Below are 115,343 nucleotides of genomic sequence, written 5' to 3'. Positions count from 1 at the left end.
CATACCGATAAGCATTATCATGGCATGAAATTATAGTATAGCAAATTTTATAAAATGGATTATCACGAAAAACTGTCCTGTTAAAATCAGCCCTTCATATATCAATCTACTTCATAATTTTTCTCATATTTTTAAGCTTAACTGTTTTATTCATCGTATTATTTTGTCCATTCAAAACTTCTTTTCAAGCCACATGATAACCCCTTTACTGAACAGCTCTTTGTATAATATGCATACATGTACTTTTACTTCGAGAAACAAACTCAGAAAAGAGATGCAATACTTTAGCCCTAATTTCCTGTACAAAAATTGCTATGGACCCAGTATACTTTACTGTTTTATCACGCGTACAGCTGCATAAAAATCCAGTTTTTATTTATATTTATCCCCTTATAAACAAGATAAGCACTAAAAAATACAAACTTTTGTTTTCCTTATTTTGCTATTCTCGTAACAATTTTTTCATTGTTTAGATCTCTTTAACGAGCGATATGTCATAATTTTAGTCTTATATTTCAGATTTTAAATTTCCAATATATGACGAAATAAAGGAGTTCAGTGTGCAAAATTCTCGTTGGTTTCGCGTTTCAATGCTCGCATCATGTATCTTAATAACAACAGTCATTGTATTGGGTTCACCTCATTTGTTGCACGCACAAACATTTAATCAAAATTTAGGGCCCAGTGGTTTACCACTTCCGCGATTTGCTTCGATTAAACCCACCAGCGTTAATGTGCGCGTCGGACCAGGAAGCAACTATTCTATCATTTTTACCTACAAAAAGAAGGGCTTGCCTATTGAAATCATTCAAGAATATGATCAATGGCGCAAAATTCGTGATGCAGAAGGCGATGAGGGGTGGGTGTATCAATCGCTTTTATCGGGAAAGCGAACTGCTATAACTATTCCATGGCAAAAAGATAAAACAAAAAGGCTGATGCTCCGAAAAAACCCCACCGAAAACGCAGAGCTTGTGGCAGAAGTAGAACCTAATGTCATTGGCAATATCCGCCAATGTGATGGACAATGGTGCGAACTAAACATTAATAATACGCGCGGATGGCTTCAGCAACCCCAGTTATGGGGAATCTATCCTGATGAAAAAGTAAAAGGTTGGTGAATGCTCAAACTCATCAAATTTAATTTTTATTCCTCATTGAATATCCTCACTGCCTATCACAAGATTGATTTTTGGGTTTTAATCGTACGATCAAATCAACATGTGAAATTTCCATACCTTCTGGTGGCTTAGGCAAATTTCTAATAATGGGAGCTTCTTCCAAATTGTAAGGAATATCAAGAATACGATTTTCGCCTTCTATATAAAAATGGTAGTGATCAGAGGTATTGGTATCAAACCAAGTTTTTGAGCCTTCTACGGCAATAATCCGTAACAATCCCGCTTCCGTAAATTGATGAAGCGTATTATAAACCGTTGCTAAAGATACAGGCACACCTGCCCTCCCCGCTTCCTCATAGAGCTCTTCAGCAGTAATATGACGATTTCCTTGAGAAAAAATCATATGCGCAAGTTCCAACCGCTGACGTGTTGGACGCAAACCATTCTGACGCAAACGTTTTTCTAACATAGAAATGGAATAATATTGCACAATTTTTCCACACTCTTTTGTGAACTGTTGCTCTTCATTCATATCTAAATCGTCTGCACTCACTGACATATTACAAACCCAAATATATTCCTGCTAAATAAGATCAAAATACAAAAAAATGGGAATAGTATGGTGTAATCTTGTATTCCATTTTTAAATAATTACCTGTGTAGAATACATAAAAAAGGCCTTTTGTCATTAAAAATGATATAAAATCATTTCCCTCTCTTTAAAATTTGCTCTAAAAGTAGGTTGGGAAAAGCGCAGAAATAAAAATATATGCAAATAAATGGAGTAACAATGGCTGAACAAAAGTCTCGCTACACTTATGAAGAGCTTCTAAGCTGCGCTCGCGGCGAAATGTTTGGTAAAGGTAATGCGCAATTGCCAGCACCGCCAATGTTAATGATTCATCGAATCACTCAAATTAGTGAAACTGATGGTAAATACGATAAAGGAATGGTTCGCGCCGAATTTGACATTACACCAGACCTGTGGTTCTTTAATTGTCACTTTATAGGCGATCCCGTCATGCCAGGATGTCTCGGACTGGATGGTATGTGGCAATTGACAGGATTTTTTCTTGGTTGGCTAGGCGAACCAGGAAAAGGAAGAGCGATATCAACAGGTGAAGTAAAGTTATCAGGGATGGTAACTCCACAAACCAAAATTCTTGAATATGAAATAGATTTTAAGCGTATTCGGCGTGGAAATTTAGTCTTAGGAATAGCTGATGGGTGGCTAAAAGCAGATGGAGAGACTATTTATAAGGCGAGTGATTTACGCGTTGCTTTATTCAAAGAAGATTGAACGTTATTTCCGTCAGAAAGAACTTTTCACTATTCTGTATGGAACGAGGAGGTATGAATGCGTCGAGTTGTTGTAACTGGAATGGGAATTGTCTCCGCGATTGGAAATGGACCTGAAGCTGTTTTAACCAGTTTACGTGAAGCAAAATCCGGAATTTCTTACGCACCTCAATATGCCGAATTAGGCTTTCGTAGCAGAGTTTACGGCAAACCTGATATTAATATAGAAGAACTCGTAGATCGACGTGCTCTACGTTTTCATGGGCGTGGAACAGCATGGAATCACATCGCCATGGATCAGGCAATTGCTGATGCGGGTCTAGAACCGCATGAAGTATCGAATGAACACACGGGTATTATTATGGGTTCTGGAGGTGCTTCAACTCAGTCAATCGTTGAGGCTGCTGATATTACACGCCAAAAAGGTCCAAAACGCATCGGCCCTTTTGTTGTGCCTAAAGTGATGAGTTCCACGGCATCCGCAACACTTGCAACTTTTTTTAAAATTAAGGGCGTAAACTATTCAATCTCTTCCGCATGTGCTACATCCAATCATTGTATCGGCAATGCTTATGAAACAATCCAATATGGAAAACAAGATCGCATTTTTGCTGGTGGTTGCGAAGATCTGGATTGGACATTATCTGTTTTATTCGATGCTATGGGTGCTATGTCCAGCAAATATAATGATGTACCAGAAAAAGCTTCGCGTGCTTATGACGCTAATCGTGATGGATTTGTTATTGCTGGTGGCGCTGGCGTTTTGGTTCTTGAAGAACTAGAAGTCGCTAAAGCGCGTGGTGCAAAAATCTATGGAGAAATTGTTGGTTATGGCGCTACATCCGATGGATACGATATGGTCTCTCCGTCGGGTGAGGGAGCAGAACGGTGCATGCGCATGGCACTTGCGACCGTCAAAAATAAGATTGATTATATCAATCCCCATGCAACAGCAACACCTGTTGGTGATCCTCCTGAAATAGAAGCGATCCGCCGTATCTTCGGAGCAGGTGATCAATGCCCGCCAATTTCTGCCACAAAATCTCTGACTGGTCATTCCTTGGGTGCAGCTGGTGTTCAAGAAGCAATCTACACACTGTTAATGATGCAGCATAATTTTATTTGTGAAAGTGCCCATATTGAAGAACTTGATCCAGCTTTTGCTGATATGCCAATCGTTCGTAAACGACGTGATCATCAACAACTGAATACCGTATTGTCAAATACTTTTGGCTTTGGCGGTACCAATGCAACGCTTGTTTTCCAACGCTATGAATAAACACACGTTCTTAGTAATTGAAAAAAGTACGGTCTTACGGAGAATAATATGAAAGGTTTGATGGAGGGCAAACGTGGCCTTATTATGGGGATTGCGAATGACCATTCAATTGCTTGGGGCATTGCCTGTCAGCTCGCACAAGCAGGAGCTGAATTAGCATTGACTTATCAAGGGAATGCTTTTGGAAAACGTGTTCAGCCTCTAGCTGATAAACTTGGCTGCAAATTAGTGCTAGAGTGTGATGTTGAAAAAATTGAAAATATTGACTACGTCTTTGAGCAACTTGAAAAAGAATGGAAAACTATTGATTTTATTGTCCATGCCATTGGTTTTTCAGATAAAACTCAGCTAAAAGGACGTTATGTTGATGTTACAACACGTGAAAACTTCCAACGCACGATGGTTATTTCAGCTTATTCCTTTACTGAAATTGCCCAGCGCGCGGGTAGGCTTATGCCCAATGGAGGAACACTTTTAACTCTTACCTACGGTGCTTCACAGCAAGTTGTGCCTAATTATAACATCATGGGTGTTGCTAAAGCAGCTCTAGAAGCTATGGTACGTTATTTAGCAGCGGACTTTGGTCCTCAAAATATCCGTGTCAATGCGATTTCCGCTGGTCCTGTTAGAACTTTAGCAGGTAATGGTATTGCAGCTGCACGTGCAATATTTTCACATCAACGCCGTAATGCCCCATTACGTCGTACCGTAAATATTCATGAAATTGGAAAATCTGCTCTTTATCTACTCTCTGACTTATCATCAGGTGTTACAGGTGAAATCCATTATGTTGATTCAGGCTATAACATCATGTCTATGCCAATACTTGAAGAGCTGAAAAAAAGTGATGATACTCAGGAAGGATAAAAATCATCGCACTTAGAAAAATATGACGTAAGGCACGTGTGCAGGTCTTTATAAGAATAAGTCTAATACAAAACCAGATACCTTGTTTTGCAAAGTGTTTCATAAAAATCCGGAATATTTCTTCAATCCATGGTTGATAAATTTTGTATTTTATGACGTTATTTACCTTACTAAAGCATACGCTTTTGCTGTTGCTTATAAATCAATCCCCAGCCCTCGCAGTGTGAAACAGAGATTAGGGGATTATTAAAATCCTTAGCTTCAGCTTTTGTATACCAGATTGAAAAAAATATTGCCTACCGTTTTATTTATTCTTGAAACGCAAAGGCAATCTAATTTAGGAAGAATATGAAGGCGTAAAGAAATCAATCATTAATCTGACTATTATTCTTTAATGAGGCTTTACAATTTTAAAAGCACCCACACAATATTTTTTTAAATAAGGGAGGTTACGCTTTACCTCACACCTTTATTTTCTCGTTCTTTAATGAAAGCATTTCTCTGATATATCAGGTAAAATAGAACGCCCAAAAACACTACGGCTGTTGCTCCTTCATGCATTTTTTTAAAAGATATCTCTCAATACACGCAATTCCATTTCACAATGGTATCTGTAGAACGTATAAAAATCCCCGTGAAGTACATAAATCCTTTTTGCTCCACCATTTTAATGTTTATAAAAATGACAAACCGACACCATCATTTTACTTGCCATGTTCTAATGTTGAAACACCCCTTGATGCTTGAGATGATTCATTAGAAGTATTTTTAATAATTTTTATCCACATACTAACCCGCTTGTGACAAGCAAACACATATTTTTAATTAATTCAATACAAAAATAAAATGAATTATTCATATAAATCAATTTTTTATCTTTATAATCACATTATTTTTTCAGTTTAAATGACAGCCACAAATAAGTACAATAACATTTTTTCAATTTTAGATTTTCAAATTTATAATTCCAAAAGTCATTTCTTGCATATAAAAAACAGAATTGACATGTGAGAAAATAAAAGGCGTAAACATCTCTACGGAACAGGCTCAAGTGCCAAGAGCTGTCTCAAGGTAGGATGTGTGATGATGCTCGGCTTCCTCCTTCATAAACATAAAGATGGGGACGTGCACAATGGCTTTATCGTTACACTATTTACGGTCACCGTCGCGAATTGGGCTTGGGAGTTTTAAGAGAGGTCTCTTTAAAACAAGCGCGTAAATATACAACAGCAATAGTGTTTTATTTTGGGCGTTCTATTTTACCTGACACATCAAGGTGTGAGGTAATCTCCATTATTTAAAAGATATGCTTTAGATAGCGTAAAACTGAATTTAAAAATGATGGTAGAAATGGAAACTGGTTTTCATCTTTAAAATTTCATCTTCTTCCCAAATTAGATTGTCTTCTTGTTTTAAAGAATTACACAAACAGAGACACACGATATCCCTGCCCCTATCGAGATATAAACGCTGTTACACGCAGCAAATAATATTGAAAATTGGATAATAGCAATGATATTTTTAGCTTATACGTTAATAAATAAGATGCTTCCACCTAATGAGTCTTGTATTATTCTGTTTGCAAATATCATTGTGAGATGAATTTAAGAGAAAATCAAAATATCTTGTTCATTACATTGCATAAATTCATTATATTACATAAACATGTGTAAGTGGAAACGATAATTTATTTTCAAAGAGATAGTTTTTAGACAAAAGCCAAAACTTTTATATTTCATCCATGTTTCATAAAGAATCGAATGATATGAATCTATAATTTCCTAGAATATGACTGTCTTATACAACCATCAATACAATCTATTTTATATGCCTATCATAGCATGTTTCTATTTTTTACAATTGAAATTATTTAAAAAAACAGGATATCATTGTATTTCATCCTTAAGAGTACGGCTTAGTAATGCGTTCGCCGCTTCAGTTATGTTTTTACCACAATAGAGAATTTGATAAATTTGTTCTACAATGGGCATTTCTATCCCAATACGTTGCGCCAACGTATGTACTTCCTTGGTATTTAAGTACCCTTCCACAACCTGACCAATTTGTTTTTCCGCTTCTTTGATATCTACTCCTTTACCAAGAAGTATTCCAAAACGGCGATTACGCGACTGATTATCAGTACATGTCAAAACCAGATCACCTAAGCCTGTCATTCCCATAAATGTGGAAAGCTCAGCACCCATAGCCCCTCCTAAACGACTGATTTCAGCTAGTCCTCGTGTGATGAGAGCTATTCGTGCATTTGCCCCAAATCCCATGCCATCTGATATTCCTGCACCAATAGCAATAACATTTTTAACTGCTCCCCCTAATTGAACGCCAATCATATCTGAACTTTTATAAACTCTAAAACTTTTGTCACAATGAAAAAGTTGCTGCAATTCTTTACCAAACTCAACATCAGAAGCTGCTATCGTCATTGCAGTAGGCCAACCAACAGCTAGTTCTTGAGCAAAAGTTGGTCCAGAAAAAACAGCTAAAGGAATTTTTTCACCTAAAATCTCACGAGCAACCTCTTGTAAGAAACGTCCGGTACCATGTTCTAAACCTTTTGTTGCCCAAATAACACGTGAATGCTGATCTAAATAAGGCTGAATGTTATACAAAACTTGATGAAATACATGGCTTGGAACAGCGATTAATATATTGTGACTTGCTACTATTGCAGTTTCAAGCGAAGCTTCAAGTAATAAATTTTCAGGAAATTGAATATCGGGTAAATATACTTTATTACAACGTTGTTCTTGTAATTCTTTGATATGTTGGGGTTTATATCCCCAAAGTAAAACATTATGACCATTACGGGCAAGAGCAATCGCTAATGCAGTACCAAAAGAACCAGCACCAATAACTGTCATTGCAACGGTTTTCATTAAGTTTTCTGATTATTCTCTAAATTTCTGATTTCAATGGCATATTATTATTACAAATAACTTTAATGCTATCTTTAATATAAATCCTGTAAATCATAAAAACGTTACCGCCTCGTAGCTTTTATCTCACACAACATAAAAACTTGTTTCTCACATTCTCTTTCTTTGTAGTAAATTGTATAAATATCACTTTTTGTATATCCTACAAACAGCTATTTATCTCAAAAATTAAGGCTTGACTAAATACTCCATGGAATTTCTCTTTTAAAATAAAAGTACATTCAAAATCATGATACTCATTCCACTGATATCTTGTACCTACCCCTCTCTTTAATATCCTACGAATTTCTTGTAAGAGCTGATACATGCCGCATCAGCTCCCACAGATATTTCTAACAACTACTCCACAGGAGACTGCGTACTTAGCCCCCCCTGCTCCATAGGCATTTCTGAGCCCTGTATCTTTTCTGGCTGTTTTCTTACGGATATATCTTTGTTTGATAACTGCTCAGATACTGAAGAACCATCTCTACTTGATATTTCCGGTTCAATAACACGTCCTGAACCACCCATCATATTATAATTCAAATGAGAGATAGCCCACCAAGTTCCCCCAATAATAACAAAAACGCAAATAGCAGCAAACCACAATGCGCTTAAATTCCACTTGGCATCTGGACCAGAGTTCAAGTGCAAAAAGAAAACAATTTGTACTATAATCTGAATGATAGCCATCCCAATAAGATACACAACTTTTGTACTAACTGCCCAACTTTCCATCATTCCATACATCACAGGAACAAAAGAACCTAGGGTGAAAAATACAGCCAGAATAAAGCCGACCAAATAGGAACCAGTACTGGGACCATGTGTTTCATTTTGCATGCTCATCACAACGCTCCTAATAGATAAACCATGGTGAAAACACCAACCCATACAATATCAAGTAAATGCCAAAAAATGGAAAGGCATGCTAAACGTGTTTTATTGTTCTGATCCAAGCCATTACGACGAAGATGAAAAAACATCACAACCATCCAAAGAAGACCAACACTTACGTGAAGTCCATGGGTGCCAACCAAAGCAAAAAATGCTGACCAATAAGCAGAGAGAATCTCCCGTCCAAAAAGCTGTAAACCCGTCGCAGGATCAATACCAGCATAAGCATTTGGATCGTAATAAAAGACCTCACCCAAAAGTTCATGAAATTCGTAAAGTTCCATACCAATGAAGCAACACCCAAATACAAAGGTAATAGCCATCCATAAACGCACACCACTGATGTTATTTTTATGTGCTTGTACCATTGTAAAACCATAAGTGACGGATGAAAACAACAAGAAAGCAGTCTCAACCAAAACAAATTTTAAATCAATAAACTCATTGCCCGCCTTACCACCACCATAAGAAGCAGAAAAAACAGCAAAACTTGAAAAAAGTGTCGAAAACAGGATCAAATCTGAGAGAATATAGACCCAAAAACCAAACGTCATTACCGAACTATTATCGTGGTGATGTTCATCCACAGCACTCACTTTATTCATTGTTACTGCACTCATACTGTCACTCCTTGTTCTTTAAGAACAGCTGTAAAGGCATCTTCAGTTTTTTGTACTTCTTCAGCCGGAATATAATAACCATGATGGTCACCTGTTAATGAATGACACACAAGCGTTGCAATAAAACCAATCAAGCCGACCGCAACAAGCCACCAAATATGCCAGACAAGCGCAAAACCAACAACTAATGAGAAAAATCCCGCAATAATTCCAGCCGATGTATTGGACGGCATATGAATTTTTGTAAATCCACTGGTAGGACGTTGATAACCACTTTTCTTCATATTCCAATAAGCATCATCAGACTGTATTTTCGGAACTATTGCAAAATTGTAAGAAGGAGGCGGTGAAGAGATAGACCATTCAAGGGTCCGTGCATCACCCCAAGAATCATTTAATGTTACAGGTAAATGTCCCTTATGTTTGATACCGTACCAAATCGCCAAAACAACTTGCAGCACAAAACAAAGGATACCAAGCAAAATAATAAAAGCACCCAATGCAGCAATCATAAACATCGGTTGCCAACTAGGTTCCATGTAATGCTGGAGACGACGCGTCCCACCCATTAAACCAAGTGCATAGACTGGGAAAAAGGCAAGGTAAAAACCAATGAACCAACACCAGAAAGATGCAATACCCAATGCTCGATTTGGTTTATAACCAAAAACTTTTGGAAACCAAAATGCAATCCCCGCTAAGTACGCAAAAACGACACCACCAATAATTGTATGATGGAAATGCGCTACCAAAAACAACGAATTATGAAACTGCCAATCAGCTGGTACAATAGATAACAAAACACCAGTTAATCCACCACCAACAAAGGTAAAAATCATTCCCATGCACCAAAGCATTGGAGGCTCAAAGCGAATCCGCCCCTTATACATAGTTAGCAGCCAATTAAAGACTTTTACACCTGTTGGAACAGCAATAATCATTGTCGCAATACCAAAGAAAGTATTCACAGCTTCACCGCCACCCATTGTGAAGAAATGATGTCCCCAAACAAGAAGCGAAAGAATCAAAATAACCAACATGGCCCATATCATCGAAGTATAACCAAAGAGGCGTTTTGAAGAAAAAGTTGATACAACCTCAGAAACAATTCCAAAAGCAGGAACAACCAAAACATAAACCTCAGGATGACCAAAAACCCAAACATAGTTAATCCATACCATCGGATTTCCGCCACCAACATTAGAAAAGAAATTCATGCCCAAATAACGATCGCATGCCAAGAGTGCAAATGCTACAGTTAAGACAGGGTAAATAACTAAAATAAGGACATTGCTAACAAAAGCGCTCCAACAAAAAACAGGCATTCTCATCATCGTCATCCCAGGAGCACGCATCTTAATCAAAGTCGCAACAAAATTGACCGCCCCCATTGTTGTCGCTATACCAGAAAGTTGAAGTGACCATAAATAATAGTCTACCCCTGTATCTGGACTCGTTTGCAATTCTGTAAAAGGTGGATACATCAACCAGCCACCACGACCAAAATTCCCAACACCTAGGGATATGTTAATCAATATTGCCCCTGCAGCCGTAATCCAAAAACCTAGATTATTTGCAAAGGGAAAAGCAACATCACGCGCACCAATTTGAAGCGGTATAAGATAATTAAAAAGACCAAATAAAATAGGCGTAGCCATGAAAAAAATCATGATAGTGCCATGCGCCGAAAAAATTTGATCAAAATGGTCAGGTGGCAAATAACCTGCACTTTCACTCCCAAGAGCTAAAGCTTGATGTGTTCGCATCATGAGTGCGTCCGCAAAACCGCGAACAAGCATAATAATTCCAAGAACTATGTACATAATGCCTATGCGTTTATGGTCAACAGTTGTAATCCAATTTCGCCATAGAATCCCCCACCACCCAAGTGCTGTTAGAGCAACAACAGCAATTAAACCAACCACAACAATCGCAATACACGTGTATAAAACGATCGGCTCATGTGCAAGTGCATGAAAAGCACCTGCCGTAGGATCTGTAAGTCTTCCAAACATTTCTCAACCCATTTCAAATGAAATTCAAGTTTAAAAGAAACCCTATGTTAAAAGGGCTCTTTCTTTACTGATTCTTTAAATAACATCAGGATCAAATACTGAACATAGTGCACCCCATAGCGTCTGAGCAGCAGCACGTTTCATTAAATCCTCATTACATACCGTATTTTCATCGACACATCGATTAACAACACGATAGTAAAGGCGCTTCTCCACAGGTGCAAAATAACGAACTTCAGCATCTTTTTTCTTCGCAGCAATATCACCCATACGAGGCGCAATAGAAAGTTGACGATAAGATGCACGATCAAGTACTCGACCATTAGCCCGAGCTTTTACAATCCAATCCTCAAAGTCCTGCAAAGACACAGAATGCCACTTAAACCGCATACTCGAAAAACCATCACCACTGTAATTTGCTGAGGTTCCTTTGAATACTCCTTGCTCTTCAGCGACCAAATGCAACTTAGCATTCATCTGCGGCATAGCGTAAAGAACTGTACCCAGTTTGGGGACCCAAAAAGCATTGACAGAATTCTCTGACGTCAATTGCAATAAAACTTGACGCCCTTCAGGTGCATAAATCTCATTAATCGATGCAACACCATATTCAGGATAAATAAAAAGCCATTTCCAATCAAGAGAAACGGCATCTATCTGTAATGGCTTTCCTTCACCTACAACTTCCACTGGGAGAGGATTTGTAGGTTCCAGCTTATAAGTATAATAAGCTGTTAATGAACCTAAAACCATTACAATTACAATTGGAATACCCCACATCAACGCTTCAATTTTATTTGAATGCGCCCAATCAGGAGAATAGTCCGCTTTCATATTCGATGCACGATATTTTATAGCTAAAAATACCACACTCACCATAACTGGGATGACAACACAAAGCATCACCACCACACAAACAACTATCAAAATGAGCTGTTGACGTGCAACATAACCTGATGGCTGTATAACATCAATTTTACAACCAGATAAAAGCAGTGCTCCCCCTAAAATCACAAGCATTTCTAATTGTCGAACAAAGCTTTTCATCTCTATTTACCCCCGTCATATGCACCAAAAATTGTCATAAATATATACCTCGTATTGTACAGATTTGAAAATAATTATCAAGTGAATTCAATGCCTATATTACTCTTATCAAACGCTTATTCTTTACCTATCACAATTTAATTGTTTTGCTTAATTGTTTTGCAATATATTCAAGTGCAAACCAATATCCATCACCTCCACACCCAGTTATGATAGCGTCTACACCTGCAGATGTATAAGAGTAGTGACGAAAAGCTTCACGCTGGTAAATATGAGATAAATGAACTTCTACTTTTGGCCCTGAAAACATTTTTAGGGCATCAAGAAGTGCAACAGATGTGTGACTGTAAGCGGCTGGGTTAATAATCAATCCAGAACTTGCCTCTATTGCTTCTTGTATCCATGCTACCAACTGCCCTTCACAATTACTTTGATAAAAATTTATTATGATATCATTTTTTTTTGCCCATTCTCTGCATCTTTTTTCAATATCTTCCAGAGTCTCAGTTCCATAAATTTCTGGCTCACGTTGACCTAGAAAATTTAAATTAGGACCATTTAAAATCGTTATCATCTCAGACATAGCATGCCTTTTCTTTTAGACCTATCACTTATTAAAAATAATATTTAGCATGTTTTTACGACAATAAAGCCCCATCCTTAATCTCAAAGAATTCTGCGCGTCCTTTTAAGTCATCAAATAAAAGACGATCTGTTCCTGTCATAAATGTTTGTACAGCTAAATCATCAAGAATATCAAATAAAGCAGCACGTCGGTGCGAATCAAGATGAGCAGCCATTTCATCAAGAAGAAGAATGGGGGCTTTTTCCGACATCATACCTGTTAGACGAGCATGACACAAAACTAAACCTGTCAGCAGCGCTTTTTGTTCACCTGTTGAACACGATGTTGCTTCTATATTTTTATCAGCATAAAAAACCTGCAAATCTGCGCGATGTGGTCCTTCTAACGTCCGACCAGCAGCACGGTCCATTGCGCGATTATGCCGTAATCGATCACAAAATTGCTCTTCAACTTCAATTGCTGATATTTCACTAAGAGCTGTTTCCAAAAAACCATCAATTTGCAAAAAAGCTCGTGGAAAAGGTATCTGTGATGGCATTTGTGTAAACATATCATTTAAAAGACGAATAACATCAACACGCGCCGCAGAAATAGCTGTCGCCAGTTCTGCCATCTGCTTTTCTAAAGCATCAAACCAAGCACAATCTTCATTTCCATCTAAAAATAAACGATTACGTGCGCGCATAGCTCTATCATAATCGGCTATGCGGCGCCTATGCAAGGGATCAATCGCCAAAACCATACGATCCAAAAAACTACGGCGCTCAAGCGAAGGACCTGTAAAAAGACCATCCATAGACGGTGTTAGGACACTAATATGACAATAATCTGTTAGGCAATCACCCGACTCATTCACACCATTAATATGGACTTTTCGACTGTTATCGCTAACCTCCAAAGCTGTACCAATCTTTACTTCGCCATAAAGAGCGCATTCAAGACGCGCAAATACAACAAATCCTCCACCGCCACCATCTACAAAGCTAACGTCAGAATAAGCAGCACGCCGCAAACCACGACCAGGAGAAAGAAAAGATAACGCCTCTAAAAGATTCGTCTTACCAGCACCGTTATGGCCGGTAAAAACCACATGCTGACCAGAAAAATGAATATTGAAAAAAGGATAATTGCGATAACGTAAAAGCTTCAGCTGCCTCACTGCCACTTTGTGCACATGACTGGCCATACATTGCAAAACAATTGCCCCTAAACGCGAATAGGCATCAGTACATAGAGCACATCCGCATCATCATTATCACGAATCAGAGCTGGTGCTCCAGCCTCAGCCAACATAAAAACCATCTCGTCACTTGAAAGCTGCCCAGCAATATCCAAAAGATAACGTGAATTAAATCCTATCTCAAGCGGTTCAGATGCATAAGTTACTGATAATTGATCTTCTGCACTGCCCGAATCTGGGCTATTAACAACAAGCCTTAACTGTCCATGCTCAATCGTTAATTTAACTGCACGCCCCCGATCACTTGAAATCGTTGAAACACGATCAACTGCAGAAGAAAAGTCCTGCCTATTAACAATTAATTCTTTATCATTTCCAAGAGGAATAACACGTTGATAATCCGGAAATGTTCCATCAATTAATTTTGATGTAAAAATCACAGAACCTACAGAAAAACGAATCTTTGTCTCTGAAAGCTCTATACATACATCGCTATCATTTTCTTCTGAAAGAAGTTTTTGCAATTCTCCTACAGCTTTACGGGGAACAATAACACCGGGCATTCCCTCAACTCCTGAAGGAGCTTCCATCTCAACTTGTGCCAAACGATGACCATCAGTTGCAACCAAACGCAATTTCAAAACACCATCATTAATAACATGTAAATAAATACCATTAAGATAATAACGGGTTTCTTCAGTAGAAATAGCAAATTGCGTACAATCAAGTAAATGTTTTAAGCTTGATGCCGATAGAGAAAAACGATAACCAAACTGCCCAGGAAGCGACTCTGGAAAATCTGCCTTCGGAAGACATTGAAGCTGAAAATGTGCACAACCCGAAACAACAGACATTGTGCCTGCTTGATTCTCATCGACGGATAAGACAACTTCATTGCTATCAGGAAGTTTTCGAATGATATCATAGAGCAAATATGCTGGAACAGTTGTTGCTCCAGCTTGTTTAACATTAACTGCAAAAGATTCCGTAACCTCTAAATCAAGGTCTGTTGCTTTTAACTGCACACGACCATTTTCTGCATCAATCAGCACATTCGATAAAATAGGAACAGTATTACGGCGCTCTACCACACGGTGAACCCGACCAAGAGACTTGAGAAATTGACTGCGATCAACTGTAATACGCATAAAAGCCCCGTATGATTTACTAAAAACTATAAGAATTCCTTAGCATTAAAATAGATCCTCTTCAAAGAATCGCCTGCTAGACTTTATTAAACCTCTCTTAAAATGGCAAGTCACTCCTGCATAAGAAGAAAATAAATCTTTTCATTAAATTCTTTAAAGTTTCTCCAAAGAAAGAAACGATAAACACTATACAGCCTGTTCTCCAATCAAACGCTTAAGCAATTCAAGTTCCTTAGCCAAGGTCTGATCACCACAAACCAAATCTTCAATTTTACGCACAGCGTGTAAAACTGTTGTATGATCACGTCCACCAAAACGACGCCCAATTTCTGGCAACGAGCGAGGAGTTAATACTTTTGCTAAATACATTGCAACTTGCCGTGGCTTCACAACCGTACGTGTTCGACGATTAGATAACAAGTCCTGTTTAGAAACATTATAATGACGTGCTACCGTACGCTGAATTTCTTCAATCCGAATACGCTTAGGTTCACCAGGACGTGTCAAGTGACCTAATAACTCATCAATCCGCTCTAAAGATAAATCAGACTCAAAAGATTGGCGAAACAAGAGCTGATTAAATGCACCTTCAATATCACGCCCCGACCCTAAAACCGTTTTCGCAATATATTCCAAGATATCATCAGAAATTGATACCATGCCATCATCTTGTTGTGCCACCTTCAACCGCTGGCGCAACATTTGCAAACGCATTTCATAATCTGGTGCTTCAATTTCAAGAGCTACCCCTCCCTGAAGACGAGAACGAACGCGAAGATCAAGCGATTCTAATTCTGCTGGCGGACGATCTGCAGCGACAACAACTTGTTTTGCACTATCAAGCAACATATTAAGCAAATGGCAAAACTCATGTTGTATCGACTTACCCTGCAAAAACTGCATATCATCAATAATCAAAAGGTCGATATCACGAAGCTGCTCTTTAAAAGAAAGAGCATCATTATCACGAATAGCTGTTGCAAAACGCCACATAAAATATTCAGCAGTTAAATAAATAACACGCGCAGACGTTAAACGCTTCAATGCAGAAGCAGCAATTGCTTGAAGCAAATGTGTTTTTCCTAAACCAACAGATGCGTGAATAAAAAGAGGATTAAAACGCAAAGCACTTTTATGCCCCTCCGCAATTGAACGCGCAGCTGCTAAAGCAACACGATTAGAAGCCCCCTCAACAAAACTTTCAAAAGTATAGCGAGAATCAAGTGGAGATCCAAAAACTCCCGTTTGAGAACTCTTAACTGAATGCTCTGCACAACTTTCAACAAAAGATGAAGTCGCTTGCTCCTCTAGCACAGCAGAAGGAACACTTCTTTTACAAACGACGTCTCTTGAAACGCGTTCCATACCACGAACAATAACTTCAACACGAAGAATTGCTGAATTCTCTTGTTTCCATAAATGAGTCAAAAGAGAACCATAGTGATTATTAATCCATGAACGTAAAAAAGCTGTAGGAACAGAAAGCTTTACAAGAGTATGGCTATATTCAGCAAGCTTCACACGTCCAAACCAACTGGTATAAGCCTCAACACCAACCTGCACCTTTAATTGCGCCATAACACGTATAAAAGCCGCCGCACTTTCCTCCTCTGAAACAATAGAATGCCCTATAGAAGCATTTCTACAAACGTCCTCATCACTCTCTGTCATCCTATTCTTTATTATGTTCTCTGCCGACAGGATATTCACCGAAACCCTTTTAAAGGAACTAGCTTTAGAGTTCAATTTATCCACCATCTTTCATCCTGATAAAAATAAAATTCTGTCCTGCCAAACAGCTAAAATAAATCTAGCGAAGGCAAAACGCCCTACCCCAAATAAGATTACTCACCCTCCCCTAGGATAGCCTCATCACAACCCCACTAACAAAGATGACCAATAAGATTTACTTGCACTCATGATATGACCCACCCTTCTAAAATGGTAAACATATCTATTCAGAAAACTAAAAAATCGTCAGAAAACCTCCCCAGCACAAAAGCTTCAAAAAGCCTAAGTCAAAACATCTTGTACTCAACAAAATACAGAACAATGTGCTGGTGTGACCCCTTCATGCTTTTTAGTCTTCATAAGAACCATACAAAACAGCAGAGGTAAAATGCAAGAGGTCAAAATAAAATCAAAAAACCCGAAAAAAATGCTTGTATCAATGAGGAATGAAAAAAATATTGATTCAATTCATTTTTTTTCTCTAAATTTACCAACAATTAAAGAATCTCTTCAGATTTAAAAAAAAAAATAAAATGCTTGACAAAAAAGACTCTGTAAAAATCCACAAAGCTTGTGGATAACCATACCCCTCCTATAAACTTTCTCTCCTTTTTCAAGAGGAGAATCATTATCGATTCTTATTTTCGATAGAAACTTTTTGAAATAATAAACAAAAAGCCAGCATCCTCATGGATACTGGCTTGATTCTCAATAAAGGAGAAAAAGCTTAAACGCTGAGAGCCTTCAAACGTTTAGCTAAACGCGATACTTTCCTCGCAGCAGCATTTTTATGAAAAACTCCTTTAGAAACCGCACGCATAATTTCAGGCTCAAAATTCTTAAATGCAATCTCTGCAGATGCCTTATCACCACCCGCTAAAGCATCATCAAACTTACGTATAAAGGTACGAACGCGCGAACGGCGGGCCCTATTAACCTGTGTGCGCGCCGCAACCTTGCGCACCGCTTTTCGAGCAGAAGGTGTATTCGCCATAAATATAATCTCTCTTTCAACACCTTGGTAAAATGAGTCTAAAGAACAACTCTACCAATATAAATAAATTCAACCCAAGCAAAACTATAAAGCTGCCTATAACTGTGTGGCTTATAGCGCAATCCCAAAGCTAACGTCAATTAGATTTTCAAAGATAGTCATAAAAAAACGAAGCCAAACTCTTTGATCCGCAGCTTTATAGCTTAATAATAGACATTCCTTAACAAATAAAAGAATTTAAACGGCCAACTTACGCAAGACATATTGCAAAATCCCCCCATGATGCAAATAATCTAGCTCATCTTCAGTATCAATACGGCATAATAACGGAGCGGTTTTTATCGTACCATCAGAAAAAGTAATTTTCGCTACTGTCTTTTGACGAGGTTTCAAGTTATGAATTCCTTCAATTGTCACCTTTTCATCTCCCTTTAAGCCTAAAGATGTCCAACTTACACCCTCCTCAAAGACAAAGGGAACAATGCCCATACCAACAAGATTAGAGCGATGAATCCTTTCAAAAGACTGTACAATCACTGCTTTTATACCAAGAAGATTGGTGCCTTTGGCTGCCCAATCGCGCGATGATCCATTGCCATATTCAATACCAGCAAAAACAACGAGTGGAGTACCTTCTTGTTTATACGCCATTGCCGCATCGTAAATGGCTTGTTCTACCGCTGACGGATAATGAACCGTATAACCTCCTTCTCGACCATTTTCTCCCAACATGAAATTACGAATGCGAATATTGGCAAAGGTCCCACGCACCATAACTTCGTGATTCCCACGACGCGTTCCATACTGATTAAAATCAGCCACTTTAACACCATGATCCATTAAATATTTTCCGGCAGGAGAAGCTGCTTTAATAGAACCAGCAGGAGAAATATGATCCGTCGTGATTTTATCACCAAATAAACCTAAAATCCGTGCATCTTTAATATCTGGTAAGATATCAGGTGTTTTCTGCATATCATCGAAATAAGGTGGATTGCGTACATAGGTGGATTGCTCATCCCAAGAATAGGTAGAACCCGTAGGAATCTGAACTTTTTGCCAATTTTCATCTCCCTTAAAAACATCTGCATACTTTTCAGCAAAAACCTTACGCGTGACATTTTTTTCGATGAATTCCTGTATTTCTTGAGAAGTTGGCCAAATATCTCTCAAATAAATGGGGTGGCCATTTGAATCTTCACCAAGAGGTTCCTTGGTTAAATCTTTACACACCGTCCCGATGAGCGCATGTGCAACAACTAACGGTGGTGAAGCTAAATAATTCGCTTGCACATCAGGGGAAACACGCCCTTCAAAATTACGATTTCCTGAAAGAACTGCAGATGCAACTATACCATTGTCATTAATCGTTTTGGAAATAGCTGGATGCAAAGGACCAGAATTCCCAATACATGTTGTGCACCCAAATCCTACTAAGTTAAATCCTAATGCATCTAAATCTTTTTGCAGACCCGAATTTTGAAGGTAAGCTTCAACAACTTGTGAACCAGGTGCAAGAGAAGTTTTTACCCATGGCTTGCTCTTGAGACCTTTTGCCACAGCATTTCGTGCCAAAAGACCCGCTGCAATAAGAACACTTGGATTCGATGTATTCGTACACGACGTAATCGCAGCGATCACCACATCACCGTGACCAAGCGTATATTCTTCACCCTCGACCTGATAACGCTTATCTTGTTCAGAAGTCTTCTTATAGTCTTCGACCAATGCCTTCTCAAAACCCTGCCCAACGTTTTCCAATGCAATACGTCCTTCAGGACGTTTAGGACCAGCCATAGAAGGAACAACAGTTCCCATATCCAATTCAATTGTATCACTAAAAATGGGATGAGCCACCATTTCGTCATGCCACATCCCTTGTGCTTTGGTGTAAGCTTCTACTAAGGCAATCCGATTTTCATCACGCCCTGTCATATTGAGATAACGCACTGTCTCCTTATCAATTGGGAAAAAACCACACGTCGCTCCATATTCAGGTGCCATATTTCCAATCGTTGCCCGATCAGCAAGCGTCATCTGCTCCAAACCAGGACCAAAAAACTCAACAAATTTACCGACAACACCCTTCCGGCGTAGCATTTGAGTCACCGTCAATACGAGATCGGTGGCTGTTACACCTTCTTTAAGTTTACCTGTTAGACGAAAACCAATCACTTCAGGTAACAACATAGAAACAGGTTGACCTAACATTGCTGCTTCTGCTTCAATACCACCAACACCCCAACCTAAAACCCCTAAACCATTCACCATAGTCGTATGCGAATCAGTTCCCACACAGGTGTCAGGATAAATCGTCTCACAGCCCTCTTCATTCTTCATCCATACACATTGTGCTAAATATTCTAGGTTAACCTGATGACAAATCCCTGTTCCTGGAGGAACAACGCGAAAATTTTGAAAGGCTTGCTGCCCCCATTTAAGGAAACGATAGCGTTCACCATTGCGTTCATATTCATGCTCAACGTTTTCCTTAAAAGCCATGGAATTGCCAAAAGCATCAACAATAACTGAGTGATCAATGATGAGATCAACGGGAATGAGAGGATTGATTTTTTCAGCGTTACCGCCAAGTTTAACCATAGCATCACGCATTGCAGAAAGATCAACAACTGCTGGAACACCTGTAAAATCCTGCATAAGAACACGTGCAGGACGGTAAGCAATTTCTGCCCCAGCGCTCCCTTTGTCGTTTAACCACTTAGCAACATTGAGGACATCCTCTTTTTTAACTGTGCGACCATCTTCAAATCGCAATAAATTTTCGAGAATAACTTTCATCGAAAACGGTAAACGAGAAACACCTTCAAGCCCATTCTTCTCCGCTTCGATCAAGCTATAATAAGTATATTCTTTGCCACCAACATTTAATACTCTGCGACAATTAAAGCTATCAATTTGAGTCATGACTGTCCACCCTCATACTATAACCACCCAATTTCCAGGAATGAACAACACAAACTACGATTCAAGGTCGCAGCTTGAGCGCAGACGCTATCACCTCCGCTATCCATTTCCCCCTCCACCTCTCATAGGCAAATGCGGAAATCAGCGCCAGAAACCATTTTACACCAGATATTGATGTAAGGTATCCCTTATAGAACTATTTCTAGAACTATTCTAGGTACAATTGCACAAAAAATGTGTTTTTTATTCTATAATGCAATAAAGAATATGAAAATAAAAACAAAATAGGTAATCACATGGTGTTATCAGGCAAAGATTTAGCCGCTTACAGAAACGAGGAAATTCTGTTTAAAGGTCTTTCTTTTTGTTTATTTTCACAGCAACTGATGACAATCACCGGTCCTAATGGTATCGGAAAGTCTACATTACTCCGAATCATTGTCGGTCTTCTTGAAGCTGCTGAAGGTCATATAATACTTAAAGACCATGATCAAATATACCCTGTTGCAACTGCGTGTCATTATCTTGGTCCTCAAAATGCTATGAAACCTCTCTTATCTGTCATTGACAATTTGCAATTTTGGGCAGATTTTTACGGTCAACATTTACGCTTTGTGCATGAGGTTCTTGCCGATATTGGTCTTTCTAACCTTGAACATTTACCCTTTAAAGCTCTATCAACTGGACAACAAAGACGCGTAGCTATTGCTCGCCTTTTGCTCTCCTATCGTCCTCTTTGGATTTTAGATGAACCAATATCTGGGCTTGATAACCATGCTCAAAAACTCCTTGCTCGTATTTTCCAGCGTCATCTCAATCAAGGTGGTATGATTATCGCTGCAACTCATAATTCCCTAGGTATTCCAGAAAACCATAAAATCGCTCTGGAAAAATTTTTACCTCTCTAGGAGAAAATAAAATGAAAGCACTGTTCTGGCGTGACCTTAAACTATTATTAGCGCCACAAGCCTCTTCACTAACAGGACTATTGTTTTTTATCGCTTTTGTTGTCATAACCCCCTTTGCCATTGGACCAGATCCCAAAATTCTTGCACAAATAGGGCCTGGTATATTGTGGTTTGGAGCCCTTCTTGCAGGACTCCTCAATCTGAACAAACTTTTCCAAATCGATCGCGATGATGGTAATCTCGACCAATTTATCCTTTCAGGAAAAAGACAAAGTTTTACACTAATTGTCTTTACCAAATGTCTTGCCCATTGGGTAGGAACAATGCTTCCTCTTATTTTTGCTACACCTATTTTAGCCCTCATGCTCCATTTAGATGTAGCAATAACTTTTACAACAATACTTACCCTTTTATGCGGAACACCAGCCATTATTTTTATTGGCGCCATAGGTGCTGCACTCGCAACCTCATTGTTGCACAGTACTCTGCTTATTTTTATCATTATCTTGCCGTGGATCATTCCAATTATGATTTTTGGTGTTTCGACTGCTACAGCCCCAATAAATCCAAATATTTCTTTTCTCACGTCCTTGGCTCTTCTCAGCGCTTTTTCACTTCTTTTGAGTCTCTTTGGCTCTTTTGTTGCTGCGATAACGCTTAAACTTTTATCAGAATAATAAAAGATGATTGCCGCATTGAAAAACTCTGCCTATTATGAATTTCATGAATGAACTATCTCGTCCATATAAAATCAGGTCACTCCCTGAAAGTTTTATCCTTTTTATGAAAATAAGCAGTGTCGTCTTACCTTGGTTGGCCGGTATAACATTGTGTTTCCTTATTTTAGGGCTTATTCTGGTGATGCATTCCCCTGATGACTATCAACAAGGCATTACTGTTAAGATTATGTACCTTCATGTACCCTTTGCGTGGTTGTCTACATTCTGTTATGTAACGATGAGTGCAGCAGCATTAGGAAATCTGATTTGGAAATATCATCTTGCTGATGTGGCCCTTAAATGTGGGGCGCCTATTGGGGCAATTTTTACCGCCTTGGCTCTCATGACAGGAGCACTTTGGGGGCGACCTACATGGGGAACATGGTGGGTCTGGGATGCACGTTTAACATCAGTTTTAATTCTGCTTTTTATCTATCTTTCCATTATCCTGCTCGGACGTGCTTTTGAAAACCAAGTAAAAGGTGCTCGCGCTACTGCAATTCTTACACTTGTTGGATTTGTTAATATCCCTGTTATTAAATTTTCCGTTAATTGGTGGAATACATTGCATCAGCCAGCATCATTGTTACGTGCTGGAGGATCAACAATCGACAATGCTATGTTATGGCCTCTTATAACAATGCTATTTTGTTTCATCTTTATGTTTATTGCGCTCTATTTGATGGCTATGCGAAATGAAATCAATAGTCATTATATCCGAATACTTCAGATTAAAAAATCCCGCCGTGCACAACAACAGGACTCTTCATCATGCTCGACCTAAATGGCATCCAGGGCGGACTTTTAGGAAATCTATCTCAGAAAATTGATTTTTTCCTTAGCACCCTTAAACACGAGCAAATTGTTGTTTTAAGCTATGTGCTTTCTGCAATATCCCTCTTATGTCTTATTGGATATATTCTTTGTAAAGCCCTATACCAAAAAAAAATTCTCCAACAGCTAAACAAAAAAGAGCTGCCACAAAAAGAAAAGTATAATGAAAAACATCCCTCCAAAACTTAAAAAAAATATATCTTTGCCTGTTCTGCTTGTTTTTTTTGGACCATTTGTGCTTTTTCTTCTTCTCATGGTGTTTTTTTTCAACTTTATGGATAAAAAATACCTTCAAGATTCTTCTCTTCTCCCAAACGCATTAGCTGAAAAATCTGCTCCCAATATTCATCTTCCTCTTCTTGATAAAGAAAGTTATCTCAATTCAAAACAGTTTAAAGGACGTGTCACATTGGTTAACTTTTGGGGCTCTTGGTGTTTGCCATGCCGCGAAGAGCATCCTATTCTTATGAAAATTGCACAAGATAAACGTTTTGATCTGATTGGTATTAATTATAAAGATAACAAAACAAACGCCCTGCGCTTTTTAAACAATTTTGGTAATCCTTTTAAATTTATTGGCTTTGATGTTTCAGGATATACAGCCATTGATTGGGGAATATATGGACCCCCAGAAACCTTTCTCTTGAATAAAGAGAGCATCATTATTGTCAAACATGTTGGTCCCTTAACATGGAAAATTTATCAAAAAAAAATTCTACCAAAAATTGAACAAGCGCTCATGACAGAAGAAAAATAAAATATCAACATATTGATTTATAAATAATAATTTACCATTTTTATCTATTAAATGAAAATGCCCTATACTATGAGATTTTTAAAATTTCTATATGTTGAATCAAAAAAACATTTAAGATAAAGACTAAAAATACCTTTTATGAATTGTCTAAACGTGAAAATAATTGGCAATATTTTAAGTTGAAAAATATAATAATGCAGGTTTGTAAAAACATAACGTTTTATCATGCTATGTATGCTATTTTATTTATATGGATCCTCATTCTTCTTAGGAAAATTTGACAAGAGCATTACCATTGTTGATTCAAAAACATGTGCAAAGAAATATCTGTAGAGCAAACCTCCCAAGTATGACAAAAATTTAAGTAGTTTTCATTTTTTTAGCGATTAAATATCTGTTTGGGAGCTTTATTTTTGATTATTTGGACAAAACAATATTGTTATAGAAACATCGTTAGATTAGTGAAAGAAACCAACTATTATTTTCAAAATCATATAGTGTTCTGTCTCCGCTTTTTTATCTGAAATGCACATTGTTATGAGGGGACTTCACCACTATTTTCATCTTTATAAAATAACAAATCCATTCCTTCGCAGCGTTATTGGTATATTTATTCCCATTATACTATCTGTTCGTAATAGACTCCATAAATTCCATATTGAGTCTATACATTCTTATTCTTTCGATAATTTATCTTATGATTATAACTAATAAGCTTTTTTGACTCTTAATAAGATAAATTCGAGTAAGCAAATATGACTATAATCAAAAAATCTCATTTAACAGAAAAGATAAGTTATGAGTACATGATCAATCTATCAATGAATATTATAAAAGAATTCATTGTAAGAAATAGGCTTTTGAGATGAAAAAAATAAACAAGAAGCTTTTTCGAGAGGAGAAAATATATTTTACAGAGAACTCTTTTTTAAGCACTCTGTGACGTGATTACTGATTTCAACAGAAAGATCACTCGTATACATTAAAAAACTCTAAGACAAGAAATATTCTAGAAGTTTATATGAGCTTATGGGTAAACTTTTATAACGCAAATAAAATAGGCTTTTGTTGCAATCATCATTTTTTATGAAAAATATTTGATTATGTTTTTTCTTCTAAAAATTCTTGTGGTGTAAAACAATACGTTTTTGAGCAAAATTCACATGTGACTGAAATATATTTATTTTTAACCATTTTATTGCGTTCATCAATAGAAAATCCTTCTAGGATTCCTTTAATTTTTTCGTGTGAACAAGAACATTGATCGACAAGAGAAAAAGGATTAAAAACTCTAACACCTTGTTCATGAAAAAGACGGAACAAGAGCTGTTTACTACCAACTTGGGGATCTGTTAATTCTGAACTTTCAATCGTTGCCATGAGTATTTTAGCTTCCTGCCATTGGTTATCCAATTGGGTGTGGGTTTTCGTTTCTTCTCGCTTTTGATGAGAGACATCTATTTTATGATGAGAGGATTCTTGAGGTAAAAGTTGGATCAAAATACCTCCAGCTCGCCAGCTTTTCTGCGTTTTTCCTTGTTGGTCACGATTAATTAATATAGCAACAGCCAAACGGATATCGGTAGGAATTTGTTCTGATTGATCAAAATAAATACGAGAAGCTTCTTGTAAATTTGATCCATCTAATGCAACTATCCCTTGATAGGGTTGCATATGGGGACCTTGATCAATTGTGAAGGCTAAAGTGCCTTTCCCTAAAAGGGTTTCTGAAGAGATTTGATTATTGTCTATGGCTTGTTTAAGCTGTTCTTTATCAAAACGAGCGTATCCACGTAAACTGGAAGGAGGCGAAAAATCGCATACCAACATATTAACCGGTCCATCGGAATGAGTTTGTAAAATAAATTTTCCCGTAAGCTTTAGAGAAGTTCCAAGCAGAACAGTTAAAAGTAAAGCTTCTGCTAGAAGATAAGAAACCGGTTCAGGGTATTGATGTCTGTTAAGAATAGAATTTAAAGTTTCCCCAAGTTGTACGGCACGTCCACGGATATCAAGTTCTTCGACTTGAAAGGGAATAACAGTATCATCTTCATGCAAGAAGTTGTTGTCGAGAGAGGCTTCATCTTTAGCTTGTTTACTCATAGCTTTGCCTTTTTTATATAATTTGTTGTAGAGGAGCTATTGTGGAGAGAAAAACGCATCTTGTAAACACCAAGAAAGAATTGCTTTTTGAGCATGAAGACGATTTTCAGCCTCATCGAAAACAACGGAGTGCGGTCCATCAATCACAGAATCAACCACTTCTTCACCACGATGAGCAGGAAGACAATGCATAAAAAGAGCATCAGATTTTGCTAATTTCATGAGAGCTTCATTGACTTGATAAGGCTGAAAAATAGAACGACTGCGAGCACGAAATTCTTGTCCCATGGAGACCCATGTATCGGTCATAATACAATCAGCATCTTGAGCTGCTTTTTGGGGACTATGAGTTAGTGTAAGGTGTGCTCCTCGTTCACGTGCCCAATGTATAAATTTTTCTTGTGGTTCACTGCCCTTTGGAGTAGCAATACGCAAATGAAAATCAAAAAGAGCTGCGGCCTCAATTAAGGAATGGAGCACATTATTACCATCCCCCATCCACGCGAATATTTTGCCAGCAATTGGCCCCCGATGCTCTTCATAGGTTAATATATCTGCTAAAATTTGGCAAGGATGTGTATCATCTGTAAGGGCATTAATGACAGGAATTTGTGCATATTGTGCCAATTCGAGCATACGTTGATGTTTTGTTGTTCGTAATATCACGATATCCACAAAACGGGATAAAACACGAGCTGTGTCAGCTATAGTTTCACTATGACCAAGCTGCATCTCTGAACCCGTGAGCATGATTGTATCTCCCCCAAGCTGGCGCATACTGATATCGAATGAAATACGGGTTCGTGTGGATGGTTTTTCAAAAATCATCGCAAGTGTTTTACCCATAAAAGGTTTTGAACCTTTCCCTGCTTTAAAAGACGCTTTAAGGATTTTTGCATAATCGATCAGTGCGCGCGCTATTGCTGGCGTTAAAATGGATAAGTCCGTGAAATGACGAAGAGCATTTGTCATGTGTGTAATATTTGTCTTTCTTTGTTTACTTGCGAAAGATAAGCTATTGCTTTTTCAATACGATGCAAACTTTCATCTATTTCTTCTTCCCTAATGATAAGAGGAGGCAATAAACGCACAACGTTGTTGTTGGCAGCAACACTTAAGAGATATTCATTTTCTAAAGCATTAACGACAAGATTTGAAGGCACAACACACTGAATACCCACCATTAGGCCCATCCCCTGAACTGCGCAGATAATATCAGGATAGATATTGAGAATGTGCAAAAGTCCACTTTTTAGTTTATCCCCCATGCGCTGAACATGGTTGAGAAAATTTGGCTCTAACAAAATATCAAGAACACTATTTCCTACAGCCATTCCAAGAAGATTTCCTCCAAAGGTTGAACCATGGGTCCCAAGTGTCATGCTTTTTGCAACTTTATCAGTTGCAAGGCAAGCACCTAATGGAAATCCTCCTCCTAATCCTTTTGCGAGGGTAAGTATATCAGGAAAGACATCACTCCATTCATAAGCAAAAAGCTTTCCTGTTCGTCCTATACCCGTTTGGACTTCATCCAAAATCAATAACAGACCATTATCATCGCATATTTTGCGCAAAAATCTTAAATATTCATGAGGGACCGTTCGTATTCCTCCTTCTCCTTGAATAGGTTCAATAAGAATAGCGGCGGTATTTTTATTAATAGCGTTACGCAAAGCGATTTCATCACAAAAAGGTACTTGAATAAATCCACCAGCTTTAGGTCCAAAGCCTTCAAGATATTTTTCATGCCCAGTCGCAGCAAGTGCTGCAAGTGTACGTCCATGGAATGCCCCTTCAAAAGTAATTATTTCAATGCGTTCTGAATGACCCGCAGCATAGTAATAATGACGTGCCGTTTTGAATGCGCATTCCAATGCTTCAGTGCCTGAATTGCAGAAAAAAACCTTATCCGCAAAACTATTTGCACAAAGCCGCGTAGCAAGAGCTGATTGTTCAGGGGATTGAAAAATATTAGAAACATGCCAAAGTTTTTCAGCTTGCATTTTGAGCGCATCAACTAATTTTGGATGTGAATACCCTAATGCATTAACAGCAATGCCAGATGTGAAATCAAGATAATGTTCTCCCTTATCGGAAATAAGCCATACACCATGCCCCTGTTCAAAATGCAAATCTCGTCGTGCGAAGCATTCATAAAGTGGTTGTATAGAGACGGCATCCATCATAATTTCCTTTATATTTTAACCTTTTCAATATATATACAAAGCAACACTACAAATAAAACAACATGGTACATTTCGTTACGGTGCTTTCAACATTTCATTACGATTAATGATTACACCTATGGAATAGATCATTACACCAATTGAAAAAAAGTCAATGAAGGTTCTACAAATAAGCATTTTTGGAAAAATCCTTAAACAAAAGTAAAAGTTTAACCTATGATTGATTTGCAAGTTGGGGAAAACATTCTAAATAAACTCTTCAAGAGGTAAAGACTCTTGTCATAGAGTGAGTGCATATTGTAATTTATTATATAATAAGCAAGATGATGTGTTTTGGTTTGTAAGTCCAAAGGTTGGATGATTTTCTTATGCTCGCTTAGAGTGTAAAATTCTTTCATTCAGCGTAGTGAAAACATTATTAAAACATTTGAAGATGCAAAGGGGGAGAGCATCTTAGTGACGTAATCGGAATGGAGTGCTGGTATGGGTTGGACATGTGAACGCGTTGAGCTTCTTAAAAAGCTTTGGAGTGAAGGGTTAAGTGCAAGTCAAATTGCTGCTCAATTAGGTGGGGTCAGCAGAAACGCAGTCATCGGCAAAGTACACCGATTAAAGTTGCCAGGACGCGGTAAAACACCACAAGGAAGTGCGCGTACGCAAAAAACCCCCGTGGGAAGCAGCCCATCATCTCCACGTGTGCGTCGCAACACATCCACGGTATCGCCAATAAACACATCATCTGTAGGTATTGAAGAACCAGTTTTAAAGACAGAATTTGTAGCAGAAGATGTAAAAGAAGTTGATATGTCCACAAAATCCAATGTAGTTGTGCCTATATCACGTCAACTTAATCTTTTACAATTGAGTGAAAATACATGTAGATGGCCGGTTGGCGATCCATTATCAGCAGATTTTCATTTTTGTGGTGCAGATTCTGATGAAAATAGCCCCTATTGTGCCTTTCATGCTAAGCTAGCATTTCAACCAATATCTGAAAGACGTCGGATAAGAGTGTAATATCCTCGATTGAATCTCATATTCTAAGCCTTCTGCGCTTCGTTATTAAATTTTAATTATCGAATTATTATGAGAAAGAAATTTAATAAAGCTTTTAATGAGTGAAAAAATTTCTTCATGAAACTATTCAACGAAATTGTATCTTTTGGTGCTATTGCACAATTATGTATTGTAAAGTTATATTCCTGTTTATTTTCAAGATTCTCTTTAATTTAGTTGCACTACTTTTAACACTATCCATAGCAATATCTTTTGAATAAGATAATTTCTCATGTTTTTATTCTTCGTGTATTTAATAGAGTAATGCTGTGGTTTATAAAAATAATTTATCGCGTTGCAACCTAAATGAGACCCATCAATATCTCTTTCATTTTAAGCCTCTTATATTGAATCAATCAAAATCTTTCGTTTAAGCGTCACGAGCAAGATGAGAGCTGCGAAGAATAAAAACACTTAAAGAAAAGCATGCCTTTTATAAATGCTTTCAAGGAACAAGGGCTTCAAGGGGTGTCGCAACATTGGAAGCTAGCAAAGTGTGTGATGATGCCATCTTGCTCTTTTATTAAGTATAAAGATAGGAGTGCTTAATGGATTTATCGTTATACCCTTCACGGATGCTGTCGCAAAATAGGCTTGGGAGCGTTGAGAAATGTTTCTTTAAAACAAGCCTGTGAATATATGCAACAATGTCATTCTGTTTTGCGTGAGGGATGTGCTCCATTAAAGAACGCGATAAACAAAAGCGTGAAGCAATACGTAGAATGTAAAATGATATATTTATAATTATTTATAAAAAATTATAAATAAGGGGATATTGTATTCAAGACTCTTACGAAATATACGAAAACAATAAATTATTACGTATAAATAAATATTAAACCTAGAACGACCACAATAACATCACTTTCCTTTTCCCGACACAAAACGGCGCAACCAAACATAAAGTGCACCTTCTCCGCCATGTTGACGCCCTGCTTGCTCAAACGCGTGGACATAATATCGAAAAGCTGGTGTTGATAACCAATACGGAACAAATCTATACAAAGTTCCATCGCTCCCAACGGATCGTCCTTTTCCTGTAATCACAAGGACATAACGTAATCCTCTCTGCTGAGAGGATTGTAGAAATTTTTTTAAGAAAAAATAAGCTTCTTCCTGCATATAACCGTGGAGATCAAGGCGCGCCTCAAGAGGATAACGACCTTGGGAAATTTTACGATGTGCAACATGATCAAAGAAATGAATCTTTTGTGCTTGTGTAACTGCCCTCTTTTCGCTTTTAATAATTGTCGAGGGTTGTTGATTTTCCTGAGACAATGAGGAGATTTGAGTTACAAGCTGTTTTTTATCATTAATATTTGCAATCGTTTCTGAAGTAGAAGAGAGCATCTTACCGTGAAGCGGTGTTATCGTACGACAAACCGTCTCCCATAAAAGGCGATCTTGTGAAGCCAATAAATCTCTTTTTTGTCTCCATTTACTTGAGGACATTTTAATTTCTCATAAATCATTGAATGCTTATGGAAGAAAAACAAAAAGTATTTTAATTTTCATTTTCTGTAGCAAAAAGCTTCCAGTTTGGATCTGATGATAAACTATTGCGAACAAAAGTCCAAATATCTCTGATTTCTACAATAGCATCAGGATCACCGTCTATACGCTCGCCCTGTTCATTATAAGTAACAGAAATCATCTCACTGACAATACGTATCGTTAGAAGTTCATCCTTTTCTTGTATTGCCGCCGCAACAAATTCGATCTTATTAATTCCAACAAAAGTGAACTCTATTCTCTCTTTATTTTTTTCTCGTTGCTCAATAGCCGTACAAAAGCTCTCAAAAACATCCTGACAAAGCAAGCTTCTAAGTTGATTGCGATCACCTTTGGCAAAAGCTGTTACAATCATTTCATAAGCAATTTGTGCACCTTTTATAAAAAATTGAGGAGAAAATTGAGGATCAATTTTATGCAATTCCCGCAAATTTTTATTCAAAATACTCCCCTCCGGTGCAATTTTATCAATTTCACTAAAGTCGTCTTTTTGTGAATTTTTCTGATGAGGGAACGAAACAATATTATCAGTCGTTTCTGCTTCAACCTGTTTTTTAGAACGACGTGAATAAGGATCAAAGGGGGGCTTTTCAAACCCAATTCGTTTCCCTAATACATTACGGAGCTGCACAAAAATAACAACCATAACAACAAGAGCTATGACAAGTATAACGTCAAATTCCATGGGCGCTGTCAATCTCCAAAGCTTAAATCTCTAATAAACATTGCAGTCAATACCATTTATCAATAAATATGTAAAATAAGGAATCCTACCATTCAAATATTTTTATAGATTTTATATTAAATGGAGTGCTCTTAAGAATTTCTCCCCTTACTCATCCAGAAGGAAGTTTGCATGTGATAAAATTTTATTCTATAAATCCTCGTTTTTTTGTTGTTATCTTTCTTTGCAGTCTTTTAATCGAGATCGCTGGTTTTATCTTTGTTGGTCAAGAAATTGGTATTTTAGCAACTTTGAGTTTGGTTATTCTCACAGCCATAGTTGGGGTTGTTTTATTGCGAGTTCAAGGGTTTAGCCTTTTAAAAAACATACAAACTGAACTTATCCAAGGACGCACATTAGAGAATAATATTATTAATGATGTTTTCATCATGTTTAGTGCAATTTTACTTATTCTTCCTGGCTTTGTAAGTGATCTCTTGGGAATATTACTTCTTATTAAACCAATTCGCTCTGTTGTTTGGCATTTTTTTACATCATTACAAAACAAAATGAATCTCAATACTAAAAGAAAAAATGACGCTGAAAAAGTAATTGATCTTAACGCAGAAGATTACACAATTTATGATACGACAGAATCTCCATGGCGCAAAAATGATGATAACCATTGAAATGCCTAAAAAACCTGTAACAAACTAAAAAAATATTCAAGATAAAGAGCGCATTTCTTGCAACCTTTTGCAAGGCGTGATAACCAGTTTGGTCTTTAGATCTAAAATAAATATACATATTATAATGAGAGAGGTTCGTCGTATGGCCGAAGATGAAATGAATAACAGTGGTGGAGAGCCGGTTTTTGCTGTATTAACTCAATATTTAAAAGATTTATCATTCGAAAACCCGGGTGCTCCTCGTTCATTGCGTACACGTGAAAAATCACCACAAATTGATATCAATATTAACGTCAATGCTAACCCAATTGGTGATGACAATTATGATGTCGTTTTGTCTCTCTCCGTCAAAGCCAATGATGAAACTGAAACCTTATTTCATGTAGAACTGATTTACGGTGGTGTTTTCCACCTTAAAAACATTCCACAAGAACATGTTATGCCATTGGTCTTTATTGAATGTCCCCGTCTTTTATTCCCATTTGCTCGCCAAATTATATCTAATGCTACTCAAAATGGTGGTTTTCCACCTTTATGGATTGATCCTATTGATTTTGCAGCCCTCTTCCAAAAGCGTCTCGCTGAAGAACAAAACGACAATCAAATACAACCCTCTTAAAAAATTTATTCTTTTGCTATCATAAAGCCCCTTAATATATTATTGGTATATTAGGGGCTTTTTTTCTTTAGACGACTTTTGCGGCATGATAAGCCGCAAGCATTGCGATATTGACAACATCTGTATCGCTTCCACTAAACGGTACAATTTGGACAGATTTTTCCAATCCAATTAAAATAGGACCAATGATGGTTGCTCCACCAAGTTCTTGTAACATTTTGCTTGCAATGGAAGACGCGTGATATCCAGGCATAACCAAAATATTAGCGGGCTCTGTTAATCCCATAAATGGATATTGCTGCATCAATTTGGAATTGAGTGCCACATCAGCGCTCATTTCTCCATCAAACTCAAAATCAACCTTGCGTTCATGCAAAATATTAATCGCATCCTGAATTTGCTGTATGATCTGCCCTTTCATATAACCAAACGTAGAAAATGCTAGAAATGCTACCCGTGGTTGATATCCAAATCCACGTACAAACGAAGCGGTTTGTTCCGCTATATCCGCAAGTTCTTCAGCATTAGGATTTTCATAAACGGCTGTATCCGCAATAAACACAGTTCGTCCACGGCAAATAGCCATTGAAATACCAATCAATCGTTCTTTTGGTTTTTCATCAATCGCACGACGTATATCGATCAGCGCTGTTTCATAATTGCGTGTCACCCCTGTAACCATTGCATCAGCATCTCCTAGTGCCACCATACACGCAGCAAAATAATTGCGATCATTATTGATACGACGATGACAATCACGCAACAGCCAGCCTTGACGCTGCATCTTTTTATAAAGATAATTCGCATAAGCATCTGTACGGCAAGAAAGCTTAGCATTCATAATAGAAATACCTTCACGCTCCAGATCAATTCCAGCGATAACAGCCGCTTCTCTTACTTGCTCTTCACGACCAACCAAAATCGCTTGTCCTAATTTTTGATGAACATAGGAAACGGCCGCCCGCATAACTTGCTCTTCTTCACCTTCTGCAAAGACAATTTGTTTTGGCGCTTGACGAACATGATTATAAATCCCACGCATCATCGAGGAAGTAGGATCACGTCTCGCATTCAAATCGCGCTCATAGGCCTCTAAATCATCTATGTTCTTTTGCGCAACACCACTTTCCATTGCTGCTTTTGCTACCGCTATTGAAACAACCGTTAATAAACGCGGATCAAAAGGAACAGGGATGATATAATTAGGACCAAATTTTAATCGCTTTCCACGATAAGCTTCTGCAACGCTGTCAGGCACTTCTTCGTGCGCTAAATTAGCAAGAGCCTTTGCCGCAGCAATCTTCATGTCTTCATTAATAACTCTTGCACGCACATCAAGTGCACCACGAAATATATAAGGAAAGCAGAGAACATTATTAATCTGATTTGGATAATCGGAACGCCCTGTTGCGACAATGGCATCATGACGCACTTGCATAACCTCTTCCGGCGTAATTTCTGGATCAGGATTAGCCATAGCAAAAATGATCGGCTGTGGTGCCATGGATCTTACCATTTCAGGAGTAAGAGCGCCTTTAGCAGAAACCCCAAAAAATATATCTGCTCCTTCCATTGCTTCCATAAGCGTACGTTTATCTGTTTGAATAGCGTGCGCAGATTTCCATTGATTCATTCCCTCTTTGCGGCCTTCATAGACCACACCCTTTGTATCACATAATATGATATTTTCGGAACGAAAGCCCATCGCTTTAATCAGTTCAATACAAGCAATCCCTGCAGAACCAGCACCATTACAGACTAACCGCGTATTTTGCATATCGCGCCCTGTTAAAGTCAAAGCATTGAGAACACCAGCAGCAACAATAATTGCTGTACCATGTTGGTCGTCGTGAAAAACAGGTATATTCATCACCTCGCGTAGGCGGCTTTCAATCATAAAGCACTCTGGCGCCTTAATATCTTCAAGATTAATTCCACCAAAAGAAGGTTCTAAATGACGCACCAAATTGATAAAACTTTCTGTATCGTTTATATCAATTTCTAAATCAATGGAATCAATATCCGCAAAACGCTTAAACAGCACTGCTTTGCCTTCCATGACCGGCTTAGAGGCAAGGGCTCCTAAGTTACCTAACCCTAAAATAGCGGTTCCATTTGAAATAACAGCAACAAGATTGCCTTTTGCTGTATAATCATAAGCTAACGCTGGATTTTGAGCAATTGCCTTAACTGGAACTGCAACACCTGGTGAATAAGCAAGTGCTAAATCATGCTGTGTTGCCATAGACTTTGTTGCAACAATCTCAAGCTTTCCTGGTCGACCACGACTATGAAAATCTAGAGCTTCTCGTTCGCTCGCACTGTAAACAGTTTGAGACATTTTCTGATCCTGCTCGCTCTCTTTCATCTCACTTTATTTTCTCCAAAAACAGTGTAAATTTTGCTTGATAATGCGTATAGTCATTAAATTTGATTCATACATTAGAAATCGCTATTCTTGCCTTAGCAAATCTGATGATGCGTTGCAATTTAGAGATAAATAGATATTGAAGTAAACAAAAAAGAGTAAAAACTTCACTTAAAGGAAACAGGCCTCATACAAATGGATAAAAAAGACAACCATAAAAATAATTTAATTCCACAGCCTGCCTCCTCATCTGCTTCCTCTCAAGAACGTCTGACACCTATGATGGAGCAGTACATAGAAATCAAAGCCGTACATCATGATTCTCTTCTCTTTTACCGAATGGGGGATTTTTATGAATTATTTTTTAATGATGCGATTGAAGCTGCTCAGGCTTTAGGAATCACACTCACAGCACGCGGAAAACATTTAGGACAAGATATTCCTATGTGCGGTGTTCCCGTTCATGCTGCTGATGATTATTTACAAAAACTGATTGCTTGTGGTTACCGAGTTGCTGTTTGTGAGCAAATAGAAGATCCTGCTGAAGCAAAAAAACGTGGCTCAAAATCTGTTGTTCGGCGTGATGTTGTTCGCCTTGTAACACCTGGAACTATAACAGAAGAAAAACTCCTTGATCCAACACGCGCAAATTATTTGATGACACTTTCCCGTATAAAAACTAGCGATGGAGAGGAATTTGCTCTTTCTTGGATTGATATCTCAACAGGCATATTTCGTGTAACAGAAAGCCGCCAAGAAAAACTTTTAGCAGATATTATGCGTGTGGATCCACAAGAAATCATTGTTGCTGATTCATTCTTTCATGATAAATCTCACAAATCACTTTTTAATGTTCTTGACCGTATCATTTCACCTCAACCTGCTTGTCTCTTTGATGCACTAACCGCTGAACGCGATATTTGCAATTATTTTAAACTCTCAACTCTTGAAGGTGTTGCTGATTATTCACGTTCCGAACTCTCTGCAATTGTAGCTGCTATTCGTTATATCGAAAAAACACAAATAACGCATCGTCCTCCCCTCATGCAGCCTGAGCGCCAAAATGAAAGTGCAACTCTTTTTATTGATGCCGCAACCAGATTAAGCCTTGAACTTATTCGTACGACATCAGGTCAACGGGATGGAAGTTTATTAAAAGCTATTGATCGCACTGTAACAGGAGGAGGATCACGCCTTCTTATTGACCGCCTTATTGCTCCCCTCACCACTCCTTCAGCTATTGATACGCGTTTGGATTCTATCGATTTTTTTCTACGTAATCCTTCTCTTGCAGAAGCGATAAAGCTTATTTTAAAAGGGGGACCAGATATGCCCCGCGCCGTTTCACGTTTGGCTCTTGGACGAGGAGGTCCCCGTGATATGGCGACAATCCAGCGCGGCTTTGAAATCATTCGTGAATTGCATCAACTTCTTGATAATGAGCTTCTGCCTCAAGAAATAAGTGATGTACAACAGATGTTCTCAAACTTACCCACAGCGTTATATTTTCATTTAGAACAAGCATTAGCTGATGATCTCCCGCTCCTTAAACGTGATGGTGGTTTTATTCGTTCAAATTATCATAAAGAGCTCGATGAAATGCGTGCTTTACGTGATGAATCGCGCCGTGTTATTGCTGAACTTCAAGCGCAATATGCTCAAGAAACAGATATTAAGACGCTTAAAATAAAGCATAATAATATTCTAGGTTATTTCATTGAAGTAACCAGTACACAAGCATCTGCTCTTACAAATAATCCACAAGCTAAAGCACGTTTTATTCATCGGCAAACAATGGCAAATGCTATGCGTTTTACGACAACAGAGCTTGCTGACCTTGAAAGCCGTATTGCCCATGCCGCCAATCACGCATTAACACTTGAACTAGAGATTTTTGATATTCTCGTTCATGAAATTACCGAACAAGTTGATTTTATTCGTAAAGCCTCTGAAGCACTTGCTATTTTAGATGTCTCTGTCGCTTTAGCATATCTTGCTGAAGAACAAGGATATTGCCGCCCTAAAATTGATCTTTCACTTACCTTTCGTATCACAGCAGGACGCCATCCTGTCGTCGAGCAAGCACTTCGCAAACAAGCAGCAGAACCTTTTATTGCCAATGATTGTGATCTCTCTGTACAAGAAAATCAGCAATATGCAGCAATATGGCTGTTGACAGGGCCTAATATGGGAGGAAAATCAACTTTTTTGCGGCAAAATGCTCTTATTGCTATTATGGCGCAAATGGGGTCCTTCGTTCCAGCAAGTTCAGCACATATTGGTGTCGTTGATCGCCTGTTTAGTCGTGTCGGGGCTTCCGATGACCTTGCACGGGGACGCTCAACCTTTATGATGGAAATGGTTGAAACAGCAACGATTCTCAATCATGCTAGCCACCATTCCCTTGTTATTCTTGATGAAATAGGGCGTGGGACATCAACCTTTGATGGACTTTCTATTGCTTGGGCTGCCGTTGAATATCTCCATGAGGTTAACCATTGTCGTGCTATTCTCGCTACCCATTTTCATGAAATGACCGCACTTACCGAAAAACTTGACAGACTGCATAATGTAACCATGAAAGTCAAAAATTGGGATGGTGATGTAGTTTTTCTTCATGAGGTCACACCAGGAGCTGCTGACCGTTCCTATGGTGTACAAGTCGCAAAGCTTGCTGGACTTCCCCCAGCAGTTATTACACGAGCAACAGATGTACTCCATCAATTAGAACAAGGTGAAATGGCTGGAAAAGGACATAAACTCATTGATGATTTACCGCTCTTTTCTCTTAAAGCAACATCTCCCGTCAATGAAGCAAGAAACAAACATTGTGTACTTCACGAAGCTTTAAAAAATATCCATCCCGATGAACTCTCTCCTAAACAAGCTTTAGAAGCAATTTACCACCTCAAACAGCTTGAAAAGAGCAACCCTTTATAGAAAACGGATGTTATTTTTTATTAAAAAGCTTTCTTAATAGGAGATAAAGTATCCCTTTTTGATATGCCACAGCATAAACTGTTGTTTACCGTATTCCCATCGCTTTTCTACACAATATATTTTGATAAGTGTAATGCATATAGAGGCAAAATCCTATGTATTATATTTCATATTTCCTTAGATCAATATTGGCCCGTATACAAAAAATTGGTCAATGTCGAATATTTTTACAAGATAGTCGTTTTTTGCAAAGATTGTCATGAAATCTCCTCCACCTTGCAAATACGCAATATTTAATGAATTATGCTTTTTCATAATCAATATTATTGTTATCATAGCAACAGTTTTAGTTTAAAGCTGTCGGTGTTGGGATGCCACTCCATTTTGCATAATAACTTCACAGATAATGGGTCTCGCATTTTCTTCACATTTTAAGTTATAAAGAGCTCTTTTACTGTTTTCATATGAACCATATAATCAAATATATCACAGCAGTATTTTATTTTCCTAAACATCCTTGAACTCCTTCCCGCATCTCAAAGGATAAGGATTTTCATTCGAATCAAGTCTGCAAACAGTCCAGATTCTAAGAGATTTACCTTGACTTCCTAGTCATGTGATTCAACTAAACTCAAAGCCTGATAAACAAATCTAAGAATATTCACCACACACTAAAAAAATACTTAAATATATTAAGAAGAATACCATATATCACAGCTCTAAATGACAGTGTTTTACGGTATTGCAAGATAATGCCACCACTACAATAAATATCTTTCATAAATATGAGTAACAAGAAATCGTAATTTCGTATAAAATTGGAATATGATATGAAAAGTAATCATACCATATCTATCTTTATCTGTCTTACCTAGCTGCTAAAATAAACAATCCTCAGCAGCTTTTAGTTGTATTGATAGCTTTTTAATCATACTCATCATGACTCGAAATATTCTGTTAAGTTCATAAACTCATAAAATAATTAGCTTAGAATATCGTGCAAAAGATGCAAAAAATCAGAATACTATCTCTCTTTTATAAGACGCGTCATTCATCTCATCAAATATTACGTACTGCACCCTTTGCAGCAGATGTGGTCATCGCTGCATAGGCTTTGAGAGCCTTTGAAACTTTACGCTGACGCTTCTCAATCGGTTGCCAAGCACCTTTTCCTTTTGCTTCCATCTTAGCACGGCGCTGCTTCATCTCAATATCATCCACCAACATATGAATTCTACGATTTGGAATATCAATTTCTATGATATCCCCCTCCTCTACCAACGCAATTTCTCCTCCTTCAGCAGCTTCTGGTGAAATATGTCCTATCGAAAGCCCTGAACTTCCCCCTGAAAAACGCCCATCTGTAACAAGTGCACAAACCTTGCCCAATCCTTTAGATTTGAGATAACTTGTTGGATAAAGCATTTCTTGCATTCCAGGTCCACCACGTGGACCTTCATAACGGATTAAAACAATTTCACCTGTTTTAATCTTATCAGTTAATATAGCTGAAACAGCTGAATCTTGGCTTTCAAAAATTCTTGCCGGACCTTTAAAAGTTAAGATTGATTGATCAACGCCTGCTGTTTTTACAATGCAGCCATCTTTTGCAAGATTTCCATAAAGAACTGCCAATCCTCCATCTTGTGAATATGCATGTTCCCTATCGCGAATCACACCTTTTTCACGATCAAGATCAAGGGTCTCATAGCGACAAGATTGGCTAAAAGCTGTCTGTGTTGGAATACCACCAGGAGCAGCACGATAAAATGTACGAACTGTTGGTTCATTAGTTTGTTTCACATCCCAACGGTAAAGAGCTTCTTTCATTGTTTTTGCGTGAACCGTATAAGTTGACGTATCAATGAGTCCTGCCGCATCCAGTTCACCTAAAAGCCCCATAATACCACCAGCGCGATGAACATCTTCCATATGTACATTCGCGACAGCAGGAGCAACCTTACATAAAACAGGAACACGACGTGAAAGATGATCAATATCCGTCATGGTAAAATCCACTTCACCTTCTTGCGCCGCGGCTAAAAGATGCAGTACTGTATTGGTTGATCCCCCCATAGCAATATCAACGGTCATTGCATTTTCAAAAGCCTTGCGTGAAGCAATAGAGCGCGGCAAGACTGTTTCATCATCTTTTTCATAATAACGTTTAACCAATGCAACAATCTGTTTTCCAGCTTCTTCAAAAAGCATCCGTCGATCTGCATGTGTTGCTAACATTGATCCATTTCCGGGAAGCGAAAGCCCCAATGCTTCCGTTAAGCAATTCATGGAGTTGGCTGTAAACATTCCTGAACAAGAACCACATGTAGGACAAGCAGCACGCTCCATTTCAGCAACTTCTTCTTCTGAATTCTGTTCTGAAGCTGCTGCGACCATGGCATCGACCAAATCAACCCTTAGATCTTGATCCTTCCATTTAATCTTACCTGCTTCCATAGGACCGCCAGAAACAAAGATTGTCGGAATATTCAACCGTAAAGCAGCCATTAACATACCAGGCGTAATTTTGTCACAATTAGAAATACAGACAAGTGCATCCGCACAATGTGCATTAACCATATACTCTACAGAATCAGCAATGATTTCACGTGAGGGCAAAGAATAGAGCATTCCATCGTGCCCCATCGCAATTCCATCATCTACAGCAATGGTATTAAATTCTTTCGCAACACCACCGGCAACTGCTATCTGTTGTGCGACTAATTGCCCAAGATCTTTTAAATGGACATGCCCTGGTACAAATTGTGTAAAAGAATTCGCAATCGCAATAATGGGTTTACCAAAATCAGTATCTTTCATCCCTGTTGCACGCCAAAGTCCGCGGGCTCCTGCCATATTACGCCCGTGGGTCGATATTCTTGAACGGTAAGAAGGCATTATTTTTTTCCCCTCAAATAATTCCATTTTGCTTGTTGTGCTGTAACTTCATTATAAAAACAAGAGCTTTAATATTCAAAAGAGAAAAATACCTTGTACTGAGGCATTTGAAGCACAAAATTAAAAGCTCTGCATAAACTTTTTCATAAAGCCTTTGTTTTTCTTATTACCTGTTAATCAACATCTAATCCCTGTGCAATTCCACGTTTGAGACAAATATCAAAACGCTTCAGTGTGGCACGAACTGTTCCAGATTTTTGTATGCCAGATTTGGCCAGATTTGGTAAGTATATTGCATCTATCTGTTTGCGTAATTTCTGGAACAAGAAGACAGCCTAATTTGGAAAGAATATAAAAGCATCATGTAAAAATCTATCATCTCCTTACAATTCAGCTTTACACTTTTCAAAAGCATTCATAGCAATATCTTTTTAATAATGATGACGCATTATCTCATGCTTTTGTTTTTACACTCTTCAATGGAGTTACTCCCCTTAGGAAGAACAGAACACCCCAAACAAAATACACTTTTATAGCCTTCATGTACTCATTTTAAAGAAACATCTTTCAATGCGCTCGAGCCCATTTCACGATAGCGCCCATGAATGGTATAACAGCCCCCGTGAATAATATAAATCTATAAGGGACATCTTCACATTTATGAAGAAGCAAACTGACACCATCATACATTTTTTCATCCCCAATATTGCGAACATCCTTGGTAATTAAGACAATTAACAAGAGATATTTTTATTCCTTCCTTCAAGCGTTTTTATCTAAATGGCTTTCCCTGCGTGTGACATACAAGCAAGTGACTTTAATTGTTTTAATACAAGAGGATCTAAAATGAGAGAACCTTATGATATTCGGGACTCTCATTCCAGTTGTAAAAAATTAATTATGAATATAAACCAATACTTATCTCATTATAACTCACATTACACCCTTTACGAAAAAACAGATAGAATTTACAAAGAGTACAGCGTTTTCTCGTAAGGTAATCTAGTGCAGAGTTACAATTTGTAGTTCATGCTCATTGGCTCCAGCAAGAGCGATAGAACGCTCATCGGATAAAATGATAGGATAACCTGTTTCACCAAAGAGAGCCCATATCGTAATTCCTGGGGTCATTGGTGGAAGATCTGGAAAATTTTTAGCCAAATCATCTGTACAAACTTTTTTTAAATAGGCAATCTGTCCCGCATCAGAGTAGGATGTGTTCTGAAACGACAAGTTCTGTTTATGTTCTCCCATTTCACTGTTCCTTTACGCCTTAACTTTTATGACTCACCACTACTGACTTTAATTGGAATCTGTTTTATTTCTTTTTTTAACTTTGGTTGATACAGATTAATTGATAAAAGACCATTTTTCAACTCTGCATTTGTAACATGCATCCCTTCCGCGAGAACAAAGGTTCGCTGAAATTGTCGCGCAGCTATACCGCGATATAAATATTGATGATTTTGGTTGTCTGTTTGTTTACCATGAATAACCAATTGATTATCATCGAGCAAAATATTAAGATGGTTAACCTTAAATCCAGCAACAGCCAAAGTTATCCGGATATGATTTGCATCATCATTTTTATGTAAACGTTCAATATTATAGGCTGGGTAAGCCTCATCAGCTTTACCGATACGTTGCAATATTTTTTCTACGGTTTCAAACCCTAAAAGAAAGGGATTGGAGAAAGGTGTCACATGTGTCATTCATGAGTATCCTCTTTAAAACGGCTTTACTTGACCAAACTCTATAAAAGTGTTCGCTGCATTCCTCTCATATGGCGAGCGTAAATGATAACTTCAAGAGAGAAGATTTAAGAGAGTTCAATGCCTCAAAGTACCATAAAATTGTCAAAAGTGCGAAATTTATCTGGTATATTATATAATGAAAATGAAATTGCAGAAATATTTCGCCGTTTTTCTGTGCAACGCCCAGCGCCTAAGAGTGATCTTATCTATACAAATATTTTTACGCTTTTGGTTGCCGTTGTGCTTTCGGCTCAAGCGACAGATGTAAGCGTTAATAAAGCGACAAAAGAATTATTTCGCCTTGCTGATCAACCGGAAAAAATGGTTGCATTAGGAGAAGAAGAAATAGCACATCATATCCGTTCAATTGGTCTTTGGCGAGCAAAAGCACGCAATGTTTATGCACTTTGCAACTGTTTAATTGATTGTTATGGCGGTCAAGTACCTGATACGCGTGAAGCACTTATGTCCCTTCCTGGAGTGGGGCGCAAAACAGCTAATGTTGTTTTGAATGTTGCTTTTGGTCAGCCTACATTGGCAGTGGATACACATATTTTTCGCTTAAGCAATCGTCTTGGTTTAGCGCCTGGCAAAACACCAGAGATTGTTGAGAAAAAATTATTAAAGATTATACCAATCCATTATCTTCGTCATGCACATCATTGGCTGATTTTACATGGACGCTATGTTTGCCAAGCACGTAAAGCACAATGTAGGCAATGCATTATTGCTGATCTATGTAAAGCAGCTATCAAAACAAATGCTATTCCGGCACCTTTAGTTGAGCTTCAAGGCAATGGAGCTCCGATTTTTTTGTAATACGGTCTTGCTATTTTGTGTATACTAGCTTATGGAAACACTATTAGAACCGCCCGGCAGGGCATGCCGTGGCTGTTTAAATGCTTGTTCAAGCGTTGGTCCGCTTGAGTGAATAAGATGTTTGATTGAATAAATTAATGTATGGAGTAGCAAAATGCCCAAGATGAAGACCAAATCATCCGCTAAAAAGCGGTTTAAAATCACTGCGTCAGGCAAAATTAAAGTAGCAGCTGCCGGTAAGCGCCACGGCATGATTAAGCGTTCGAATAAATTTATTCGCGATGCACGTGGAACAATGGTTTTGTGTGAACAAGATGCTAAAAAAGTCGTTCAGCATTATTTGCCGAATGGTGTTTAAACCTTACGCTTTTGATTTTGAGGAGATTATAATATGGCACGTGTGAAAAGAGGTGTGACAGCACACGCTAAGCACAAAAAAGTTCTTAAACAGGCTGAAGGTTTTTACGGTCGTCGTAAAAATACCATTCGTGCAGCTAAAGCAGCAGTTGATCGTTCAAAGCAATACGCTTATCGTGATCGCAAAAATAGGAAACGTACTTTCCGTGCTTTGTGGATTCAGAGAATTAATGCGGCTGTTCGCGCAGAAGGTTTAACTTATGGACGTTTTATTGATGGTTTATCAAAAGCCGGTATTGAGGTTGATCGTAAGGTTCTTTCAGATATAGCGATCTATGAGACAGAAGCATTTTCTGCTTTAGTAGCTTCGGCAAAAAAGGCTTTGGAATATTTAAAAGATACGACACCTAATGCTTTCGAAGGCGCTGTCAAATAAGCCAGTCGTGTTCTCTTAAAGCATTCATTTATTCGAGGTCCCGTGCTGGCTATTGCGAGTGCGGGTTTTTCTTTATTAAAAAATAGGCAAAAATATGAATGATATTGAGCGTCTGGAACAAGAAATTTGTTTAGCCTTAGAGGCAGCAGGTGATGAACAAGCACTTGAGGAAGTGCGTATTGCAGCATTGGGTAAAAAAGGTAGCATCTCTGAAAAATTAAAAGCATTAGGAAAAATGGATGCTAGCGAGCGCCATAAAGTTGGACCAGTTCTTAATGGATTAAAAAATCGTATTTTAGAATTATGGGCGCAAAAGCGTGATCTTCTGAAAAGACAGGCAATGGATGCCCGTCTTTCTCGTGAAACGGTTGATGTTACCTTGCCTGTTCGCTCTTCACCTATAGAACGGGGACGCATTCATCCTATTTCACAGGTGATTGAGGAAATTATTGTCATTTATACGAAGTTGGGTTTTTCTCTTGCAGAGGGACCTGATATTGAAACAGATTATTATAATTTTACGGCATTGAATTTTCCTGAAGGGCATCCAGCACGCGAAATGCATGATACCTTCTTTTTTGATGTCGATAAAATGGGAGAACGAAAATTATTGCGGACCCATACATCACCCGTACAAATTCGCACACTAGAAAAACAAAAAGCACCGATACGGATCATTATTCCTGGAAAAACTTACCGCATGGATTCGGATGCAACACATTCTCCCATGTTCCATCAGGTAGAAGGTCTTGTCATTGATAAAACCTCCACCATTGCCCATATGATGTGGTTACATGAAACCTTTTGTAAAGAATTTTTTGAAGTTCCCTCTGTAAAAATGCGTTTTCGTCCCTCTTTTTTCCCTTTTACCGAACCATCTATGGAAGTGGATATTCAATGTGATCGTTCTGGTTCAGAAGTAAAATTCGGAGAAGGACAGGATTGGTTGGAAATTTTAGGATGCGGAATGGTGCATCCTCATGTGTTGAAAAATGTTGGTTTAGATCCCGATGAATATCAAGGCTTTGCTTGGGGAATGGGCATTGATCGTATTGCCATGTTGAAATACGGTATGCCTGATTTACGGGCTTTTTTTGATGCCGATCTGCGTTGGTTAGACCATTATGGCTTTCGTTGCTTTGATATGCCTGCTTTTTTTCCTAATAGAAATATGTGATCTTAGTCATCGCTTTCATGTGAGGTTTTAAAATGAAATTTACATTGTCGTGGTTAAAAGATCACTTAGAGACAAATGCATCTTTGGATGAAATTTGTGAGAAACTAACAGCTATAGGTCTTGAGGTTGATTACGTTGATGATCGGTCTTCTTTAAAAGGTTTTGTGATTGCAAAAGTTTTAACTGCAATAAAACATCCTGATGCAGATAAACTCCAGATTCTGTCCGTCGATACAGGGACTTCTACACCTGTTCAAGTTGTCTGTGGAGCACCAAATGCGCGTGCAGGTCTTGTTGGTGTTCTGGCACTACCAGGCACTTATATTTCAGGACTCGATGTGACATTATCTGTAGGAAAAATCCGCGGTGTTGAAAGTTTTGGGATGATGTGTTCGCAAGCGGAACTTGAATTATCAAATGAACATGACGGGATTATCGAACTTCCAAAAGATGCACCTATTGGAGATTCATTTGCAGCTTATGCTGGTTTAGATGATCCGATTATTGATATTGGTTTGACCCCCAATCGCTCTGATTGTACAGGTGTTCGTGGTATTGCCCGTGATCTTGCTGCCACCGGAATGGGAAAATTAAAAGAATTATCCTTGTCAAAATTTGAACCTTCCTTTGAAACACCTCTCGATATTTCATTAGATTTTTCACAAGATTCATCATTATGTTTAGGTTTTGCTTGGCGTGAAGTTCGCAATGTTCAAAATGGAGCATCGCCACAGTGGATGCAACAGCGTTTGAATGCAATTGGTTTGAGACCGATTAATGCGCTTGTTGATATGACCAATTACATCAGTTTTGACCTTGGTCGTCCACTCCATGTTTTTGATGCAGATAAAATTAAAGGTAATTTGTGTGTACGTTGTGCTCGTGAAGGAGAACAGCTTCAAGCACTGAACGGAAAAATCTATCATTTGGGCGCTAAGAATTGTGTCATTGCAGATGACGATGGGATTGTTTCGATTGCCGGTATCATGGGCGGTGAAAGAACGAGTTGTGATGAAACAACACATCGTGTTATTATTGAATCGGCGCTTTGGGATGCGAAAAACATTGCACAAACAGGAAGAGCATTAGGTCTTATCAGTGATGCGCGTTATCGATTTGAACGAGGTGTTGATCCGGCTTTTATGGAAACAGGGCTTGAGATTGCAACAGAATTGGTCTTAAGTCTTTGTGGTGGTGAAGTATCTAAGAAGAGGATCGCTGGCTATCAGCAACAAGAAATCAAACAGATCGTTTTTCCTTTTTCTGAAATTAAACGTTTAACCAATTTGGAAATAGAGCCTGAAAAAGTCATCTCTATTTTAACAAAACTTGGATTTTTCGTTGAAGGAAAAGGAGATGTCGTTACAGTAAAAGTACCATCATGGCGCCCTGATATTATGGGGAAAGCCGATTTGGTGGAAGAAGTCATGAGGATTTATGGGCTAGATAAAATTAAACCTATTCCTTTGGAAAACTTCGCAGAAGGAAAAGATCAAATTTTAACATGCGCACAAATTCGTTCACGTGCTACACGTTTGGCTTTAGTGCAACGTGGTATGAAAGAAGCGGTAACATGGTCTTTTATTTCTGAAAATCAAGCTCTTGCTTTTGGAGGAGGTCAAGAAGAGCTTAAATTGGTTAATCCTATTGCTGCTGATATGTCAATGATGCGTCCTTCCCTTTTACCTGGTTTGATTATGGCGGCACAGAGAAATGCTGATCGTGGTTTTTCCGATCTTGCTTTGTTTGAAGTTTCCAATATTTATGAAGGCGATACCCCTGATAAACAACACCGTGTTGTTAGTGGGATTCGTCGTGGAACAGAGCAATTTAAAGGGGCTGGTCGTTTTTGGAATGGAAATGCAACCGTCGTTGATGTTTTTGATGCCAAAGCAGATGCTTTAGCTATTTTAGAGGCATGCGATATGGATGTTGGAAAAGTGCAGATTGAAGTTGGAGCGCCCGATTGGTATCATCCTGGTCGTTCAGGTGTCATAAAACTTGGATCAAAGATTATTCTTGGTTTTTTTGGTGTTTTTCATCCTGCTACATTAGAAAAGTTAGATGTCAGTGGCCCTTTATGCGGCTTTGAAATTTTTCTAGACAGAATTCCAGAATCAAAGAAAAAAACGACCAAAAGCCGTCCTCCTTTGAAACTCTCACCTTTTCAAATGGTGCGGCGTGATTTTGCCTTTATAGCGGATAAAACTGTTGCCTCTTCTCTTATTATTCGTGCGGCAAGTGGAGCCGATAAAAAACTTATTCATTCAGTGCAGATTTTTGATATTTTTGAAGATTTAAGCTTTGGCGAAGATAAAAAATCTGTTGCGATTGAAGTAACTATTCAGCCCATAGAACGGACTCTAACAGATGAAGATTTAGAAAAGCTTGCCTTAAAGATCGTGGATAATGTTACCAAAATGACAGGTGCATATTTGCGCTACTGAGTATTTTCATTTTTTATGAGATATTTTACATGAAGTGGGAGCATTTTTGAGTGCTCCCTTTTTATTTGGCATTCAAGAGCGATAGAGCTTCTTGAAAGCGGTGCTCCTTACCAAAACAAGCTGCTTAAATCATCAATTTTTTCAATATGAAAAAAACTATTTCTAAACATCTTGAAAAGTTATTTTTTCTCTTAATCCTTCATTGCAAATGTAAAAGATAACTGCTATTGCTAAATGATAATGCAAATTATTTGCAATAAAAAGAAAGCATATAGAGGAAAGAGAGAATCAATGAACGTAAAAACGTTTTTCAGCATAGTTTTTGGAAGTGTTATTTTTTTTACACCCAATTTTGCTTTGTGTGCTGGTAAATTTAAAGCTGTTACGACATTCACTATCATTGCTGATATGGCACGCAATGTAGCAGGTGATGCCGCTGAGGTTGAATCCATTACAAAACCAGGTGCGGAAATTCATGAATATCAACCCACCCCACGCGATCTTATGCGTGCCCAGGGAGCTAACCTTGTATTGTGGAATGGATTAGAGTTAGAGCTTTGGTTTGAAAAGTTTTTTCAAAACATCAAGGATGTTCCAAGTGTTGTTGTTTCAAAAGGTGTTGTACCCATTAAAATTGGTGATGGCCCCTTTAGCGGCAAACCCAATCCTCATGCGTGGATGTCACCGACCTCTGCTTTGATTTACGTTGATAATATTCGCGATGCTTTTGTAAAATATGATCCTGAACATGCTGAAATTTATAAAGAGAATGCTGAAATTTATAAACAGAAAATTCGTGCAACAATTGATCCAATTAGGGCTGAATTAGAAGCCGTACCACAAGATAAACGTTGGCTTGTGACCAGTGAGGGGGCTTTTAGCTATTTGGCGCGTGATTTTGATCTAAAAGAACTTTATTTATGGCCCATCAATGCTGACCAGCAAGGAACACCACAGCAAGTCAAGCATGTTATTGATATGGTTCGCAAATACAATATTCATGCAGTTTTTTCTGAAAGCACTATTTCCCCTGCACCTGCTAAGCAGGTTGCCAGAGAAACAGGGGCTAAATACGGTGGTGTTCTTTATGTTGATTCTTTAAGTGAGAAAAATGGTGAGGTACCCACTTATATTGATTTATTACGTGTCACGAGTGGGCGTATTAGCAATGCTTTATTAGAGGGAGTAAAAAGCCAATGATGGAATCTGGAATATTTGCCCAAGGAGTAACGGTAACTTATCGTAATGGACATACAGCTTTACGCGAAGTAAATTTTGAAAGTCCAAAGGGTTCTATTACGGCATTAGTTGGTGTTAATGGATCCGGTAAGTCAACGTTATTTAAAGCGATTATGGGGTTTGTACGCCCCTCAAAGGGAAAAATTCGCATGTTTGATTTGCCCGTTGATATAGCTTTGAAAAAAAACCTTATTGCTTATGTTCCTCAAAGTGAAGATGTTGATTGGAATTTTCCCGTCTTGGTCGAAGATGTTGTATTGATGGGGCGGTACGGTCATATGAATTTCTTTCGCTATGCCCGTACACAAGATTATGAAGCCGTTCGTATTGCCTTAGAACGCGTTGATATGTTGGCTTTTGCCAAGCGCCAGATTGGAGAACTTTCTGGTGGACAGAAAAAGCGTGTTTTCCTAGCACGCGCTCTTGCACAGAAAGCAAAAGCTATTTTATTAGATGAGCCATTTACAGGGGTTGACGTTACAACAGAAGATAAAATCATTGCTTTGTTACAAGATCTTCGTAAAGAAGGAGCAGTGATCTTGGTTTCAACTCACAATTTGGGTTCTGTTCGCGAATTTTGTGATCATACAGTTTTAATAAAAGGAACCGTTTTAGCTTCTGGGTTAACAGAAAAAATCTTTACAAAGGAAAATCTGGAGAAAACTTTTGGAGGGTCTTTGCACCACCATATTTTTGATCTTCAAAGCACAAAAAAAAATGATGTTTTCATGGGAAGAAAGCAGGCTGCAGTTTGTGAAGATATTGAAAGAGTGGAGAACGTTGCATGATTTCTTGGTTGCTTGAGCCACTAAGCTATCAATATATGGTGAATGCAATGTGGGTTTCTGGGTTGGTTGGGTGTGTTTGTGCCTTTCTTTCAGCTTTTTTGATGTTAAAAGGTTGGTCATTAATTGGTGATGCTCTTTCCCATTCGATTGTTCCTGGTGTAGCAGGAGCTTACCTTTTAGGGTTACCTTTTTCACTCGGTGCTTTTTTTTCTGGTGGTCTTGCAGCAGCAGCAATGCTCTTTTTTAACCACCGGACAAAGCTGAAAGAAGATACCATTATTGGACTCATTTTTTCTTCCTTTTTTGCCTTTGGGTTGTTTCTCAAATCATTAAAACCAATGGCTGTTAATATTGATACGATTGTTTTGGGAAATATTTTAGCCGTCAGTTCATCAGATATTCTACAATTGGCTTTTATCGGCTTTTTTTCGTTGCTTATATTGCTTTTGAAATGGAAAGATCTTCTTGTTTCGTTATTTGATGAAACGCATGCGCATGCCATTGGATTAAATGTAAAGTTTTTAAAGATTCTCTTTTTCACATTACTTGCTGCTTGTACTGTTGCTGCTATGCAAACCGTTGGAGCGTTCTTGGTTATTTGTCTTGTTGTGACACCTGGGGCAACAGCCTATCTTTTAAGTGATCGTTTCGTGAATATCTTGGTTATTGCAGTTATAATTGGAACATTTACGAGTGTTTTGGGTGTTTATGTGAGTTATTTTTTAAATGCACAAACGGGGGGGGTTGTTGTGCTTTTTCAAGCATCTTTATTTGTTTTGGCTTTTATTTTTGCTCCTAAACATGGGTATATTGCTGCGCGCTTACGCATAAATGCGGCAAAAAAGGGTGTAATATTATCATGATTGATCAATTACTGCTTCCGTTTCAGTTTTCTTTTATGCTTAAGGGTATGCTTATTGTCATGATTCTTTCTATTCCCATGGCGATGCTTTCCTGTTTTCTTATTTTGAAAGGATGGGCGCTGTTAGGCGATGCCATTTCTCATGCAGTTTTTCCAGGTGTTGTTGTTGGCTATATGACAACACCATGGGTAATCGCATTTTTAACTTCTTTGCCATTTGCTTGGTTTCAGCATATGCGTCCAGAGAACATTACAATGACTCTGATTACTTGCGGTGCTTTTGTTGCAGGAATGGTGTGTGCACTATTAACGGGTTTTTTAGGGAGCAATAGCCGTATCAAACAGGACACGGTAATGGGTGTGGTATTTTCTTCGATGTTTGGTTTGGGGCTTGTTTTAGCCACGTCTATTTATAGTAGCTTAGATTTGAATCATATTCTATTTGGTAATCTTTTGGGTGTTAACTGGCTTGATATAACACAAACGGCGATTATTTCTGCTGTTGTCACTTTCATTTTAGCAGCAAAATGGCGCGACTTTATGCTGTATATTTTTGATACAGTTCAAGGACATGCAATGGGGTTACCAATATCTCTACTCCACTATACCCTTCTAACGATGATTTCTCTTACAATTGTTGCGGCTCTGAAAGCTGTAGGTATCGTGCTCGTTATTTCTTTACTGATAGCACCAGGAGCAATTGCTTATCTTGTTACAAAGCGGTTTTCTTTTATGTTAATGATCGCGATACTTGTTGCAGCTTTTTCTGGTTTTTTAGGGATTTATCTCAGCTTATTTATCGGCTCTGATTCTGCTTCCACAATTGTGTTGATCTTGACGTTGATTTTTATGGCTATTTTCATGATGATTTTCTTTCGTCAAAACACAGTTCAAGAAACTTGAAAGTGTTAAATTTCATGCATATCAGCCATGCATTTTTATATATTGTTTCTCATTTTTATTTTAATTAGAGTTCGGGGTGCTAGGTTATTTTTCCTCCTAATGTCTAGCAGGTGAATGCAGTGCATTTTCTCCCCCCCCCAACGCTGCATTCTTAATTAAGAGGCTGCATTGATTTATTCTGCAGCCTTTTTATTTTTTTGATTTTCTAAAATCTCTTCTCTTTTCTTGAAATCATTTAAAATGATTATCATATTGCGTAAGCTATTCGGTATTTTCAAGGAACTTATAACAGCAAAGACGCTTACGCATAAAAGGGTAGAACGTAATTGTGCACTCGGACATGTAAACAGAAAAAAACAGATACAATGTTTTTGTAGAAGGTTTTGCGTAGAGGAAAATAGTACGAGAAAATGAAAAACGATTTGAAGATATCGCATCTTTTGCGTATCTGCTATTATATAGCAGGTTGGATAATGGTTATATTAGGTATTATCGGTGTAGTATTACCTATTATGCCAACTGTGCCTTTTTTATTGGTTGCCTCATGGTGTTTTACGCGTTCTTCTCCACGTTTTCATCAATGGTTGAATAATCATCGTATTTTTGGTCCCCCTCTTAAGCGATGGGAAGAAAAAAAAGCAATCTCTCCATTCGTTAAAGTTTTTGCAATGATGAGTATGACAGGAGGATTTTTATCCTTTTTCGTAATGGTACACCCTCCTTTATGGATTTCCTTACTTGCTGCGGTTATATTATTGCTAATTGGCATTTATATTGTAACACGTCCATCTTCATAAGGATAGAAAAGGCTTTATGAGATATTCTTTTTAGCTTCGACTTATTTGTAAAAACTATGAGGACTTTTAAGTTTTGAATATAAGCTCTCCATATCCAAAATGCATATGAAGTAGTAAGCTTTTTGAAAGCAATTAATTAATAATATGTTTGTGAAATGATTTTTATGAACAAAGAAGACTGTTTACGCACACTCAAAATGTTCTCACTTGGATAAACCACATTCATGGAAGAGAGTCATTATTTTTATAAGACATGTTTGTATGAATCTCTATATATACGTCATTGAAAAGTCATTGATATGATAGCCTTTTCTTTCTAAAAAGACGTTTCGTTTGTTTTCATATCTCTTAATGAGGATATAATACAAAGCTTACTAAACATCATCATTTTATACTTATACAGTTAAGAAACCGGTCTATTATATTAATCTTTAATGTTACATCTGTTCTTAGCTTAAGGATAATTCTTAAAAAACAACAGAATTTTTCAGATGGTTTTATGCATACACGCATTCTTATTATAATATGCGAATAAATAAATTCTCTATCTTTGTATAAGTTTATTCGAAATAAAAATATTATTGCATTCTCTGTTTGTTAATGAGGTCATGCCCCCCATGTAAAACAAAAGGTCTCCCAAATCATGTTATTTACACATTTATTTTTATGAAACATTTCTCAACGCTTTACGCATTTCATGATAGCAGACCATACATTGGATAAAGTAAAATCTCCTGTAAAGTTTATAAAATCTATTTGGGCACTATCATCCTTGCCTTGCAAAATGCACACTGATAGTCACCATGCTATTTGTCATCCTCCAATGTTGCCTTAGCAATTCCTAATGTTACAATTGTAGCTTATCATTTGGTTTTGTATATTTTGACGCTAGTTTTTTTACCAATTTATTTTTTTTCAAAGAATTTTAAAGGTGTTCTCAAAGGGGTTTCAAAGCCTTTTTTCATTTTTACTATGGAAACGCATTTTTTCTGATTTTCGGTAATTTTTGCAATTTTAGGCGTCAAAATTTATTTTGACAAAATGCGCATTTAATGGTCAAAATTGTACATAAAAACAACAAATTACCACGTATTCCTACTTAATCCTATCTCTTCCCACTTAGTACAAAACCTACTGTCGAGCTACAACAACAACCCTTAAAAATTGAAAATCTTCATACACGCAAGGAGATTAGTGTGCTTGATTTAACAGGGTTGAAATGAGAAAAATTTATGATATTCGCGCTCATTCAACATGCAAAATGATAGTATCTTGTTATGCCGTATAACACCGTTATTTATGAAAATGATATAAGGAAGCCCCCTTGGCTAAACTTCCCTAGCACGTTAAGTATTTTTTTAAATCTGATCTGTCGATCCTTATGTAAGTGAAGCGTATGCGTGGTAGCCCAAGTAGAATCTGCTCAAAAAACAGCCGAACTATTTACAGATCAGCAAAGGTTAAGAACCCCATCTTTAGGGCAGGACAAAAATCAATCTTATAAACAATATGGTGAGTCAATATACTCGTTTTAAAGAACCGGAAACTACGTCTTTATAGATCTAGCAATTCGCTTTTTATTACTAAAAAAATTGAGATAACGTTGTACTTCTTTTGAATTACCGATCGTTTTTTCAGGATTATCTGAAAGTTTTACGGCTGGTCGACCATTAGCATAGGTCACCTTACAAACAAGGGAAAGAGCATCAAGAGTTTCGATTTCCTGAGGTGCACAGCCTGTAAAGTCATTGGTAAGATCCGTGCCCCATCCAAAACTCATGCGCACTCTACCATGGAAATGATGATAGGTTTTTTCAATTGTATTGACATCAAGAGCATCAGAAAAAATTAAAAGTTTTTCGCGTGGATCTTTTCCTTTTTCTTTCCACCATTGAATAATACGTTCGCCACCTTCAATAGGGGGCGCACTATCGGGTCTGAAACCTGTCCAATCAGCGACCCAATCTGGTGCATTGCGTAAAAATGCTTCTGTACCAAAGGTATCAGGTAAAACAATGAGAAGATTTCCACCATAATAACGGTTCCAATCTTGCAAGACTTGATATGGAGCTCTGCGTAATTCATCATCGTTGTTGCTGAGAGCCGCAATAACCATGGGCAATTCGTGTGCATTGGTTCCAAGAGCTTCTAAATCCGTATCCATGGCAAGAAGAACATTAGAAGTTCCAGTAAAAGAATTACCAATGCCTTCTTTTAATGCTTCCACACACCAGCGCTGCCATAAAAAAGAATGGCGACGCCTTGTCCCAAAGTCAGATATTTTAATATCAGGCAATTTTTTGAGACGTTCAACTTTACTCCACATTTTTGCTTTAGCACGCGCATAAAGTACATCAAGAGCAAAACGATCTAGTTTTTTGAGAGCTGCACGTGAACGTAATTCACTGATAATAGCAAGGGCTGGAATTTCCCACATAGAGCTATGAGCCCACGAACCATAAAAATGAAGCATATATTGGCCATCTTTGCGGGTTAGTTCATATTCTGGGAGTTGAAAATTCTCAAGCCACTGAAGAAAATCCGGTTCAAAAATTTGTTTGCGTCCATAAAATGTATTACCAGCAAGCCAGATCATTTCTTTTTTTGTAAAGCGCAAACTAAGAGCATGATCAAGTTGAGCACGTAATTCACTCTCATCAATATCATCGGCAAGACGTATTGTTTTAGAGCGATTTATGAGGGAAAAAGTAACATTAACATCAGGATACAACCCCCAAATCATCTGTACCATAAGAAGCTTATAAAAATCCGTATCGAGAAGTGAACGAATAATGGGATCAAGTTTCCAAGTATGATTGTAAACACGTCTAGCAATATCCGGATGATTCATAACCCTTTTTCTTTCAGTCTCATAGAATCTAAAATTATTGTGCACCAATATGGTCAATATAGGGAGTGCAGAAAATATAACAATTCTGTGGCTTTGAGCAAGAATAAAAAAGCCTGTTATTTTTTCTGTTTTTAAGATTTAAGAATACGTATGATTTCATGTTGACCTATTTTTTTTAACTTTATTCCTGCGTTAAGTTTGGCATATTTCTTACCGTCAACACTAAGCATATTTTCAGATCCCCATTTTACTTTGATAGTATAGATGGCATCATAAAATTTTATTTTTGTTTCATATTTAGGCCAAGAGGAGGGTAAATGTGGTTTTAAAAACAACAGATTGCCTTGACGTTGAATCCCAAGAATGGCTTGTATCGCGGTATGGTAGAACCATCCTGCTGAACCTGTATACCATGTCCAACCGCCTTGTCCACGACGTGGTTCAATGGCGTAGATGTCTGCAGCCATAACATAGGGTTCAACACGATAAACTTCAGGATTTTTACCATGGGTGATTGGATTGATCATAGAAAATAGAGAATAAGCTTTGTCTGCTTCACCCATCTCAGCAAGCGCTAGAATGCTCCAAATAGCACCATGCGTATATTGACCACCATTTTCTCGAATGCCTGGAGGATAACCTTTTATATAACCAGGTTCGAGAGTACTTTTATCAAAAGGAGGCCAAAAAAGACGTATAATGCCGGCTTTTTTGTCCCATAGATGTTCAAGCATAGAAGCCATTGCTTGTTTTTGGCGCTTAAGTGATGCCATTTGAGAAATGACAGCCCAAGATTGCGCAATGGTATCAATTTGGCATTCATCATTTATTTTAGAACCAAGGGGTGTTCCATCATCAAAATAACCACGTCGATACCAAGCGCCATCCCAACCATTTTTTTCTAAAGCTGTAGTCAAATGTTTAAGGTATGCACTCCATGTGTTAGCATGGTTATGGTCGCCACGTTTTTTGGCAAGAGGAATAAATGCTTGTAGTGTAGTGCCAAGAAACCAACCCAACCAAGTACTTTCCCCTTTTTCTCCAATGCCCACTAAATTCATGCCATCATTCCAATCTCCGCCTAAGATGAGAGGAAGACCATGTTGACCACAACGTTTGATGGCAAGATCTAAAGCTAAAGAACAATGTTCATAAAGTGTTGCTGTTTTTTGAGATTGCGTGGGTTGAAAATAAGCATCTTGTTGTTCTATCTCTAGAGGAGGGCCTTCAATGAACGCAATGGGAATATCAAGAAAGTCGTACTCACCAGTGGTGTTAACATAAAGGGCGCTACCATAGGCTAGCCAAACAATGTCATCAGAAATGCGTGTGCGAACGCCTGCGTTGGTGTCAGGCAACCACCAATGCTGTACATCACCTTCGGGAAATTGATGGGCTGCAGCGTTTAACAATTGTTCACGTGCCAGTTGTGGTTCAAGGAGGAGTAAAGACAAGCTATCTTGCAATTGGTCACGGAAGCCAAATGCACCACTAGCTTGGTAAAATCCTGCGCGTGCCATGATGCGGCATGCATAGGTCTGATAAGGGAGCCAATGATTGACCATAATATCAAAAGAGGGATCCGGTGTTTTAACTTGAAAAGGAGAAACAAAATCGCTCCATTGCTGTTTTTGTTTTGTGAGCAGAATTTCAAAATCACTTGCACGTACTTGATTGAGTAATTTTTCAGCTTCTTGTCTATTTTCAGCACTACCAAGATAAAAGATGATTTCTTTTGTTTGCCCTGCTTGAAGATCAATATCATAGGAAAATGCTGAACAAGGATCACATCCTGCTTCAATGGTATTCGAAAGAGCACCAGCTTTACGGATCGCAGTTGGATGCGTTACGGTTCCCGTTGCACCAATAAATTCAGCACGATTGGTTGTGGTGCTGGTTGGCATTTCAGATGCCGATAAGAATGTGACTTGTTGAGATTTTTCAATGTGATAAGGATTTTGAATAAAATGTACACCCCTTTTGTCCTCATAAGAGGAAATAATGAAGGGGGCATATTTTGTACGGGTATTTCCCAAAACCCATTCAACATAATTATAAAGGCGTAAACTGCGTGGTTCTTTCCCTTCATTCGTAAGGATAAGACGTGAAAAGCGAATAGGTTTTTCGGGATCAAGTGTATGAGTCAGTTCTAATGCGATTTCTGAATGTGTTGATTTAAAAGTTGAGAATCCAAACCCATGACAAGCCTCATAGACAATATTTTCATCACATTCAACAGTAGAAACGGGTGAAAAACGTTTTAAAGACTGGCGATCAACCAGATAAAGTGCTTCTCCTGGCCGGTTAGATGTTGGATCATTTGCCCAAGGAGTTAATTTATAATCGCGGCTATTGTTAACCCAAGTAAAAATTGCACCTTCAGCAGAGACATGAAAACCAAATTTGTGATTAGCGATGACGTTAATCCACGGGTGCGGTGTAGTTGTACGTCCATGAAGACGTATTACATAATGGTTATACTGGTTAAAACCACCGTAACCATTCCAATATTTTAGATCTTCTCCATTTATGGGAAAAGAAGATGGTTTTCGTTGGCTAATAAGACCAATGGAAGCAAAAAAATTTTGTTCAGTTTGTGTTGTAACTTGCCTTCCTTCGTTATATTTTTGGTAATCTAATTGATCATAAGATTCTTGATAATTTTTACGAATTGTAAGATCAAAATCACTCTCATCAAATCGTTTAAGCTGTTCAGATAAAGAGCCATTTTGGGCATCAAGAACGATGCGCGCTGATGCAAGAAGCGTTTTAAAGCTTTGTTCACTCATTTGATCGCGCCGAAGCATGAAAATATGTTGGCGTTCATCTGCTTTTTGCATGTGGTGATAATAAGATTCACAGACCCACTCAAGAGCGCGTTGTGTATTTTGTATATAGGAAAATGTTTGTTCATTAAGAATGACCAAATCCACAATGAGTCCGCGCATACGCCAATATTCATGTGCTTTAAGGAGCTCGCGCAGTACGGTTATATTTCCCTCGTTATTTAATCTAAGAAGACAGAGTGGATTGTCTCCTGAGATAGACATGGGCCAAAGATCAGACTGTTTTCCTAGCGTTTTTGCTAATATTTCAGAAGGAAGACGCCACGTTCTTTCTGGATAAATAAGCGGTGTTGCATATTTTTGATAGACAATAGCTTCTTTAAGCTGGGTTCCGCTCTGATACAGTGCAACTTGTGAGCGCGTCCATGCCATTGAAAGTTCTTTTTGAAACATATCAGGTTGTCGATAATGTTTAATATGATTATTTAGTGCTTCTTTTGTATGAGCAGCAAAAGTCCAAAAAATAAGTTCTGCTTTTTCATGGGCTGGAATTTTTATACGGCATCGCAATGACATAACAGGATCAAGAACGCAACCTTGACTGTTACTGAAACGAGCATTTTGATCAAATGCAGCGGGCCGATGAATGGATCGGCCCCGCCCAATAAACAGAGAGCGATCCGTTTCAGCTTCTGTCTCTCGGAGAGTATCTGTTGTACTGGAGACAAAATGAGCAACATAGATTTCAGGATCGCTAGGTGAGCGTTTGCGCCTTTTGGCAAAAATTGTTTTACCTTCCTCAGCAATTTCTGTCTCTATAAACATGCGGGAAAAAACAGGATGAGCTTGGTCTGTGCCCATTGTGGCAAGCGCTAATTCACCATAAGAAGTCACTTCAATGAGGCGCTCTTTATTTGTCGTATTCATCAGTTGAATACGTCTACCTTCGCCACATCCTTCAGATGTAATAAGACATTCAAGTGTTGATTTTATACCATCAACCATTTTTGTATATTCAGCCTTTTCATCTGTAAAAATGCTGACAGCTTCTTCTTCAATAACACGTGTTGGTTCACCAGTAACAGACCACCACCGTCCACTATGCGTATCCCGTAAGAAGAATAAAGTACCTTGTTGATCTTCTGTTGCATCGGGAATAAAACGCGTAATCGCATAATCGCGCCAACGGCTGTAACCAGAACCATTCGCTGTTAACATAGTAAAATAAAAGCCATTAGACAAAAGTAAAGTTGCTCGTGGTTTGAACAACGGGTTTGTAATAATGCGCAAAGGGGCGGCGTCAAATACTTGAGACTTGTTGCGCATACGATTAACAGCTTTGGTATGAATAATAGGAATAAGATGAGGCGCTCTTTCCTGTAACAGCAGTTGCGTTGCTTCAACAACGGGATCACGGTGAAAACGATCACGCATTCGTCCTTGAAAAATAACATTGTTAAGAGCAAGGATAGACATGCCATGATGGTGCGCATAATAATTGCGTACAACAGCGTATTTTTCCCCTGTTTTCACGCGTGAAGGGGTAAAATCGACAGAGTCATAATAACCATATGTTCCTAAAGCTCCAAGATCACGGAGTCGTTTTAAATTAGCAACAGCACAAGCAGGAGCATATTGTGCCGCTAGAAGGCTGGCATAGGGAGCTATGACAGCATTGCGTGAAAGACCACGTTGGAGTCCGAGGTTTGGAACACCAAAATGAGCGTATTGGTAATTCATTAAATGATCGCGAGCGTTAAATGCGGCCTCTGAAATACCCCATGGCAATTCCCGTTTATGGGCATATTGTATTTGACAACGAATAATCAATCGATTTGTTTGATCTAGGAGAGATCCTAAAGGTTCATGCATTATGAGAGATGGCATAAGATATTCGAACATCGATCCAGACCATGATAGGAGCGCACCTTTCCAACCTATGGGTACGAGGAGTCGACCAAGACGAAACCAATGTTTAAGTTTTATGTCTCCTTTTGCGATAGCAAAAAAGCTTGCAAGACGTGCTTCTGAAGCAAGTAGATCATAACAATTTTCATCGAGTTTGTTTTCTTGAACACGATATCCAATAGATAAGAGATGCCGTTTAGGCTGTTCTAAAAAGTCAAATTTCATATCAAAGGCTACTTGCCGTGCCACTATAGCCAGTCTGTTTAATTTTTTACGTAATTTGTCAGTATCACAATGAGCAGTCGCATCATAATGATAAGCGTTACAGGTATCGATAAGGCATTTAGCCCAAGAAAGCGCATGAGCAGATTCTATCGTTTGAATTTTGTGGTCAAGTTCACTGACTAAGTGCACAATATCGTGGGCTGCATGTGAAAGGTCTGTGATGTGAGAAGGAATCGTATTTTCTTGTTCTACAAAAGTGAGGACAGAGTCATGAAAACGAGTGATGTTTTCTTCAATTTTTTGACGTAAAGAGCGTAAATTGGGTTGATGATCTGGAATTTCTCTGACAGTTTCTTCAAGAATAGCAAGAACATCCGATAAGCCTTCTCGATCACTTTGAAAAAAAAGATGCGGTTTTTCAGCCCATTCACTTAAGGCAGAAGAGAGTGTTATCAAATGACCGGCAAGATTTCCTGAATCAACGGTTGATACATAAGTAGGCAAAAGAGGCCTGAGTGTATCCGTTTCATACCAATTATAGAGATGACCACGGAACTTTTCCATTTTTGTAAGAGAGCGTAATGTACACTCAATACGGGTAATGGTCTCTTCAAAACCAATCCAGCCAAAATCACGTGCCGCAATAATAGAAAGGAGATAAACGCCAATATTCGTAGGAGATGTACGTTGAGCAACAAGAGGTTCAGGATCTTCTTGAAAATTATCGGGAGGCAAATAGTTGTTTTGTGCATTGACAAAGGTTGTATAATAAAGCCATGTACGCCGTGCAATAGAGCGAAGTTTTTTTTCATCTTTTGAAGAAAGATCAAGGCTATCTTGAAAGGTTGAAGGTTGACTCACAATCCAAGCAATGAAGGGTGAAAAAAACCATGCTATCCCAAAAGGCAAAGCAATCAAGCTTGCAAAACTATCAGAAAAAAGAGGGAGTGCTATAGTAAGGATACCAATAAGCGATGCTGGTGCCATTGTAAAAACATAGAAACGCAAACTATTGGGCATTGATTTTGTTGCGGCAGAAGTTTTCCATTCAAGAAGATGCTGTTTTGAAATCGTCATACGATAGAGTGTACGAATAATCGCATCGGTCATAAAATACGCCGAATGAGCAAGAAACGTCGTTTTAAGAAATATATCAGCGCTTGTAAGAGCAGTTTTGTTCCAAATTAATTGAAAATGTCCACGCAAAGAATGATCTATATTGGACGAGACTAGCGTTTTTAATACACATAGAATGGGAGAAATGAAGGAGCTAAACAACAAGAATATTTGCCAGACAATTGCACTCTTGAAAGACAAAAAAGCCCATCCTGCAAATGCTGCGATTAACCACATAAGTGGAGTAAGAGAACGACGTAAATTATCCTGCATTTTCCAACGCGTCACGAAACTTATTTGACGGTGGAAAAAAAGATAAGGCAAAAGCTGCCAATCACCGCGAATCCAGCGATGATAACGCATAACATCAATATTATAAGCGGTTGGATAATCTTCAATGACTTCTATGCTACTCACCAGAGCAGTACGAGCATAACCTCCTTCTAAGAGATCATGACTAAGGATAGTATTTTCTTTAATTTTGCCATCAAGCGCTTGTTCGAATGCATCAATATTATAAAGACCTTTACCGATAAAGGTACCTTCTCCTAAAAGATCTTGATAAGTATCAGAAACGGCAAAAACATAAGGATCAATGCCACGGTTGATAGAAAAAACCCGTTGGAGAATTGATGTTTTTTTTCCTGTTGTAAGAGAAGGAATAATGCGTGGTTGTAAAACGCTATAGCCCTTTACAACCTTTCCACTTTGCGGATCAAAAATGGGATGATTGAGTGGATGGTTAAGCTTTCCAACAAGTTTTGCGACGCTCTCTGGAGTAAGACGTGTATCACAATCCAACGTCATAACAAAACGGCAATCCATAGGAAGATGTGGATTGGGAGGATAAAAGCTTGTGTTTTCATCGCCTCTTAAGAGCCGATTGAGTTCATGAAGTTTTCCTCGCTTTCGTTCCCATCCCATCCAACATTTTTCGCTTGTATTATAAAGGCGTCGGCGATGTAAAAGGAAAAAAAGAGGAAGTTCATCACGATGATAACGACTATTGAGTTTATCAATACTCTTTTGCGCATAGTGCAATAAATCAAGATCATCTTGCGTTTCTCTCAATGGAGCATCCACCCAATCTGTAATGAGTGCAAAATGAATGGCACCTTTAGGATTGGAAAGATAGTGCACTTCAAGACTGCGTAATTGTTCATCAATATCATCGCGTGATGTCATCAAAGTAGGTACAACAACCATTGTCCGTGCATGTTTTGGAATACCTTCTTTATATTCATAGCCAATGAGTTGTCTTGATGGGACAAACCATGAAACAACAGTGTTAAATAAAGCAAAAGCAGCATCGATAGCAGGAAAAAGCGCTAATACAGTAAAGCAAAAAGACATCCATGATGTCATGCCAGATATTTGTAAAAGGGCGTAAATTACAAGCAAAAGAGCGAGCGTCAGAAAAGAGACAGGAATGGCGATGACTCTCAATTTTGAGCAAGAAGCTCGTGTCCATTTTATGAGAAAGGGCGGGATATATCCACAAGCCTTTTCAAATATGCCACGACCATCATCAACAAGGTACCACCCCACACAAGAATGATGAGGCATATCTTTAGAAGTGGAATTTGCCATTTCTACAACTTTATGTGCAATTTCCAGTTCATTAAGAGGCGAAAAGCGTGAAACTTTTTCAATGACTTGTCGATAAATATTGCGTGAGTGAGAATCAATTTCAGAAAAATCACTATTTTTACGCAAAATAGAATCGACACAACTCACTGTTTCAAACCATGCTGTCCAATCAACATCATCTATAGCTTTAAGAGCACGGATAATATTTCCCATGGTCACACCATCTGCTGCTTGTCTGGTATGTTCATCGGCTGTTGCAATCTCTAAGCTACTGCCTTGGCTTTTCAATTGATTTTCAAGCCAAGTTAATGCTACGGTTGAATCGACAGATGCACTGCGCAGGCGATAGAATAAATGTGCTGAAAAAGTTGGATCAACAGTAAATGGTTTATACTGCGTAAAAAGAGAGTGTAGATTTGTTTTATTTTCTACAAGAGAAATTTTATCAGCCACTTGACTAGCAAGATGGCGCATATGTCGCGCTTTTTCGATACGGACTGAAAGACGACGGACATTTTCAATGAGCAGCATTTGCATAACAGAAGGAAGAGCCCACAATTCACCAATTGTGAGCGCACAAACTTCTTGAAATCCGTTGGTTATAGCAGTGAGTGTTTCTTGTGAAAAGCTGCTATCGGTATGCGCAATATAAAGCCAAGTTAAAGCAAAAATTCGTGGTATTCCCGCTTTGTGTGTAGAAAGAGGAAGTTGCTTTATGAAAGACTTGGGCAGATTACGACGTAGCTTTTGTATGGTTTTATCAATGGTGTAATGATTATCAATGAGCCATTGAGCAGACGGTGCGATGGTCTCATCATTTCGGGCAGCAAAATCACTGGTATGAAAGGCATGAAGAATAAGTTTAGCATTTTCATTCAATCTCTTGCGAAAATCTTCTACTCCGTCATATTCAGGGAGTAAAATTTCTTTACCAGAAGCTATATCATGCCCTAAGTTATAAAGATCTTCCTGTACCTTATAAATTGCACGAAGAGGAAAATCCGTATTAATAAAATAGCCTTTTTTCTCTTTTTGAGAAAAAAAGCACTTTATGAAAGGTATTATGCACGTCATAATGTCCCATTGTTATCCAATTACATCGTTTTTATTTAAATTGTAAGCATTTTATCTGAATAGTGAACCGTTGATAGACAAAAAACAAACTTTTTGTTTTTATTTGCAAGCATTTATAATTTTTGACGCCAATAATTAGAAAATAAGCAGACAATTTTTTAGAAAATAAAAAGGTCACCCTAAAATGAGTGACCTTAATAACACCGTCAACTTTAGTGATTGATGATTAATCTTGTTCTTGTTTTTTCAAAGCTGCACCAAGAATATCACCAAGAGAAGCACCTGAGTCTGTAGAACCATATTGTGCAACAGCTTCTTTTTCCTCTGCAATTTCTAAAGCTTTAATCGATACTGAAATTTTACGTGTTTTTTTATCAAATGCTGTAATGCGAGCATCAACCTTTTGCCCAATTGCAAAACGCTCAGGACGTTGCTCATCACGATCACGCGCGAGATCAGCGCGTCGAATGGTTGTCTCAAGGTTGTGGTCAATCAATTTCACACCAATGTCATTGTCGTTAACAGCAATCACTTCGCATGTTACAACAGCACCTTTTCGCAATTCGCCAGAAGCAGCTGCTTCTCCAACTTTATCGCTGGAAAGCTGCTTAATTCCAAGAGAAATGCGCTCTTTTTCAATGTCAACATCAAGGACCACAGCTTTAACGATATCGCCTTTATTGTAAGTATCAATGACTTGTTCACCAGGACGGTTCCAATCAAGATCAGACAAATGAACCATACCGTCAACATCGCCTTCAAGCCCAATAAACAGACCAAATTCTGTTTTATTTTTAACCTCTCCTTCAATTTGCGAATTGACAGGAAATTTATTGGCAAAAGCTTCCCATGGATTTTCAAATGTTTGCTTTAAGCCAAGAGAAATACGCCGTTTAGAAGGATCAATCTCAAGAACAACCACTTCTACTTCTTGTGATGTAGACAGAATTTTTCCAGGATGAACATTTTTCTTTGTCCAGCTCATTTCAGAAACATGGATCAGCCCTTCAATTCCTGGTTCAATTTCAACAAAACCACCGTAATCAGTAATGTTGGTAACAGCACCCGTAATTTTTTTACCAATCGGATACCGAACACTGATGCTTTCCCAAGGATCACTTTCAAGCTGTTTCATTCCAAGAGAAATACGGTGCGTATCTTGATTAATGCGAATAATCTGCACTTTAATCGTTTGGCCAATTGTGAGCACTTCAGATGGGTGATTAACACGCCGCCATGCCATATCTGTAACGTGCAAGAGACCATCAATCCCACCAAGATCAACAAAGGCACCATAATCTGTGATATTTTTCACCACACCTTCAACGATTTGGTTTTCTTCAAGATTTTGTACAATTTCTGAACGTTGCTCAGCGCGACTTTCTTCTAAAACAGTGCGACGTGAGACCACAATATTGCCACGACGACGATCCATCTTCAAAATTTCAAAGGACTGTGAATTATGCATGAGAGGTGAAACATCGCGAATGGGACGAATATCAACTTGGCTGCGCGGCAAGAAAGCAACGGCACCATCAAGATCGACTGTAAAACCACCTTTTACTTGGCTAAAGATCACTCCATCAACGCGCGCACCAGCATTGAATTTTTCCTCTAAACGGACCCAACTTTCTTCGCGCCGTGCTTTTTCACGCGATAAAACAGCTTCACCCATCGCATTTTCAATGCGTTCAATGTAAACCTCAACTTCATCGCCAACTTGCAAAGAACCGTCTTTTGCTTTAGCTCCAAATTCTTTGAGAGGAATACGTCCTTCGACTTTAAGACCAGCATCAATAATGGCCATGTCTTTTTCGATTGCAATAACACGGCCTTTAACAACAGATCCTTCATTAAGATCATTAGTTTGAAAAGATTCTGTTAAAAGGGCTTCAAAATCCGCTGTTGTGGGATTGTATTGTGACATAAGAACTCCTAATATATACCTTGTATTATAAGGTATGAGCGCTAGGTTAGTGTTAACATAAGCAACTCCTAGCCTTTTTCCTTGAATAAAGGAAGAAAAGTTAGCGCTAGGCTGGAAGTTACCTTAACGAATTTATCCAATTATATGCATTTTTATGATTGGATCAATAAAACTGCATGCAATTTCAAATGTTGCTTCTATACTCAATTCTGACGTATCAAGCAAGTGGGCGTTTTTTGCTGGTTTTAGTGGACTTTGTTTGCGCGTTATATCGCGACTGTCGCGCTGTTCAAGTTGAGCTAGGATTTCATGATAATTTGCCTGAACACCTTTTTTTAAAATCTCCTGATAGCGACGTTTGGCGCGTGTTTGAACATTGGCTAGAACATAAAACTTGATATCGGCATCAGGACAAACAATAGTTCCGATATCACGCCCATCAAGCACACAGCCGGGTAAAACTTTAGAAAAGTTGCGTTGTTTTTCGACAAGAATTTTGCGTACAGCAGGGTTAATCGCTATTTTTGAAGCCGCTTCACCAAGTTCATGAGAAGAAAGAAGAGAAGGATTTAAGGTGTTAAAATCGAGTTCTTTAGCATAAATAATAGCATTTTTTTCATCATTAAGAGCTAAATTTTGTTGTAAAAGCGTATGAGCAACACTACGATAAGTAAGACCAGTATCGAGATAGCGAAGACGATAATGTACAGCAATTTTGCGTGCTAAGGTTCCTTTGCCTGAGGCTGCAGGTCCATCAATGGCAATAACAAAAGGCTTCAAGCGATTTTCCCCCCAAGTTGTTTTATAAAAGGAATAAATTCTGGAAAGCTCGTAGCGATCATTCGTTTATCATCAATGGTAACAGGTTTTTCTGATACAAGCCCAAAAATGAGAAAACACATAGCAATTCGATGATCAAGATGTGTGGAGACATGTCCACCACCCAAACCTTTGGCAGAACCTTTCCCATAAACAATAAGAAAATCTTGACCTTCTTCACAGTCTACGCAATTAATTTTTAATCCTTGAGCAACAGCAGACAGTCGATCTGATTCCTTTACACGCAATTCTTCAATTCCTAACATCACTGTTTTGCCTTCTGCAAAGGCTGCTGCTACTGCCAAAGCAGGATATTCATCAATCATCGATGGAGCACGTTCTTTGGGCACCGTAACGCCTCTAAGAACCGATGATTTTATCCGTAGATCAGCAACATCCTCTCCACCTGTTTGACGTCGGTTCAAAAATTCAATTTGAGCACCCATTTCCCACAATGTTTCGATAAGTCCCATTCGAGAGTTATTTATCAAAACATTTTCAATGGTGATATCAGAGTCTTCTACAAGAAGGGCTGCGATAATTAGAAAAGCAGCAGAAGAAGGATCACCCGGAATATGAATTGTTTGCCCAATAAGATGGGGTTGACCGTTAAGATGAATCAAACGCGCACCTTCATTATCTTTTTCTATTTCAAGTTGTGCACCGAATGCTTTTAACATTTTTTCCGTATGATCTCGTGTCAGAACTGGTTCAATAACAGTTGTAATGCCGGCGGTATTGAGTCCAGCAAGCAAGACTGCTGATTTAATTTGAGAGGAAGCTATTGGAACACGGTAACGAATCGGATTAGCCATTTTCGGGCCATAAAGCGTTAAAGGAAGGTGATCGTCGTGCGTTGCTTCAATTTCAACCCCCATGAGACGCAGTGGATCAAGGATACGTCCCATTGGACGTTTAGAGAGAGAAGCATCACCAATAAAGGTTGTTTTCATATGATATGGACCAACCATTCCCATAACCAAACGAGCACCCGTTCCAGCGTTTCCAAAGTCTAAAGGTTTTTGTGCAGCTAAAAGGCAACCATTCCCTGTTCCTCGTATGGTCCAGAAGCCATCTTTTTTAATAATACAGGCACCCATAGCTTGCATAGCAGCAGCTGTATTGAGTACATCAGCGCTTTCAAGTAATCCATGAATATGTGTCTCACCACTTGCTAATCCTCCCAATATAAGAGAGCGATGAGAGATTGATTTATCTCCTGGTATTTTAATTTTTCCAGAGAGACTACTCGATTTATAGGTGGTTATAGGGATTGCTTTTTGCATGGAAATTCTATTTAATTCTATCTAACTTTTATGAAATTGTGCATCCTTTAGCACATGCTTTAAAAGACGTCATGAAAAAATCACTGTGGAACAGTGTATTTATCTTTGACAAAGGCATTATTTTTCGATTAAGCACCATACAATTTATCTTTTAATGGAATAATAGTTAATCAAAGAGGCACGGTTTATGGCAAAACAAGAACTTGGAACTAAACGTGTTGATCCAGAAACGGGAAAAAAATTTTACGATCTAAATCGCGATCCTATTGTGTCGCCCTATACAGGAATTTCTTATCCGCGTTCTTACTTTGAAGTTGCAGCAGCTGAAGCAAACAATGAGGAAGACGTTGATGCTGAAGAGCTTGATACAGCACTTGAAAAATCTGCTTTTATGCTTCTTGAAGAGGATGATGAGGATTCTAAAGATGACGATCTTCCTGATTTAGAAGATAGTGATGTAGATCTCGGTGATGACGATGATACATTTTTATCTCATGATGATGACGATGAAGATGATGACGTTACTGATATTCTCGGAGGCGGTGTTTCTAATGATGACGATGCTTAAGAGAAGTAAAAGAGGATATCTTTTCCATTGAATGTAAATTCTTCTTGATCTTCAATTTTGATCGTTCTAGAAAAGCTGAAATTGTATACTTCCCTTTTGGGAAAGATTGTTTTTGTAGGGGCTATAGCTCAGCTGGGAGAGCGCTTGCATGGCATGCAAGAGGTCAGCGGTTCGATCCCGCTTAGCTCCACCAAAAGGACCAGCTATCCTATCAAGGGTTAATTATAATAGAGAATGTGTGCATCAATTTAAAAGGTCTATGTGCTATTTAATCATCATTCCAATAGCGCCTATTCCTTGCATTTTTATGATATTATAACACATTTTTAATCATTTGTTGGATTATAAAATTTTACTGTCGTAACTGTAAAAGTAGATAATTTTTATGCTTTGCATAGAAATAGACGATGAGCTGTTTAACTTACGCTTTGTTTTAAAGGACAAATTTTGAATTCCCTTTATCACAATATTTCCACAAAATCATAATATGTTGGTTATCTATATCTTTTTAAAAGGTACGAAGTACCTAAACAGAGATGAGAGAATAAAATATTAAAATATACTTCTCAGTTATTGCGAATGAGAACTTTTTTTGAGTATTTTTACCCTAGTCAGATGTCCTGCAAATTAAAAAATTGCCCACCTTGAGTAGCATCTACCTGCTCAATACTAAGGTATATTCACGCTTAAATAACATATTGAATCAATTAATTTTGTTTCCTTGCCCGTCACAAGCAAGGTTGAGTTGTGAAAGCAAAGTGGCGCCATCATTATATGTGCTAATTCCCTATGTTGCCGATAATTCTTACATTTGAGAATGTTCATAAAAAACATTTTTAGTCTTTTCTTTCACAGTTTTTATCCACATGCCAATTACGCTTGTTATGTGCAAGCCAATAGTTTTTATTGATTTAATCTCAAGAGATCTGAAATGATAAAACCCTACGCCATTCGAGATTCTTACTTTGAATATGATGCTCGAATTGCATTTTTTTGATTGCTATTTTATACGCTTAACAAAGAAAATATTCATGTAATAATCAGCCAGTAATACGCATAATGAAAATAAAAAATGATATTAAACTTTAAAATTTTTCTTTAATAATCTCTGATATTTAGACCTGTGCGAAATGCCTGAGCCAAATAGGATATAGTTTCCATTGTAAATTTTTTAAACAAAGAAGGTAAAAATATCGAGAGTACAGTCAAATATATTGAGCATTGCAAAAGCTTTCTGTCTCTTGGGTTTATTCTAAAAAATAACAATTTATTTCATTTAACAATCAGAAAAACGATACAACCTTATTACGCCATAAGAAATTTGGCTCTCAAATAATTTTACCGCAACAATTCCCTAATTGAGATTTTCAAAAATCTTCCCTAATGCCATCCACATCTCTTTAATTGCTGTTCATAGAGCCTTGATATCCTTGCCATGCGCTGTGCTGCCTGTGAAAGTGCAGCAGTGACACGCCCGCCACGCGCATAAGCACCATGTCCCATATGATAATTTAAATAAAGGCTATATGCATCATCAAATCTCACCCCATTGCGTTGAACACTTTGGCGATGGTACCAAGCAACAAAATCAGCAGAATCTGCAAAATTCGTACGCCATGCAAAAGATCTGCCCGTAGAGCGAAGATACATTGCCCATGTACTGTCAAGCGCTTGAGAATAACCATAAGCTGTCGACCGACGCTTCCATGGAATAAAACCAAGTAGTTTCTTGCGTGGAGGACGTGCATTGTGACGAAAGCTCGATTCCATCTTAATAGTTGCAAGAATAATCGGCATAGGAATCCCATAGCGCATTTCCGCTCTTTGAGACACCTTACCCCAATTGTCAAAAAAACCATTTTTTTGTGCTAAAATAGCACAAGCATTGTTTGTGTGGATGGGAGTGGTTGTTGCACATCCCTCTAGCAAAAACACCAGTGCCCCTAAAAACAAAAGGTGTCGCATATTCCTATTCCTCTCGTTTAAGAAATAAAACAAGATAGAGATACTAAAAAAGTATTACCAATCAATAAAGAACATGATCTGACTTGTGATATCTAAGAAGCTTTCTTTGCTTTATTCCTCATCAGCAAAACGCAATGTTTGCGACTGAGCCAATGTTGTTATTTTTGTTGGTTCAGAGTAATTTTCTTTTAATTCGACAGTTTCAATGCGATTTGCCCGTTTCATAATTTTGGAGGATGATATCAAAATTCCCTCTATATCTTCACCTGCTTTGTGAAAATGCTTCTGTAACGCACGAACACGTATATCCATTCGTCCAAAATCTTCCATCAATTTTGCTACTTCTGATTGAATTAAATGCGCTTGTTCACGCATCCGTGCATCTTTCATAATGGTTTGTACTACTTGGACAGAGAGCATCAACAAAGATGGTGAAACAATAATCACATGGGCTCTATTGGATTTTTGTACCAATGCCTCAAAATCCTCATAAATTGTTGCAAAAATCGATTCAGATGGCACAAAAAGGAAAGCAGTGTCATGGGTTTCTCCGGGAATCAAATATTTTTGTGCAATATCACGAATATGGACTTCCATATCGGTACGAAATTGGCGTTCTGCCTCTTGACGCTCTTGTGCTGATTCTGCCTTACGCATAGCATTCCAAGCCTCCAGAGGGAATTTAGCATCAACAACAAGAGAAGGGGCTTTATTGGGCATATGAATGAGACAATCTGGGCGCTTTCCATTGGAAAGAACAGCCTGAAAAGCATAAGCATTTGTTGGTAAGGCATCGGCAATAATGGCTTCCATTCGCCCCTGACCGAAAGTACCACGTGTCTGCTTATTGCTTAAAATGGACTGCAATTGAACAACTTGTCCCGTAAGCGATTGAATATTATTTTGCGCCGCATCAATCACTGCTAAACGCTCTTGCAAACGATTCAAATTTTCATAAGTGGATTTGGTCTGTACCTGAAGTGTTTGGCCTAAGCTTGTTGTCATCCCATTGAGTTGCTCACTGAGTGATTTATTCAATTCAGCCTGCCGTTGACCAAAAATTTCCGCCATCGTTTGCATTCGCCCTTGCATTTCAGCTTGTGTTTTCAGCAAGGTAGCCATCTGCATTTGTGCCTCACGTGCGCGTTCAGCAATTTCATTTTCCAAAAATGCTTTTTTTCGATGAGAATGTATCAACATAAAAAATGCCAAACAGACAAATATAAATAAAAGCAAAAGCATTAGTTTAGAAAAAAACTCACCAACGAGTATGGAAAAAAACGAATCAAACATAAATTGTAATATAACGCTCTTGTTGTAAAAAAACGCAAGAATCCGTTATTCAATATTGACCAATAACAAACCATTGATTAATCTCTACTTATGCCAATGAGATCTTTAGTTACTTTACCTGATCCGATTTTACGGGAAGTGTCCAGACCTGTTGAGCAGGTCGATTCAGCTCTCCAAAAACTTGCGGATGATATGTTGGAAACCATGTATAATGCTAAAGGCGTTGGTCTTGCTGCTATTCAAATTGGTATACCGCTACGTATGTTGGTTATAGATGTCTCTGGAAATTCTGAAGATGAGCAGAAAAAACCATTTGTTATTATCAACCCTGAAATTTTATGGCTTTCAGATGAACGTAATATTTACAAAGAAGGTTGTCTTTCTATTCCTGACTATTTTGCAGAGGTTGAACGTCCTAAACGCCTTCGTGTTCGCTATCAGAACCGTGAAGGAAAACAAACAGAAATTGAAGCAGACGATCTCTTAGCAACTTGCTTGCAGCATGAAATTGATCATTTAGATGGGCGCCTTTTTATTGATTACATTTCAAAGATCAAACGCGATATGGTGATACGAAAATTTAAAAAACGCGCAAAAGAAAAAAACATGCAGGAAGCAGTTTTGTAATGGCTTTACGATTAGCTTTTATGGGGACTCCAGATTTTTCTGTTCCTATTTTACATGCTTTATTGGATGCAGGTCATGATGTTGTTGCTGTTTATAGTCAACCCCCTCGCCCAGCAGGACGTCGAGGACTTAAATTAATCCCCTCAGCTGTTCAAAGTGCAGCGCAAGAAAAATCTATTCCCATCTTTACGCCACAAACACTCAAAACAATCGAACAACAGGAGCAATTTGCAGCACTTTCTGTTGATGCTGCTATTGTGGTGGCTTATGGACTCCTTTTACCCAAAGCTATTCTCGAAACGCCGCGTTTTGGTTGTTTTAATGCCCACGCTTCACTCTTACCACGTTGGCGTGGTGCTGCGCCTATTCAACGAGCAATTATGGCTGGTGATAAAGAAACAGGTATTATGATCATGAAAATGGATGAAGGACTTGATACGGGACCTATCGCTCTTTCTCGCTCCATCCCCATTACTGATAACACCACCACTGCTGAGCTTTTAAACAAACTTTCACATATTGGCGCAGAACTTATGGTAGAAACCCTATCAACTCTTGAAAAAGGACAACTTAAACTGACCCCACAATCAGAGGAAGGCATCACCTATGCTGCCAAAATCAAAAAGGAAGAGACCCGCATTAATTGGACAAAACCTGCAGAGTTTATTCATAGGCATATCCGTGCGCTCTCTTCTTCTCCTGGCTGCTGGTGCAATATGAATATTGGGGGACGAGAAGAACGTGTAAAAATTCTTGATAGTCGCTTAACAACAGGTCCTTCTCTTGAAATTGGACGAATAGAACCAGATTCTTTGATTGTCCATTGTGGACAAGGGCGGATAGAAATAACCTCTCTCCAAAGATCGGGTGGTAAAGTCCTTGATAGCGCAACCTTTTTGCGAGGCGCTCATATTTCTGCTGTTTTTTAAGATGCCACGTTTTAAACTCACTCTTGAATATGATGGCTCAAATTATGCTGGTTGGCAGCGTCAAGCAAAACTTCTCACTATACAAGGAGCTCTTGAACAGGCGCTCTTTTCCTTTAGTGGACAACAATTGACCATAACAACAGCAGGAAGAACCGATGCGGGCGTACACGCTACGGGACAAGTTGCGCATGTTGATTTCATAAAAAACTGGCATCCCCATACTGTACGTGATGCGCTCAATGCTCTTTTACGTAAACAGGGAGAAGCGATTTCAATCTTAAACGTACAAAATGTCCCTGATGACTTTGATGCACGATTTTCCGCAACCAAACGCCATTATCTTTTTAAAATACTTAATCGTCGCTCTCCACCAGCCTTAAATGCCAAACGCGTGTGGTGGTTGCCAAAGCCTCTTAATGCTGAAGCCATGCATGAAGCTGCTCAAAAGCTTGTAGGAAAACATGATTTTACCACTTTCCGTTCAGCACATTGCCAAGCCAAAAGCCCTATTCGCACCCTTGAACGCCTCGATATTCAAAGAGAAGGTGAAGAAATTTTCCTTTATGCGCAAGCTCGTTCTTTTCTTCATCATCAAATCCGTTCATTCGCAGGAAGCCTCATGGAAGTGGGTATTGGACGTTGGACAGCTCAAGATCTCGAAGCAGCTCTTCATGCTAAAGATCGTAAACGTTGTGGTGTTGTTGCTCCTCCTTCAGGACTTTATTTAACTAAAGTAGAGTATTAATTATCCTTCAAGAATGAACGTCTTAAAAGTCGTTAAGGCAGTTTATAAAAAGAACGAATTTCTTCAAAAGCTTCTGCTGCTGTATTGACAAATTTCATATAATTAACATCAGTAGGAGAAATTGTACCTTGTTCAGACAGATACTCAAAATTGATAGCATTGCTCCAGAACTCTTTGCCAAACAATAAAATTGGTACCTGTTTCATACGCCCCGTCTGTACTAAAGTTAACGTCTCAAACAGTTCATCCAGAGTCCCAAATCCTCCAGGGAAAATAGCTAATGCTTTCGCTCGTAATAAAAAATGCATTTTGCGCATCCCAAAATAATGAAAATTGAAACACAAATGCGGCGACACATACGAATTAGGCTCTTGCTCATGTGGTAAAATAATATTCAAGCCAATCGTTGGGGCACCAACATCACAAGCACCACGATTTCCCGCCTCCATGATTCCTGGTCCGCCCCCCGTAACAACCACAAATTCACGATATTCTGTCGTAGCGGAATAAAGTGAGCACAAACGCGCAAACTCTCTTGCTTCATCGTAATAATGTGACATAGCATGCAAATTTTTCTTTTGTATTTCATTTTTTGCAGCCCACGCTGCTTGCCCAGGTTCAGGAATACGCGAACCACCAAAAAAAACAACTGTTGATTGAATGTCATATTCTTTAAGGGTTATTTCCGGCTTTAAAAATTCAAGACCAATACGTTGTGAGCGCAACTCTGGACGCATTATAAAATCTTGATCGATATAGGCTAAACGATAAGTAGACGAACGCATTTGTGCTGAATTAGAGATTTTATGTATTTGTTGTAGAGCATCCTTCGTATGGAGAAGTGGTGTCCAATTTTCTTGCTCCTCTTTTCTTTTTTCTTTACAGCTTTTTTTCATGCACCTGTTCTACTTCCTCATCGTTTTATTGACTGAACACATTTCTTCGCGTAGTTCATAGAGAATAAACCTTGAAGCTTTCAACTTGTTTAACGGAACTCTCGTCATGACCCATCTCACACAACTTGAAATGATTATCGAACAAGCTTTTGACGATCGCGATTCTGTCAATACTACCACAAAAGGCGAAATCCGTGAGAGTGTCGAACATGCATTGAACCTTCTTGATAAAGGTGAAATCCGTGTTGCAGAACGACAAAAAAATGGACAATGGCATGTTCATCAATGGTTGAAAAAAGCGGTTTTGCTCTCTTTTCGGCTTAATCCTATGCAACTTATTACTGGTGGAATCAATGGAACACATTGGTGGGATAAAGTTCCTTCAAAATTCTCTGGTTGGCAAGAAGCAGATTTTAAAAGTGCTGATTTCCGTTCCGTTCCTGGAGCCATTGTACGCTATTCTGCTTACATTGCACCCAACGTTATATTGATGCCATCCTTTGTTAATCTTGGTGCTTTTGTAGATGAGGGCACAATGGTTGATACATGGACCACCGTTGGTTCTTGTGCACAAATTGGTAAACATGTCCATCTTTCTGGCGGTGTTGGTATTGGAGGTGTTTTGGAACCACTGCAAGCAAACCCAACAATCATTGAAGATCATTGCTTTATCGGTGCTCGCTCTGAAATTGTTGAAGGCTGCATTATCCGTGAAGGTGCTGTTTTGGGAATGGGAGTCTTTATTGGAAAATCTACAAAGATTATTGATCGTACAACAGGTGAAATTTTTATCGGTGAAGTACCAGCCTATTCAGTGGTCGTGCCAGGTTCTCTCCCTGGAAAACCTTTACCAAATGGTGATGCAGGACCAAACCTTTATTGCGCTGTTATCGTAAAACGCGTTGATCAAAAAACACGAGAAAAAACATCCATTAATGATCTTTTACGTTCTTAAACACAAGATTAATTCATAATAATATTTCATCGTTTTTTAACTTGAATAATAACCTCGAATACAAGGATTCTCTCATTTCAAATCCTTTCATAGTGAATCAATCACTATCATTTCCTTGCACGTTACAAACGCAGTTAGTGTGTGGGTAAGAAACACTTTAAGTAAAGAGTAAAAATATCTTTAATGAATTCTCTTAAGTGATAAGGATTGCCATAATATTTTGAGCTGAAAAAGAGTATGATGGGCGCGCTTTACACCTTTATGACGCGTAAAGACGCTGATGCCAAAGGGATTTTATATTATTCACTGTGTATTTTACTTTATATTTTTTACAGCCCCATTGTGAAATGGAATTTGATGCATTGAGTGATGATTCACTAAAACAAGCACACCAATATGCAACATAAATGTATTTCGTTTAAAGCATTCTGTTTTACGTGAGAAGCATGACACCATTACGCAATACACAAAAATATGAAGCACAGCGCAATTTTATTTAAAAGTGTTCTTTAAGCATCTGAACCAATCGACAAAAGCAAAAGCACAATCAATGAGAGAAAATACTCCTTTTTTCATTATTTGTTCATTTTGAGCGCTTGAATAAATGCCGATTGTGGAATTTCTACTTTTCCAAATTGGCGCATCCGCTTTTTGCCTTCTTTTTGCTTTTCCAAAAGTTTGCGCTTACGCGTGACATCACCCCCGTAACATTTCGCTGTTACATCTTTACGCAAAGCACGAATTGTTTCACGCGCTATAACTTTACCACCAATAGCCGCTTGAACTGGAATCTGAAACATATGTTGGGGAATAAGATCTTTCAGTTTTTCACACATGGAACGCCCGCGCTTTTCTGCAATCGTGCGGTGCACAAGCATAGACAATGCATCTATAGACTCTCCATTTACCAAAATAGACATTTTAACTAAATCCCCCTCCGCATAATCGGTCATCTGATAATCAAAAGAAGCATAACCCTTTGAGATTGACTTTAGCCGATCATAAAAATCAAAAACAACTTCATTCAGTGGTAAATCATACGTTACCATAGCACGGGTTCCAACATAGGACAAACCAACCTGTACCCCCCGCCGCTCTTGGCATAGTTCTAAAATCGACCCAAGATAATTATCAGGAGTCATGATTGTCGCCCGAATCCATGGTTCTTCGATTGAAGAAATTTTAACCACATCAGGCATATCCGCTGGATTGTGCAACTCTTTAACAGAACCATCATTCATATTCATGCGATAAACAACCGAAGGTGCTGTCGCGATTAAATCCAAATTAAACTCACGCTCTAACCGCTCTTGAATAATTTCAAGATGAAGAAGTCCCAAAAAGCCACAGCGAAAACCAAATCCCAAAGCCGCGGATGTTTCCATTTCAAAAGAAAAACTCGCATCATTTAAGCGTAATTTGCCCATGGCTGCACGCAAATCATCAAAATCGGCAGCATCTATTGGAAAAAGACCACAAAATACAACTGGTTGCGCCGGCTTAAAACCAGGCAAAGCATTTTCACAAGGACGGCGCTCTTCAGTAATCGTATCCCCAACCCGTGTATCTGCTACTTCTTTGATAGAGGCAGTGATAAAACCAATCTCGCCTGGTCCTAACTCATCAACCTGTACCATTTTAGGTGTAAACACCCCAACACGCTCAACTGGATATTTTGCTCCCGTACCCATCATACGAATGGTTTGGCCTTTTTTTAAAATACCATCTATCACCCGTACCAAAACAATGACACCAAGATATGCATCATACCAGCTATCAACCAACATTGCTTTCAAGGGATTTGCAACATCGCCTGTATGTGGAGGTGGTAATTGTGTAACAATTGCCTCCAAAACATCAGGAACACCCAAACCTGTTTTTGCTGATATTTCTACTGCTTGAGATGTATCAATGCCTATCACATCTTCAATTTGTTCTTTAACACGCTCAGGTTCTGCTGCTGGAAGATCAACTTTATTGAGTACAACAACCAATTCATGCGAATTATCAATCGCTTGATAAACATTTGCTAACGTCTGTGCCTCTACACCTTGGCTTGCATCTACCACCAACAGAGAACCTTCACAAGCTGCCAATGAACGCGAAACCTCATAAGCAAAATCCACATGACCAGGTGTATCCATAAGATTTAAAATATAGGTTTCACCATTCTTTGCCTTATAGTGTAAACGTACCGTTTGTGCTTTAATAGTAATTCCACGTTCACGCTCAATATCCATGGAATCGAGTACTTGTTCTTTCATCTCACGTGTATCAAGTCCACCTGTTATTTGGATCAAACGATCAGCTAAAGTGGATTTGCCGTGATCAATATGCGCCACGATGGAAAAATTACGAATATAATTACGATCTATTGTCATATAAGGCGATTTAGCAAAGAATAATACAAAACGCAAAGACCAATTATGCTCCGGCTTCTATCAAAAGAATATAAACCTAAAAAGCTTCTCAAAACACAACTTTTCATAACCTAAAAAATAAGGCTTTTATTTGCTAAATTAAATCCAACGGTGCTAAAATGATATTTTCACATCTTATTTTATGACTCATATGCTGGATAAACCGATACCATCACACATTTTGCCAGCCTCCAATGTTGCAACAATCCTTTACACTTGAAAAAGTTTATAAGAGATATGCCTTTCCTGTACAGTTTTTACCCACATGGACTACCTGCTTGTAACGTGTCAGCAAGTAGATTTGGATTGATTTAATATGAAAACGATTTGAAGTGAGAAAATTTTACGGTATTCAGGGTTCTAATTCAATGTGAATAATTCTATATTATAATTACAAATCAATGTGTTATAATATTTATATGATGGGCGTGTATATCACTTAAGCTTGCAATAAAATTCGCAAGAAATGCTTTTTTATTTATACGCAATAACCTGCTTTTTTTAGCAATCTTATATAAAATAACATGAATATCGCGAGCCTTTCTCATTTTAAATCTTTTCATAGTGAATCAATCAAATTTTTTGCTTCCCCATTATAAAACAGGGCTAGTATATGGATAAAAACGTTTAAGAAATGAGTAAACATGCCTCTCTCTCTTTCAAATGCCAAAGGCTGTCATAATATTGAGAACTGACAAAGAAAATGCTAGTGCCTTTTATTTAAGTAAAACGATGATGCTCTGTAGTTTTTCTATACTTCACGCGGACCGTCAATGAATATGATGTATATTAAGAAAATTGTCTTTTTAAAAAACGCGTTAATATACAACATTATGGGAGGCTGCTTTAGGCGTTCTATTTTACGTGAAAAGCGTGATCCCATGAAATAACAAAAGAAATAAAGTGCGACAGTGCGTAATTTTCATTATTCAAAAACATTACCATGGATGTTTTTGAAAATTGTAAAGCTAAATTTAACAATAACAGTAAAGATGAAAGCTGTTTTTTGTCTTTACCACTTCATGCTTTGACTCAATGAACGTTGACTTCCCGTTTCAGAGGTTAAGAAGACAGATAAATATTATTGCTCCAATTTACTATACAAAAGCTGGAATAGCTTATAAAGCCTCCTTTATCTTCATATTAAAAAAAGCCTCAAAAATGAAAACTTTGCAAGCAAAAATCTCATGTAATAAAATCATAATAGAAAAGGTGCATAGCTAATCAATTTTTTCAATTGCTTTGTTTTTTTTACGCCATTGTGAAGGTTGTAATTCAGCCACAATGATCCCAATCAGAATAAGCAAACCGCCCAATAAAGCTAAGGGAGATAAATGTTCTCCAGCCAAACGCCCAACAATACCAGCCCATACCGGTTCACCTGCGTAAATGAGTGTCGCACGTGTAGGGGAAATGGACTTTTGTGCCCAATTCATAGCTAATTGAATGATGGCACTCATTAATGCCAATCCTATACCAATATTAAACCATACCCACGAAAATTCAGGGATGCTTTCACCCATCAAAGGCATACAAGCAAATGAAAAAAAACCACTAAAAAATAACTGAATAATGGTCACACGCCGACTATCAACCTTATTGGCAAAAATTCCGATGAGTATGACTTCTCCAGCAATCGCTAAAGCACCTAACAAAGTCAAAATTTCGCCTTTTGAAAAATCAAAATTTCCCGGCTTTTGTCCTGAAATAAGTACAAGCCCGATAAAAGCGAAAACAATACCAACCCAACAAGCAAAACGGGGAGGTTTTTTAAAAACAATCCATTGCAAGATTGGAACCATAGGTACATAAAGCGCTGTAATAAAAGCTGACTGACTACTAATAATTGTTTGAAGTCCAGCTGCTTGAAAAGCATAACCAAAAAACATGGCTAAACCAATCGCCATCCCAGCGAAAACTTCATAAACCGTTATACCTTTTATAGAGCGCCAAAAAATTGCTCCACATATAAGAGATGCAACAATAAAACGAAATCCAACAAAAAACAGGGGACCACTATAGCGTACTGCAATATGAATGACTAAAAACGTAATACCCCACAATATTGTTGCAGCAAATATTGCTAATTCTGGCTTACTTAATAAAGGATATTTAAGCTGTTTTATATTTGTCATGAAAGGCTTTCTCCTCCAATTTTCCGCACAATTTATGAAACAATAAGCGTTCCAACTCCCTGTTCGGTAAACAGTTCTAGTAAAACAGAATGAGGAGTTTTACCATTTAAAATGACAACACCTTCCACACCATTTTGAAGGGCTTTTATACAAGTCTCTACTTTTGGAATCATGCCTCCTGAAATTGTTCCATTTTTGATAAGTTTCTCTGCTTCAGAAACTGTCAATTCTTTTAAAAGTTGGCCCTGTTTATCCAAAACACCAGGAACATCAGTGAGAAATAAAAGGCGTTTAGCCTCTAATGCACCAGCAATAGCCCCAGCAAAAATATCAGCATTAATATTATAGGTTTTTCCATCGCGTCCTGGAGCCACAGGAGCAAGAACTGGTATCATTTCAGAACATGCTAAAAGATCCAGCAATGTGCGATCAACTTCAATAGGCTCACCAACAAATCCCAAATCTAAAACACGTTCAATATTCGAATCAGGATCAATGACAGTTTTATAAGCCTTTTCGGCAAAAACCATATTGCCGTCCTTGCCACATAATCCTATTGCCCATTCACCCTCTGCATTGATGAGAGCGACAATTTCTTTGTTTATGGAACCGGCCAAAACCATTTCAACGACTTCAACGATCCGCTCGTCGGTTACCCGTAAACCGTTTTCAAATCGTGATTCAATCCCCATTTTCATCAAAATTTCAGCAATTTGAGGCCCACCACCATGAACAACAACAGGGTTAATCCCCGATTGCTTTAATAGAGCAATATCACGCGCAAATGCTCGCCCCAAGGCAGGATCACCCATAGCATGACCGCCATATTTTACCACAACCGTTTCATTTTCGTATTTTTGCATATATGGTAAAGCAGACGATAGAAATGCTGCTTGTTTTTCTAAAACATCTACAGCACCGTTTTTAGCATCATCCATTAATAGGGCCTCCTCATCACTTTTTACCATCTCTTAGTGGAATTTAGGAAAAGTAATAACGAAATGAAACAAGAAAACAACTTCCTCAAAAAATTGACAGCGAAAAATTAAACAAAACAGGCGTACAAAACGTCATTATTTTATGATTTTATGTATAAAATTGAAAAGCAAAGTTCTGAAAAAATTTTAAGCTATGCCGTACATTCGACTCGTTAGTTTACGCCTATGGATACTTAACAATGAATAAGAATATATACAACCATTGATTTTGTAAGATAAAAACAAAATTTTCTTATAATAATAAAATTAACAGATCACCAAGATAAGAAATAGGTTGACTTAGCACTGTAACCTTATCCAAGCAATTTTTAAGACTATCAAAAATGCCAAAAATAAAATTGGTTATGAGGAGTTGATATTTTATTTGAAAAAAATGGATTGTCTAACAGCTTATTTAGCTACTTTTTGGTAGGCTACTACCTATTTGACAGTTTTAGCATAGGGCTTTTAAAAAGGCATTTTGAGTAAAACAATAAATACAAAAAATGCCGAATGCATAAAGGCAGTTATCATGACACTGGAAATTAGTCACTCAATTGCGTTCTTCTTGTATGGATAAGTCCTTTTTAAAATATCATAGATACTCAAAAATAAGACTTATCCATAAAACTCGTTAAATGTAAAAAACTATCAGTGGCAGGCACTTACCCTAAATTAATCGTTTCTCTCTTTTCTTTTCAAGAAAAAAATGCTTTTCACAGATGATAAGGCTATAGAAAGCTTAATTAAAATAACCTTCCAAAAGTTTTTTCTAATCTATTCTGAGAACATTCACATATTTTAACCAGAAATATTTTCAAAAAATTCTTTCATACGTGAAAAAAAGCCATGTGATTGCGGTGAATTCTCATGATTTGAAAGTTTTTCAAACTTTTGCAATAGTTCACGTTGTTCTTGCGTTAATTTCTGTGGTGTCTCAATCGTGATATGGATGTAAAGGTCACCCCTTGCTTGCTGACGGCGCAACATGGGCATACCTTTGCCTTTAAGGCGGAATTGACGTCCATTCTGTGTCCCTTCTGGGATCTTAACACGCGCTTTAACACCATCAAGATCGGAAACTTCAAACTCTCCTCCTAAAGCAGCTGTTACCATTGAAATAGGAACGCGACAGTGAAGGTCTGCTCCTTCTCGCTGAAAAAATTCATGCGGTTTAACGGAAAGGAAAATATAAAGATCACCATTGGGGCCACCACGAATACCAGCATCACCCTCACCAGAAAGGCGAATACGCGTTCCATCTTCAATACCAGCTGGAACATTCACGCTCAATGAACGTTTTTTCTCTATGCGTCGTGTCCCCTGACATTTTGAGCATGGATCCATAATAGTTTCACCACGTCCATGACATGAAGGACATGTTCGCTCAATAGAAAAGAAACCTTGCGCAGCACGCACACGACCAGATCCATGACATGTTCCACAAACTTGCGGCTTAGAGCCCTTTCTCGCTCCTGATCCTTCACAAACATCGCACGTAACGGAACTGGGAATAGTAATTTCTGCAGTTTTTCCTGAAAATACCTCTTCTAAGGTTATTTCCATATTATAACTCAGATCTGCACCACGTTCGCGACCATCACCACGCTTACGGTGCGCACCTCCCATAATTTCGCCAAAAAAATCTTCAAAAATATCAGCAAACCCACCACCAGCAGCAAAACCTCCAAAGGGATTTGCTCCTCCTTGACTACCGCTATTTTCAAAAGCCGCATGACCAAATCGATCATAAGCAGCACGCTTTTGGGGATCTTTAAGGACTTCATAGGCTTCGCCAATTTCTTTGAATTTTCGCTCTGCCTCTTTATCCCCGGCGTTGCGATCAGGATGATATTGCATTGCCAACTTACGAAAAGCAGATTTCAACTTTTTATCATCACATTCACGAGTCACGCCAAGAATTTCATAATAGTCAACCTTCATCATGTATTCCTGATAATTTCTCTGTCATCCATCTTCATGGATAAGATTGCTTTTAATTTATATTTTTAGCAACAAAGTTGCAACTCACTCAAATAATAAAGCCCAGCCTTATATTTCAAAGGCCGGGTTTATAAATTAATCAACACATATGCTGACACTATTTCTTCTTATCATTAACTTCTTCAAAATCAGCATCAACAACATCGTCATTCTTTGCTTCTGTTTCAGTGTCAGCGCTCGCTGCTTGTGAAGCTTCATACATAGCCTGTCCAAGCTTCATACTGACTTCAGCTAATTTTTGCATCTTTGTTGTTACTTCTTCAGTATCACTGCCTTCAAGCGCAGATTTCAAATCAGATATTGCTGTTTCAATCTGTCCTTTTTCTTCAGCTGATACTTTATCGCCATATTCATTGAGTGACTTTTCAGTTGAATGAATAAGAGCTTCGGCTTGATTTCTAGCTTCAACACCTTCACGGCGTTTTTTATCCTCAGCTGCATGCTCTTCCGCATCCTGTACCATTTTTTCAATATCAGCATCACTTAAACCACCTGATGCCTGAATACGAATTTGATGCTCTTTACCAGTTCCCTTATCTTTGGCCGAAACATTAACAATACCATTCGCATCAATATCAAAAGTAACTTCAATTTGAGGTATACCACGTGGTGCTGGAGGAATACCAACAAGATCAAATTGAGCCAATAACTTATTATCGCTCGCCATTTCCCGTTCACCTTGGAAAACACGAATAGTCACAGCACTCTGGTTATCATCAGCTGTTGAAAAAACCTGAGATTTTTTCGTTGGGATAGTGGTATTGCGCTCAATGAGACGTGTAAAAACACCACCCAAGGTTTCGATCCCCAAGGATAAAGGTGTTACATCTAGAAGCAACACGTCTTTGACATCGCCTTGCAATACACCCCCTTGAATGGCAGCACCCATTGCAACAACTTCATCAGGATTAACGCCTTTGTGTGGATCCTTACCAAAGAAGCTTTGCACGACTTGCTGAATCTTGGGCATACGTGTCATACCACCCACCAAAACAACTTCGTCAATCTCACCGGCCTTTAATCCAGCATCTTTTAACGCAGCTTTACAAGGCTCGATGGTGCGCTGCACTAAATCGTCAACCAGAGATTCAAATTTTGCCCGAGTCAATTTCATTGTTAAGTGCTTGGGACCTGATTGATCTGCCGTGATAAATGGTAAATTGATTTCTGTTTGCTGTGACGAAGAAAGCTCTATTTTTGCTTTTTCTGCCGCTTCTTTTAAGCGCTGTAAAGCGAGTTTATCATTTTTCAGATCAATTCCTTGCTCTTTTTTGAATTCATCTGCAAAATAACCAACCAAGCGCATGTCAAAGTCTTCACCCCCTAAAAACGTATCTCCATTGGTTGATTTAACTTCAAAAACGCCATCTCCAATTTCAAGTACTGAAATATCAAATGTACCACCACCAAGGTCGTAAACAGCAATTGTTTTTCCGTCTTTTTTATCCAAACCGTAAGCTAAAGCAGCAGCAGTCGGCTCATTAATAATCCGTAAAACTTCAAGTCCAGCAATTTTACCCGCATCTTTAGTCGCTTGGCGTTGCGCATCATTAAAATAAGCAGGAACAGTAATAACCGCTTGTTCAACTTTTTCACCCAGATAAGATTCAGCTGTTTCCTTCATCTTTTGCAAAATCATAGCTGAAATTTGCGATGGAGAATATTTCTTACCCGCTTCTTCAACCCATGCATCACCATTGTCACCTTTAACAATTTTATAAGGCACAAGTGCTTTATCTTTTTCAACCATAGGATCATCAAAACGACGCCCTATCAAACGTTTAACTGCAAAAACTGTCCCTTCAGGATTTGTTACCGCCTGCCGTTTAGCAGGCTGTCCAACAAGCCGCTCTCCCCCATCAGTAAAGGCAACAACGGAAGGTGTTGTTCGTGCTCCTTCTGAGTTCTCGATAACCTTTGCGTTTTTGCCATCCATAACAGCCACACAAGAGTTCGTTGTCCCCAAATCAATACCAATTACTTTTGCCATATTATAATCTCCATTCAGCAAGCTACCTCAACCTTCATAAAGCATCTTTTTAAGACAGCTCCTCATAACACTCAAAGCCCATATATTGCTTTAAGCAACATAAAATAATTAAATTGCAAGTCGCAATAAGCCTTGCTGCCTCGTATATAAGAACAGGCTTTTATTGCTACAAGAGAATAATGAGAGAAACATCTCCAAAATAAAAAATTTATTTTAAAATAGGCGCTCTAATGACCCATAAATACCATATTTATGAGAGACTTGAGATCATAATATATTTTTCTTGCAATTTTCAATAAATATATCTTTCTATAAAAATTAAAAAACAAAAGAATGATTACACTCTCGCTCTTAATTTTCTCATCATTAACAAAAGATACTCACGTAAAAGCTTTTTAAAAGGCGAATAATTTATATCACGAATATTATAAATTTTCCTTGGACTAAAATAGTCATCATATCTAATGCTCATATCAGTAGAGATATTATTTATCGATCTCCTTTCAAAAATTCTCCTTTTAACGGTCTCATTGTTTACTGCTATTTGAAAGATGTGCTTTAAACTCACCTAAAGCGTTTTTTCTTAACTGTATAATTTTGAATTTTGAAAATATATAAAAATGTCTCTGTATAAACGCTTTAAGATACCAAGAGCTGTCGTAATATTAAAAATTGGTAAAGTGGTTGATGATTGTTCTGTGTTATATCTTTATTAAGTAAAATAGTAGTGCATCATAGATTTTATACCATTTACAAACACTATTATGAGATGAACACGGAAGCGTTAAGAGGTGTGTTGTCATTGTAAACCTTATTATCTTCCTTTAAAATCAAAGAATTCTATGATTTTTATTCTCATATTCAAATCAATTTCATTTTAGCATTTCTTTCTTTTATTTTAAATAAAAGCTCTGCTAAAATAAACAGTTATTCAAAGTGTGAACCTTATGAAGGAGGGTAAATCAATGATGACATCTATTATTAAGAAAATAACAAATCTTATCTTTAAGAATATAATAAATACACAATATCCATACAAAAAGGTTATCATAAATATCGTGTGTGCTCTTCTCTTTGCTGGTATAACCCTGCCTGCAGGTGCTCAGCAATATCAACTTGGCGACATAGAAATTCTCAATCCTTGGACACGCGAAACACCTAGAGGTATAAGAGTTGGTAGCGGTTATCTCTACATTATTAATCACAGTAATACCCCAGACCGTTTGGTTTCTATTTCCACAAACGGAGTAAAAAAAACAGAGATACACTCTATGGCTGTCGTTAATGATATTATGAAAATGGAAAAAATGCACAATGGCATTGAAATTCCGGGAAATGGCGAAATTACGCTTAAGCCTGGCGGCGATCATATTATGTTTATGGGGCTTTCACAACCATTCAAGTTAGGTGATAAAATTAGCGCAAAATTGACATTTGAGAAAGCAGGAACGATTGATGTTGATTTCTCTGTAAACGCTATGAAAACACCATCACCTTCTAAATCCTCTCCTGGTCACTAAATTCCTTTTTTATAATACACACTTTTAAAATAAAGAAGCGTGAAACTTTTGCACGCTTCTTTATTTTTTGTTTAATGCCATCAGTAAAAAATTATCCCCTTTGATGAATTAACTATGGTCAATTTCAGGAATACGTAAAACTTGTCCAGGATAAATTTTATCGGGAGATTTTAGCATTGGCTTATTGGCTTCAAAAATAAAAGTGTTTTTATTACCTTGCCCTTTTCCATAAACCTCTTCAGCAATTTTCCAAAGATTATCACCAGATTTAACCTCATAAAAGCGAGAAGGTTTTCTGGGCGTTGTATCTATAACCTTTAATTGATCAACATCTACAGAAGAGATACCTTGTGAATTGCCAACAACTAGCAGTGCTTTTTCAAGTGTTTCCCTGTCTGGAACTTCACCGCTTAAAATAGCTTTACCGTCTTCAACTTGAATATTTACTTTTTCTGTACCGAGTTGAAAATGATCAAATGCCGTCTTAAAATCTTTTTCTTTTGGTTCATGGTCCCCAATACCTAACTTTTCCCCTACAGTTTTAATAAAATTAAAAAATCCCATTACAACCTCCTTCCGTGTAGCAGAAACAAATTTTTGTGCATATATTGCCACATTCTTTTCTTTGCTCTTAAAACACATAGGCAGATTTTCTAAACTTCAACAATCAAAACTATACCTGTTCAATTATGAGACAAATACAATAATAAACTTTGTAATAAACCTTGATAAAAAAAGCCTTTATGAAAATTTTCTCTCAAACGAAGGGATCTTAATAGACGTAGAAACATTATGAATTATGAAAGCAAAACAAGATTTTACAGTAATGACAAAAGGTTTTTTACTTTGCTACAATTTGTATCATATTTGTTTTGCAAAAAAAATATGAACTCCCATATAAATAAGTGTGGGTAATTTGCTACCACAGCAATAGAAAGGTCTAAGAAACCATGAAAGATACACCAACAATCACACAAACGATTGTACTTGTTGATGATGATCGCAATATTTTGACATCTTTATCTTTTGCGCTTGAGACAGAAGGATATCGGGTTGAAAGCTATACAGATGGAGCATCTGCACTCAAGGGTCTCACACTTCACCCTCCACACTTAGCTATTTTTGATATTAAAATGCCCCGAATGGATGGGATGGAACTCTTGCGTCGTTTACGTCAAAAATCTGATCTTCCAGTTATTTTTCTTACCTCTAAAGATGATGAAATTGATGAATTATTTGGTCTCAAAATGGGAGCTGATGATTTTATTACTAAACCTTTCTCCCAACGTCTTCTCATTGAACGCGTGAAAGCTATTTTGCGCCGTTCTAATGCACGTAACCAACCACTTTCTACAGGAACTTCTTCCACCTCTTCTCTCAAACGTGGAGATCTTGTGATGGATCAAGAACGCCATACCTGTACATGGAAAGATAAACCTGTTATTTTAACCGTTACGGAGTTTTTGATTCTGCAAACCTTAGCACAAAGACCAGGAGTTGTAAAAAGTCGTGATGCTTTAATGGATGCTGCCTATAGTGATCAAGTCTACGTAGATGATCGCACCATTGATAGTCACATTAAACGTCTGCGTAAAAAGTTTAAACAAGTGGATGATGATTTTGCAATGATTGAAACACTTTATGGTGTAGGTTATCGTTTCCACGAGGTATAAAACTACTTTGTCGCAAAAATTTGAACGGCAATCAAATCGATGACAGACAATTCTCAACTGGAAACTTTACAAAAAACAACCGTTAATGGTACATCCTCAACGCCATTTCTTATGTTTGCCCGTTTGCATCTTCGTACACAACGTCTCTTTAGACAATTGCTTTTTTCCAGCCTCACACGTCGCATTGTTATATTAAACATTGCTGCCCTTGCCATTTTAGTTACAGGCATTTTATACCTTAACCAATTTCGCGATGGTTTAATTGAAGCAAAAATTAAAAGTTTATGTACCCAAGGAAAAATTATTGCTGGGGCTATTGCTGCTTCTGCAACAGTAGATACAAATTCTATCCTCATTGATCCCCAAAAACTCTTAGAGTTACAAACTGGTGAAAGCGTTACACCCGCCCCTCAATCAACCGATTCTTGGGATTTCCCTATTAACCCTGAGCAAGTTGCCCCTCTTTTACGACGTCTCATCACACCTAAAACGACAAGAGCACGTATCTATGATCGTGATGCTACTCTCCTTCTTGATTCGCGCGTTCTTTATTCTAGTGGAGAAGTTTTCAGTTATGATTTACCCCCACTCAAAACAGAACAAAGCATGTGGGATCGCCTTACTTCATGGTATTCAAGCACATTTTATGGCAAAGGTATTGCTCTTGACAGAGAACAAACAAAAACCAGTGGTATTGCTTATCCAGAAGTGTACCGCGCATTAAACGGATCTCTTGCTACGGCTAAAAGACGCAACAGACAAGGTCAATTAATTGTTTCTGTTGCCGTTCCTGTTCAACGCTATCGCGCAGTGGTTGGAGCTCTTCTTCTTTCAACCACTGGTTCTGATATTGATAACATTGTAAAAGGTGAAAGACTGGTTATCTTTAAAGTTTTTGCCGTTGTAGGCAGCGTACTTTTGGTTCTTTCTCTCTTTTTGGCCCATACGATTGCCCATCCATTAAGTAAATTATCTGCCTCGGCTAATCGAGTGCGTAATGGCAATAATCAGCGTGTAGAAATTCCTGATTTTTCAATGCGTGAAGATGAAATTGGTCACCTTTCAACCTCTATTCGTGATATGACTAATGCCCTTTATATGCGCATTGAAGCCATTGAACGCTTTGCTGCTGATGTAAGCCACGAATTAAAAAATCCTCTCACCTCCCTACGCAGTGCTGTTGAAACGCTCCCTCTGGCTAAAAATGAAGAAGCACAAGAGAAATTGCTTGAAATTATTCAACATGATGTGCGCCGTCTTGATCGGTTGATTACAGATATTTCTGATGCATCGCGGCTCGATGCAGAGCTTGCACGAGAAACCGCAGAGATTGTTGATATGACACCGCTTTTGGAAAGTCTTGTTCATGCTGTTCAGGAAGTGTATCGTAATACGCAAACCATTGATATAAGCCTTAATATTGTCCCGCGTCCTCATGGAAAAGCCTATCTTGTATTGGGACATGAACTCCGTTTAGGGCAAGTGATTTCAAACCTTCTTGAAAATGCACGTTCTTTTATTCCTCGGAATCGTGGCAGAATTTGCATTACTATGAAAAGTCATGCTTCAACCCTTATTTTAACCATTGAAGATAATGGCCCAGGTATTCGTTCAGAAAATATTGAACGCATTTTTGAGCGTTTTTATACAGATCGACCAAACGAAGATGCTTTTGGACAAAACTCTGGACTTGGCCTTTCTATTAGTCGGCAAATTATCGAGGCTCATAATGGGACAATTACAGCCGAAAATATTATTGATCCTACACTTGGGAAGTGTAAAACTGGTGCACGTTTTATTATTATGCTTCCCCTCGCTAAATAAATCTTTTATCCAAAGTAAAAGACATGAAAACAAAATGTGAAATACTCCACGCAAATTGCCTTCAATTAGGCGGCAAGGGGCTGTTAATTATAGGTCCATCGGGATCAGGAAAATCAACCCTTACCCTTTCTTTGCTCGACCGTGCTGAGTGGTCAAAACGTGAAGCGAAGCTTATCAGTGATGATTATACAATGTTGCGTGCGGAAAATGGAAAGCTCCACGGATACACTCCTGATAATTTAGAGGGCGGTATCGAGATTCGTGGCGTTGGTCTTTATATGATAGAATTTGAAAAGCATACAACTATCGATTGTGTTATTTTTCTCGGTCCGAAATATGAACGTTTTTCCACAAATAAAACTTTTCAGTTTGAAGATTTGCACATTCCTCTTTTAAAACTTCCCTCTCTTCGTGAAGCCGATTGTACAGCCATTTGTCAAGCTATTGAAGCATTTTTGTTTAGAAAAATATGGCAAAAATCTGTCTAATTTTTTTCTAAAGATAAAAAAATCACAATTTTTGCCTTTTTTTTGCAAATTTTTCTTGGCAGCAAGACAAAGCCTTGTAAAATGTGTTTCCCACCAATATGGTCGGATCTTATTAGTTAACAGGAGTTTGCGTAAATGATTGGACTCGTGCTTGTAACGCACGGTGAGCTGGCTGTCGAATTTTTACATGCCGTGGAACATGTTGTTGGAGTACAAGAAAAGTTCGCAACAATATGCGTTTATCCCGATGACGATATAGATCAGCGCCGAGGTGATGTTATAGCCGCAGTAACCGATACAGATACGGATCATGGCGTAATCATATTAACAGATGTGTTCGGTGGAACACCATCGAATATAGCTATCCCTGCTATTGAAAAAGGACGCGTTGAAATGATTGCGGGTGTTAATTTGCCCATGCTTATTAAACTGATTTCTATTCGCAAATGTCCTGATATTTCATTATCAGACGCGTTAAGAATAGCACAAGAAGCAGGGCGTAAATATATTAATGTACCAAGTATGATTTTATAGTGGATAATAAAATACCAATGTTTTCCAAAGATACCCTCCCATGTATAAGTCGTCATTTCAATATCTGTAATAAACGTGGCTTGCATGCACGTGCTTCTGCAAAATTTGTACAAACTGTTGACAATTTTAATGTTACTGTTGAAGTTGAAAAGGATGGAAAAATCGTTGGTGGATCATCAATTATGGGACTTATGATGCTAGCGGCTTCATCCGGTTGCAACCTCACCATTCGTGTTTCAGGACCAGAAGCAACAGATGCTCTTAATGCTCTTGAAAAGCTTATCAATAACAACTTTGGAGAGGAAAACTAGCGCTTTCTCACCATAAATAAGGATGATGATTCTTAGAAAATAGGAACTTTCCATCATTGTTTTGAATTTTAATTTCTCTTCCCGCTTTTATACCAATATTCATATCCATTATGGATTGGCATAATTATCATAAATGTAAAAGCTTATAGTAATTTTATTATACTGGAGTTTTTCCCTCCTTTCCTAACATTATTTGATCAATTTGAATAGTTTTGCGTATTACGGCTATTACCCGACTTAACCGTATAATTAAATCTTTACAGAAAAAGAGAACTCTTCACCTTGTATTAGAATATGCTTTATTTTAGGCTAAAGATAGATGTCAAAATAATTTCGCACATCAAAAATCTATCAACTTTTCTTATTTTCTGCTCACTTTGTAGTCTTTATAATACATAAGTAATCTTCTATTGCACATCATTGTGATACAGCTCATGAAAACGCAATTCTTATCGATATCATAACCATTTTTTAAAACGAATAAGCTTTGTACGCTCATAATTATAGTAAGCATTTTTTAGACATTCTTTTTCAATACTATTGCCTTATTTTCTATGGTACATGCCTCGCCCTTATTATCTATATTGTGCTTGGAATAGCATCTTTCATTATAAGGAGATAATATTATGGGTCGTCTATTTAGTGCCCTTCAGATTCCTCAACAAACAACACAACAACTTGTATCGTTGCAAAATGGCTTACCAAAAGCGCAATGGATCAACCCGCAAAATTTTCACGTCACCTTATCTTTTTTCGGTGAAGTTGAAAGTGCTACCGCAGATGCACTTATGCACGCCTTTGATACAATAAAGCTCTCTCCTTTTATGCTACAAATAGATGGTTTTGAAGTTTTTGGTTCAGAAAATGCTCCCCATTCTCTTGTAGTTCGCATTGAACCTTGTGAAAAGCTTAATCTTTTACATGAAAAGATGCAATATATCCGGAATAAATTAGAGTTAAAGCCTGATGAAAGACAATTTATTCCGCATATTACTCTTGCACGAATATTTGATATCAATCTTGAAGATCTTTCTTCTTATCTATCTTTTCAAGATGATTTTTTTATCCCTCCTTTTGAGGTTGATCATTTTGTTTTATTTTCATCGTCATCTCCCTCAAGCGAGTCCGTGTATCTTGTAAAAGGAAGTTGGGCGCTTCAAAGATAAAAGGGTGTTTATAACACCCTTTAAAAACTCTTTGAGAAAAGACCTCATATATGTGTAATTGCAGGGAATACTGCATTTTATGTTGGAGATTTATTATTGATGTGTTTTAAGCAGAATCAGCTTCACCAGAAGCTTCTTTTGCTCCTCCTTTGGCTACACCCACTATAGCTGGACGTAACACCCTTTCCCCGATAATATAACCTGCCTGAACAACTTGTTGAACAGTGTTATCTGGAACATCGGCATTAGGAATTTCAAACATCGCTTGATGAAAATGAGGATCAAATTTTTGTCCCTCTGGATGAATTTTTTGCACCCCATGACGTTCTAATGCTGCCATCATGGCACGTTCAGTCATTTCAACGCCTTCTGCCAATGATTTCAAACCAGCATCACTTTCCCGCGCCCCTTCTGGAATGGCTTCCAAAGCACGATTGAGATTGTCAGAAACCGATAACATATCCCGTGCAAAATTAGCAATGGAATAAGCCTTTGCATCCGCCACATCTCGCATAGTACGGCGTCGAAGATTTTCCATATCTGCAACAAGACGTAAAAGCTGATCTTTCAGTTCTTTATTTTCATCCTGCAAAGACGCTAAAAGATCACTAACCTCATTGCTTTCTTTTTCAACGTTTTCGTGTTCCTCTGTTTTATGTGTTTTTAAAAATTCATCGGCTGCCTGTTTAAGTGTATTACGATCAGCTGGATTTTTTAAATCACAATTTTCAAATGAAGCGTCAGTAAATTTGTTTTTTTCATCAGACATAAAAATTTTATTCCTTCATAAGATTCGTTATTCTCGATATCGAAATTCTACAGACAAAAATCAAGGGGTATCGATGTATATAATACAATGAGCTTCTATAGTACAAATACTTACCTGCATCGTTTTAACGCAATAACTGTGACACAAGTTGAGCTGTATAATCAACCATGGGCACAATCCTTGCATAATTAAGCCTTGTAGGACCAATAACGCCCAAAGCACCAATGACTCTTTGTTGTGAATCACGATAAGGTGCTACAACTAAAGAAGAACCAGAAAGTGAAAATAACTTATTTTCTGAACCAATAAAAATTCGAACCCCAGAACCTTCATCCGTTAAATCGAGAAGCTGTGCCATACTCTCACGCGTTTCAAGATCATCAAACAAATGGCGTAACCGTTCTAAATCTTCTTCTGCTTTCACATCTTCAAGTAAATTGCTACGCCCGCGAACAATGAGGTGTATTTTATGATCAGCACCTTCTCCTCCCCAAAGAGCTAATCCCGTTTCAACAAGATGATGCGATAAGTCATCAAGTGCAGCCCGTGTTTCTGCGCATAAGCGGGCAATTTCCCCTTTAGCTTCACTCAATGTACGCCCTTGGATATGAGCATTGAGAAAATTCGTTGCTTCCGTCAATTGTGCATGGGTAACCCCTTCTGGCAAATGAACAATACGATTTTCAACTTCACCTTGTTGAGTCACCAAAACGGCAAGAGCGTGCTCCCTATCAAGGCGCACAAATTCAATATGTTTCAATGTTCCTTCTTGTTTTGTTGCTAAAACAAGCCCTGCCCCACGTGAAAGATCTGAAAGAACTCGGCTTGCTTGAACAAGAAAATGTTCAACCGATTGTGCATGACCAGCCTCTTTGACTTGCATTTCAATATTTTCTCGCTCTTCGTTTGGCAAATCACCTGCTTCCATAAATGCATCAACAAAAAAGCGTAAACCTGATTGTGTCGGCATTCGACCCGCAGAAACATGTGGTGCATAAATCAAACCGAGATGTTCAAGATCACTCATCACATTGCGAATCGTCGCAGGCGATAATGTCTGTCGTAAAAGCCGCGAAAGATTGCGTGACCCTACAGGTTCACCATCATTAAGATAAGCTTCAACAATATGGCGAAAAATATCACGCGAACGTTCATCAAGATATTTTAGTTCATTATCAATAGTTTTGTGCTTCATCACAATTGTTTCACTACTTTTAAAATCCTCATCTCTTATATAAGTTTTGCCAAGGTTTGGTCAAATAGTCTAAAGTAGTATAAAAACATATTATCCTATTGACCCGTAAAATGCTAGCTTCAGAGTGATGATTGATAAATTACGCAGGAGGTATTTTTTGTTAGAGTGTGTGAGAAATATTTAAGATTAAGAGTTGATCTGTAAAGTGGTCTGCTGTAGGAACTTGCCAAGATAATTTGACCAAGAGAATCTGGATTGTTCAAAAACCGCTGTAAATAGAAAATTTCACCCTTTAGAGCAAACAAGAAATTAGAAATTTACTATAAAAATGCTATCATAAAAAAAAGACATGTCTTTCATATCTTTGCAAGATTATCTTCATACAAGATAAAAAATTTTATTGGGATAAAATATCATAAAACGTGTAAAATAATCATATTATGTAAAATCAAGCAGAATGTGTGTGTATGAGCATTTAAGCCGGTTTTTAGCACAAAAACAATTCCCCTTTCATTTTTGGAGAAATCTATATGAGAAGCATCGCAGATAAAAAACTTGTCATTGCTACACATAACACCGGCAAATTGCATGAAATCACTACTTTAACTAAGCCTTTCGGTTTAATAATACAATCGGCAAAAGAACTGGGCTTGCCAGAACCAAAAGAAACGGGAAAAACATTTGAAGAAAACGCTTATATTAAAGCTTTTTCAGCAGCAAAAAAGACAGGACTTCCTGCCCTCTCTGATGATTCAGGCTTAGAGGTAGATGCATTAGAGGGTGCACCAGGCGTTTATACCGCTGATTGGGCAATTCAAGCCGATGGTACACGTAATTTTCCCAAAGCTATGGAAAAAATAGAAAATGAACTCCAAAAAGTCGGAGCGCGAGAAAAAAGCCAACGAAAATGCCGTTTTATATCCGTCATTTGCATTGCATGGCCTGATGCTCATGCAGATTACTTCCGCGGATGCGTTGAAGGAACGTTCATTTGGCCTCCACGGGGAGACAAAGGCTTTGGTTTTGATCCTATTTTTTTACCGGATGGATATGAAAATACCTTTGGAGAAATGTCAACAGAGCAAAAACACAACTGGAAACGTAATGATATTCCGCCTCTTTCACATCGCGCACGTGCTTTCAAACTTTTGGCAGAAAACCTTTTAGCATTCTCATGAATGAACCTTTTGGCATTTACATTCATTGGCCCTTTTGTGCAGCTAAATGTCCTTATTGTGACTTTAATTCGCATGTTCGCATCCATGGTGTTGATCAACAACGTTTTGTTGCCGCCTTTAAGCGCGAAATAGAAACGCAATACCACAAAATAGGCCCACGCCATATTACAAGTATTTTTATTGGTGGAGGAACTCCTTCTCTTATGGAGCCGCAAACTGTCGATGCCCTATTGCAAGCACTTGCAAAAAAATGGGTAGTTGATGATAAAGTTGAAATTACATTAGAAGCTAATCCATCCAGTGTGGAGGCAGAGCGCTTTCGTGGATACCGTGCGGCAGGTGTTAATCGCTTATCTCTAGGGATACAAGCGCTCAATGATAAAGCATTGCGCAAACTTGGTCGACTCCATAATGTGGAACAAGCTCTTTGTGCCATTGATTTAGCACGGCAAATTTTTCCACGTTTATCCTTTGATCTCATTTATGCCCGCCCCGAACAAACCCTTGAACAATGGAAATCTGAACTTGTACAAGCAATTGATTTGGCAGCGGACCATCTTTCTCTTTATCAATTGACAATCGAAGAAGGAACTGCCTTTAAACGGCTTCATGATGCAGGAAGACTTATCCTTCCCCCATCAGAGCTAGCAGCAGATCTGTATAATCTTACCCAAGAAATAACAGCATTGCATGGTCTTCCTGCCTATGAAATCTCAAACCACGCAATACCCGGTGCTGAATCAGCACACAATCTTCTTTACTGGCGTTATCACCAATATGCAGGCTTTGGTCCAGGAGCACATGGACGTTTCATTGAGCACGCACCGAATCATTCCTCTGCCTGTTCAAAAACATTGTCATCACACCTTGAAAACCGCGAACGTTATGTCACAATAAATGAAAAGCATCCTGAACAGTGGCTTAATTTGGTAGAAACAACAGGACATGGCTGTATTGAAACGGAACATTTAACCACTGAACAACAGGCAAATGAAATGCTCCTTATGGGATTACGCCTTAGCGAAGGCTTAGAACTTATACGCTATGAAACCTTAAGCCCTAAACGCATCCCAATGGAAAAACTGATCGATTTACAACACCAAGAATTGATAGAAATGGTGGATAACCAACGCTTAAAAGCGACAACCAAAGGACGTATTGTTCTTGATCACATCATCAGCCAACTCGCAAACTAAAGTTTTTATAACAACATACTTATTTTAATCATAATCATCATTTTTCACAGAAAAGGCGAGATTAGAGTATCGTGAGATACTCTCATTTCAAAACTATTTACAGTAAATTAGTTACCACCATTTGCTTACACCTTAAAAGTAGAGAAACGTATGGATAAAAAAGCTATAAAAAGAAGTAAAAATAACTCTTATGAACACCCTTAAGTGCTAAAAGCTATCGCAATATTTTGAGCTAGAAAGTGTGTGGTGGTCTAACTTTTTTTTCATAAACGTAAAGATGGTGGGCACTGTAGACTTTATACACTTCACGGAAAATTTTATATTACACTATTCACAAACACCGTAATGGCACGAATGTGACAAATATTGAGAAAATTTCTTTAAAACAAGTATGTGAATGCATAATACGATAATGTATTGTTTTTTATGAAATCGTGGCACCATTTAAAGAACCAGAGAAATGAGCATGAAACCATGTATCAATCTCTAATTATTTAAAAAGGTATTACTCTAGATAATTTTGAAAACTGTAAAACCGAATAAAAAAGGAGAGTAAAAAAGCACACTGATTTTCACCTTTATACCTTTATATTTTCCCTCAATCAGGTTGTGGTTGTATGTCTGTTTCAGAGATTACAAAAAAATAGATATACACAATACTTTTATCCTATTCTGGTATATAAAAGCTGTTGTCGCAAAAAAATACTGAACCAATATTTATTTGAGATACGCGGCTGTATGATTGGTATTGATCTATAAGTCACAGCAAAATCATGAGTTTTATTAAAACAAATAATGCACTCAAATGGCAAATATATCAGATATGAATCGAGATTATTTTGTTAGCGAGCGAAACGACATTAATCCCATATGATTTTATTTGTATGCATACATGCTTATGAGTGTCTGTACGCGTCCTTTAAGGTTATTTTATTAAAAAATTGAGAAAAATACTAGGCTAAAGAAGTCAACGTGATGCTACAAAAGAATTTCTGTGTATCTTTATCATAACCAATATTAAAGCTGATTAAATGAGCTCACCTTCTATCTCGTAATGATTTTGCAACAGAAGTTCTTGGGAACAAAAAGGCAGGGCAAAATATATGAAGTCAAACAAACTTAAAACGCGTTTCCTATGGACTTTACTCTAAGAGAGGCTAATTGAAATAAGAGGTACCTTTTATGAGAGTGCAGAAACCATATTAAGACACGAGCTATGAATGAGCGCATTTATGTTGTATGAATTTTTTACAATAGCAGCATGTTTTTGTGTGTCTTTATGGCTTCAACCGGTCATCACACAATTATGATATAATATTCATTGTTTTCCATTATGATTGCGTATTAACTTCCTTTCCAAACTTTAAAAAACAAATATTTTTAATCCAATATAGTCTGTAAACAGTTCTGCTTCTTAAAGCAGCTCCCTCTTGGCTTTCAAATTATGTAATTCACTTAACTAAAGACGCTACAGGCAAGAAGCCCAATTTAAGAAGATTCACCACTTACTCTAAAACCACTTAATATATTAAGTCTTACGAGTCTCATATCACCACACCTCAAATGGCAATATCTTATGGCACAACAAGATAAAGGTATTTTTGAACCAGCAATCATTTCTTCATGCAAAAAAATCAACAATAAAACGCTCATAAATAGTAGTAAGAGCTTCCACCGCATCAAGGGCTACACACTCATCTACCATATGCATCGTTTGCCCTGGTAAGCCAAATTCAACCACTGGGCAATAATCCTTAATAAATCGCGCATCCGAACTCCCACCTGAAGTGGAGCATTCTGGTATATTCCCTGTTACACTTTTAATAGCATTGGATAAAGTTTGAATGAGTTTATCATTTTTGGTCAAAAAAACATCCCCTAAACTTGGAATCCATTCAAGCTGATAAGAGGGATATTGATCACTATTGTTTTTTGATTGCACCAAAGCAAGACGCTTTTCAATTTCTTCCACCAGTGTTTCTTTTGTCCAAAGATCATTGTAGCGTATATTAAAACGAACTGTTGTCTGCGCTGGGATAATATTGACCGTTGAATTACCGGTATCGATGCTTGTTAGCTCCAAATTACTGGGTTGAAAATTCTCTGTCCCTTTATCTAAAGCAGTTTGTGTCAATGCCTGAATAAGCTTATTTGCCAAAGGCAAGGGATTAGCAGCCCGCTCTGGAAAAGCAACATGACCTTGGCGACCTTTCACGGTAATGATACCAGAAATCGATCCGCGGCGACCAATTTTGATGACATCCCCAACAGTCTTTACACTTGTTGGTTCTCCCACAAGAGCCGCAGTCCATTTTTCGCCCTTTTTTTCCGCCCATTTGAGAAGTTTTATAGTACCATTAACAGCAGGTCCCTCTTCATCACCGGTAATCAAAAAACTTACCATTCCTTTAATGGTACGTTTCTCAAGAACTCGCGCTAGCGCCGCAATAAAACAAGCGATTCCGCCCTTCATATCAACAGCACCCCGCCCATATAATTTTCCCTGATCTATGACAGCTTCAAAAGGTGAATAGGTCCATTCATCCAATGCACCTGGTGGTACAACATCTGTATGACCCGCAAACATAAGATGGGGTCCTTCATTTCCCATTTTGGCATAAAGATTTTCAACATTATCTGTATTTTTATCCGTAAAAATAGGGCGCTCGACATGAAATCCCATTTTTTTCAAAAATTGTTCCAAAGTTGATAAAGCCCCTGCTTCATGAGGTGTAACAGAAGGACAACGGATAAGTCTCTGTAATAGCTGAAGCGGATCTGTAAGAACAGGCATAAGGTCCCTTCCCATTTTTTTATAAGTCATAGCAACTTAAGGTTATTACGCTGAATTACAAAAAAGATAAAGCAAAAACATTGAAGACACTCAGCAAACCAAGCAGGGGAAAACAATCGTGCTGAGAGCTTCAATGGCTTCCTCATTATGCATGAGCAAGTACACACACAACAAAACACTCAACAAAAAGTTCCGTTAAATATTGCCTTCATTTGAAAGTTTTTGACGCCTCTAAATTATATGAATCAAAATTAATTGCTTGCAATCTATGAGCATTTTCCTTCAACCAAGCACGATACGTTTTACTATCAGGACATAGTTCTTCACAAAGAGCCCAAAATCTTGGACCGTGATTCATTTCAACAAGATGAGCAACCTCATGAGCAACAACATATTCCACAACTTCTTTTGGTGCCATAACAAGGCGCCAAGAAAAAGAAAGACGCTTATCTATTGAACAAGACCCCCAACGACTTCTCGTATCTTTATAACAAATTGATTTGACTTTACGCTCTACTTTATGGGCATAATGTGCCACCAAAGGTGTTATAATACGTGCTGCTTGTTTTTTCAAAACGTCAGCAATGCGTCTTGGAAGGTATTCTAATTGACCATAAACGATAATTTGAGGTTCTTGTTCTGCATCTCCTGCAATAATTTCCGTTACCCCACGTCCTTCTCTATGCTTTATGGAATGGCAAACACCCAACAAAGGAATCGTTGCCCCCTCTTTGAGATAAGCATTTTCATGAGAGGTTTGTACACGAGCAAGACGCGCCTCAATCCAAGACCGATGCTTTTCAATAAAACTTTGAATCGTACAGAGACTTATCGCTGGTGGTGTTGTTACACAAATCCTCTGTCCGCTCGCATCAATACGTAAGGTAAGACGGCGCGCGCACTTATTTTCCCGCACCTGTACAGGTACAGAGCGATCAGAAAAAATAAAATGCTGTTTAGAAATGCTCATACATTATATCTTCATCATTAATGAATTTGCCCCTTCTCCCGCATTAATCCGGTCAATCAATGACCTCAATACCGTTTCGAGGCAATCCAAATCTTGCGGACGAGAAAAGCGATGATCAGCATCACGAACGAGTGTCAATGTTACATCATGGAGAGGCAAATGATCAAGTAAAGTCATAGTATGCTGATAGGGTATCTCCACATCTTCCATCCCTTGTAGAATATGGATTGGACATCCAACATCTATACATCCCTTCATGACGCAGTTGTCTCTGCCATCTTCAATAAATACTTTTGTAAAGGGAACCGGCTCCGTATAACTAATCGCAGATCGTTCAATATGCTCTGTTTCTTCTAAAATTTTCCACCCCTTTCGACCCAACCCTGATTCTATCAATGTTTGTGTAAAATCAGGAGCTGGCGCAATCAAGATCATGCCAGCAAGCTTCTTATTTTTCTGTGCTAACATCATAGCAAGCTTGAGCGCAATCCACCCGCCCATAGAGGTGCCAATCAAAATTTGTGGACCCTCACAATAAGTTTCAAAAACCGCTAAACTTTCTTTAACCCAGCGTGAAATCGTTCCTTGAAAAAAATCACCACCTGATTCTCCATGTCCAGAGTAATCAAAACGTAAACAAGACAAATCATTCTTCTGAGCAAAACTATCAACCAACATCGCCTTATCCCCTGACATATCGGATAGATAGCCATGAAGCCAAACCAAACCTGGAGATTGGCGCCCCTTGCGATAGCGTACTGCAAGTGCGGTGTTCTCAAACGAAAAAAACTGACAAGGAATATTTTGATCCATAATTCTTTATCCTCCATAAAACGATTTCTTTAAATTAAAAGAAAAACTTTTATAATCTAAATCATTTCAAAAAGTAATAAATCAAATAATGAAAAAGGCGCGAATTATAGTTGTTTTTAGGCGCATAATTGTATATTAAATTAACTGTAGTTGAATCAAAATTAAGGAGCATAAACCATTCGTAAACCGTTTAAAATGACACCTACCCAAAAAGACGGACCACGTTCAAATCAGGATATCCGAGTACCTCATGTTCAGCTTATCAATGATGAGGGGCAACATCAGGGAGTTGTTGCGATACAAGAAGCTCTTGCTATGGCTGCAGATGCGGGGCTTGATTTGGTTGAAATTGTACCAAATGCGGAGCCACCCGTATGTAAAATCATCGATTTGGGCAAATTAAAATATCAAACCCAAAAAAAAGCTGCTGAAACACGTAAGAAGCAAAAAGTCATCGAAATCAAAGAGATTAAGATGCGCCCAAATGTTGATGTCCATGATTATGGAGTCAAACTCAAGGCTGTTCATCGCTTTATTGATCATGGTGATAAAGTAAAGATTACTTTGCGTTTTCGTGGTCGTGAGATGGCTCACCAAGATCTTGGATTAAAGCTTCTTCAGCGTGTGAAAGAAGATACAAGTGAAATTGCCAAAATTGAATTGGAGCCAAAGCTTGAAGGCCGGCAAATGATGATGGTGATAGCACCTAAATAGTTTTGCATTGGAATAATATTTGCATGCAACTCATCAGCGTGCAACTCATCAAAATGATGCGTATGGTATTATTTAGAAGCACCACATAGAGTTTTTGTGGTGCTTCTAAGGTTTTATAAATGTGTATAAATCCTTTTAAGAGTTTAATAATGCTTTATCGATTTATAAGAAGAATTCGTTATTTTGCATATTAAATGAAAAAGCTCAAACATCGTAAGGTGTTCTTATTTCAAGCTCTCTTATCATGTAATGCGGCAAAAATTTTTGCTTACACATCACAAACGGAAATGATACATAAAAATTATTAAAAAGCGAAATATTTTTTGTGAGCTATTTCAAGTGCCAAAGGCTATCACAATATAGAAATTGGTAAATACAATGGTGAAACTCGCCGTTACCTTTTATTGAAAATTAAAAATAATGATGAACAACAAATTTTCGTTATACCTTTCACAGAAACTTTGCACTACATTTTTCACTCTCACCGTCGTGAAATTGATATGATGAACCTTGAAAGAAAAGGCTATTTTTGTAAAAAAGATTAAGGGGCTTTTTAATTAAGAATGTTTCAATCTTGCATAAAATAATGAGAGAATATAGAAGCATTTCATGGCTAAAAAACAAATTTCCTCTTTTGATAAACATCTTATTATCCGCCTTTTGCGAGAAAATTTTCGTAAACATATGCGTTGGTACAGTGCTGCGATTTTCTCAATGATCATCATTTCTTGTACCACAGCAACCAGTGCATGGATTATGCGTGATGTTGTTAATCAGATTATTGATGCACAAAATTTTCCTATGATTGTTTTGATTTCTAGCTTCATTGCTTTTATCTTTATTCTCAAAGGAGTCGCAACTTTTTCCCAAACTTACTTTCTAAACAAAGCAGGCAATAGTATCATTGCGGAACAACAGCGTAAAATTTTTGCACGACTTATGGAACAAGGAGTCTCTTTTTATCATAATAACACTTCATCTGATCTTCTTGTTCGTGTAACTCATAATGCGACAGCTGTACGTAATATAATTGATACTATTATCACAACTTTTGTACGTGATTTGCTTTCCGTTAGTGGTCTGTTGCTTGTCATGTTCATTCAAAACTTTGTGTTAATCTCCATTACTTTAATCGTAGGACCACTAGCTTTTTTAGGCGTTCGAATGGCTTTAAAACGCGTTCGCCGCCTGATGGAAAAAGAGCTCCTTTCACTTGGTGAAATTATTAAAATCGTACAGGAAACGGCTGTTGGTATTCGAATCATCAAGGCCTTTTCACTAGAAGAGGTCATGAAAAAACGGATGGACAAAGCCATTTGTGATGTTGAAAAACAAACAAACAATATTGCCACACTCGAAGCTATTACCAATCCGATTATGGAAACACTCACGGGTGTTGCCATTGCAGGTATTATTTGTTTTTCCGGTTATCTTGCAACCCAACGCGCAGGTGTTCAAGGTGAATTTATGTCCTTTATTGTTGCTTTACTTTTAACTTATGAACCCGCAAAAAGACTAGCAAATGTACGTGTCAAAATTGAATCTGGCTTGGTCAATATCCGTACAATGTTTGAAATACTCGATTGTCCCCTTACAGTTATAGAACATAAAGAAGCTAAAGATCTGAGTAAAAAGCAGGGAACTATTCGTTTCGAACATGTTTCTTTTGCATACACTAATAACAAAATGATATTGAAAGATATCAACCTAGAAATAGAAGCCGGAAAAATGACAGCATTGGTGGGACCATCCGGTTCGGGAAAGTCAACCCTTATCAACCTTATTATGCGCCTCTATGACCCCACAAAAGGACGCATATTGATTAATGATCAAGATATTCGCTACACAACATTTCGCTCTCTGAGAAACCTGATGGCCTATGTAGGACAGGATACTTTTCTCTTTCAAGGAACTGTTAAATATAATATCGGACTTGGAAAAGAAGGGGCTAGTGATGACGAAATTATCGAAGCAGCAAAAGCAGCAAATGCTCATGACTTTATTATGAATTTGCCAAATGGTTATGATACACAGATAGGTGATAATGGCTGTAACCTTTCAGGGGGGCAAAAACAACGGCTCGCTATCGCTAGAGCAATGATTCACGATAGCGAAATTCTGATTCTTGATGAAGCAACGAGTGCGCTTGATTCACACACCGAAGCACAAATTAATGAAGCCATTCACCACCTTACCAAAGGACGCACAACGATCATTATTGCTCATCGCCTTTCAACGATTGCTCGTGCTCATAAAATTGTGGTCATACAAAATGGACAACTAATTGAACAAGGTACTCAGAAAGAATTGCTAGCAAAAGAACATGGGTTTTATAAAAAAATTCATAATATCCAGTTCAAAGACATACCTCCTAATTTCTAGATCCTTAAATAAGATTTGAAATAAAAATGGATAGAAGGTAATGCTCCATTTATAAAAAAGGCTTGTTACCAAAAAAAGTATTACTTCAATCAAGAATTGGCAAAGAATTTATGGTTTATTGAAAATAAACTTCTTGGATTTAGATGAAAACTTTACTCGCTATTTTGTTGAATGCAATTGACTTTAACAGTGAAACTTCAAAAACCCCTTTCCTTCCTTAAATAAGTGTTGAAACATTCATAAATGTTTTGAATCCTAAAAGAGAGAGCATCAAGGTCTGAAAAAATTGCCGCGGATTATGATGATGAATCTGGATTAATACTACCTTTATCCGTGTTTATCCCTGCACTAACAATTTTTTCTCCACACACCTTAAAGGACAAAGATTCTACCCAATCTGATCTGTAAACAATCCAGATTTTTATTGAGTTCGTTCCACTTGATAACAAATCATGTGATTCACTTATACAAGACTTACCCTAAATATTCACCCTGTGCTTTCAAAATACTTTGTCAAAAAGACTTACATGCCTTATATCACCAAACCTCAAATGTCAGTCTTTTATGGTACAGCAGGATAGGCTCACAATTATAAATTGTGCTGCAAATTATAGATACACTCAGCGTAAAAGAAAAACATTAAAAAATAAGAGAAGATTTATTATAAAACTTTTTTACTGTTGTAGATTGCTTTAAAGCAAGCTTTGCTGTTTTTTCTACATCCGAAACTAAAGTGATATTCCTCCAATACCTTAACTTCTTGAAGAGTTTATAAATGCACAACGTTAGTGCTTATATAAGGCTATGATTTCAATATGAAAAAAAACAGATGAAAAGTAAAATGATATTCCTCTTTCTTTTAACCGCCTAAATAGAAAAATACGGCATATAACTCTGATAAACATTTTTACAAAAAATATCTTTTGACCTGCATTTTAATACTTTGATTTATAATCATAATTTATTACTTTACATCTTAAATAAAAGATAAGATGTAATTTGCTTATTGTAAATTTTCTTTATATTTATGATGAATTAATCAAAAGCACTTGTTGTACGTCATAAGAGATATTGGTGTATGCATAAAAACTCTTAAGATAAGCAATAAAAATACCTCTACATTTTCAAGTGAAAAGATTGTCGGCAACATGAGAAGCTGGAAAATAGAATGATAATGCCGGCTTATATCTTTAATAAATACTTATACCTTTATTAACAATGGTAGTATGGATTTTATACCATTCATAAGAGGTACTTTATATCATTTCACAAGCAATCTTATGAAATAGGCTCAAGCCACATTGAGAAATGTTTCTTTAAAACAAGCACATGAATTTGCAACACAATAGTGTTATATTTTGGAGTGTTCTGTTTGGGGGGCTATTCATTATAAGAAAAGTGATCTCATTCAAAAACACAATAAACAAAAATCGAATATTTCAGATATATTTCTTCACGCCTCAAAAAATCTTCTTCTTTTATAGGATTTCTAGTCTATGTATCCTTCCTCAGATTTAGAAATGAGAGACAAAAGACAAAGAATTTATTTTTTAAATTCAATCTTTAATAATCTCTTTCATAAAAGAGACCAATGCTAGAATTTTGTTCATTTCCTATGGCACCTTTAGCTTTGAGATGACGCGAAATATCTAAATTAATTGTTCCTTTCGTCGTTCCATCGGACCCTGCTTCAAAGCCCAAATAAATATTATTGTGTATGTAGCGTCCAATACGTAAGCCTGTATTACCCTTCTCATTAACGATAACATCAAGATCATCAAGCCCAATTTTAGTTCGTAAAGTATTCAACAAAGATGTATTAGAAGCACCTGCAAGATCAGCCGCTGCTGCTGCAAGTTGAGCAATCTGAAATGGTGATAATTCATTAAGAGAGCGATTAAAAATCAAACGCGCCAAAATCTCATCCTGAGGCAAATTCGGTTGTGAAGAAAAATTAATATCAAGATTATCAATCGTCCCACTTACCGTTACAGTGACGCGAATATCACCACTGTTATTGTTGGTTACAAAATAAACCGTAGGATTAAGATTACCGCTAAAACTCGCTTGCCCTTGATCAAAATTAAGACGTTGCGAAAGAATATCAAAACGTCCACGAATCATTCTAAATTCACCAACTGGATGCACATCATTCAATGGGCCTGCTAGATTAATGCGTCCTCCAAGTTCAGCATCTAAGCCTTTTCCGCGTACAAAAAATTGATTGCGTGCTGTAATACTCATATTTGATAACACGACAGATGAAGATTCTTGTGTAACTATACGGCTTTTGCTTTTGTTCGTTTTCTTAACATCAGCACGTTCAAGTGTTGTTTGAATCGATTTAGTTAAATTCTTATTTCTAATATCAAGAAACTTAGCACTTTTAAAATGATCAGGAACAAAAACTTCAGCTTTTTCAACGATGATATCACCACCAACAACAAGATCATTTAAAAAATGACCTTTCATTGTCATCTCACCTGACAATGTTGCCAGAATCATAGAACCATCATTATAATTGGCATTATCAAGATGAAATATCAAATCTGTCTCTAGACCATTAGAGATACGACCTGAAGCAGAAATTCTCCCCCCCTCAAACGAAGAAGCTGAAGCTTTCTCTATAAGGATATGATCACCATTCAATTTGCCTTCAAGCGTTATATTATTCAATCCTACATTTGTTTGTGAATCAAAAAAGCTACCGTCGCCTATAGAAATATTTCCTATCAATTGTGGCTTTGATAACGTTCCATTAAGAACTGTATCAATTCTTGCTGTACCCGTTATATGTGCACCACGCTTAGCTAATAAGAGATTAACAAAATCAAGAGGCATTATCCCTTTAACGTTTAATTTTGCCTCTGAACCATTAAGAGATACAGGCCCATGGACGGAAAGATCTAATCCTTTATCTCCAGTAGCTATCATATTTTCAATATGAAATGTCGATTTTTTATAAGAACCACGAGCATTTATATTGATTGACATTGGTCCTTTATGCGTCATAGCGGTTAAATTTTGACTAGAAAGCTCAAAATGAGCAGATGGATCCTTCATTATTCCACCAATATCAATTTTGCCTATCAGTGTCCCATCAAGCGCTTGTCCTGCAATAAAACCATTCGCCAAACGTGCAGATAAATTTTGCAAATTAATATGAAGATCAAGCGTATTTTTCTCTAGAGATACATGCCCCTGAGCTTCTGCTTGTACTCCTTCTCCTGTTAAATTTGCATTTAAAGTAAGATTTTGATCTACAGTGTTTCCCGTAGCAGAAAGAGAAAAAGGCATAATTTTTTTATCTTGAAAAGCAACGGTTGTCAGTCCCTCACCTTTTATATCGTACGTTATATCAGGTTTTTTTAAATGACCACGAATCATAACATGCCCTGTTACACTCCCTGCTGCTCCAAGATCGGCTTTCCACAGATTGACTAAAGTAGCAGGAAGCGCATTCATTGTAAGTTGCAAATTCAGGGTATCTTGAATATTCCCTGCTAAGATGATGTTGCCTCCATTTATTGCAATTCCTAATTCATTGATTGTCATTCCATCTTTATCAAAAGCAATTATGGATGGTTTCAGCAATGTTGCATGAAAAATGTGTTGTTTTAGATCCACAGTTTCAATTTGCACTTCTCGTTTTATACTGTCTGGAAGTTCCTCAACCATTAAACGACCAGAAAGCTGTGCATTGAGAGTATCATGCAACATCGCTTGGACAGTAAAAACCGTTTGTCCATTATTTCTATCGGCGTGAGCATTTAAACGATTGACCATTATCAAAGGTGTTTGAATATGTTCTGCATTGATAACTCCTTCAAACTGTGTCATGCCAAAAGGATCGAATATGTCAGCATCTATTGCCAATTTTTTTATTTTATTCTTGGAAAAATTCAAATGGCTAACATGCGCCTTCACATTGGTTTTTTGTCTGCCATTTTGTTCATCAAAAATAAAATCTCCTTTTACTTTTCCACTACCATCCTGCAAAAATAACGCTGAAAGTACAGAAATATCATCGGCATCAATATGCAACGCTCCTTTCAAAAACCCCCCAAGTTGTTGAGAAAGAGCACCCGTTATTTTTGCACTTCCCCCTCTAATATCGATATTTTCAAGTTTTCGAATTTTATGAGAATCTTTAAAAGAGGCCGATAAATGCAAAGGTTTCTTAGCAAAAATCCCTTCACCTTTTACCACCCCCGTTAAAGCAGTAACTGGTGCTGTATTATCTATAAGTGCATCTATGTTAAATGTTGTGTTTTGAAGTTTCTTCCCTACGATTAATGCTTCAGCAATATGAGCACGTGTATTTAGTTTTATATGGCTATTGCGCCCTCTCGCCGTACTTTCAATCGTAAGCGCACCGCTTATCTTTGGATCTAATTTGGACAAATCAGATATTTCAGCAGATAGATCCATTTTAGCGCTTTCATCTGAAAAATAACCATTAGCCTTTATGTTTGTATATTGATTTTTCAAATTAAAATGACGAAAAATGAAACCCTTCGTATTTCGAGTAGCACCACCTGAAAGAGTGATGTTTCCTTTGAATAAACGATCAAAAGACTGCACGCCTATTTTCATATCGTCAGCCATTCCTGATAATTGGAGATCAAAAATGCCACTCAATAAATTGATCGTTCCTTTGGCTTTAATATCTGCACTACCAGAAAGTGATTGTTTACTGAACACTTCCAAAGGAGTTAATGTTTGAGCTTTTAAACCGAGATCGCCTTTAAAAACAAAACCCTCCATTGTCCCTTTTAACCAAGAAGAAAAACCCTGAGCCGTAACACTCAGATCATGAATCAAAATTGGTTTATTCGAAACAATATCCGTATCTAAATGCACATGAACCGCTTGGCTTAAATTTTCTACTAACGCTCCCTTAATTTTTTTAACCCCTTGAAGCGTTCCTTTAACCTGAACACCAACATGACGAGAAGCTGCATTATCAAGATTTTCGCTTACTCCTCCCATATCAAAAATTGCATCGCGAATATAAATATTTTTATTGCTTAAATGACCTACAACCAACCGCCCATTCCAAGATTGTTGCCCTTCGCGACCATAGTCAATGTTCAAAGCAAGAGTATTCGCAGGTTTTGATACTTCCGATACAGGTAAATGAATAGACTCCTGTTCGTTATCAAGAGCCATTTTACCATCAACAAAAAGCCGCCGCAAAAATCCATCAGCGGTTATTTCAGCATTGGCTATAACATTCATTGCTTTGCTCTGAATAACCATCTGATCAAGGTGTGTCACACCTTCTTTTGTTCTTCTTGTCTTTGCTTTTAATGTTATATCAGATTCGAAGAGACTACGATATTGAGAAGGTATTAAAGGGCTCAGTGTTCCCTCTAGTTTCGTAGAAAAACTGTGTCCTTCTGGAACACTTGCAAGAATAACATTACCATCTAAAATAGAATGATGATCGGACTCTAAAGAAAGTTTGATAACCAAATCATCAAAAGTACCATCACCTTTCACGACGAGATTTAATGCTGGACGTTGTTCAATGTTAAAAATATTCGCCAAAATACCATTTTGTGGTTCGTTAGCAGAAATATCAATTTGAGCTGTACGATTACTATCAGATATCTTGGTGACAACAGAAAAAGAACCTGGTGCATCTAAACGATGCGCCGCTATATCGACATCAAAATTACCACTAGCCAAAGTGAGATTACCTTTTAATGACATATCAGCAGAAAAACCAAAAAGATTCTGTTCAAATGTCACATGTTGAGCTATAAGCGTATTGATAGAAAGAGCAAGCGGCAATTTTGGTAAAGAGAACTTGCCCGTCCCAAGGGAAGAAACAAAAGAAGAATTGCCTTGCGGTTTTCGTAAAAATGTAACCTGTTCTGCCGAAAGCTGGTTAATGTCCATCCGCCCTCTCAGCAACGCTAGACGATTCCAATCCATTTTAGCATTGGTAATTTTAAGCCAAACCCCTTTTTTATCACTGACAGTAATAGCATCAATTGATGTTTGAGAAGACAGTGTCCCTTGTATATTATGTAAACGAACTTGACGATTGGGCGTTGAAAGCTTTCGTTCAATTAAAGAAACAAACCATGAGCGATCATCTGTTTTCATTTCGCTAGAGGGAAGAGTATCTCCTCTTTGCGCAAAAACAAAACCACCCACCCCAAAAAACAAAAATACAAAGAAGAAAGCTGATAAATGTACACCTTTTTTCATTAAAATGCTTGCCCTATACCCACATAAAAACCAATGCGAGGATCACCCTTCTCTCTCTTTAAAGGAAAGGCTAAATCAACGCGTAAAGGACCAAGACCCGTCATATAACGACCTCCTATACCGGCTCCCCATTTAATTTTTTGAGAAAAATCAAAATTCGCCTTTTCCCCTACGGCACCTCCATCAAGAAAACCGACAAACCCTATTTTATCATTTAAAGAAACACGCAATTCTGCCGATCCCTCAACAACTGCCCGTCCACCAACAACCGCATCATTTTCTGTTTTGATACCAATATTACGGTAAGCATAACCACGAACAGAGCCCCCACCACCAGCAAAAAAAAGCGTATTCGCGGGGATTTGTGCTGTATCATTCCCAAGAATTGTACCAAGCTTTGCCCGCGTAGCAAAAACAAAACGATTCCCTTCATCCAACGCCCAATAAGAACGACCTTCTGCTGTTACTTTTGCAACAAAGTTGCTAAAACGCATCTCATAAAAAGGCTCAATGAAAACTTCACCATATAAACCTTTTGTTGCATTAAGCTTATTATTACGACTATCGTAAATCAAACCGCTAGGGAAACCTATTGTTGTAAAATTACGGCTCCCAAAATAAATATCACGTGAATAACCATTTGAAACTTCTACAGCAGCCTGTCCCGATAGATTACCATTGAAAATATGTGTAATCCCTAATCTTCCTTTGATGGCCTTTGTTGTATAATTTTCTAGAACATCTTGTTGTATTTTTAATTCTGATCTGAGATCTGTATCTGGCGTGAGTACACCAGGCTTTATAAACGTACCACCGAAAAGATAATCAAAATTTTTAAAATTATACGATTGCTTTTTATTGCTACCAACACCACTTATTTTTGTTTCAATTTTAAGAACCTCTGCATGACCAAAAAGATTGTTATGCATCCAATAAGCTTCAAAACCAGCACCATCTAATGTTGAATAGCTACCGCCTACACCAAAACGACGCGGTTTACGTTCTTGTACAACAAGTGAAAGCGGTAAACTGCCATCTAGATTAATGGTATCAGCCTCACGTATATTGATAGCACGAAAAACACCAAGGCGCGCAAGACGTTCATTTGCCTTCGCTAACGCATCGGAATCGTATTTCTGACCTTGCTTCAATCCGGTCATCCATGCGATATAAGCTGAATCTACACGTGGTTTATTACTTATATTACGCACACTTAAAGGACCATAATGAGCCTTTTGTCCAAGATCAACAACAATCCGTCCTTCAACACGCAACGCAGCATGATCAGCCACGACCTCACTTTTCATAATTTTAGCTTTGGCATAACCTTGTTGACGCCATCCTTCTATCGCCCATTTTTCTGCTTTCAAAATGGTTTCAGATTTAGCAATAGCCCCAACTTTATAGCCCAATTCTTCAATTGTGGGCATTTTATGCGCTTTACGTTTTTCAAACGGAGCTACTTTATCAATATCTGCAATACTAAAAACATATTGTGGACCGGCATTAATTGTAATAACAATATTGGATTGTGCTGGAAGTTGAGTTACCGGACTTAAATCAGCGACTTCTAAGCCATTAATTTTAATACTAATAACACCACCGTAGCGTCCATCAGCATAAAGAGCAGAAAGAATTGCTCGATAATCTGAACGCGCCTTGGCTAGCAAACCAGAAGAACTGGCGGACGCTTTCTCTTTATCAGCAACAAGAGAAGAAACAGATTTAACTATTTTTATACCTTCTAATGGCGCGCCTGGCGGAGCAACAACATCAACTTTATAAAATCTCTCTGTACTTTTGGCATAATTTGAAGGAGAATTTGTTTTCTTTTGACCAAAAAAAGGTATGCCGAAAAAATCAAATGCAGCAAGTGGCTGTGGAAAAGCAAAAGCGAAACACAAGCCTATAAATACACAGCGCACAGTCCCTGATTTTAACAAAATTCTTGCCTGGTATACCATAAAATCAGATACCTTATAATACACTTTGCATCTACTACACTTTAAATAATATAAAAATGGGAAAGGTAAATATAATTACTTTGCACATTTTACACGTTTTATCACATCAAATAACATTCTGCGATACATGACGTCACCCTCCCCTTATATTTTCATAAAATTCTGCACTGTTGCATAACACGAACAGCCTCATTCTTTTTCCTTAACATATTTATTTAGCTTATTATAAACGTTTTATTGCGTTCCATACTATCATGGTTAAATTTGTACAAATGACTTTCCATGAGAACGCTAAAAAACTGCCTACGTATATAGATCTCTCTATAAAAAAAACCATAGAGATGCTTCTTGATTTTTATGCATAGATATGATTGTCTCTACAAAGTCTAAAGGGGGAAATAAACAAATGATCGCACGTGTTACAACTGTCGCTTTTCGCGGTCTAGAAGCAGTCCCTGTGGATGTACAGGTTATGATTTCATCTGGTAAAATAGGAATGGCTATTGTTGGATTAGCTGATAAAGCAGTTGCAGAAAGCCGTGAACGTGTACAAGCAGCCCTCCACGCTTGTGGACTTTCTATGCCTACTAAACGGATTACGATTAATCTTGCACCAGCTGATTTGCCTAAAGAGGGCTCGCATTATGATTTGCCAATCGCCGTAGGCTTAATGCTTGCTATGGGAATCCTCCCTCCCGAAGTAGCACAAGACTATATCATTTTAGGAGAATTATCACTGGATGGTTCACTTACCGCTGTTAATGGTGTTTTACCAGCTGCCATGACAGCTTTATCACTCGATAAAGGACTGATTTGTCCTTTCCAATGTGGACCTGAAGCTGCTTGGGCAAATGCAGAAATAAATATTCTTGCCCCAGAGACTCTGCTCACTATAGTCAACCATTTCAAAGGAACCCAAATTCAAAAACGTCCACAACCGCGCCAATATACTATCGAAACTGAACTTCCAGATCTTTGCGAAATCAAAGGACAGAAAACAGCCAAACGTGCCTTAGAAGTTTGTGCTGCTGGACGCCATAACCTCTTGTTTGTAGGACCTCCTGGTGCTGGGAAATCTATGTTAGCGCAACGCTTACCTTCCATTTTGCCACCTCTTGATAGCCGTGAGCTTTTAGATGTCTCTCTGATTGCTTCTATTACAGGAGAAGCGGTTCATAATACCATTTCACTTCATTGCCCCTTTCGTTCCCCACATCATTCTGCTTCCATGGCCGCAATGATTGGTGGAGGACTTAAAGGACGACCGGGAGAGGTCTCCCTTGCCCATAATGGTGTGTTATTTCTTGATGAATTGCCTGAATTTTCTCCGCAGGTTCTTGATTCTCTTCGTCAACCCTTAGAAAGTGGGGAATCGGTTATCGCCCGCGCTAATCACCATATTAGCTATCCTGCTCGCTTCCAACTCATTGCCGCAATGAATCCTTGCCGTTGTGGTATGGCAGGCGAAAAAGACCATGTTTGCGCTAAAGGAATACGCTGCCAAATCGATTATCAGTCCCGTATTTCTGGTCCTCTGCTTGACCGAATTGATTTACGGATTGATGTCCCTGCTTTGACAGCTATGGACCTTATGCAACCAGAACAATCAGAAAAAAGCTGCGATGTTGCCAAACGCGTCGCACGATGCCGTACCATTCAAGCTAAACGTTTTGCAACAATGGGGTTTGATCATATTCGCACCAATGGCGATTGCCCTGCCAAAATTATAGAACAGATTGCCATTCCTGATAAAAGTGCGACCACACTCTTACGAGATGTGAGTGAAAAAATGCACCTCTCTGCACGCGCTTATCATCGCATTCTCAAAGTTGCACGCACAATTGCTGATCTTGACGAATCAGATAATCTTTCACGCTATCATCTCGCAGAAGCTATTTCCTATCGACTAGGCACAGAAAGATTAACAGCTCTTAATTAAAAAACTATTCATCAATAAAAACTTATTGGAAAATACCGCAAATAAAGTTCTGTAAGTTTACCATCCTCTTCTAGAGATTTCAGCGCATAATTGAGTATATCAACCAATTTTTCATTCTTTTTTCCAAC

85 protein-coding genes, 1 tRNA gene and 1 pseudogene (1 of these 87 only partly in view) are annotated in these 115,343 nt (G+C 37.9%); 42 read left to right on the top strand and 45 right to left on the bottom strand.

What is annotated here, in order from left to right; translation table 11 throughout:
- The first annotated feature begins 560 nt into the window (after positions 1-560).
- Positions 561-1,121, top strand: a complete 561-nt coding sequence (locus ACFIKH_RS01785; protein WP_375670832.1) for an SH3 domain-containing protein — start codon at positions 561-563, stop codon at positions 1,119-1,121.
- A 46-nt stretch (positions 1,122-1,167) separates the two neighbouring features.
- Here the strand turns inward: ACFIKH_RS01785 and irrA are convergent, their stop codons facing one another.
- Positions 1,168-1,680 carry an iron response transcriptional regulator IrrA gene (irrA, locus tag ACFIKH_RS01780; RefSeq protein WP_273787458.1) on the bottom strand — a complete coding sequence of 171 codons (513 nt, stop codon included), beginning with the start codon at positions 1,678-1,680 and terminating at the stop codon, positions 1,168-1,170.
- Positions 1,681-1,911: 231 nt separating this feature from the next.
- Between irrA and fabA the strand changes: the two genes are divergently transcribed.
- From fabA to fabI, 3 genes are read left to right on the top strand one after another with little or no spacing between them, the layout of a single operon-like run.
- Positions 1,912-2,421 (top strand): 3-hydroxyacyl-[acyl-carrier-protein] dehydratase FabA, encoded by a 510-nt coding sequence (fabA, locus tag ACFIKH_RS01775; protein WP_375625418.1) that lies wholly within the window; start codon positions 1,912-1,914, stop codon positions 2,419-2,421.
- A 57-nt stretch (positions 2,422-2,478) separates the two neighbouring features.
- Positions 2,479-3,699 carry a beta-ketoacyl-ACP synthase I gene (fabB, locus tag ACFIKH_RS01770; protein WP_375619287.1) on the top strand — a complete coding sequence of 407 codons (1,221 nt, stop codon included), beginning with the start codon at positions 2,479-2,481 and terminating at the stop codon, positions 3,697-3,699.
- Positions 3,700-3,747: 48 nt separating this feature from the next.
- Positions 3,748-4,566 carry an enoyl-ACP reductase FabI gene (gene fabI / locus ACFIKH_RS01765; RefSeq protein ID WP_273787460.1) on the top strand — a complete coding sequence of 273 codons (819 nt, stop codon included), beginning with the start codon at positions 3,748-3,750 and terminating at the stop codon, positions 4,564-4,566.
- A 1,886-nt stretch (positions 4,567-6,452) separates the two neighbouring features.
- Here fabI and gpsA read toward each other — a convergent pair.
- From gpsA to acnA, 11 genes are all read right to left on the bottom strand, one after another.
- On the bottom strand, positions 6,453-7,460 hold the full coding sequence (gpsA, locus tag ACFIKH_RS01760; protein WP_375625419.1) for an NAD(P)H-dependent glycerol-3-phosphate dehydrogenase: 1,008 nt from the start codon (positions 7,458-7,460) through the stop codon (positions 6,453-6,455).
- 399 nt (positions 7,461-7,859) lie between these two features.
- Positions 7,860-8,351, bottom strand: a complete 492-nt coding sequence (gene cyoD, locus ACFIKH_RS01755) for a cytochrome o ubiquinol oxidase subunit IV (RefSeq protein WP_375626263.1) — start codon at positions 8,349-8,351, stop codon at positions 7,860-7,862.
- Positions 8,351-9,019: a cytochrome (ubi)quinol oxidase subunit III gene (locus ACFIKH_RS01750; RefSeq protein ID WP_375619284.1), complete on the bottom strand. Its 669-nt coding sequence runs from the start codon at positions 9,017-9,019 to the stop codon at positions 8,351-8,353. The genes cyoD and ACFIKH_RS01750 overlap by 1 nt, the downstream gene beginning before the upstream one ends.
- Positions 9,016-11,034: a cytochrome o ubiquinol oxidase subunit I gene (gene cyoB / locus ACFIKH_RS01745; RefSeq protein WP_273787464.1), complete on the bottom strand. Its 2,019-nt coding sequence runs from the start codon at positions 11,032-11,034 to the stop codon at positions 9,016-9,018. The genes ACFIKH_RS01750 and cyoB overlap by 4 nt, the downstream gene beginning before the upstream one ends.
- A gap of 75 nt (positions 11,035-11,109) precedes the next feature.
- Positions 11,110-12,081 (bottom strand): ubiquinol oxidase subunit II, encoded by a 972-nt coding sequence (cyoA, locus tag ACFIKH_RS01740; RefSeq protein WP_273787465.1) that lies wholly within the window; start codon positions 12,079-12,081, stop codon positions 11,110-11,112.
- Between the two features lie 130 nt (positions 12,082-12,211).
- A complete protein-coding gene (gene aroQ, locus ACFIKH_RS01735) occupies positions 12,212-12,664 on the bottom strand; it encodes a type II 3-dehydroquinate dehydratase (protein ID WP_375625423.1) in 453 nt (150 codons plus the stop codon).
- A gap of 55 nt (positions 12,665-12,719) precedes the next feature.
- Positions 12,720-13,853: a DNA replication/repair protein RecF gene (gene recF / locus ACFIKH_RS01730; RefSeq protein WP_375625424.1), complete on the bottom strand. Its 1,134-nt coding sequence runs from the start codon at positions 13,851-13,853 to the stop codon at positions 12,720-12,722.
- Between the two features lie 20 nt (positions 13,854-13,873).
- Positions 13,874-14,995, bottom strand: a complete 1,122-nt coding sequence (gene dnaN, locus ACFIKH_RS01725) for a DNA polymerase III subunit beta (RefSeq protein ID WP_375651634.1) — start codon at positions 14,993-14,995, stop codon at positions 13,874-13,876.
- Between the two features lie 186 nt (positions 14,996-15,181).
- Positions 15,182-16,753: a chromosomal replication initiator protein DnaA gene (dnaA, locus tag ACFIKH_RS01720; RefSeq protein WP_375648581.1), complete on the bottom strand. Its 1,572-nt coding sequence runs from the start codon at positions 16,751-16,753 to the stop codon at positions 15,182-15,184.
- A 700-nt stretch (positions 16,754-17,453) separates the two neighbouring features.
- Positions 17,454-17,720: a 30S ribosomal protein S20 gene (rpsT, locus tag ACFIKH_RS01715; protein WP_012754537.1), complete on the bottom strand. Its 267-nt coding sequence runs from the start codon at positions 17,718-17,720 to the stop codon at positions 17,454-17,456.
- 237 nt (positions 17,721-17,957) lie between these two features.
- Positions 17,958-20,645 (bottom strand): aconitate hydratase AcnA, encoded by a 2,688-nt coding sequence (acnA, locus tag ACFIKH_RS01710; protein ID WP_375670829.1) that lies wholly within the window; start codon positions 20,643-20,645, stop codon positions 17,958-17,960.
- A 296-nt stretch (positions 20,646-20,941) separates the two neighbouring features.
- Here acnA and ccmA point away from each other — a divergent pair, with 296 nt between their 5' ends.
- From ccmA to ACFIKH_RS01685, 5 genes are read left to right on the top strand one after another with little or no spacing between them, the layout of a single operon-like run.
- Positions 20,942-21,553, top strand: a complete 612-nt coding sequence (gene ccmA, locus ACFIKH_RS01705; protein WP_375625429.1) for a heme ABC exporter ATP-binding protein CcmA — start codon at positions 20,942-20,944, stop codon at positions 21,551-21,553.
- A gap of 11 nt (positions 21,554-21,564) precedes the next feature.
- Positions 21,565-22,230: a heme exporter protein CcmB gene (ccmB, locus tag ACFIKH_RS01700; RefSeq protein ID WP_375625430.1), complete on the top strand. Its 666-nt coding sequence runs from the start codon at positions 21,565-21,567 to the stop codon at positions 22,228-22,230.
- A gap of 46 nt (positions 22,231-22,276) precedes the next feature.
- Positions 22,277-23,056 (top strand): heme ABC transporter permease, encoded by a 780-nt coding sequence (locus ACFIKH_RS01695; RefSeq protein ID WP_375626251.1) that lies wholly within the window; start codon positions 22,277-22,279, stop codon positions 23,054-23,056.
- On the top strand, positions 23,044-23,295 hold the full coding sequence (locus tag ACFIKH_RS01690; RefSeq protein WP_375625432.1) for a hypothetical protein: 252 nt from the start codon (positions 23,044-23,046) through the stop codon (positions 23,293-23,295). Before ACFIKH_RS01695 ends, ACFIKH_RS01690 begins: the two co-directional genes overlap by 13 nt.
- Positions 23,270-23,863, top strand: coding sequence for a DsbE family thiol:disulfide interchange protein (locus tag ACFIKH_RS01685; RefSeq protein WP_375625433.1), 594 nt, complete (start codon positions 23,270-23,272; stop codon positions 23,861-23,863). Before ACFIKH_RS01690 ends, ACFIKH_RS01685 begins: the two co-directional genes overlap by 26 nt.
- Positions 23,864-24,964: 1,101 nt before the next feature.
- On the opposite strand, the gene ACFIKH_RS01680 is transcribed toward ACFIKH_RS01685, so the two are convergent.
- Genes ACFIKH_RS01680 through ACFIKH_RS01670 form a run of 3 tightly spaced genes read right to left on the bottom strand, consistent with a single transcriptional unit; the run spans position 24,965 to position 28,149 of the window.
- The gene (locus ACFIKH_RS01680) at positions 24,965-25,966 is read right to left on the bottom strand and encodes an Hsp33 family molecular chaperone (protein ID WP_375626247.1); all 1,002 of its coding nucleotides are present in this window, start codon (positions 25,964-25,966) and stop codon (positions 24,965-24,967) included.
- Between the two features lie 36 nt (positions 25,967-26,002).
- The gene (gene argF / locus ACFIKH_RS01675; protein WP_375625435.1) at positions 26,003-26,938 is read right to left on the bottom strand and encodes an ornithine carbamoyltransferase; all 936 of its coding nucleotides are present in this window, start codon (positions 26,936-26,938) and stop codon (positions 26,003-26,005) included.
- The gene (locus ACFIKH_RS01670) at positions 26,935-28,149 is read right to left on the bottom strand and encodes an aspartate aminotransferase family protein (protein ID WP_375626245.1); all 1,215 of its coding nucleotides are present in this window, start codon (positions 28,147-28,149) and stop codon (positions 26,935-26,937) included. Before ACFIKH_RS01670 ends, argF begins: the two co-directional genes overlap by 4 nt.
- 486 nt (positions 28,150-28,635) lie before the next feature.
- Here ACFIKH_RS01670 and ACFIKH_RS01665 point away from each other — a divergent pair, with 486 nt between their 5' ends.
- Together ACFIKH_RS01665 and ACFIKH_RS01660 are read left to right on the top strand one after the other, a co-directional pair.
- Positions 28,636-29,169, top strand: a complete 534-nt coding sequence (locus ACFIKH_RS01665) for a GcrA family cell cycle regulator (protein WP_375626243.1) — start codon at positions 28,636-28,638, stop codon at positions 29,167-29,169.
- A 443-nt stretch (positions 29,170-29,612) separates the two neighbouring features.
- Positions 29,613-29,933, top strand: a pseudogene (locus ACFIKH_RS01660) (integrase arm-type DNA-binding domain-containing protein); the annotation flags it as partial.
- A gap of 136 nt (positions 29,934-30,069) precedes the next feature.
- Here the strand turns inward: ACFIKH_RS01660 and ACFIKH_RS01655 are convergent.
- Positions 30,070-30,660: a Smr/MutS family protein gene (locus ACFIKH_RS01655; RefSeq protein ID WP_375648461.1), complete on the bottom strand. Its 591-nt coding sequence runs from the start codon at positions 30,658-30,660 to the stop codon at positions 30,070-30,072.
- Between the two features lie 52 nt (positions 30,661-30,712).
- On the bottom strand, positions 30,713-31,405 hold the full coding sequence (locus ACFIKH_RS01650; RefSeq protein WP_375625438.1) for a Tim44/TimA family putative adaptor protein: 693 nt from the start codon (positions 31,403-31,405) through the stop codon (positions 30,713-30,715).
- Positions 31,406-31,578: 173 nt separating this feature from the next.
- Here ACFIKH_RS01650 and ACFIKH_RS01645 point away from each other — a divergent pair, with 173 nt between their 5' ends.
- Both ACFIKH_RS01645 and secB read left to right on the top strand, forming a co-directional pair.
- Complete coding sequence (locus tag ACFIKH_RS01645; protein ID WP_375626238.1) at positions 31,579-32,073, top strand: FxsA family protein; 495 nt, start codon at positions 31,579-31,581, stop codon at positions 32,071-32,073.
- A 142-nt stretch (positions 32,074-32,215) separates the two neighbouring features.
- Entirely contained in the window at positions 32,216-32,692 is a 477-nt protein-coding gene (secB, locus tag ACFIKH_RS01640) for a protein-export chaperone SecB (protein WP_375625440.1), read from the top strand.
- Positions 32,693-32,759: 67 nt separating this feature from the next.
- On the opposite strand, the gene ACFIKH_RS01635 is transcribed toward secB, so the two are convergent.
- Entirely contained in the window at positions 32,760-35,060 is a 2,301-nt protein-coding gene (locus ACFIKH_RS01635) for an NADP-dependent malic enzyme (protein WP_375626236.1), read from the bottom strand.
- A 195-nt stretch (positions 35,061-35,255) separates the two neighbouring features.
- Here ACFIKH_RS01635 and mutS point away from each other — a divergent pair, with 195 nt between their 5' ends.
- Positions 35,256-38,000 (top strand): DNA mismatch repair protein MutS, encoded by a 2,745-nt coding sequence (gene mutS, locus ACFIKH_RS01630; RefSeq protein WP_375651637.1) that lies wholly within the window; start codon positions 35,256-35,258, stop codon positions 37,998-38,000.
- Between the two features lie 1,059 nt (positions 38,001-39,059).
- Here mutS and ilvD read toward each other — a convergent pair.
- The 5 genes from ilvD to ACFIKH_RS01605 all read right to left on the bottom strand — a co-directional run bounded on the left by ilvD (position 39,060) and on the right by ACFIKH_RS01605 (position 42,610).
- Positions 39,060-40,898, bottom strand: coding sequence for a dihydroxy-acid dehydratase (gene ilvD / locus ACFIKH_RS01625; RefSeq protein WP_375625443.1), 1,839 nt, complete (start codon positions 40,896-40,898; stop codon positions 39,060-39,062).
- Positions 40,899-41,071: 173 nt separating this feature from the next.
- Positions 41,072-41,224 (bottom strand): hypothetical protein, encoded by a 153-nt coding sequence (locus tag ACFIKH_RS01620; RefSeq protein ID WP_375625444.1) that lies wholly within the window; start codon positions 41,222-41,224, stop codon positions 41,072-41,074.
- Positions 41,225-41,465: 241 nt separating this feature from the next.
- A complete protein-coding gene (locus ACFIKH_RS01615; protein WP_375670827.1) occupies positions 41,466-41,639 on the bottom strand; it encodes a hypothetical protein in 174 nt (57 codons plus the stop codon).
- Positions 41,640-41,900: 261 nt separating this feature from the next.
- The gene (locus ACFIKH_RS01610) at positions 41,901-42,152 is read right to left on the bottom strand and encodes a DUF1150 domain-containing protein (RefSeq protein WP_012754519.1); all 252 of its coding nucleotides are present in this window, start codon (positions 42,150-42,152) and stop codon (positions 41,901-41,903) included.
- A 26-nt stretch (positions 42,153-42,178) separates the two neighbouring features.
- The gene (locus tag ACFIKH_RS01605) at positions 42,179-42,610 is read right to left on the bottom strand and encodes an Hsp20 family protein (RefSeq protein WP_375625445.1); all 432 of its coding nucleotides are present in this window, start codon (positions 42,608-42,610) and stop codon (positions 42,179-42,181) included.
- 120 nt (positions 42,611-42,730) lie between these two features.
- Between ACFIKH_RS01605 and nth the strand changes: the two genes are divergently transcribed.
- The 10 genes from nth (at position 42,731) to ACFIKH_RS01555 (ending at position 52,477) form a co-directional block, all read left to right on the top strand.
- The gene (gene nth, locus ACFIKH_RS01600) at positions 42,731-43,471 is read left to right on the top strand and encodes an endonuclease III (RefSeq protein WP_375625446.1); all 741 of its coding nucleotides are present in this window, start codon (positions 42,731-42,733) and stop codon (positions 43,469-43,471) included.
- A 154-nt stretch (positions 43,472-43,625) separates the two neighbouring features.
- A complete protein-coding gene (gene rpmI, locus ACFIKH_RS01595) occupies positions 43,626-43,829 on the top strand; it encodes a 50S ribosomal protein L35 (protein ID WP_012754516.1) in 204 nt (67 codons plus the stop codon).
- 33 nt (positions 43,830-43,862) lie between these two features.
- The gene (rplT, locus tag ACFIKH_RS01590) at positions 43,863-44,264 is read left to right on the top strand and encodes a 50S ribosomal protein L20 (RefSeq protein ID WP_212111582.1); all 402 of its coding nucleotides are present in this window, start codon (positions 43,863-43,865) and stop codon (positions 44,262-44,264) included.
- 94 nt (positions 44,265-44,358) lie between these two features.
- The gene (gene pheS, locus ACFIKH_RS01585; protein WP_375653375.1) at positions 44,359-45,441 is read left to right on the top strand and encodes a phenylalanine--tRNA ligase subunit alpha; all 1,083 of its coding nucleotides are present in this window, start codon (positions 44,359-44,361) and stop codon (positions 45,439-45,441) included.
- Positions 45,442-45,473: 32 nt separating this feature from the next.
- Complete coding sequence (gene pheT, locus ACFIKH_RS01580) at positions 45,474-47,888, top strand: phenylalanine--tRNA ligase subunit beta (protein ID WP_375648455.1); 2,415 nt, start codon at positions 45,474-45,476, stop codon at positions 47,886-47,888.
- Between the two features lie 291 nt (positions 47,889-48,179).
- Positions 48,180-49,088 (top strand): metal ABC transporter substrate-binding protein, encoded by a 909-nt coding sequence (locus ACFIKH_RS01575; protein ID WP_375625450.1) that lies wholly within the window; start codon positions 48,180-48,182, stop codon positions 49,086-49,088.
- Complete coding sequence (locus tag ACFIKH_RS01570) at positions 49,085-49,915, top strand: manganese/iron ABC transporter ATP-binding protein (protein WP_375626222.1); 831 nt, start codon at positions 49,085-49,087, stop codon at positions 49,913-49,915. Before ACFIKH_RS01575 ends, ACFIKH_RS01570 begins: the two co-directional genes overlap by 4 nt.
- A complete protein-coding gene (locus tag ACFIKH_RS01565) occupies positions 49,912-50,778 on the top strand; it encodes a metal ABC transporter permease (protein ID WP_375625452.1) in 867 nt (288 codons plus the stop codon). The genes ACFIKH_RS01570 and ACFIKH_RS01565 overlap by 4 nt, the downstream gene beginning before the upstream one ends.
- Entirely contained in the window at positions 50,775-51,680 is a 906-nt protein-coding gene (locus tag ACFIKH_RS01560) for a metal ABC transporter permease (RefSeq protein WP_012754509.1), read from the top strand. The genes ACFIKH_RS01565 and ACFIKH_RS01560 overlap by 4 nt, the downstream gene beginning before the upstream one ends.
- 410 nt (positions 51,681-52,090) lie before the next feature.
- Positions 52,091-52,477, top strand: coding sequence for a YbaN family protein (locus ACFIKH_RS01555; protein ID WP_375625454.1), 387 nt, complete (start codon positions 52,091-52,093; stop codon positions 52,475-52,477).
- Positions 52,478-54,023: 1,546 nt separating this feature from the next.
- On the opposite strand, the gene pncB is transcribed toward ACFIKH_RS01555, so the two are convergent.
- The 5 genes from pncB to aroA all read right to left on the bottom strand — a co-directional run bounded on the left by pncB (position 54,024) and on the right by aroA (position 68,059).
- Complete coding sequence (gene pncB / locus ACFIKH_RS01550; protein ID WP_375625455.1) at positions 54,024-55,328, bottom strand: nicotinate phosphoribosyltransferase; 1,305 nt, start codon at positions 55,326-55,328, stop codon at positions 54,024-54,026.
- A 131-nt stretch (positions 55,329-55,459) separates the two neighbouring features.
- Positions 55,460-64,027 carry a GH36-type glycosyl hydrolase domain-containing protein gene (locus ACFIKH_RS01545; protein WP_375670825.1) on the bottom strand — a complete coding sequence of 2,856 codons (8,568 nt, stop codon included), beginning with the start codon at positions 64,025-64,027 and terminating at the stop codon, positions 55,460-55,462.
- A gap of 226 nt (positions 64,028-64,253) precedes the next feature.
- Positions 64,254-65,954, bottom strand: a complete 1,701-nt coding sequence (gene rpsA, locus ACFIKH_RS01540) for a 30S ribosomal protein S1 (RefSeq protein WP_026500132.1) — start codon at positions 65,952-65,954, stop codon at positions 64,254-64,256.
- A gap of 132 nt (positions 65,955-66,086) precedes the next feature.
- Positions 66,087-66,734 carry a (d)CMP kinase gene (cmk, locus tag ACFIKH_RS01535; RefSeq protein ID WP_375651642.1) on the bottom strand — a complete coding sequence of 216 codons (648 nt, stop codon included), beginning with the start codon at positions 66,732-66,734 and terminating at the stop codon, positions 66,087-66,089.
- On the bottom strand, positions 66,731-68,059 hold the full coding sequence (gene aroA / locus ACFIKH_RS01530) for a 3-phosphoshikimate 1-carboxyvinyltransferase (RefSeq protein ID WP_375648471.1): 1,329 nt from the start codon (positions 68,057-68,059) through the stop codon (positions 66,731-66,733). The genes cmk and aroA overlap by 4 nt, the downstream gene beginning before the upstream one ends.
- Positions 68,060-68,246: 187 nt before the next feature.
- Here aroA and ACFIKH_RS01525 point away from each other — a divergent pair, with 187 nt between their 5' ends.
- Together ACFIKH_RS01525 and ACFIKH_RS01520 are read left to right on the top strand one after the other, a co-directional pair.
- On the top strand, positions 68,247-68,627 hold the full coding sequence (locus ACFIKH_RS01525) for a TIGR02300 family protein (RefSeq protein WP_012754501.1): 381 nt from the start codon (positions 68,247-68,249) through the stop codon (positions 68,625-68,627).
- A gap of 117 nt (positions 68,628-68,744) precedes the next feature.
- Positions 68,745-68,820: transfer RNA gene (locus ACFIKH_RS01520), tRNA-Ala, on the top strand.
- Positions 68,821-70,007: 1,187 nt separating this feature from the next.
- On the opposite strand, the gene ACFIKH_RS01515 is transcribed toward ACFIKH_RS01520, so the two are convergent.
- Both ACFIKH_RS01515 and ACFIKH_RS01510 read right to left on the bottom strand, forming a co-directional pair.
- Entirely contained in the window at positions 70,008-70,592 is a 585-nt protein-coding gene (locus ACFIKH_RS01515) for a hypothetical protein (protein WP_375670822.1), read from the bottom strand.
- 111 nt (positions 70,593-70,703) lie between these two features.
- On the bottom strand, positions 70,704-71,885 hold the full coding sequence (locus ACFIKH_RS01510) for a DNA recombination protein RmuC (RefSeq protein WP_375670148.1): 1,182 nt from the start codon (positions 71,883-71,885) through the stop codon (positions 70,704-70,706).
- Positions 71,886-71,975: 90 nt separating this feature from the next.
- Here ACFIKH_RS01510 and def point away from each other — a divergent pair, with 90 nt between their 5' ends.
- The 3 genes from def to truA are packed head-to-tail and all read left to right on the top strand — an operon-like array spanning position 71,976 to position 74,186.
- Positions 71,976-72,512 (top strand): peptide deformylase, encoded by a 537-nt coding sequence (gene def, locus ACFIKH_RS01505; protein ID WP_375653397.1) that lies wholly within the window; start codon positions 71,976-71,978, stop codon positions 72,510-72,512.
- The gene (fmt, locus tag ACFIKH_RS01500) at positions 72,512-73,441 is read left to right on the top strand and encodes a methionyl-tRNA formyltransferase (protein WP_375625464.1); all 930 of its coding nucleotides are present in this window, start codon (positions 72,512-72,514) and stop codon (positions 73,439-73,441) included. Before def ends, fmt begins: the two co-directional genes overlap by 1 nt.
- A 1-nt stretch (position 73,442) precedes the next feature.
- Complete coding sequence (gene truA / locus ACFIKH_RS01495; RefSeq protein ID WP_375625465.1) at positions 73,443-74,186, top strand: tRNA pseudouridine(38-40) synthase TruA; 744 nt, start codon at positions 73,443-73,445, stop codon at positions 74,184-74,186.
- A gap of 32 nt (positions 74,187-74,218) precedes the next feature.
- Here truA and ACFIKH_RS01490 read toward each other — a convergent pair whose 3' ends face one another.
- Positions 74,219-75,082 carry an LOG family protein gene (locus tag ACFIKH_RS01490; RefSeq protein ID WP_375625466.1) on the bottom strand — a complete coding sequence of 288 codons (864 nt, stop codon included), beginning with the start codon at positions 75,080-75,082 and terminating at the stop codon, positions 74,219-74,221.
- A gap of 106 nt (positions 75,083-75,188) precedes the next feature.
- On the opposite strand from ACFIKH_RS01490, the gene dapD reads away from it, so the two are divergent.
- A complete protein-coding gene (dapD, locus tag ACFIKH_RS01485) occupies positions 75,189-76,037 on the top strand; it encodes a 2,3,4,5-tetrahydropyridine-2,6-dicarboxylate N-succinyltransferase (RefSeq protein ID WP_375651646.1) in 849 nt (282 codons plus the stop codon).
- 575 nt (positions 76,038-76,612) lie between these two features.
- Here the strand turns inward: dapD and lepA are convergent.
- From lepA to dnaK, 5 genes are all read right to left on the bottom strand, one after another.
- The gene (gene lepA, locus ACFIKH_RS01480) at positions 76,613-78,418 is read right to left on the bottom strand and encodes a translation elongation factor 4 (protein WP_375641348.1); all 1,806 of its coding nucleotides are present in this window, start codon (positions 78,416-78,418) and stop codon (positions 76,613-76,615) included.
- Positions 78,419-79,677: 1,259 nt separating this feature from the next.
- Positions 79,678-80,592: a DMT family transporter gene (locus tag ACFIKH_RS01475; RefSeq protein ID WP_375651647.1), complete on the bottom strand. Its 915-nt coding sequence runs from the start codon at positions 80,590-80,592 to the stop codon at positions 79,678-79,680.
- Between the two features lie 32 nt (positions 80,593-80,624).
- Positions 80,625-81,530, bottom strand: a complete 906-nt coding sequence (gene argB / locus ACFIKH_RS01470) for an acetylglutamate kinase (protein ID WP_012754491.1) — start codon at positions 81,528-81,530, stop codon at positions 80,625-80,627.
- A gap of 840 nt (positions 81,531-82,370) precedes the next feature.
- Positions 82,371-83,513: a molecular chaperone DnaJ gene (gene dnaJ / locus ACFIKH_RS01465; RefSeq protein ID WP_375625469.1), complete on the bottom strand. Its 1,143-nt coding sequence runs from the start codon at positions 83,511-83,513 to the stop codon at positions 82,371-82,373.
- A gap of 157 nt (positions 83,514-83,670) precedes the next feature.
- Entirely contained in the window at positions 83,671-85,563 is a 1,893-nt protein-coding gene (gene dnaK / locus ACFIKH_RS01460) for a molecular chaperone DnaK (RefSeq protein ID WP_273722421.1), read from the bottom strand.
- Between the two features lie 965 nt (positions 85,564-86,528).
- Between dnaK and ACFIKH_RS01455 the strand changes: the two genes are divergently transcribed.
- Positions 86,529-87,083 carry a copper chaperone PCu(A)C gene (locus ACFIKH_RS01455; RefSeq protein WP_375625470.1) on the top strand — a complete coding sequence of 185 codons (555 nt, stop codon included), beginning with the start codon at positions 86,529-86,531 and terminating at the stop codon, positions 87,081-87,083.
- Between the two features lie 108 nt (positions 87,084-87,191).
- Here the strand turns inward: ACFIKH_RS01455 and lysM are convergent, their stop codons facing one another.
- The gene (gene lysM / locus ACFIKH_RS01450; protein WP_012754487.1) at positions 87,192-87,647 is read right to left on the bottom strand and encodes a peptidoglycan-binding protein LysM; all 456 of its coding nucleotides are present in this window, start codon (positions 87,645-87,647) and stop codon (positions 87,192-87,194) included.
- Between the two features lie 386 nt (positions 87,648-88,033).
- Here lysM and ACFIKH_RS01445 point away from each other — a divergent pair, with 386 nt between their 5' ends.
- The 6 genes from ACFIKH_RS01445 (at position 88,034) to thpR (ending at position 93,079) form a co-directional block, all read left to right on the top strand.
- Positions 88,034-88,756, top strand: coding sequence for a response regulator transcription factor (locus ACFIKH_RS01445; RefSeq protein WP_005774392.1), 723 nt, complete (start codon positions 88,034-88,036; stop codon positions 88,754-88,756).
- A 39-nt stretch (positions 88,757-88,795) separates the two neighbouring features.
- Entirely contained in the window at positions 88,796-90,580 is a 1,785-nt protein-coding gene (locus ACFIKH_RS01440; protein ID WP_375625472.1) for a stimulus-sensing domain-containing protein, read from the top strand.
- A 23-nt stretch (positions 90,581-90,603) separates the two neighbouring features.
- On the top strand, positions 90,604-91,068 hold the full coding sequence (locus tag ACFIKH_RS01435) for an HPr kinase/phosphatase C-terminal domain-containing protein (protein ID WP_375648607.1): 465 nt from the start codon (positions 90,604-90,606) through the stop codon (positions 91,066-91,068).
- 135 nt (positions 91,069-91,203) lie between these two features.
- Complete coding sequence (locus tag ACFIKH_RS01430) at positions 91,204-91,602, top strand: PTS sugar transporter subunit IIA (RefSeq protein WP_375626191.1); 399 nt, start codon at positions 91,204-91,206, stop codon at positions 91,600-91,602.
- Positions 91,603-91,619: 17 nt separating this feature from the next.
- The gene (locus tag ACFIKH_RS01425) at positions 91,620-91,913 is read left to right on the top strand and encodes an HPr family phosphocarrier protein (protein WP_012754483.1); all 294 of its coding nucleotides are present in this window, start codon (positions 91,620-91,622) and stop codon (positions 91,911-91,913) included.
- Between the two features lie 626 nt (positions 91,914-92,539).
- Positions 92,540-93,079, top strand: coding sequence for an RNA 2',3'-cyclic phosphodiesterase (gene thpR / locus ACFIKH_RS01420; RefSeq protein ID WP_375626189.1), 540 nt, complete (start codon positions 92,540-92,542; stop codon positions 93,077-93,079).
- Positions 93,080-93,185: 106 nt separating this feature from the next.
- Here the strand turns inward: thpR and grpE are convergent, their stop codons facing one another.
- The gene (gene grpE, locus ACFIKH_RS01415) at positions 93,186-93,848 is read right to left on the bottom strand and encodes a nucleotide exchange factor GrpE (RefSeq protein ID WP_375625476.1); all 663 of its coding nucleotides are present in this window, start codon (positions 93,846-93,848) and stop codon (positions 93,186-93,188) included.
- A gap of 124 nt (positions 93,849-93,972) precedes the next feature.
- Entirely contained in the window at positions 93,973-95,043 is a 1,071-nt protein-coding gene (gene hrcA, locus ACFIKH_RS01410; RefSeq protein WP_273787508.1) for a heat-inducible transcriptional repressor HrcA, read from the bottom strand.
- A 530-nt stretch (positions 95,044-95,573) separates the two neighbouring features.
- Between hrcA and rdgB the strand changes: the two genes are divergently transcribed.
- The gene (gene rdgB, locus ACFIKH_RS01405) at positions 95,574-96,221 is read left to right on the top strand and encodes an RdgB/HAM1 family non-canonical purine NTP pyrophosphatase (protein WP_375625477.1); all 648 of its coding nucleotides are present in this window, start codon (positions 95,574-95,576) and stop codon (positions 96,219-96,221) included.
- Positions 96,218-97,417, top strand: coding sequence for a radical SAM family heme chaperone HemW (hemW, locus tag ACFIKH_RS01400; protein ID WP_375670145.1), 1,200 nt, complete (start codon positions 96,218-96,220; stop codon positions 97,415-97,417). The genes rdgB and hemW overlap by 4 nt, the downstream gene beginning before the upstream one ends.
- 1,621 nt (positions 97,418-99,038) lie before the next feature.
- On the opposite strand, the gene dapE is transcribed toward hemW, so the two are convergent.
- The 3 genes from dapE to ACFIKH_RS01385 form a co-directional block, all read right to left on the bottom strand.
- Complete coding sequence (gene dapE, locus ACFIKH_RS01395; protein ID WP_375651651.1) at positions 99,039-100,211, bottom strand: succinyl-diaminopimelate desuccinylase; 1,173 nt, start codon at positions 100,209-100,211, stop codon at positions 99,039-99,041.
- A gap of 208 nt (positions 100,212-100,419) precedes the next feature.
- Positions 100,420-101,181: a M48 family metallopeptidase gene (locus ACFIKH_RS01390; protein ID WP_375670819.1), complete on the bottom strand. Its 762-nt coding sequence runs from the start codon at positions 101,179-101,181 to the stop codon at positions 100,420-100,422.
- Between the two features lie 3 nt (positions 101,182-101,184).
- Complete coding sequence (locus ACFIKH_RS01385; protein ID WP_375625481.1) at positions 101,185-101,994, bottom strand: alpha/beta hydrolase; 810 nt, start codon at positions 101,992-101,994, stop codon at positions 101,185-101,187.
- Positions 101,995-102,189: 195 nt separating this feature from the next.
- Between ACFIKH_RS01385 and infC the strand changes: the two genes are divergently transcribed.
- Together infC and ACFIKH_RS01375 are read left to right on the top strand one after the other, a co-directional pair.
- The gene (infC, locus tag ACFIKH_RS01380; RefSeq protein WP_026500140.1) at positions 102,190-102,708 is read left to right on the top strand and encodes a translation initiation factor IF-3; all 519 of its coding nucleotides are present in this window, start codon (positions 102,190-102,192) and stop codon (positions 102,706-102,708) included.
- 609 nt (positions 102,709-103,317) lie between these two features.
- Positions 103,318-105,090 carry an ABC transporter ATP-binding protein gene (locus tag ACFIKH_RS01375; RefSeq protein WP_375653415.1) on the top strand — a complete coding sequence of 591 codons (1,773 nt, stop codon included), beginning with the start codon at positions 103,318-103,320 and terminating at the stop codon, positions 105,088-105,090.
- 1,563 nt (positions 105,091-106,653) lie between these two features.
- Here the strand turns inward: ACFIKH_RS01375 and ACFIKH_RS01370 are convergent.
- Positions 106,654-111,312, bottom strand: a complete 4,659-nt coding sequence (locus ACFIKH_RS01370) for a translocation/assembly module TamB domain-containing protein (protein WP_375670817.1) — start codon at positions 111,310-111,312, stop codon at positions 106,654-106,656.
- Positions 111,312-113,276 (bottom strand): autotransporter assembly complex family protein, encoded by a 1,965-nt coding sequence (locus tag ACFIKH_RS01365; protein WP_273722402.1) that lies wholly within the window; start codon positions 113,274-113,276, stop codon positions 111,312-111,314. Before ACFIKH_RS01365 ends, ACFIKH_RS01370 begins: the two co-directional genes overlap by 1 nt.
- Before the next feature lie 406 nt (positions 113,277-113,682).
- On the opposite strand from ACFIKH_RS01365, the gene ACFIKH_RS01360 reads away from it, so the two are divergent.
- A complete protein-coding gene (locus ACFIKH_RS01360) occupies positions 113,683-115,215 on the top strand; it encodes a YifB family Mg chelatase-like AAA ATPase (protein WP_273722401.1) in 1,533 nt (510 codons plus the stop codon).
- 11 nt (positions 115,216-115,226) lie between these two features.
- On the opposite strand, the gene ACFIKH_RS01355 is transcribed toward ACFIKH_RS01360, so the two are convergent.
- A protein-coding gene (locus ACFIKH_RS01355) for a transporter substrate-binding domain-containing protein (RefSeq protein WP_375653422.1) crosses the window boundary here: on the bottom strand, positions 115,227-115,343 show its final stretch. It continues 789 nt past the right edge of the window; 117 of the gene's 906 nt are visible here — the last part of the coding sequence; its start codon lies beyond the right edge, outside the window; it ends in the stop codon at positions 115,227-115,229.

This window comes from Bartonella sp. SD1336NMGDW (assembly GCF_042193565.1).
Lineage (GTDB): Bacteria > Pseudomonadota > Alphaproteobacteria > Rhizobiales > Rhizobiaceae > Bartonella > Bartonella grahamii.
Note: the sequence above shows the minus strand (reverse complement) of the source record. Positions and strands in the feature narration are given on the sequence as shown.

Bases quoted from the DNA above. Each gene is read 5' to 3' on its own strand.
- irrA (WP_273787458.1), bottom strand. From the start codon at position 1,680: ATGTCAGTGAGTGCAGACGATTTAGATATGAATGAAGAGCAACAGTTC.
- fabA (WP_375625418.1), top strand. From the start codon at position 1,912: ATGGCTGAACAAAAGTCTCGCTACACTTATGAAGAGCTTCTAAGCTGC.
- fabB (WP_375619287.1), top strand. From the start codon at position 2,479: ATGCGTCGAGTTGTTGTAACTGGAATGGGAATTGTCTCCGCGATTGGA.
- fabI (WP_273787460.1), top strand. From the start codon at position 3,748: ATGAAAGGTTTGATGGAGGGCAAACGTGGCCTTATTATGGGGATTGCG.
- gpsA (WP_375625419.1), bottom strand. From the start codon at position 7,460: ATGAAAACCGTTGCAATGACAGTTATTGGTGCTGGTTCTTTTGGTACT.
- cyoD (WP_375626263.1), bottom strand. From the start codon at position 8,351: ATGAGCATGCAAAATGAAACACATGGTCCCAGTACTGGTTCCTATTTG.
- ACFIKH_RS01750 (WP_375619284.1), bottom strand. From the start codon at position 9,019: ATGAGTGCAGTAACAATGAATAAAGTGAGTGCTGTGGATGAACATCAC.
- cyoB (WP_273787464.1), bottom strand. From the start codon at position 11,034: ATGTTTGGAAGACTTACAGATCCTACGGCAGGTGCTTTTCATGCACTT.
- cyoA (WP_273787465.1), bottom strand. From the start codon at position 12,081: ATGAAAAGCTTTGTTCGACAATTAGAAATGCTTGTGATTTTAGGGGGA.
- aroQ (WP_375625423.1), bottom strand. From the start codon at position 12,664: ATGTCTGAGATGATAACGATTTTAAATGGTCCTAATTTAAATTTTCTA.
- recF (WP_375625424.1), bottom strand. From the start codon at position 13,853: ATGGCCAGTCATGTGCACAAAGTGGCAGTGAGGCAGCTGAAGCTTTTA.
- dnaN (WP_375651634.1), bottom strand. From the start codon at position 14,995: ATGCGTATTACAGTTGATCGCAGTCAATTTCTCAAGTCTCTTGGTCGG.
- dnaA (WP_375648581.1), bottom strand. From the start codon at position 16,753: ATGGTGGATAAATTGAACTCTAAAGCTAGTTCCTTTAAAAGGGTTTCG.
- rpsT (WP_012754537.1), bottom strand. From the start codon at position 17,720: ATGGCGAATACACCTTCTGCTCGAAAAGCGGTGCGCAAGGTTGCGGCG.
- acnA (WP_375670829.1), bottom strand. From the start codon at position 20,645: ATGACTCAAATTGATAGCTTTAATTGTCGCAGAGTATTAAATGTTGGT.
- ccmA (WP_375625429.1), top strand. From the start codon at position 20,942: ATGGTGTTATCAGGCAAAGATTTAGCCGCTTACAGAAACGAGGAAATT.
- ccmB (WP_375625430.1), top strand. From the start codon at position 21,565: ATGAAAGCACTGTTCTGGCGTGACCTTAAACTATTATTAGCGCCACAA.
- ACFIKH_RS01695 (WP_375626251.1), top strand. From the start codon at position 22,277: ATGAATGAACTATCTCGTCCATATAAAATCAGGTCACTCCCTGAAAGT.
- ACFIKH_RS01690 (WP_375625432.1), top strand. From the start codon at position 23,044: ATGCTCGACCTAAATGGCATCCAGGGCGGACTTTTAGGAAATCTATCT.
- ACFIKH_RS01685 (WP_375625433.1), top strand. From the start codon at position 23,270: ATGAAAAACATCCCTCCAAAACTTAAAAAAAATATATCTTTGCCTGTT.
- ACFIKH_RS01680 (WP_375626247.1), bottom strand. From the start codon at position 25,966: ATGAGTAAACAAGCTAAAGATGAAGCCTCTCTCGACAACAACTTCTTG.
- argF (WP_375625435.1), bottom strand. From the start codon at position 26,938: ATGACAAATGCTCTTCGTCATTTCACGGACTTATCCATTTTAACGCCA.
- ACFIKH_RS01670 (WP_375626245.1), bottom strand. From the start codon at position 28,149: ATGGATGCCGTCTCTATACAACCACTTTATGAATGCTTCGCACGACGA.
- ACFIKH_RS01665 (WP_375626243.1), top strand. From the start codon at position 28,636: ATGGGTTGGACATGTGAACGCGTTGAGCTTCTTAAAAAGCTTTGGAGT.
- ACFIKH_RS01655 (WP_375648461.1), bottom strand. From the start codon at position 30,660: ATGTCCTCAAGTAAATGGAGACAAAAAAGAGATTTATTGGCTTCACAA.
- ACFIKH_RS01650 (WP_375625438.1), bottom strand. From the start codon at position 31,405: ATGGAATTTGACGTTATACTTGTCATAGCTCTTGTTGTTATGGTTGTT.
- secB (WP_375625440.1), top strand. From the start codon at position 32,216: ATGGCCGAAGATGAAATGAATAACAGTGGTGGAGAGCCGGTTTTTGCT.
- ACFIKH_RS01635 (WP_375626236.1), bottom strand. From the start codon at position 35,060: ATGAAAGAGAGCGAGCAGGATCAGAAAATGTCTCAAACTGTTTACAGT.
- mutS (WP_375651637.1), top strand. From the start codon at position 35,256: ATGGATAAAAAAGACAACCATAAAAATAATTTAATTCCACAGCCTGCC.
- ilvD (WP_375625443.1), bottom strand. From the start codon at position 40,898: ATGCCTTCTTACCGTTCAAGAATATCGACCCACGGGCGTAATATGGCA.
- ACFIKH_RS01610 (WP_012754519.1), bottom strand. From the start codon at position 42,152: ATGGGAGAACATAAACAGAACTTGTCGTTTCAGAACACATCCTACTCT.
- ACFIKH_RS01605 (WP_375625445.1), bottom strand. From the start codon at position 42,610: ATGACACATGTGACACCTTTCTCCAATCCCTTTCTTTTAGGGTTTGAA.
- nth (WP_375625446.1), top strand. From the start codon at position 42,731: ATGCCTCAAAGTACCATAAAATTGTCAAAAGTGCGAAATTTATCTGGT.
- rpmI (WP_012754516.1), top strand. From the start codon at position 43,626: ATGCCCAAGATGAAGACCAAATCATCCGCTAAAAAGCGGTTTAAAATC.
- rplT (WP_212111582.1), top strand. From the start codon at position 43,863: ATGGCACGTGTGAAAAGAGGTGTGACAGCACACGCTAAGCACAAAAAA.
- pheS (WP_375653375.1), top strand. From the start codon at position 44,359: ATGAATGATATTGAGCGTCTGGAACAAGAAATTTGTTTAGCCTTAGAG.
- pheT (WP_375648455.1), top strand. From the start codon at position 45,474: ATGAAATTTACATTGTCGTGGTTAAAAGATCACTTAGAGACAAATGCA.
- ACFIKH_RS01575 (WP_375625450.1), top strand. From the start codon at position 48,180: ATGAACGTAAAAACGTTTTTCAGCATAGTTTTTGGAAGTGTTATTTTT.
- ACFIKH_RS01570 (WP_375626222.1), top strand. From the start codon at position 49,085: ATGATGGAATCTGGAATATTTGCCCAAGGAGTAACGGTAACTTATCGT.
- ACFIKH_RS01565 (WP_375625452.1), top strand. From the start codon at position 49,912: ATGATTTCTTGGTTGCTTGAGCCACTAAGCTATCAATATATGGTGAAT.
- ACFIKH_RS01560 (WP_012754509.1), top strand. From the start codon at position 50,775: ATGATTGATCAATTACTGCTTCCGTTTCAGTTTTCTTTTATGCTTAAG.
- ACFIKH_RS01555 (WP_375625454.1), top strand. From the start codon at position 52,091: ATGAAAAACGATTTGAAGATATCGCATCTTTTGCGTATCTGCTATTAT.
- pncB (WP_375625455.1), bottom strand. From the start codon at position 55,328: ATGAATCATCCGGATATTGCTAGACGTGTTTACAATCATACTTGGAAA.
- ACFIKH_RS01545 (WP_375670825.1), bottom strand. From the start codon at position 64,027: ATGACGTGCATAATACCTTTCATAAAGTGCTTTTTTTCTCAAAAAGAG.
- rpsA (WP_026500132.1), bottom strand. From the start codon at position 65,954: ATGTCACAATACAATCCCACAACAGCGGATTTTGAAGCCCTTTTAACA.
- aroA (WP_375648471.1), bottom strand. From the start codon at position 68,059: ATGCAAAAAGCAATCCCTATAACCACCTATAAATCGAGTAGTCTCTCT.
- ACFIKH_RS01525 (WP_012754501.1), top strand. From the start codon at position 68,247: ATGGCAAAACAAGAACTTGGAACTAAACGTGTTGATCCAGAAACGGGA.
- ACFIKH_RS01515 (WP_375670822.1), bottom strand. From the start codon at position 70,592: ATGCGACACCTTTTGTTTTTAGGGGCACTGGTGTTTTTGCTAGAGGGA.
- ACFIKH_RS01510 (WP_375670148.1), bottom strand. From the start codon at position 71,885: ATGTTTGATTCGTTTTTTTCCATACTCGTTGGTGAGTTTTTTTCTAAA.
- def (WP_375653397.1), top strand. From the start codon at position 71,976: ATGCCAATGAGATCTTTAGTTACTTTACCTGATCCGATTTTACGGGAA.
- fmt (WP_375625464.1), top strand. From the start codon at position 72,512: ATGGCTTTACGATTAGCTTTTATGGGGACTCCAGATTTTTCTGTTCCT.
- truA (WP_375625465.1), top strand. From the start codon at position 73,443: ATGCCACGTTTTAAACTCACTCTTGAATATGATGGCTCAAATTATGCT.
- ACFIKH_RS01490 (WP_375625466.1), bottom strand. From the start codon at position 75,082: ATGAAAAAAAGCTGTAAAGAAAAAAGAAAAGAGGAGCAAGAAAATTGG.
- dapD (WP_375651646.1), top strand. From the start codon at position 75,189: ATGACCCATCTCACACAACTTGAAATGATTATCGAACAAGCTTTTGAC.
- lepA (WP_375641348.1), bottom strand. From the start codon at position 78,418: ATGACAATAGATCGTAATTATATTCGTAATTTTTCCATCGTGGCGCAT.
- ACFIKH_RS01475 (WP_375651647.1), bottom strand. From the start codon at position 80,592: ATGACAAATATAAAACAGCTTAAATATCCTTTATTAAGTAAGCCAGAA.
- argB (WP_012754491.1), bottom strand. From the start codon at position 81,530: ATGGATGATGCTAAAAACGGTGCTGTAGATGTTTTAGAAAAACAAGCA.
- dnaJ (WP_375625469.1), bottom strand. From the start codon at position 83,513: ATGAAGGTTGACTATTATGAAATTCTTGGCGTGACTCGTGAATGTGAT.
- dnaK (WP_273722421.1), bottom strand. From the start codon at position 85,563: ATGGCAAAAGTAATTGGTATTGATTTGGGGACAACGAACTCTTGTGTG.
- ACFIKH_RS01455 (WP_375625470.1), top strand. From the start codon at position 86,529: ATGATGACATCTATTATTAAGAAAATAACAAATCTTATCTTTAAGAAT.
- lysM (WP_012754487.1), bottom strand. From the start codon at position 87,647: ATGGGATTTTTTAATTTTATTAAAACTGTAGGGGAAAAGTTAGGTATT.
- ACFIKH_RS01445 (WP_005774392.1), top strand. From the start codon at position 88,034: ATGAAAGATACACCAACAATCACACAAACGATTGTACTTGTTGATGAT.
- ACFIKH_RS01440 (WP_375625472.1), top strand. From the start codon at position 88,796: ATGACAGACAATTCTCAACTGGAAACTTTACAAAAAACAACCGTTAAT.
- ACFIKH_RS01435 (WP_375648607.1), top strand. From the start codon at position 90,604: ATGAAAACAAAATGTGAAATACTCCACGCAAATTGCCTTCAATTAGGC.
- ACFIKH_RS01430 (WP_375626191.1), top strand. From the start codon at position 91,204: ATGATTGGACTCGTGCTTGTAACGCACGGTGAGCTGGCTGTCGAATTT.
- ACFIKH_RS01425 (WP_012754483.1), top strand. From the start codon at position 91,620: ATGTTTTCCAAAGATACCCTCCCATGTATAAGTCGTCATTTCAATATC.
- thpR (WP_375626189.1), top strand. From the start codon at position 92,540: ATGGGTCGTCTATTTAGTGCCCTTCAGATTCCTCAACAAACAACACAA.
- grpE (WP_375625476.1), bottom strand. From the start codon at position 93,848: ATGTCTGATGAAAAAAACAAATTTACTGACGCTTCATTTGAAAATTGT.
- hrcA (WP_273787508.1), bottom strand. From the start codon at position 95,043: ATGAAGCACAAAACTATTGATAATGAACTAAAATATCTTGATGAACGT.
- rdgB (WP_375625477.1), top strand. From the start codon at position 95,574: ATGAGAAGCATCGCAGATAAAAAACTTGTCATTGCTACACATAACACC.
- hemW (WP_375670145.1), top strand. From the start codon at position 96,218: ATGAATGAACCTTTTGGCATTTACATTCATTGGCCCTTTTGTGCAGCT.
- dapE (WP_375651651.1), bottom strand. From the start codon at position 100,211: ATGCCTGTTCTTACAGATCCGCTTCAGCTATTACAGAGACTTATCCGT.
- ACFIKH_RS01390 (WP_375670819.1), bottom strand. From the start codon at position 101,181: ATGAGCATTTCTAAACAGCATTTTATTTTTTCTGATCGCTCTGTACCT.
- ACFIKH_RS01385 (WP_375625481.1), bottom strand. From the start codon at position 101,994: ATGGATCAAAATATTCCTTGTCAGTTTTTTTCGTTTGAGAACACCGCA.
- infC (WP_026500140.1), top strand. From the start codon at position 102,190: ATGACACCTACCCAAAAAGACGGACCACGTTCAAATCAGGATATCCGA.
- ACFIKH_RS01375 (WP_375653415.1), top strand. From the start codon at position 103,318: ATGGCTAAAAAACAAATTTCCTCTTTTGATAAACATCTTATTATCCGC.
- ACFIKH_RS01370 (WP_375670817.1), bottom strand. From the start codon at position 111,312: ATGAAAAAAGGTGTACATTTATCAGCTTTCTTCTTTGTATTTTTGTTT.
- ACFIKH_RS01365 (WP_273722402.1), bottom strand. From the start codon at position 113,276: ATGGTATACCAGGCAAGAATTTTGTTAAAATCAGGGACTGTGCGCTGT.
- ACFIKH_RS01360 (WP_273722401.1), top strand. From the start codon at position 113,683: ATGATCGCACGTGTTACAACTGTCGCTTTTCGCGGTCTAGAAGCAGTC.